Consider the following 115,343-nt stretch of genomic DNA (forward strand, 5'->3'; position numbering starts at 1 on the left):
GCAACGGGAGTAACCGGAGCCACAGGTGTGACTGGCCCAACTGGAGCAACCGGTGCAACTGGTGCAACCGGAGCAACCGGTGCAACTGGAGCAACCGGCGTGACCGGAGCAACAGGAGTCACTGGAGTAACCGGAGCCACAGGAGCAACGGGTGCAACTGGAGCCACTGGAGTAACCGGAGCAACGGGAGTCACTGGAGCCACAGGAGCAACCGGCGTGACCGGAGTAACCGGCGCAACAGGCGCAACGGGTGTAACAGGAGCCACTGGAGCAACCGGCCCAACAGGAGCCACAGGAGCAACTGGTGCAACAGGAGCCACAGGCGTCACTGGCCCAACTGGAGCAACCGGAGCAACTGGCGCAACCGGAGCAACGGGAGTCACAGGAGCAACAGGAGCCACAGGAGCAACAGGAGCCACTGGAGTAACCGGAGCAACAGGAGTCACTGGCCCAACTGGAGCAACCGGAGCAACTGGTGCAACCGGAGCCACTGGAGCAACAGGAGTAACCGGAGCAACCGGCGCAACGGGAGTAACCGGAGCCACAGGTGTGACTGGCCCAACTGGAGCAACCGGTGCAACTGGTGCAACCGGAGCAACGGGAGTAACCGGAGCCACAGGTGTGACTGGCCCAACTGGAGCAACCGGTGCAACTGGTGCAACCGGAGCAACGGGAGTAACCGGAGCCACAGGTGTGACTGGCCCAACTGGAGCAACCGGTGCAACTGGTGCAACCGGAGCAACCGGAGCAACGGGAGTCACTGGAGCCACAGGAGCAACCGGCGTGACCGGAGCCACTGGAGCAACCGGAGCAACTGGAGTAACTGGAGCAACCGGAGTAACGGGTGCAACAGGAGCCACTGGTGTAACAGGCGCAACCGGAGTCACAGGATCAACAGGAGCCACTGGAGTAACCGGAGCAACGGGAGTCACAGGAGCAACAGGAGCCACTGGAGTAACCGGAGCCACAGGAGCAACCGGCGTGACCGGAGCAACAGGAGTCACTGGTGTAACAGGCGCCACAGGAGCAAAGGGTGCAACTGGAGCAACAGGAGCAACAGGAGCCACTGGAGTAACCGGAGCAACGGGAGTCACTGGAGCCACAGGAGCAACCGGCGTGACCGGAGCCACTGGAGTCACTGGTGTAACAGGAGCCACAGGAGCAACCGGAGCCACTGGAGTAACCGGAGCAACAGGAGTCACAGGAGCAACCGGAGCCACTGGAGTAACCGGCGTGACCGGAGCAACAGGAGTCACTGGAGTAACCGGAGCCACAGGAGCAACGGGTGCAACTGGAGCAACAGGAGCAACAGGAGCCACTGGAGTAACCGGAGCAACGGGAGTCACTGGAGCAACAGGAGCAACAGGAGCAACCGGCGTGACCGGAGCCACTGGAGTCACTGGTGTAACAGGAGCCACAGGAGCAACAGGAGCCACTGGAGTAACCGGAGCAACAGGAGTCACAGGAGCAACCGGAGCCACTGGAGTAACCGGCGTGACCGGAGCAACTGGTGCCACTGGAGCAACAGGAGTAACTGGAGTAACCGGAGCAACAGGTGTAACTGGCGCAACCGGAGTAACAGGTGCAACGGGAGCAACAGGAGCAACAGGAGCAACAGGAGCCACTGGTCCAACGGGAGTAACCGGACCAACCGGACCAGTTGCAGTAGGAGTTACCATTGAAAATGTGGGGCCGAGTGTAAGCTCGCAGTTCGATGAACTCAATACTGCAGAAAGAACTCCAGTGCTTGAACTGCAATCTGTATATGGCATATCAGATTTGCGGGATCTTATCACCACTACTGGTGGAGGAACGGTTACAAACACCACGGTAGAATATGAAGTGAGTGTAACAACTGGAGCCACGGATACAGCAACATTGGATAGTGTAGAAAGAGGACGGTATATGCCTGGATATGCTGGGGAATCTGGCGTTGGTGTAAGAATTCCGGCTCCGCCTAGCGCAAACCAAGTATTTAGATGGGGCTTATTTGATGATGAAAATGGGGCTTATTTTGGTCAAAGTGTAGCTGATGGCATATTTGTAGCGATCAGAAGAGCGGGGGTAGATACGATCATTCCTCAAGCTTCGTGGAATATTGATCCGCTTGATGGCACTGGACCGAGTGGAATTACCCTTGATTTATCACTAGGTAATATTTTTCAGAATAGATTTACCTGGTATGGATATGGGGTAGTTGAGTTCAACATTGTGGTGCAAAACCCAATTACGTTGGCTCAGCAAGTTGTTACAGTTAACCGTTTCAGACCTGCTAACCAAACAAGTTTTACTGATCCTAACCTGCCGCTACGAGCTCAAGTCGAAAACGACGGTACCGCTTCTGCTAACAGTATCTTCGTGGGCGGAAGACAATACAGCATACTTGGAAAGTTTAATCCAGAGTTCAGGATTACTTCGGATAGACGTTCAGTCACTGTTGGAACGGTTGGGTTACCGGTTATATCCTTCCAAAGAAAGCCTGAATTCCCTGCTGGTTCTGGAAGACCAAATTCAGTCAGCGTAACTTTAGAGGGGTTAGATATTATTACTTCAGCAGACATTTATTATCAGGTTATTGTGAATGGGACATTAAATGGTGCATTTACTAACTTCCCTACAACCAATACCGCTATTCCAGATGATGAAACGGCCCTTTTGGTTAATTTCACTGCTACGACGATTACGGGAGGTCAGGTGGTGTATCAGGGAGTTGCTGCAAGTGCACCAGGTACTGCAAGAGATTTAGCCACAGCTTCTCTCCTGACATTTGAACTTCCTGACGAGCAGCCTGTGAGTTTAGTTATAGGAACTTTCGGTGGCACTTCATCTGTATCAGCAGTGTTGAGGGTTACAGAAGAGTGGTAAAAGAGCAGGTGTGATCCCGATTTTTCGGGTCATGCCTGTTTAAAAGGAAGGAGTGAAAAAATGACAATAATTGAAAATGTAGGTCCGAGCGTCAGTTCACAATTTGACGAACTAAATGTTTCACAACGAACACCCATTGTGGAATTAAAATCGGTTTACGGATTGTCTGAATTAAGAGATATTGTGGAGACAACTGGAAGCGGCACAGTAACGAACACATCGGTTGAATATCAATTAAGTGTTACAGCTGGTGCTACAGATTCTGCAACATTGGACAGTGCTGAAAGAGGCCGTTACATGCCAGGCTATGCAGGTCAGGCAGGGATAGGAGTCAGAATTCCTGATCCCCCTGCTGCTACACAGGTATTCGGGTGGGGGTTATTCGATGATCAAAACGGTGCTTACTATGGCCAAAGTGTAGCTGATGGAATCTTTGTCGCCATTAGGAGAGCTGGATCCGATACAATTATCCCCCAAACCTCCTGGAATGTTGACGAGCTGAACGGTACTGGTCCTAGTGGAATAACCTTAGATCTATCACTTGGTAATATATTTCAGATCAACTTTACTTGGTATGGATATGGTGTGGTTGAATTTAATATTGTTGTACAAAACCCAGCAACCCTTGCCCAAGAAGTGGTGACGGTTCATCGCTTTAGACCGGCAAATCAAACGAGTTTTGAGGATCCAAACCTGCCTCTCCGTGCACAAATTGTAAACGGGGGTGCAGCAGAAGCGAAAAGTATTTTTGTAGGCGGCCGGCAATACAGTATACTAGGAAAATTTGATCCTGAATTTAGGATTACTTCAGAACGAAGGCAGGTTGCTGTTAACACGACGGGTGTCCCTGTGATTTCTTTTCAAAGAAAGGCAGTATTTCCAGCCGGTTCAGGCAGATCAAATTCTGTCAGTGTCACACTTGAAGGGATCGATATCATTACAAATCAGGATATCTTTTTTCAAGTAAAAGTTGGAGGTACATTAAACACAGCATTTACAAATTTCCCAACTGCAACAACAGCGATTCCAGATGATGAAACAGCCTTACTTGTTAATAACACCGCTACTACTATTACTGGGGGAGAAGTTGTATTTCAGGGAGTGGGAGCTAGTGGGAATTCTAACGTGGGCAGAGAGCTTGCTACCGCTAACCTCCTGGATTTTGAATTACCTGACGATCAAATTGTCTCTTTAGTGGTAGGATCCTTTACCGGCACCCCTACAATTTCTGCGGTATTTAGGGTAACGGAAGAATGGTAAAAAAATTCATCTGAAAAAAATAACTCCCATTAAATTGGGAGTTTTTTTAGTAGTCGGCAATTTAGATCGTTGCATTGTTTTTGCTTAGTCTGTAAGCGTGCACAAAACAAAATATAAATACCGAACCTCATTAGATAAATTCCTTAACTACCAAGGTCTAGCCATCGTTTATCTCTCATAGACATGTAAATAGCGTGTAGAATAGTCAATTTATTGATTTCATTGAAAAAAGGAGAGATTGCATGCCCACAATCAGCCTGTGTATGATGGTCAAGAATGAGGAAGAAGTATTAGGCCGCTGCTTAGAGTCAGTAAAGGATCTTGTGGATGAGATTATTATAGTAGATACGGGATCGACGGATCGGACGGTTGAGATCGCAAAAGAATTTACGGACCGGGTATTTTTCTTTGAGTGGACCGGAAGATTTACAGATGCCAGGAATGAATCCTTTAAGTACGCGACCAAAGAGTATACTTTTTACCTGGATGCAGATGATGTGTTACTGGAGGAAGACCGGGAAAAGTTTAAAAAGTTGAAGGAAACACTGGATCCGGCGGTTGATTCTGTGTCCATGTTTTATAATGCCGGCACAGATGAATTTGGAAATGTTACGCTTCAATATCGCCGCAATCGTCTTGTTAAAACGAGCAGGAATTATAAGTGGGAAGGCGACTGCCATAATTATTTGAATGTATTCGGTCATATTATAAATTCCGATATAGCGATCACACATAAGAAAATCCGCCATTCAGTAGGCAGGAATTTATCGATTTACGATACGAAAATCGAAAATGGGGACGTGTTCAGTCCGCGTGATTATTTTTATTATGGAAATGAATTGAGAGAGAATGGCCATCATCAAAAAGCAATTGAAAGTTATTCAAAAAATATAGAATTAAAAGAGGGCTGGGTTGAAGATAAAGTATACGCGTGTATTAACAGAGCGGACTGCTACCGGTTTGAAGGAGATACAGATAAAGAGCTGGCATCTTTGTTTGAATCGCTGCGGTTTTCTAAGACGCCAAGACCTGAGATGTGCAGCAGGGTAGGGTATAACTTTCAACGAAAAAAGGAGTACAAGGCAGCTATTTACTGGTATGAATTAGCGACTACAATTGAAAACGACCCGAACAGGTGGAGCTTCAGCTATCCTGCTTATTCAACCTGGTACCCGCATCTGCAGTTATGTGTGTGTTATTATAATCTGCCTGATTTTGAAAAATCCTATAAACATAATGAACTGGCACGAAAATATCGTCCCAATGATGAACGGGTTCTTCTCAACAAAGAGCTGCTTGAAAAAAAATTAGGGATAAAAAAAGAAACGAATGCAGAGACCACTTCATGAGTTTGAATATTGTCATCATAAGAAAAGTCCGCCTCTTTTTAAGAGCCGGACTTTTTGATGTCTAATGAGTCAAAATTCGTTCAATAGCAGATAATTGGTCTGATGAAAATTCAAGGTTTTCAAGTGTTTTAACGTTTTCTTCTATTTGACTGACCTTGCTTGCTCCAATTAAGGCAGAGGTTACTCTTCCTTCTCTGAGAACCCACGCAAGCGCCATTTGAGCCAGACTTTGTCCGCGGTTTTCAGCCAGTGTATTGAGTTCCTGCACTTTGCTGATCACCTCATCGGTTACTTCATTTTCTCCGAGTGCACCTGTTGACTTGGCAGCACGCGACTCTGAAGGAACCCCATTTAAATACTTGTTGGTTAAAAGTCCCTGCTGCAATGGACAGAAGGCGATCGAGCCGACCCCATTTTCCTGAAGCACATCCTGTACACCGTCCTCAATGGAACGATTCAGCATAGAGTATTTCGGCTGATGGATGAGAAGAGGCGTTCCAAGATCATTTAATATGGAAATAGCTTGCTTTGTCTGATCCGCGTCATAGCTTGAAATTCCTACATATAATGCCTTACCTTGCCGGACAATCTGATCGAGTGCACCCATTGTTTCTTCCATTGGTGTATGTGGATCAGGGCGGTGGGAATAGAAAATATCAACATAATCAAGCCCCATTCTTTTTAAGCTCTGATCAAGACTTGATATAAGATATTTTTTGGATCCCCATTCCCCGTAAGGCCCATCCCACATGTGATAGCCTGCTTTGGAAGAAATGACTAATTCGTCGCGATACGTTGAGAAATCTGTTTTTAATAAAGAGCCGAACATTTCCTCAGCCGATCCGGGAGGGGGGCCATAGTTATTCGCGAGATCAAAATGAGTAACCCCTAAATCAAACGCTCTTCGCAGCATTGCCCTTCCATTTTCAAAAGAATCAACTCCGCCAAAATTGTGCCATAATCCAAGTGAAATAGCCGGGAGAAGCAAGCCGGAATTTCCGCACCGATTGTATTTCATTTCACTATACCGATCTTTAGAGGACGTGTATGCCATAGGTAAAACTCCTTTTAGTAGGGATTAAGAAATGAAGATTAAAAAATTAATTGAAACCGCATTCATTCCTTAATTTACTAGTTTAATGAATGCAGAAGGAGATGGAAAGCATTTTGACTTTTGTGCTCGGGTTAATAAGGGTAAAATGGCTTTATATAGTTGACTAAACATGGGTATAAAATTTAAATCAACTAGATTCAAAGAACAGGGGTCATAGGAATGAAACTTATTTCGTGGAATGTAAATGGCATCAGAGCTTGCGTGAAAAAGGGTTTTCTGGATTATTTTCAACAGGTGGATGCAGATATTTTTTGTCTGCAGGAAACAAAGGTTCAGCAGGGTCAGATTGAACTGCCGCTTGAGGGATACTGGCAATACTGGAACTATGCCGTAAAAAAAGGGTATTCGGGAACAGCGGTATTTACGAAAAAAGAGCCATTATCCGTTCAATACGGACTTGGAGAAGAACGGGAAGAAGAAGGCAGGATTCTTACATTGGAATTTGAGGAGTTTCATTTAATTAATGTTTACACACCAAATTCCAAAAGAGATCTAACAAGACTTCCTTACCGCTTGGAGTGGGAAGAGCGAATGAGACTATACATTTTAGAGCTGGAACAGGTGAAGCCCGTTATTTTGTGTGGAGATCTTAATGTGGCCCATCAGGAAATCGATTTGAAAAATGCAAAGCCAAATCGGGGGAACTCCGGATTTACAATAGAAGAAAGAGGGAAAATGACGAAGCTTCTTAATGAAGGCTTTATCGATTCTTTTCGCTATTTTTATCCCGAGCTTGAAGGGGCGTACAGCTGGTGGTCATATATGAGCAAGGTAAGAGAACGGAATATTGGATGGAGAATCGACTATTTTATCGTTTCTCAAAAGCTTGAACCTAAACTGATGGATGCAGCTATTCACCCTTACGTTCTTGGTAGTGATCACTGTCCGGTGCAATTGGAGTTGCAGAGTACATAAGCCTGTAAACCATTTCTATCTTGTTTATCCAATTTAAAAAGAAGGAAAAGAAAGGATAATATGGAGGTGGCAGAAATGACTGAACAAAATGAGCCGAGAGTGTGGACAAAGGAAAAAGCAAAAATCACCTTGCCTGTCAGAAAAAATTCGGGACATAAAGGAACCTACGGCACCGGTCTTTTGCTCGCCGGAAGCAATGATATGCCAGGAGCCGCATTGCTTTCCGGGATAGGTGCGCTGAGGAGTGGAATTGGAAAGCTCGTTATTGGAACGGAAAAGGAAGTGGTGGCTCATGCCGTTTCCACGATCCCGGAAGCGACGTATTTATCTGATGGACTGAATAAAGTGGGAAATGGTTCAGCAGAACTTCAGGAATATAAAGCAATTGCAGCAGGGCCGGGGCTTGAACCCGATGATGCTGTAGAAAAAGCGGTTCAAATGCTTCTGAAGACTTCCTGTCCGGTGGTGCTCGATGCCGGCGCTTTGTCCCAGCGGTCCTATGAAAAGCGTGACGCTCCTACAATTTTGACCCCTCACCCCGGCGAATTCTCAAGGATAACAGGATTAGAGATAAAAGAAATTCAGGATAACCGGGCTAAGACTGCTTCAGAATGGGCAGCAAAGTGGGACGTTACAATTGTTCTGAAAGGAAATGAAACAGTCATTGCTTTTCCAGACGGAGAAACCTGGATTAACCCTACAGGAGACGGTGCTCTTGCAAAAGGGGGAACTGGCGATACACTGACTGGGATTATGCTTGGAATGCTTTGCTGTCATGAGAATTGGCGGCATGCAGTGTTAAACGCGGTTCATCTTCATGGCGCCTGTGCCAAGAAATGGACACTGACACGTTCTGCTCATACATTACTGGCTCACGAAATCAGCGGTCTGCTTCCGGAAGTATGGAAGAGCTACGAATAGCGAGTATGAACATGCGCTGAGAAGATTCTTCTCAGCGTTCTTTTAGGAAAGAGAAGTTGTTTCTAATTTGTGAAACATTTCACAATTGAGTTGTATTTTCTGACAGTTGAGAATAAAATAAAAGTAACAAATACTTGTGAAGCGTTTCACATAAACAAACCTGCACCATATATGTGAAAAATTTCACATGATAAAGGAGAGAGTACCATGAAAGAAAAATGGTGGAATGGAAAAGCAGCAGCCTTTTTGTGGACAGTTCTTCGGGTATGGTTGGGGATTCAATGGCTTGAAGCAGGTTGGGGGAAAGTAACAGGCGGGTTTGATGCCAATGGGTATTTACAGGGAGCAATCGCAAAAGCTGGAGGAGAAGCACCTATTGTAGCTGGCTGGTACGCCGCATTTCTTGAACATGTTGCGCTTCCAAATGTAGCGATCTTTAACATCTTAATTCCATGGGGAGAATTGTTTGTCGGGTTAGGTTTAATTGCTGGTTTACTAACCGTTCCGGCTCTTGCGGCAGGTGCTTTCATGAATGTGAATTTTCTGCTTGCAGGCACCATCAGCACCAACCCGGTTTTACTGACAGCAGCAGTGATATTGCTTCTTGCAGGATATAGTGCACAGCGATTTGGTCTTGACCACTGGGCGATTCCGGCAGCAAAGAAAAAGGTGCAAAAACGCAGGATGAAAGAAGCCCATGCGTAAAGGACAGCATATAAAAAACCTCCCCCTTGTAATAGAAGGAGGAGGTTTTTTAGGCTGAACCTTTTTTATACAAACAGATGGGCAAAAAGTACAATAATGGGCATTGTAATGATGGTGCGCAAAGTGAAAATGAGAACAAGCTCATAAAATTTCACAGGAATATTTGAGCGTAGGATTAAAATACCTATCTCAGACATATAGATGAGCTGGGTTAACGAGATTCCTGCAATCACAAATCTTGTCAGTTCGCTTTCAATACCGCTGCCTAAAACTGCCGGGAGAAACATATCTGCAAAACCAACTAGTATCGTCGGTGCAGCAGCGGATGCTTCAGGCAGGCCGAAAAGGGTCAATACAGGAATTAATGGATAAGATATAAGTTCAAATAAAGGCGTATAGGTTGCGATGATTAATGCAAGTGTACCTAATGTCATGACGAGCGGAATTAATCCAAGCCAGATATCTAGTACGGTATGAATTCCTTTAGCTGCAAGCTGTTTGGGACCTTCCACCCGGCTCGCTTTCTTTTTGGCTTCCTGAAAGCCCCATGAAAAAAGAGAAACACCTTCAGGTACTGTATCGTCAATTTTCTTTCCCACCGGTTCATAATACGTATCGGGTTTTCGGGAAAGCGGGGGAATCCTTGGCATGATGATGGCAGCCACAATTGAAGCAGCTGAAACGGCCACATAGAAAGGGAAGAATAAATCACCGATGCCAATGACGTTTGCAACAACTAAACTGAATGCAACAGATGCAACTGAGAAGGTGGTCGCGATAACGGCTGCTTCTCTTTTTGTATAATAGCCTTCATCATACTGCTTCATCGTAACTAATACACCAACAGGCGCCGCGCCCATCCATGAAGCCATGCAGTCAATGGACGACCGTCCCGGCAGTGTAAAAACAGGACGCATCACTTTGTTTAACAGACTTCCTATGAATTCCATTAACCCGAATTCCACTAAAAGGGGAAGTAAAATGCCTGCAAATAAAAACCAGGTTAGCAGCACAGGAGCCAGGTCATACAAAACCACGCCTCCCGTATCTCTTGAAGAAATGGCAAGAGGACCTATTTCAAAATAAGCCATCAAGCCAATGATAAATCCAATCACGCGGACAATGAGACCGAAAATATTGGTGACAAATAAACTGCTTAAGAAAAGAGACTTTTGAACAAATTCCGGTTTTACAGCTGTAGCAGCGAGACTGATCACTGCTGATAACCCAAGAAGTACTAAAATAAATGCAGGAATCCAGTCTCCAAAAGCGGATTGAATAGATGAAGCAAGAATTCCGACGCCGATCGTAATTTCTCCGTTATAACGGACAGGCACTAAAAATAACAGTGCACCGATTAAAGAAGGAATGAGAAATTTCCACGCAGCTGAAGGTGAAATGGAACTGTCTTCCTTTTGTATAGTGGACATCAGTTATTCCTCCTTTTCGTTTTTCAGTGTATCAAGTGCCTGATCCAGCACTTGAATGCCTGTATCAATTTGCTCCTTCGTAACCGTGAGCGGCGGGATCATCCGAATCACTTCGCCGGCATTGCCGCAAAGATAAAATAGTACGCCTCGCTCCAGACAATCATCCAATACCTTCATCACTGCGTTTCCATCAGGTTTTCTGGTGCGCACGTCCTGTAATTCAATGCCGATCATTAACCCGACGCCTCGAATCGTTTTAATTGAGCTGTGTTTTTCTTTAAGCCCATCAAGCTTATCCATCGCGTATGCCCCCATGTCACGGGCTCTTTTCAGCAGTTGTTCTTCCTTAAGCACTTCAAGAGAAGCTAGAGCAGCAGAGCAGGCCATTGGGTTGCCTCCAAAGGTCGTGCCATGTGTGCCAAGCGGCCATTTCTCCATCAATTCTTTAGAAGCCACAGTCGCACTGAGCGGCAGACCGGCAGCGATGCCTTTTGCGATTGCCATAATATCAGGCGTCACGCCGAATGTTTGCGCAGCAAACCAGTCGCCTGTCCGTCCGAATCCTGTTTGTACTTCATCAAAAATCAGCAGGATCCCGTGGCGGTCACAAATTTCCCTTACCTTCGCAAGCCACTCCTTTGGCGGGATAATATATCCGCCTTCACCAAGCACTGGCTCTAAAATGATGCAGGCCACTTCTTCCGGAGTCACCTGATGATTAAACAATTTCTCCACGTCACGCTCGAGTTTTTTCGGAAAGTAGTCAGCAGGATCCTCTCCTTCAGGCAAATCTTCCGGGTGTGCATAAGGCAGCTGATACGTAAGCCAGGACGGCTGCATATATTTTCTGTATTTGCTTTTAGAGGTTGAAACACTCAATGCACCTATTGATCTGCCATGAAAACAGCCGGTGAATGAAACCACGTAAGGACGTTTGGTCGCATACTTGGCAAGCTTTATGCCGCCTTCAATGGCTTCAGTGCCGCTGTTGGCAAAGAAGAAATTATCGAGTTTGGGCGGGAGAATCTGCTGTAATTCATACGCCAGCTTTAAAATTGATTCATAGATAATCACGCCGGAGGGTCCGTGCAGTAAATGATCGGCACTGTCTTTAATCGCCTGAACCACTTTAGGGTGGCGGTGTCCAACATTTTCTACGGCAATGCCTGACGTGAAGTCGAGGTATTTTTTTCCGTCAGCTCCGTAGTAATAGCAGCCCTCTGCTTTCACTACTGGCAGATTTGGGTGATCCTTTGCCATGCTGGGTGCTAATAGATTTCCAATAGAGCCCGCAAGCTCCTGCCAATCGGGTGTTTGTTTTTGCGTCATAAGGTGTCATCTCCTAAAGGTGTAGTGGAATATTTTTTTAACTTGCGTACAACAGAAGGCTGGCTGATGCCAAGAACTGCTGCCATTTCAGTTGTCGTTCTGTAACGGTTTTTAGCATTTGTGATCACTTTTTTTTCAACAAATTCTAAAATATGAGGAAGTGTTTTTCCGTCCAGATCAATCTCCATTTGTTCTTCCTTTGTGGGCTGATAGTCGGGAGGAAGGTCGTGAATTCCGATGGTATCCCTTTCACTTTCTATGAAACTTCTTTCTACTACGTTTTTCAGCTCTCTGAAATTCCCATTCCAGGGCAGTTGCAAAAGATGAAGAAAGAGTGTGTCGTCAATATTTTTATTTCGGCTGTAGGTCCGTTTTAACTTGTTAAGATAAACGGTTATAGCTTTTGATAAATCCTCGGGGCGTTCTCTCAGCGGCTTTAGCTCAATGGAAACAAGGTGAAGACGATAAAAAAGATCTTCTCTGAAATTTCCGTTTTGCATTGCCTCTTTTAAGGAATGCACACTTGTTGCAATTACTCGGGAATCTTCATGATGCTGCAGCAGCTTGAACAAAATCGATTGAGATGATCTCGATAACTGATCAACTTCTTTTAGGAAAAGTGTTCCTCCGCTTGAAAGCTTCAAATAACCTTGTGACTGTTCTGTACCTGATAAAACATCCTCAAAAACTGCATCAGGAATCGAAGGGCAGTCCACCTCAATGAAAGGCTGATCTTTTCTCTCACTTTCATTATGTATCGTTTTGGCGAGTATGCTTTTTCCGGTTCCATGTTCCCCGTAAATAACTACCGGTGTATCAAATTGCTTCATTTTATAAACGGTCTTTAGAGCTTGTCTCGTAGAAGGACTTTCAGAAATAAAATCTTTAATTTTCATCTGCCTATTCCGAAAGTAAGCAAGTTCTTCTTTTGCAAGACTGATTTGGGATTCAAGTTCATCAAGATACTCCTTCATGATCATAAGTTCAGAAAGCTCATAGGAGTAGCTGATCACATGTTCTACTTCAAATTCATCGTTCAATAAGGGAATACCGGTAATTAAAACCTTTTGACCGGAAGGCGTTTTTTGGACCATGATGACTTTCTTTTTCTTTTCAACTACCTGCGGCGTAATCGCGGGAGAAAAAATCCCCTGACGTTCTAGCTCCAGTACCGATCTGCCGAGCAAATCAGAAGGGGAAAGCCCATAATGTTCACCACTTTTAGGCGTTACTTTAATAATTTTTCCTTCAGCAGTGGTAATAATGATGTCCTCATCGTGCTTTTTCATAATTTCCTCGTTTTGATTAGAGAGCAGCAATAGTGGATTCATATTCCAACCCCTTTATTCATATCTGAATAAGACTATACACTATTGAATAATAAAAATTCAATAGAAAGTATAAATATTATTAATTGAATTGTTTAATAATAGATTTAGAATTATGCATTTTACAATTGAAAGAGATTGAGATAAGAGGGTTAAAACCGCATTTTATGAGTTCACCTCGAGTTTTCTTCATCCAGCATATTTTTCAGGCAGGTGAAAATGGACAAGCAGGCTCATTCTATACATTGAAAGGCAGCCGCAGAGTTGAATAACGCTATACATAATTACGGTTTTATTGGTTACGTTAAAGTAAAAGACTGGAGGTTTACCCATTGAAAAATACTCTAATTATTTCCGGCCAGATAGCCTTAGCCGTTTTATTGCTGATTGGATGCAATACAAGTCAAATTGATGAAGCAGTGGATCAAAACGATAATCCGGAAGTGGCTGATTTAGTAAATAATGAAGATCTTAAAGAAGCAGGGGCATCAGATGGAAGACTGGAAGTGTCAGAAGAAGCCGCTGCCGGCATAGCTCAAATAGAAGGTGTGGAGGACGCCCGGGTATTTGTTTCTAACCACAATGCCTTTGTTGCGATTGATTTGGAGGATTCGACTACTGAAGAGGTGCCTGAAGAAGTGAAATCCAACGTAACCAGTGAAATCAAGTCTTCGGGTCTTGAGGGAATTGACCATGTATACATTTCCGCTGACCCGGACTTTCGAGACAGGCTGGCGCAATTTGGCGAGCGGGTGAAAGACGGCGAGCCGGTTGAGGGACTGGTTAATGAATTTAACGGGACAGTGGAACGGGTGTTTCCGGATGTCACTTTTACTAATTAGTTCTATTTAAAAGAGCGGTTACAAGGTAATCTAAGTATCAAATTAAAATTGTTATAATTTGCAGTTTATTCACTCAATTAGTGGGTACAAGTACATTGTATTCCAAAATTAGGTACAAGGAGGAATTGTTCTTGGACAAGAAAAAGGATGAATTCACAGGTACTTCTGTTGAAGGGGAAGGTAATTCACACGATAAGCGAATGGGAACAGGGGAAAATGAAGAATCTCTGACCAATCGCCAGGGACACCCTGTTACGGATAATCAAAATGTCAGAACAGTTGGAAACAGAGGACCAACGACACTGGAGAATTACGATTTTCTTGAAAAGATCTCTCATTTCGATCGTGAAAGAATCCCTGAACGTGTTGTTCATGCCCGAGGCGCAGGTGCTCATGGCTATTTTGAAACGTATGGCAAAGCCGGAGAAGAAGATGTATCTACATACACGCGAGCCAAGGTTTTTCAGGGCGCTGGCAAACAGACGCCTGTATTCGTCCGCTTTTCAACGGTTGCAGGAGCAAAGGAATCTCCTGAAACAGCCAGAGATCCAAGAGGATTCGCCGTTAAATTTTATACAGAGGACGGAAACTGGGATTTAGTAGGAAATAATTTAAAAATCTTTTTTGTACGCGATCCAATTAAGTTTCCGGATATGATCCACGCGTTTAAACCGGATCCTGTCACGAATATTCAAAATCCTGAAAGAATGTTTGATTTTGTTTCGCAGTCACCTGAAGCCACTCATATGATTACCTTCCTCTTTTCACCATGGGGGATTCCCGCTAACTACCGGCAAATGCAGGGATCTGGCGTAAATACGTATAAGTGGGTGAATGCAGAAGGGAAAGCCGTTCTTGTTAAATACCACTGGGAGCCGCTGAGTCAGGGGATCCGGAATCTGACTCAAAAAGAGGCGGATGAAATTCAAGGAAAAAATACAAGTCATGCGACTCAGGATTTGTATGAGGCGATCGAAAGAGGAGACTATCCGGAATGGGAGCTTTGCGTGCAGATCATGAGTGACGATGAGCATCCGGAGCTCGATTTTGATCCGCTTGATGATACTAAACTGTGGCCGACTGATCAATTTCCATTCCTGCCTGTAGGAAAAATGGTACTGAATAAAAACCCTGAAAACTTCTTCGCGGAAGTGGAACAGGCTTCATTTGGGACAGGCGTATTGGTAGATGGGCTTGATTTTTCAGATGATAAAATGCTGCAGGGCCGTACGTTTTCCTACTCAGATACGCAGCGTTACCGGGTCGGAGCAAACTATTTGCAGCTCCCGATCAATGCACCTAAAAAGCGTGTAGCGACAAATCAGCGTGATGGTCAAAGTGCGTATTATGTGGACTCTGCTCCAGGTAAAAATCCGCATGTGAATTATGAGCCTTCTGTACTGGATGGCCTGAAGGAATCCAGGCAGGAAGGAAAAGAGCACCAGCCTTCTTACAACGACCGTCTGGTTAGAGAAGGCATCGACCGCCCAAATAATTTTGGGCAGGCGGGTGAAACTTATCGGAATTTTGAAGAGTGGGAGAAAGAAGAACTCGTAAGCAATTTGGCTGATGCTCTGGCAGTCAGTCATAAAACGATTCAGGAAACGATGATTAATCATTTCACCAAGGCCGATGAAGAATACGGAAGACGCGTAGCTCAAAAGCTTGAAGAAGTTCTGGCTCAAATGAAAGACATGGAAAACAGTGAGCAAATCGGAACCACAGACAGTGAAAAAGCGATGTACAGTGCTCAGCGTAAAGGGCATAAAGCAGATCCCTATTAAGTTGCTTATTAGACAAGACTGAAGGATTTATAAAGATCAGAACGTGCGTTTCATGTGCACTCAAAGCCGCTGTTCATTCCATTTACACGGAATGAACAGCGGCTTATTATGTCTTGAAAGAAACTTAATTCAGAGCGTCAAAACAATTGAACAAGGATGAGCTCCTTTCGTTATAAGGAAGTGTAAAGGTGCAGCTCGATTTATGTACCTGCTGTCTAGTTAAAAAGAATAGGTTCATTGCAGCAAAAGGCGGGGACTCCAGCGTGATGAAGCGGGAAGGGTGAGACCGGGAAGATGCGGCAGCATCAACGGGGCTCACCTCCTACCACGCGGAAAGCCTCCGCCTGGAGAGGGAAATGAACCGGTTTTTATTTGTATTTTGTAAGTGTAAAGGTGGAGCTAAAAGATATTAACCGTTTTAAAATTTGTACCAGCTGCCTAGTTTAAGAAGAATAGGTTCATTGGAGCGAAAGGTGTGAACTCCAGCGTGATGAAGCGGGAAGGGTGAAAACCGGAAGATGCGGCAGCATCAACGGGACTCGCCTCCCGCCACGCGGAAAGCCTCCGCCTGGAGCGGAAATGAACGGGTATTTATTCGTCCAGCTTACGATACCTCTTATCATCCTGTGCATCGATCACTTTCAATACATGACTTAATTTCGTATCGAGCAGCAATTCTTTTTTTATGACAACTTCAAGCATTTCCTGAACACTATCGTTCACCTTGAGCAGTTCCCATAAGGTAGGCTCGTGTGAACGTTTAGTCAGAGTCCCGAGTACGTACTGAATTTTTTCTGCTTCGGCGTTGACGATGTGGGCGAGACTCAATTCTTCCATTCCAATTGAGGCTAAGAGCAGGTTAATTACGTCATCCCGATCAATGGTAATCGAAGGTGTTATATTTGGAATATTTGGTTGAGACACAGCAAAACTTCCCTTCTACATAAATGAAAATTTTGTTTTATGGTCTATTAAAGCTCCCCGGATTTCTCCAGACATTTTTCAATCCAGCTTTGAGCTTTCTTACTCCCTGCTCCTTTTGAAACTAAATGATGAGGATGATCATCCCCGATTTTCAAGCAGTCTTCAAAAGAGGAGAGCGCTTCTTTGTACCGCTGCAAATGATAAAAAGCCATTCCTTTATAAAAGTGGAGGTCTACATAATCAGAGTAAAGTTCAATCGCTTTTTCAATACCCTTCACTGCACCTTCATAGCTGCCTGTTTCGATAAGAATGGCGTATTTTAATTTATAAAGCAAAGAAGGCGGTTTTCGCATATGTTTCAGAAAAAGAATGATCGATAAATTCACACATTGAAAGGCTTCGGGGTAATTTTCCTGTCTGTAATATTCGCTTGCCAGATGGTACTCCATCCAGGGGCTGTGATCAGGATCAGCGATTTCACGCTGCAAATGCAATAGGTTCCTTGCGCCTTTATTTTTCCGGTGAACGACATCCTCCAAATACCCGTAGTGGTGAACAGTCAATGGGTAGGGCTCCGGTTCTGATGCTGCTAATGGGGGAGGGAGCAGAAGGGTTTCATGAATACGATTTTTAAAGACAATGCCGGCATGATTTTTGAATAAGCGCGGCTGATAGTAGATATGCACATTGTCGATATCAATTGAATGGGACAGGCCTGCGTAGTTGTAGACAGGTAATGAAAGAACAGAGGCTTGAGTCGTTTGTAAGTGCTGTAAAAGCTGTTCTTTATCAAAGGAATCTAATTCTTCATCACCATCCAGCCATAAAATCCAATCACCTGTGCAATGCGATAACCCATAGTTGCGGGCAGCTGCAAAATCCTGTGTCCATTCAAAGGAGTGAATTTGTGCACCGAATGACTTGCAAATAGGGATGGTTTCATCTGTTGACCCGGTATCAACAATCACGATTTCCTCGGCAAGACCAGAGGCACTCTTCAAGCACTTTTCAATCCGGCTTGCTTCGTCTTTAACAATCATACATAACGTAACAGAAGGGTGTCCGCTGTTGTTCATTTCCACACTCCTTTTGGTTTAGTCGTTCGTTCAGGTGCTTGCAAGCCACGGAGAAACTTTTTTGGAGCATTCAATAATGATGCGGACATTAGGACGAGGCGGATAGTAAGCTAATAATTGATCAATCAGCCGGCTGCATTGCGCTTGCACCGTTTTGGACAGGTCTCCCGAGTGATAGATCCGGCTTTTTAGTTCATAAATAAGCAGCCGGATTTTCAGCTGCTGTTTTTCATCAAATGGAAGTGTGTAAGAATCATCTATTTCATATCTAAGCTTTCTCGATACAATTGATTCGTGAAGATTTGATAAAAGGGAGAGAGAGGTGATCAGGTTCTGCTCAACAAACGTTTTCTTTTGTGAGAAGATCTGGTCAGTCAATAGCAGATCAACTGCTTTAGTTAAAAATACAATGAACATTTCAATAAATAGATCAGGCTCCCTGTTATTTGTCTCTCTCAACGCGTTTAGGCTCATCGTAAAGCCACCTCCGTTTAAAAAACGCCTCCTTAATAAAGGGTTAGTTCAGGTAGCGCGGCTTTTTCCCGCAGCCCAGGCAATCTTTTTTTCCGCAGTCTTTACAGGTTTTTATGCATTTTTCATCGCAATGTTCTTTGCCGCAGTACTTGCAATCTTTGGATGCCAGGGGCTTCTTATAATCATCACGGCAGCCATGTTTAGATGAATCTTTACAGTTCTTCTTAGAACAATCCTCTTTGTGATCCAGTTCGAGGACATCTTCCAGCTTCAGCTCAAGTAAAATCTGTGATTTAACGACCGTTCGCAGCATCTTGTTGACGCTTTTGTTCATTTCTAAATAGTCATTTGGATGCTTTGGACATAATTTTAGGAAGTGCTGCAGCTTTTCTGCTTCTGCATTCAAAATATGAGATAGCCCAATTTCTTCAAGAGCAATCGATGATAACAGCAAATTGATCGTATCACAGCGATTCAGTGAAATTTGAGGGGTTATATTTGGGATGTTCGGCATCGACATCTACTTCACCACTTTCTTTCTTGTTTGACGTTGCACAGGTGTAATCAATCCGGGTAAACACCTATCTCTTTCCACATGTTATTCAAAAGAAAGCTGAATGTGCTTGTACGAACACGAAACGATGGGAGCGCAAAAAAAACCCCCTGCCGCATCAGCTGGCAGGAGGGAATGTCTTTTCTTATTCTTGAATTTCGCCTACTTTAACAATTGCTTTTCCGAGGTTTGCACCTTCGAATAAGTCCAGAAAAGCATCGATAGTATGGTCAAAACCTTCCGTAACCGTTTCTTCGTACTTAAGCTTGCCTTCATTGAGCCATCCGGCAAGTTCTTTCGCCCCTTCTCCAAAGCGTGAAGAGTAGTTGCCGACGATAAAGCCCTGCATAAGAGCGCTTGTCTTAATTAAGTATCCTTGAACACGAGGTCCTAAATCTTGTTCTACATTGTTGTAGGAAGAGATCGCTCCGCAAACAGGAATGCGGGCAAATTGATTTAGAAGCGGGAAGACCGCATCTCCAATTTCTCCGCCAACATTTTCAAAATATACATCAATGCCATTTGGGCAGGCTTCCTGGAGCGCTTGTGAAACATCTTGTGTTTTGTAATTAATAGCAGCATCAAAGCCAAGTTCTTCTTTTAAGTAGCTGATTTTTTCATCAGAACCTGCAATCCCTACCACACGGGCTCCTTTTATTTTCGCAATTTGTCCGACAGCTGAACCAACTGCACCGGCAGCTCCGGATACCACAACAGTCTCTCCTTCTTGAGGTTTACCGATTTCAAGCAATCCGAAATAGGCAGTCAAGCCAGTCATGCCAAGAATGCTTAAGTATGCTGAGGCTGGCGCCTGATGATGATCCACTTTCCGGATCTCGTCTTCCTTAACAACCGAATACTCCTGCCAGCCAAGAGCTCCAAGTACTACATCGCCTTTTGAAAAACGGTCTGATTTGGACTCCTCTACCTGTCCAATAACAGCACTTGAAATAACCTCATCCAGCTTAAAAGGCTCAACGTACGATTTTGCTTCGCTCATTCGTCCGCGCAAATAGGGATCTACGGAAATGTATTTTGTTCGGATCAACACTTCGCCTTGATCAGGAGAACCAATTGGTGCTTCCACCACTTTAAAGTCATCGTGAGAAGGCGTTCCTTTTGGACGGTTAATTAAATGAATTTTCTTTTGCATTGTCTTATCCCTCCAGTTAATGTATGTTTTCAATTCACACTGTAACGCAATCCAACATTTTATTAAAATAATTCGCCTTGTTCAGTAGGCTGTTCCTTATTCTTTTAAAATGACACCGCTTTTTTATAACGATTTCATACTTTTTTACATACCGGGCAATTAAAAAACCAGCCCCTGTAAACAGAGGCTGATTTCTTTACTGCTGTTTATTTTTATTCATTTTGACCTTATTGATCTCACGCTTGGAAATGGTATCACCGTGTGCAGCCAGTTCGCGAGCAAATTCCTCGCTTACATTTTTAGGATCAATTTTCATTCCTTTTGGCGTTTGTGGAAGAGATTTTTTATTTTTCGATGGTGTTTGGTGATTAGAACGGCTCATAAAAAAACCCCCTTCAGATCATTAAGGTACAATCGTAGTATGAGTAGAATTCACAATTTTATTAGCGGTTTTTCAACTGAATCGGGTGCATAAATTTTTGTTGTAAAAGCCATAGTAATATAACAGGAAAATGCAGTGGAGGGATAGACAATGGAAAAGCACTCAGACGTGAGCTGGAAGGAAGATCAGATGATTTTGCAGCTCCATCATTCAGTGGACCACGCAGCAGAAGCGGTAGGACAGGTCCAAACAAATCCTGATGAGGAAAAGATTTCAGAGGCACTTGAAAAAATTGAAAGAGCAGAGAGAAGCTGCATGAATGCGATTCAATTACGAGGAAGCAGTGAGCCAATCCTTGAGCTGCAGAAAAAATTGAAGGAAAGCAAAGATACACTAAATCAGCTTCATTAATTATGTTAATAAAGTATTACAGCTCATGTCATGATCATGAGCTGTTTTTAAATGGAGTGGTGGAAAGGAAGACTTATACGGTGCCGCGGACTAAATTATCATACACAATGAAGGAAATAGAATTAATCCAACAATGGCCTTTTCAAGTGAAATCTGAAACCCAGTCTATTTGCTTGGAAGAACAGAAGCTGGTTGATGAAATAAAGAGCAAGGTTGCCTTATTAAACCTTAACAATTTGACCAGAACAAAAGCCTATCTTGAATTTTATCGCAGGCACCCTGAGGTCCATTGGGCTCTCCTTGCTCATGTAGTCTCCCGAAATGGAGGCTGGAATATGACGGATTTAAAGGGGAGTCTTCTTAAACATGTGTTTGCATCCCACCCGAGAAAAGACTTTTTTATGTTTTTGGAGAAAGCGAATGCTTTTATTTTTCACGACGCCTACTCACAGCTCCTGCTGTATGAAAAAAGCAAAGAAGAAAAAAAGAATTACATGCATCTTCTTCCTCAATTTTGTGTCTCTGCTTTTATGGAACCTGTCTGGCAGTCGTTTTTGCGACATGCAAATTCAAAGCTGCTGACGGTTGCGTTAATTATCAATGAGCAGCATTACATAGAGCTGCGCCTCATATCCAGTCCTTATTACCGCAAACATGTTTATGCATCAGCTGTTTTTAAGCTGCAGGAAGCATTTCATTTAAACCATGTCATATTCCCTTATAAGGAAGGGGAGAGTGTAAAAGTGATTGGTTTAAATGTCAGTCATTTTGCTCCATTGGAACAGAGAATTGAACTAGGCAAAAAACTGTATGGAATGCTTTTTACTTCTCCGTACCAGCTGAAGGCTGTTCTTTCATTTGCCGCTTCCAAGCCTCATACGGGATCAAGAGCGGACTACTGGCCCGAACTATTTTCCCCGCAAATGGACGAAAATATTTGGAGTCCGGATCTGAACACCGCATGGGAAAATTGCCGCCATACGTATACAAATGAAGAGTGGTACAGACCAGGCGGGGGATTTCTATATTTTAGTGAGGTAGAACTGCCAGCGAAATTTGATATTACACAGCAATATGCCAACACACTTGCATTGGTTCGAACCGGGGCATTTCTGCTAAATAAATTTAAGATCAGCGGTCATACTAATGAGAGCAAAGGAGTGAAATACATGGGACAAAACCATCAATTTAAGCCTGGACAAAAAGCACCGAATAATGGGTACTATGTTGAAATTGGTGAAACAGGTAGTACCGTCAACGATCCAAATCAAATAAAACTTAAAGCGGGAGAAAAATTTCCTGATACGAAAAATGAAGATCGTGTTTGGATGCCTAAGCGGAAGCCGTAAACGGCCTTGGCTAAGTAAAAGTTCAAAAAAGCTATATGGTAAGGTAGTACTTATCTTAGGATAAAAAAGGATCTCCTGAAGCGCAGCGAACCGGTTAAAGAGGCTGGGACACTTTTGTCCCAGCCTTTTCTATTTCTAAACAATTTGTAAAACTTTTATAAATGTAAAACTTTTTTCAATTTACTCTGTCTAATGTATAGGAGAAAATTAACAAGTTGAGATAATTTTATAACAAAAAGAGGTGAGGAGATGGCAAAAGGCGATGTGGTGCAAAAAGCAATCACTGGAGATGATACTGCTTTTCTGCAGGTAATCCATCTCTATAAAATCGATTTATATAAGACGGCTCTTGCGTTTTTAAAAGATGAAGAAGAGGCACTCGAAGCGGTGCAGGAAGTTACGTATAGAGCATATAAATCGATCCGCAGCTTAAAAAATCCTGCATACATAAAAACCTGGCTGATTCGGATCATGATCAATTATTGCCAGGATGAACAAAAGAAGCATAAGCAAATGGTTTTTCATGATGACAAAATCAACCAGATTGCCGCTGCAGACGATTATTCATTCTTTGAATTAGAAGATGCGATGCAGATGCTTGAAGATAACGAAAGGGAACTGCTTCATTTAAAATACTTCAGCGACTTAAAGATTAAGGACATAGCTGCATTATGGAACCGGCCGGAAGGAACCATTAAAACCTGGCTGACAAAGGCGCTCGCCAAATTAAAAGAACATATGACAGAGGAAGGAGGTAAGAGGCGTGTATCAAAATGAGGAAAATAGATTACAAGAGCACAAACAAAAATACGATGAAATAGAAATACCATCAGACCGTTTGGATCAATCAATTTCTAAAGGAATGAGCCGGGCACATATGGAGTCAACAAAGAGTATAAGGAAAATAGGGCGTTGGATCGTGCCAATGATTGCTGCATCTATTCTGGTCTTTGCTTTCATTGCTTCCATCCGGGTATCCCCTGCTTTTGCGAGTCATGTGGCTTCACTTCCGGGAATGGAGAAAATGGTTGAACTGATTCACCATGATAAAGGGTTGATGTCCGCTCTGGAAAATGAATTTATGCAGGACATAGGTGTGTCTCAGGAAAACGATGGGATGAAGCTGACCATTGATTCTGCAATCGCTGATGAACAGGGTATGGTAGTCTTTTATTCTATAGAAACAGAGCAAACGCAAGAAGAGTTAACCATAAAAAAATCTGAATTAACTCTTGCTGATGGAAGTGAACTTGAAGCAGTGACTTCTTATGATACGGGACCGTTCCTGCAAAGCGACGGTTTTACGTCCAAGGTTGAAGTCATGTTTTCAAAACTATCAACTGATACTGACTATATTTTAAATGCAGAAATTGAGGGAGCCTCTTCATCAGAGAGTTTTTCCATCCCATTTTCAATTGAACACTCGGAGGAAACTAAGCACGTATATGAGCTTAACCAGACGGTTGACATTGAAGGGCAGTCGCTGATCATCGAAAGAGTGATCGTCTATCCAATTCGAACTGCTGTTGAGATCAAAGCACATCCTGATAACACCAAAAAAATTCTGCATTTTGAATCTATGCGCCTTGTAAATGAAGATGGAGAAGAGTGGTCAGGGTCCTCAAACGGTTTAACTTCAAGTGGAGACAATGAAACCGGCTGGTCTATTTATTTGCAGAGCAACTATTTTGAAAATCCAGATGAGCTGTACCTGGAAATAAATGAAATGCAGGCAATTGATAAAGAAGATGAATTTTTGGTGTTCGATACAGAACAGCGTGCCATTCTTCATCAGCCAAATGGTAATCGCCTTGTCTTTGATGAAATCTCAAACGGGACAGCTTTCTTCAGTATTGCTGATGAAAACTATGGATTTGTTCCATTTGGCTCAATAAAGGACAGCGAAGATAAGGAGTTTGGCATGTCAGGATCTTATAATTCAACAGGAGAAGGCTCAACCCGGTTCGGCTTTGATATTCCCAAAGAAGAATTCACCAACCCTTTGTATATTGAATTCGAGTTTTATCCTGCATGGATTGAAGATGAAGTCCTTATAAAAGTTAAGTAAAACAAGCATATTTGTAAATACTCCCCGTAAACTTTTAAATGTCTGTTTGCTTTTGTTTTACGCAGGTTGGAAGTGGGTAGAAGTAACAGTATTTATCAAAAATGGGGGCTGAGTGAATGATTGCGACAAGTTCAAAACTGCTGACAAAAGAACAAATGGAAGATCATGATAATCTGCCTGAATGGCTGGTGAGAGAATATAAAACATTTGAGGAAACGGTGACAGATGCTACGTTTCCATGCTACTTCGGCATGAAGGGGCAAAAAAAAGGTGAGCTTCGCTACGCCTATATTTCCAGAGAAGACTGGTCTAATCTGCCGGATGCGCTCGATGAATTTCTTGCGTTATTTAATGAGGCTACCAAGATCAAACACGGATTCTTTGTTTTTGTTGAGCCGTTTGAAGAAGAAGGCGAGCTTGACGTTTACCAAAAGCAATTCTGGGATATTCTTCAGTATCTTCACGAGCAGGATACAGTTGAATGGCCGGAGGAGCATCCGAAAGATCCCGACCATTTTTTGTGGGATTTTCATTTTAAAGGTGAGCCCATCTTTGTTTTTGGAAACGCTCCGGCATACAAGCAGCGCAAAACCCGCAACCTTGGAAACGGATTGGTCCTTGGATTCCAGCCGCGCGCCATTTTCCAGGGGCTTGAAGGAACAGAAAAAGGCGGAATTATGTCCCGCGAAAAAGTCCGTGAACGGGTGGAAAAATGGGACCAGCTTCCTAAACATCCGGACATCAGTCATTATGGAGACCCGGAACACAATGAATGGAAGCAGTTTTTTATCGGTGATGATATCGAACCGATTACAGGCAAATGTCCATTTATGCATAAGGACTTAAAGTGAAAAAACCGCCAATTGGCGGTTTTTTCTTATGCTTCTTCCGGTAAATTGGATAAGCAGAACGCTTCAATTTCAGCATATTCATCGTCTTCAAGTTCAAAATCCATCGGCTGGGAAGTTGCTTTATCCATTAAATCATATTTCACAATTCCTTTATTGCCGTCCTCTACACGAAAAATAACTTTAATAGCGACTCCCGTTTCTGTGTAAAGCTCATCGTCTTCAGGAACATCCACTTCCAGCATGTATTCATAACGGTCTCCTGTTAAAATGCCAAAAGGATCGTTTATTTTTTCAACCGTATATTCTGTAATTTTAATCATTTTATCATCCTTTCTCTTTAACTGCTCTCCTTAGTATACAGAAAAAGAGAGGGATTGTATTCCTTTTGATGAAGAGCAGTAATCACAGCATAATTTTGCGTTTTGGAAATACTGACTAAGGGAATGGTACACTACCAGATGGAGGTGCTTTAAAAATGAGACTGCAAGGAAAAAAAGTGATCGCTTTAGTCAGTCCGGATTTTGAAGATCTGGAGCTGTGGTATCCGGTTATGCGACTTCGTGAAGAAGGAGCCGAGGTGCATTTAGTTGGAGAAAATAAAGCAGAAACCTATATGGGCAAGTATGGTGTACCGGCTCAATCCGAGTACGCCTTCGGAGAAATTGAACCTTCCGACTACGACGGTGTTTTGGTTCCAGGCGGATGGGCTCCTGATAAATTGAGAAGATACCCGGAAGTGCTGGCTATGGTCCGGCATATGGATAAGCATGAAAAACCAATTGGACAAATCTGCCACGCCGGCTGGGTCCTGATTTCTGCGGGAATTTTGCAAGGCAGAGAAGTGACCAGTACCCCAGGCATTAAAGACGATATGATAAATGCAGGAGCAACCTGGCACGATGAACCGGTCGTGAGGGACGGTCATATTGTATCAAGCAGACGCCCGCCGGATTTGCCCGAGTATGGAAAATTGTTTGCAGATGTGCTGGCAGAAAAATAAGGACTGGCACCTATTCATGAGAGGCTGTGGCTTACTAGTCACAGTCTCTCTGTTTCGTTCCAGGCAATTTTAAGCTGAAGCGCAGGCTCAGTCTACTCAATTTAAGAAAATTGTGATAAAGTTTTCAAAAAGACTATTTCGAGTATCAAACAAAATAGCGCATTTGCCTGACTGGAGGAGCACAGAATGAAACGGATTTTTCCTTTTTTAACCCCTTATCGAATTGCCATCGTGATTGCTCTCTCCCTTATGCTGATGGAGCTTGCAGTGGAATTGATACAGCCCTTGCTTATTGCCAGAATTATTGATGACGGTATTCTGGAGCAGGATGTCTCGGTCATTATTCTCTGGGGAGGCGTACTGATCGGCTGTTCGTTTTTGGCTTTTGCAGCCGGTGTAACCAACTCTTTTTATTCCTCTCATGTCAGTCAAAGCTTTGGATTTGACGTTAGAGAAGCTTTATATGATAAAGTTCAATCCTTTTCCTTCACGAACTTCAGCAAGACCCCTACATCTTCTTTGATTACAAGGCTCACAAATGATGTGACCATGCTGCAAAATACGGTCTTTATGAGTTTGCGTATTATGATGCGGGCGCCTCTTTTAGTGATCGGGAGCGTCATCATGGCTTTGTTAGTTAACTGGCGGCTTGCGCTGGTTTTAGTTGTAGCTGTTCCCGTTCTTGTGGTGTTTTTATTGTTTATTATGCGAAGAGCGGGCGGCCTTTTTAAACTTGTTCAGGAACGGGTGGATCACGTCAATAACGTGATGCAGGAAAATCTGGCAGGTATCCGATTAATTAAAGCCTTTTTAAGAGCTCAACATGAAATGAAGCGGTTCAGGCAATCTAGTGAAGTGCTGATGGAAAATACCGTCAAGGCGCTTCGCCTGGTAGAAGTGACGATGCCTATTATCCTGCTTGTTATGAATGCCGGCATTATCGTGATTTTATGGTATGGCAGTGTTGAAGTGTCCACCAATCGTGCAAGTGTAGGAGATGTCGTGGCTGTCGTTAATTACGCAACCCGGATGACAGGTGCCTTATCCATCGTCACGATGATTATTATGGTGTTCTCAAGAGCAAAAGCATCTGGCAGCCGAATCGGAGAAGTATTGGAAACAGAAGTGGATTTACTGGATAAAGAGTCAAGTGAAGAGCATGCGATGAAAGAAGGAGACATTGAATTTGAAAATGTAACATTTATGTATCCTGAGACAAGTGAAAAAGTGCTGCGTGATCTTTCTTTTAGAATAGAAGGAGGAAAGCGGGTTTCCATCGTGGGGGCGACAGGGTCAGGTAAATCAACTCTGTTTCAGCTGATCCCAAGGCTGTATGATTTGACTGGCGGAAAAATCCTGATCGATAACAGAGACCTTACTTCATACAGGCTGGAAAATCTGCGGCAGCAAATCGGCTTTGTTCCCCAGGAAGCAATGCTTTTTACCGGTACAGTGAGGGAGAACATCGCATGGGGGGACCAGGAAGCAAGCTTCGAAGCGATTCAGGAAGCTGCGAAAAGGGCTCAAATACACGATACGATCATTAATTTGCCTAAGCAATACGATACCCAGCTTGGACAAAAAGGAGTCAATCTCTCAGGAGGTCAAAAGCAGCGTTTGTCTATTGCGAGAGCCCTGGTACGAAAGCCGGCAATTCTATTAATGGATGACAGCACCAGTGCACTGGATATGAAAACGGAAGCTGATCTTCTTGAATCCCTGAATGATTTATCCTGTACCACCATTATGATTACGCAAAAAATCAGTACGACAATGGCATCAGATCATATCCTGCTTCTTGATGAAGGTGAACTTCTGGCTCAGGGGACGCATGAAGACCTGCTCAAACGATCTCCGCTTTACCTGAAAATTGTTGAATCACAGATCGGGAAGGAGGCGCTTACCCTTGCTCAAAGAAGTCGTTAGACCTTTTCAGTATAAGAAAAGATCCTTTGCAGAGATCGATGAGTCCAACCGGAATCAGCATGAGAAAAAGAAGGCACAGGATCCAGCCGGTACGCTAAAAAAAATATGGTCGTTCCTTGCCATGAACAAGGGAAAGCTTTTCCTTGTAATTCTAATGGTTGTGATAAGCTCAGCGATGGCGCTTCTCGGTCCTTTTTTAGTTGGTATGGGAATCGATGATTATATCGTAAATCAAGATGCAGGCGGTCTTGTACAGCTGCTGTGGATATTGGGAGTTATTTATATCATTCATTCTCTATCCTCCTGGTTTCAGGCAATGTGGATGGTCAGAATCGCTCAAAACACCGTTTATACCATGCGTACCAGATTATTTAACCATCTGCACAAGCTGCCGATTCCTTTTTTTGATAAACGTCAGCATGGTGAATTAATGAGCCGTGTAACCAACGACATGGAAAACGTCAGCTCTACCTTAAACAGCTCAGTTATTCAAATTGTTTCTAGTTTATTAACGCTGGTTGGGACGGCTGCTGTCATGCTTTATTTAAGCCCTCTTCTCACACTGATTACGTTGCTGGTGATTCCTGCCATGTACTTTGGGTTAAAATGGATCACAAAACGTACAGGCAGACTGTTTAAGGAGCAGCAAAGAAATTTAGGGGACTTAAACGGGTATATTCAGGAGACGTTATCAGGCCAGCGAATTATCAAAACCTTTTCACAGGAAAAAAAGGTGATCCATCAATTCAAAGAAAAGAATGAAGGCCTGCGACTCGCCGGCTTCTGGGCACAGACGTTTTCAGGGTTTATTCCAAAGCTTATGAACTTCCTGAATAATTTAAGCTTTGCCATTATCGCCCTTGTAGGCGGACTATTAGTCGTAAACGGGGACGAAGTGGTGACAATCGGTGTCATTGTCATTTTTGTCGAGTATTCCCGACAGTTTACCCGTCCATTGAATGATCTTGCGAATCAGTTTAACACCCTGTTATCAGCTATTGCAGGTGCTGAAAGGGTTTTTGATATTATGGATGAAAAGGAAGAGCGCAGAGATGAAACAGAAGCGGTTCAATTAGACGACCTTAAAGGAGAAGTCACGTTTTCTCATGTCTCGTTCGCATACGAAAAAGACGAGGCTACATTGACTGACATCTCATTTACCGTTTCACCCGGTGAAACCGTGGCATTTGTTGGACCAACGGGAGCCGGTAAAACGACGATGATTAATTTGCTTTCACGCTTTTATGATGTTAATGAAGGTGTCATTACAATGGATGGAAGGGATATTAAAACCATTCAACGGTCATCACTGAGAAGTCATATGGCCTTTGTTCTCCAGGATTCTTTTTTATTTGAAGGGACGATTCGGGAAAATATCCGCTACGGCCGCTTGACTGCGACAGACGAAGAGGTTGAAAAAGCAGCCGAACTTGCCAATGCGGCATCTTTTATCCGGAAAATGCCCAAGCAGTTTGATACATTCATCCAAGTGGAAGGACAGGGGATCAGTCAAGGCCAGAGACAGCTCCTATCTATTGCGAGAGCCATTTTGGCTGACCCGAAAATTCTTGTGCTGGATGAAGCAACAAGCAGCATCGATACCATTACGGAAATTAAAATCCAGGAAGCTCTTCAGCGTCTGATGGAAGGCAGAACCAGCTTTGTTATTGCTCACCGGCTGAACACCATTCAAAATGCCGATCAAATAATGGTGCTGCAAAACGGAAAGCTGATTGAACGGGGAAACCACGAAAGCCTGATCAGTCAAAAAGGTTTTTACGCCGATCTGCACAACAGTCAGCTGAGGGAAAAAATGATTCTGTAAAAGGCAGAATGTGCAAATTTAATTTCAAAAAAAGGCTGGGACTCAACTTCAAGTTGTCCCAGCCTTTTCTTTATGAGAAATGACGATCACAAGTCAGCAAGTGAAAAGATGTTATACCCAGTCTGCCTTGAGGTTGTCTTCATCAAATTCTACGATGACGTCTGTAACTCCTTTTTGTGCATATATCAGAAGTGCCAGCCGATCCTTGATCGAATCGGCTTCAGCAATTGTCAGCGTCGGGTCCACTTCAATCTCCACTTCTACATGGAGATGCTCCCCCTCTTTTACGACTTCAATCCGCTGAATATCCTTTACATGTGAGTCTGCGAGGATAATGCCTGCAATATGCTGGCGCATTTCTTCGTCAGTTTCCCCGATGGCGCCCCGTGCGTTTTCAAGAAATACACGACCAACCACATAAAACATCATCAATCCAATTACAATCGAGGCAATTCCTTCTGCTTGCCCAAGGCCGGTAAAATACGTAATAAGAACAGCAATAATTGCGATAATGCCTCCGCTTGTTGCAACCAGGTCCTCCATGAAAACAAGCTTAGTTGCCGGTTTTGCCCGTTTTAAATTGGTAAAGCCCAGTCCAAATACTGATAATCCGCTTCCTTCTTTTCCGGTTTCATGCAAAACTTCTTTTGCCGCTTTATACAGAACAAATAGTTCAAGTAAAACAGCAATTCCAAGAACAGTCAGTGTAATTGCGATCCCTGTGCTTTCTCCCGGGTGCAATAGATAATGAATTCCTTCTTTGACTGTTTCATAAGATAAGATTCCTACAATAATAACAGCACCCAGACAAACTAAGTTAACGAGTCTCCCAAAGCCATTTGGAAAACGGTCTGTTGGTGCCTTTTTCGACAATGCTGACCCGATAAAAACAAAAAGCTGATTGGCAGCATCGCCGAATGAATGCATCATTTCTGCAAACATTGCCACATTTCCAGTCAGTAAAAATGCCCCTAACTTTAAAAATCCAATAAACGTATTAACGATGGCAGCCATAAAAGACGGCTTATTTCCGCCTTTTAACAGCCGAAAAAAATCACCCATACCCAGTTCCTCCTCCTTAACCTGACTTCATCTATACATACCCCTAAAAAATAGAAATCAGACTAAACCTATTAACTATTTTTGTTAATCTTATTGCACGAGTAATAGGATTCTATACAGTAAAGCACAAAATGGGCCAGGCCCCTTTTGTGCTTTACTGCACTACAGAAGTTACCCTATTTCTCCAAACGGTGGTATAATAACAGAATGAATAGGAAAGATCGGAGAGTGGATTTAGATGTTAGTTAGAACAGAGGATAGATGGAAGGAAGCGGGGTTTGGAGAGTTTAAGCCGGTGCAGGAGCGTGTGATTCCGCTTATAATGAGCGGCAGGGATGTTCTTGCTGAGTCGCCGACTGGAACAGGAAAGACGCTGGCGTATCTCATTCCGGTAATTGAGAAAATGGAGATTGCTAAAAAACTGCCTCAGACCATTATTTTAGCTCCATCAAAAGAATTGGCTATGCAGATTTTAGATGTAGCTCAATCGTGGGGGAAACCGAGTGGTATAAGAGCTGCTTCTATCATTGGAGGCGCAAATCCAAAAAGACAGCTTGAAAAATTAAAAAAACAGCCGCATATTTTAATTGGAACACCTGGACGGATTTTGGAACTTATTAAGCAGAAAAAGATAAAAACGCATGAAGTCACAACTTTAGTGCTTGACGAAGTGGATCAGCTTTTCCTGCCTGAGCATACTCAGGCAATATCAGATATTATTAAAAGCACACTGGCAGATCAGCGCCAGATTGCCATGTTCTCTGCAACGCTTCCAAAGGAGATTGAGGAACACGGAAAATCGATCACGAAAAATGCTGAAGTCATCCGAGTAGAAAGAGATGCATCCCAAGCAGCAAATGTAACTCACCAGTACATGGTCTGTGAATCACGTGAAAAAATAGATTTAATCCGGCGGATCGTTCGAATGGATTCCATGAAAAAAGAAAAATCACTGGCATTTATGCGTGAAGTCCGTGATGTACTTACTGCAACAGAAAAGCTCAATTACAAGAATCTGGAGATTGCACCGCTGCACAGTGATCTTTCGAAGGAAGAGCGTGCTGCTTCCATGCGCAAATTCAGGAATGGGGATCTCTCCCTGATGCTTGCTACCGATGTGGCAACACGCGGCCTTGATATTCAGGATGTAACCTATGTGATTCACATGGATGCAGCGGAAGATTTGGATCAATATATTCACCGCTCCGGCAGAACAGGTAGAGCAGGGGCAAGCGGAACCGTTCTTTCATTTGTATCTCCTATGGAGGTTAAGCAGATCAAACGCTATGCCCGCGAGTTGAATGTGGATCTTAAAGAAGTAACGATTCAGCGTGGAGATTGGCAGTCTGTCGAGTCTTAAAATAAAGCATGTTGCTTCAGGTGTGGATGATAAATCCGTCCGGGCAGCATGCTTTTTTTAATGTGCTCCAAATGGGTCCCGGTAATTAAGATTATTTGACTTTTATCTTAAGAAAGCTGACAATTTATATAAAGAAAAAGATCGTGCATGTATCATCGTATTCGTGCTGAGATATTTCTTTGCAATGATGCAAAGGAGACAGCAGAAACGGCCAATGAACCATTTCCAAGTGGTAAAAAGCCGCACTGCTGCAAATACTTTGTACAGGATATAGATGAATAATTTTATGGGGACATCGGCCAAAGGGGTGTAGGAAGGCATGACTGCAACGTATACACAATCATTTACGAACGAAATTTTATCCGGTGACCAGGAGTCAAGCTGGTCCATTATTAAACAGGCTGTGGATGAGGGAAAGAAAACAGATTATATCTTTCATCATATTATTACCCCTTCAATGGTTGAGATAGGGGCTTTATGGCAGGAAAATAAAATTTCAGTGGCAGATGAACATCTTGCTACAGCAACCTGTGATTTTATTTTGGCTAGATATAAATTTGAGATCCTGCAGCCAAGAATCAACCAAAAGGATTCGGTAATGGGGAAGGCTCTTTTTTTCTGTGTGGAAAATGAGGAGCATGACCTTGGAATTCGAATGACGGCCCAGCTGTTTGAAGAAGAGGGGTATAACGTCAGAATGATGGGAGCTAACCTGCCGCTTGAATATGTGAAAGAAATGGCGAGTGTCTGGATGCCGGATGTTGTTGGAGTATCTGCCAGCATGCTCGCTCAGGGAAAAAAGGTTCCCTCTTACATACAAAGCTTCATGGAAACGCTGGATGGAACAGAGCTGCTGGTAGGCGGACGTTATTTATCTCTTCAAGCTGAGGAAGCCCTTCAATCCATTAACCACCGGGTTACGATGGTCCGCTCCCCGGAAGATTTATCTAAATGGATGGAGAAAGACAGAAAGCGAGGAGAGGAAGATTGAGCAGCATTGAAACACTGGCTCTCCCTGCAATCGAGATGAACAAAGAGATGAGGGTTCTTCAATCTTCTGAAGAAGCGTTGGACCTTTTTGGCGAAGGAGAAAAGATTACCGACTGGATTGATGCAGAAAGTCAAACTAAAGCGGAGAAATTTTTGCTTGATACCACCCAGTCAAAAATAGAATTAAATATGATCACAAAAAATAATCAGACAGCCCTTTTTACACTTCACGTAAAATGGACAGAAGAAACCTGTTCCATCATATTCATGGAACAGGAAGCTCTGCTGCTTGAACTGATGACTAAAATTAATGAGCATAAAAAACGGCTTCAGGAAACGGATATGGAACTGCTGCTGAAAAACAACCAGCTTAACACTTCTTTTCAGCGAATTCAGGAGCTGTCCACTGCCATCATTCATCTCGCACCATCTGTCATTTTGATACCGTTATTTGGTGATTTGGACGGGACTTTGCTTGAACAAAGCAAAGTCAGAATTTTATCGCATATTTCACAAAATGGGGTGCATGAACTAATTGTAGACATGCAGTCAGTCGGAAAAATGGAACCAGAAGGCATCGAGCAGCTTATCCAATTGATCGGAAACTGTTCGCTGATGGGAGCTAAAACCTATATTACCGGTGTTAAACCTGAGCATGCAGACGGATTAAATCGGTATAATATGCTGGAATATGCCACTTTTATTAATACATTAAAACATACCATTGCCCGTTTGGTGTGACCTTGCATAACAAAATATTTTTAAAAAATCCGGACTCATTTGAATTCAGCTATCAGAATTCGCGTGAGTCCGGATTTTATTGTTCCGAATGACTACGTGTGTTTGAATCGAACGAATGCATGTACGATCATACATCAATATGCGAAAAAGAAATAACATCAAACAAGCCTGTGTCCGTCAGCTTAAGAGAAGGAATGACGGGCAGGGCTAAAAATGAAAGAATGGAAAATAAATTAAAGGCCGCATGAGGTGAGACCTGATGCAGGCCATCTAGAACCGTCTGCATATCGTGCTTGGCCTCCTTCACGTTTTTTATCGACATCAATCCACCCAGACGAAGCTCCATTTCTCCAATGATTTTTCCATCTTGAACGACAACCAGTCCGCCCTGATTTTGCTCCAGCCAATTGACCGCCTGCAAAATGGCATCATCAGAGGTTCCCGCAGCAATAAGGTTGTGTGAATCATGTGAGACAGTTGATGCAATTGCGCTATTCGGTGCCAAACCAAACCCTCTAACAATTGCAGTACCTACAGTCCCCAGTGCCTGATGCCGTTCTGCAACTACAAGCTTTTGAAGATCCGTATTAAGAGCAGGATCAAAAAAACCAGCAGCATCCAGCGCCACCTTTTCTTTTACGTGCTTTGTTTTGATTTGACCAGGGATGATTTCAATAATATTGGCGATCTCTTTTGCCGGTTTTACCTGAAGCTGTGCTTTTGATACCGGTTTTAAATGAACGGTATTGATGCATTCATCCAGTCCGTCAGCTTTATAGGACCACTCGTTTAAAAGCTTCGACCCCTCTGATACAGGTTCTCCGTTTTGAATAACACTCTCGATCTTTACTTCTTTAAGATCTGATATCAGAATCAGGTCTGCCTTCATACCGGGGGCAACAGCTCCTCGGTCATGCAGATCATAGCATTGAGCTGCATGTAAGGTTCCCATTTGATAAGCAAGCAGGGGATCAAGGCCGAGTTGAATGGCTTCTTTCACACAATGGTTGACGCTTCCTTCCTGTATCAGTTCATCAATATGCTTGTCGTCGGTGCAAAATGAAAAACGATGAGCATTTTGATAGGTAACGGCCTGAATTAAGGCAGGAAGATTTTTAGATCCGGAGCCCTGGCGGATCATCACCCGCATCCCCAATCGAATTCTCTCAAGGGCTTCTTCCGGTGTCGTGCATTCATGGTCATTCCGGATGCCGGCAGCTAGATAGCCATTGATTTCATCGGCCGATAAACCGGCTAAATGACCGTCAATCATGCCGGTGCGGGATCGGGCATCATGAATTTTTTGAATCATATCGGGCTCTGTGTTCACAACCGCAGGATAATCCATGACCTCGGCAAGACCTAAAACGCGGGGATGATCATATAATGGTCGCAGGCTTTCAGCATTTAAAAAAGCACCTGCATGTTCAAAAGAAGTTGCAGGAACACTTGATGGCAGAACAAAAAAGATGTCTATAGGAAGATCCTCTGAATTTTGCAGCATATAGTCAATCCCTTTAGTCCCTAACACATTTGCAATTTCATGTGGATCAGTAATGATGGTCGTTACACCATGCGGCAAAATGACTTTGGCAAATTCAGACGGCGTCAAAGTAGTTGATTCCACATGAATATGGCCATCAATAAATCCAGGGGAAACAAATAAGCCATTCGCATCGATCGTTTTAAGTCCTGTATAATTATCTCCTACCGCAGCAATGGTTCCGTTAATGATAGCAATATCACCTGTGGTAATTTCCCGTGTATACACATTTATGATCCTGCCGTTTTTTATGACAAGATCAGCCGGTCGTCTGCGCTGAGAGACCTCAATTCGTTTCGTTAATTCCTCCTTGGAGGGGATTGGCTGTTTTTGCATGAGGCGGGCTCCTTTCTACTTTTCTTTGATAAATTCTCTTCTGAAAAGTATAGGTCGAGCAGAGCAGAAGAGCAAATAATATTTTTTTGTAAATCCTCTTTACTCTTTTAAAGAAGGAGCGTAATATTGCTCTCATAGTAAGATTCTAAGTCGCTGAATTTCTTAAGGAAAACGGGGGAACCACACATGCCTTCTTTTTGGAGGCAAGGGGTGAAGCCTTTAGTTTCAAGGCGGGGCTACTCTTCATGCCCTAATCCGACAGCTAACCTCGTAAGCGTTAAGGAGAGAGAATGATGCTTGTGAGCCATTAACTGACCACAGGATAATTTCCTCGTGGATTTTTTTGTGCAAAAAAGGCAACGATGACAGTAATGATGGAAGAAGGATGGGAAAGATGAGAAAACAATTCGCTGTATTAGGTCTTGGCAGCTTTGGCGGTCATTTAGTAGAAGAATTTAATGAGATCGGGGCAGATGTTTTTGCCATGGATCGCAATGAAGAAGTAGTAGATCGTTACAGTGACCTTGCCACGCATGTAGTACATGGTGATGCCCAGGATGAACAGCTGCTGCTTCAAGCTGGGATCCGTAATTTTGACCTGGTCGTTGTATCATTTGGTGAAAATATTGAAGCAAGCATTTTAACTACGATTATCTTAACGGATATCGGTGTAAAAGAAATCTGGGTAAAAGCGTCAAGCTTATATCATCAAAAGGTTCTGGAGAAAATTGGTGCGACACGAGTCATCCGTCCCGAAAAAGACATGGCCAGAAGAATCGCGCACCGTCTAACTTCCGAGCACTTTATTGACTATGTGGAGCTGTCAGATGAGCACTCCATGGTGGAAATTAAAGCTACACCCAAAATTGTAGGAAAGACGCTTGCTACTTTAAATGTGAGAAACCGGTTCGGATGTAATATTGTTGGGATTTACCGCAACCATGACATGCTTGTATCACCGAGTGGAGAAGACAAAGTGCTTGAGGGAGATGTTTTAATCGTTATTGGTGAAAACCGTAAACTTCATCGATTTGAGAAGCAGGGAGTCTGACCTATATGAAAAAGACGGGCACGTTAACTCCCCCGCAGCTTTTAATTGCTGTTTTTATCATTAGCATTTCTATCGGAACTTTGTTGCTGAAGCTGCCCTTCGCTTCTACAGGAGAGCTAAGCTGGCTGGATGCTTTTTTTACCGCAGTTTCAGCCATGACTGTCACAGGGCTTGCTGTAGTAGACACCGGGACCATGTACACAATTTTCGGTCAGGTTGTGATTATGTGTCTGATTCAGCTTGGCGGGCTAGGAATTATGACATTTGCGGTTTTAATTTTCCTCTTGCTTGGAAGAAAGATCGGCTTTAAGGAAAGGCTCATTATCCAGCAGTCCTTAAATCAAAATGGTGCAGGAGGAATTATCAGGCTAGCAATCGAGCTTGCGATCTTTGCTTTTATTATAGAAGCTTTTGCTGTTATGCTGCTCGCAACTGTATGGGTCCCTGAGTTTGGCATGGCAAAAGGGCTTTACTTCAGCTTGTTTCATGCTGTATCTGCCTTTAATAATGCGGGCTTCGGGTTAAAGGCAGATAGTTTATCCGGCTATGTAAATGATCCTCTTATTAATATCGTCATCTCCGCTCTGTTTATACTTGGGGGGATCGGGTTTACTGTGCTGATTGACCTTTGGCATTCCCGTTCTGTTAAACAATTGAGCCTGCACACAAAAATCATGGTGCTTGGAACCTTTGTTTTAAACGTGGTGGCAATGCTTTACATCTTCCTGAATGAATATGGAAATCCTCTCACGCTGGGATCAATGGAACTGGATGGAAAGCTGTGGGCCTCCTATTTTCAGGCTGTAACGCCGCGGACGGCAGGCTTTAATACGCTCGATATCGCCAGTTTGGATGATTCGTCTATTTTATTCATTATTGTCCTCATGTTTATTGGGGCAGGCAGTGCATCAACCGGCGGGGGGATAAAAGTGACGACCTTTGTGATTATTCTGCTTGCCACTGTTTCTTTTTTCAGAAGAAAAGCAGAGATTAATTTATTCAGCCGTCAGATCAAGCAGGAGCTTGTCTTTAAATCACTGGCTATTGCCATGAGCAGCATATTGCTTGTGACGTTTGCTCTGATGATTTTAACCCATACGGAAAGCGGCTTTACCTTTATAGAAATTGTGTTTGAAACCGTCTCTGCTTTTGGAACGGTGGGTTTATCCATGGGCATAACAGGTAATTTAAGCGAAGCAGGGAAGGTAGTGCTCATCGTGGTGATGTTTGTAGGGAAGCTGGGTCCGCTGACACTTGCTTTTTCAATCGCAAAGCCGGATCACAGTAAGATAAAATATCCGAAAACCGATGTTCTCGCGGGATAAGAGAACGTCAACTTACAGATCGTTAAGTATTTGTAGAGATCAATTTTTGGAGGCTGGGACAAATCGTCTCAGCCTTTTTATATTCAGTTTAAAAAGCATAAAGGCATACTCATACAGATTTACTTTGCTGTTTTAAAGAAGTCATTTGAAATTTTCTCAAGCTCGATTTTCTCAGGTTTGCACGGGTGCAGGAGGTCTTTAAGCTCCTGTTCCGGCGTATTTGGATTCAGCCATTTTGAATAAGCGTCAGGCTCTAAAATCACAGGCATTCTATCATGAATGGAAGCCATTTTTTCATTCGGCTGGGTAGTTAATATTGTGCAGCTCCGAATACTGCCTTCCTCGCTTTTCCATGTCTCCCACAGACCGGCAAAGGTAATAAGAGAATCATGAGAGGGCTTGATTGCATAAGGCTGCTTTTCTCTGCTGTTGATTTTATGCCATTCATAAAAGGAGGAAGCAGGGATTAAACACCTCTTTTTTTGAAATGCCCGCTTAAAGCTGGGTTTTTCAGCTGCAGTTTCTGACCGTGCGTTAAATGTTTTATAGCCAACTTTTTCATCCTTAGCAAACGGAGGAATAAGCCCCCATCGAAATTGAACAGGATACCGAACCTCATCTACTTCTACAACAGCAGTGACATATTGAGAAGGGGCAATATTCGTTCCTGTTGCATACTCAAAGTCGCCCCTCATTTTAAAATCGTAATGAGCTTTTAAATCTGCAAGCGCCTCGATCAGTGAAAACCTGCCGCACATATGCCATGCTCCTCTCTCATTCGTTTTCATCAGTTTAACAAATTAAAAGAAGTGAATAAACAATAACAGCTTTTGGAAAATGGTAAACAGAGTGATTGAGTGTAAAAAGACAGAAAATACTAAATATATTTAATAGTTAGACTTTTGGGTTATTTTGGGTATTCGCTTGAAATCTTTCGTTCTACGAAGGATAATGGGTAAGAATCTTTTACATATATAGGGGGACAATTTAAATGAAGAAATTTTGGTTAATTACAGCACTGGCAGGAGCATTAACCATGGCTGCCTGTTCATCAGATGAAACCGCAAACGAGCCAGCAGAAGAGGACGATTCAGCGGAGGAAGTGATGACAGAAGAACCCGCTGAGGAAGAAGAAGAATCGTCTCTTTTTGTCGTTGGAGATGAAGCAGATGTTAATGGAGCAGCAATGTCAGTCACACAAGCAGGAGTAGTTGAAGAAATTGATGAAACGCAAAGAGTTTATGAAATCTCATTGAATGTAACAAATGATTCGGAAGAAGAATTGACTATTACAAATGAAAACTTTGTAATGATGGACCTTGCAGATGAAGAAAAAGAAGCTCATGGAGAAGAAGTAAATGTCACAATTCCATCAGGTGAATCTGCGGAAGCAACATTTCAATATGCAGCCTCTACTTCAACCGCCTTCAAATGGATTGGTACATTCGAAGAGGAAGAAGTCGAATGGCGTCTACCGGGAATTACTGCACTTGACTAACTTTATAGAAAGCGAAAGTTATGTTGACAGAACAATCCTCATCTAGTAGAGTAATCGTAATTAATTAAATAGTTTGGATTCTTATCAAGAGAGGTGGAGGGAACAGGCCCTGCGAAACCTCAGCAACCTTCATGATCTTCATTTCATGAAAAGGTGCTAACTCCAGCTTGCACACAAAACCGTGCAAGGAAGATAAGGAGAGTTGTAAACAAACCTACAGGTCTTCTTATACAAATAAGAAGGCCTTTTTATTTTAAAAGCGTAAGGCGCTCGTTCAGCTTCGACAAGCATAAGACGCCCTGCACAAATAGGCGCTTTTTGCCTATTGGGCAGGGTGGCTTATGACCTCGAGGAGCTAGCGCCTGAAGCTGGATAAAGTAAAAGCGTAAGGCGCTCGTCCAGCTCCGACCAGCATAAGACGACTTGCACAAATAGGCGCTTTTTGCCTATTGGGCAGAGTGGCTTATGACCTCGAGGAGCTAGCGCCTGAAGCTGGATAGGGTAAAATCTGAAGGCGCTCGCCCAGCTTCGACAAGCATATAACAAATTGGTAAGCATAGTAGATGATTGAGAAGAGAAAGGCTTAAGGACCGCAGTGAGAGGGAGAGGAGAATGAATATGAAGCTTGAGGATGCGCTGAAAGAAAAAATACTTATAGCAGACGGTGCGATGGGGACATTGCTTTATTCATACGGAACGGATCAGTGCTTTGAGGAGCTGAATATCTCGCAGGCAGAACATATTCAGCAGATACATTCTGCTTATATCGAAGCAGGGGCAGATGTTATTCAAACCAACACGTACGGAGGCAATTACCTGAAGCTGGAGAGGTACGGTCTACAGGATCATGTAAAAGAAATAAACAGCGCAGCAGTTCGAAATGCTAAGAAAGCAGCCGGTGAAACGACGCATGTGCTGGGAACAATCGGCGGCATCAGAAGCATTCGTCCTCAATCCATCGAGCTCGAAGAAATTAAGCGAACATTCAGAGAGCAGCTATACTGCTTGCTGCTTGAAGGGGTGGACGGGCTTCTGCTTGAAACGTATTACGATCTGGAAGAGCTTTCCACAGTAGTCCAGATCGCACGAAAAGCTACAGATTTGCCGATTATCGCACAGGTCTCCCTGCAGGAAATAGGAGTGCTTCAGGATGGAACTCCTGTTGGGGCTGCTTTGAAGCAGCTGGAGGAGCTTGGAGCTAATGGAGTCGGGATTAATTGCCGGCAGGGTCCCTTTCATATGCTCCGGTCACTTGAAAGTGTGCCGCTTCCTAAGCAGGCTTTTTTATCTTCTTATCCTAATGCCAGTCTCCCTTCTTTTACAGATGGCGGCCTGCAGTATAACAATAATCCTGAATATTTCGGGGAAGTGGCAAAATCGTTTCAGGCTCAGGGGGTAAGACTGCTTGGAGGCTGCTGCGGAACAACGCCGGATCATACACGCGCCTTTTCTAATGCACTCAAAGGAGCAGTCCCTGTAACGGAGAAAAAAATCCGTGAGCCTGAGTCAAAAATTGAAGTCAGATCAAGAGCAATCGATCTTCCCGAATCGCTGCCATCCATTGTCGCATCGAGGCCTTCAGTAGTAGTGGAGCTGGATCCTCCAAAAAAACTCAACACAGAAGCGTTTATGCGAGGAGCTAAAGCTTTAACAGAAGCTGGGGCAGATGCCATTACACTTGCCGACAATTCACTGGCAAGTCCACGGGTTTCAAATGAGTCACTTGGCCATTTAATTAAAGAAAAAATCGGTGCAAGACCGCTTGTTCATATTACCTGCAGGGACCGAAATCTGATTGGGCTCCAGTCTCATTTAATGGGCCTTCATACACTGGGTCTTCACGATCTGCTCGCTGTGACGGGTGACCCGACAAAAGTGGGGGACTTCCCTGGAGCGACTTCGGTATATGATGTTTCTTCCTTTGAGCTGATTGAAATGATCAGCCAGCTTAATCGCGGAGTTTCCATGTCAGGAAAAGACTTGGGGGAATCGACTTCATTCTCAATCGGAGCTGCCTTTAACCCGCATGTCAGAAGTGTAGAGCGTGCTGTTTTACGAATGGAGAAAAAAATTGCAGCAGGTGCAGATTACTTTATGAGTCAGCCGGTTTTTTCACAGGAAAAACTGCTTGAAGTCTATGAGCACACGAAGCATATTGAAAAGCCGATGTATATTGGATTGATGCCGTTAACGGGAAGCCGCAATGCAGAATTTCTTCATAATGAAGTACCGGGCATTAAGCTTTCAGATGAGGTGCGGGAACGGATGGCAAGAGTATCAGGCGATAAAGAGCAGTCCGCTAAAGAAGGGATTGCCATCACAAAATCTCTCATCGACGCAGCGCTTGAGCTTTTTAACGGGATTTATTTAATTACCCCTTTTATGCGCTACGAAGTGACTGCTGAACTGACGAAATACGCAAATAAACAAGCTGCAAAAAGAGCCGGAGGGATTCACAATGTGTCCAACATTATTCACTGATCAACTAAAAAAGAAAATCCTTATAATGGACGGGGCAATGGGCACAATGCTCCAGGAAGCCCGGCTAAGTGAAGAGGACTTTGGCGGAGAAGAATTTGAAGGGTGCAATGAAAACTTAAACCGCACCAGACCGGATGTGATTGAACGAATCCATGATGCTTATTTTGAAGCCGGTGCGGACATTGTTGAAACAAATACATTCGGCAGCATGAGTGTGGTGCTTGAAGAGTATCACATTTCAAAGGACGCCTACGAATTAAGCAGGCTCGGAGCAGAAATTGCAAGAAGATCTGCTGATAAGTGGTCGACTGCGGAGCGGCCAAGATTTGTAGCGGGCTCGATGGGCCCAACAACAAAAACACTCAGTGTAACCGGAGGAACGACGTTTGACCAATTGACTGAGTCCTATGCCGAACAGGCAACTGGATTGATTGATGGCGGATCTGACCTCTTGCTGGTGGAAACGAGCCAGGATTTGCTGAATGTAAAATGTGCTTTTTTAGGCATACAAAAAGCTTTTGAAAAAACCGGTAAAGAGCTTCACGTTATGATTTCAGGAACCATTGAACCGATGGGGACCACTCTTGCGGGTCAGACGATCGAGGCCTTTTATATAAGCGTGGAGCATATGAATCCCGTTTCGGTGGGGCTTAATTGTGCGACCGGTCCTGAATTTATGCAGGACCATATCCGCTCACTGGCTGATTTGAGCAATTCCTATGTGAGCTGCTACCCTAATGCAGGGCTGCCGGATGAAGAAGGAAACTATCATGAAACTCCGCTTTCTTTAGCCAAAAAGCTGGAGGGATTTGCTGAAAAAGGCTGGCTGAATATTGTAGGGGGCTGCTGCGGCACAACTCCTGCCCATATTAAAGCTCTTTCTAAGACAATGGCAGCGTATGAGCCGAGAAAGTTTGAGAAAAAACAGGTTCACACAGTATCCGGTATTGAACCGCTGGTCTATGATGACCCTTCCATGCGCCCTCTGATGATCGGAGAACGGACCAATGTCATCGGCTCACGGAAATTCAAGCGGCTGATTGCTGAAGGGAAAATTGAGGAGGCCTCTGAAATTGCCCGTGCCCAGGTGAGAGGCGGCGCGCATGTGATTGATATCTGTCTTGCGGATCCTGACCGTGAAGAACGTGAGGATATGGAGACATTTATTCAGGAGGTTGTTAAAAAAGTAAAGGTTCCGCTTGTCATTGATTCAACCGATGAAGAGGTAATTGAACAAGCCCTCAAGTATTCTCAAGGGAAAGCGATCATTAATTCGATTAATTTAGAGGATGGACTTGAACGCTTTGATGCGGTCATTCCTTTGGTAAAAAAATTTGGAGCGGCTGTTGTAGTAGGAACCATTGATGAAGTGGGAATGGGTGTCACAGTCGACCGAAAGCTTGAGATCGCTAAGCGTTCCTACTCCATTTTAGTGGATGAGTATGGCGTTAATCCTTCTGATATTATTTTTGATCCGCTCGTTTTTCCGGTCGGAACGGGCGATGAGCAGTATATCGGTTCAGCTAAAGCTACTGTAGAAGGAATCAAGGCAATTAAAGAAGCACTTCCGCTTGTGCAGACGACTCTCGGAATCTCGAATGTATCATTTGGATTGCCGCCTGTTGGCAGGGAAGTATTGAATGCTGTTTTTCTCTACCATTGCACACAAGCCGGTCTTGACTATGCCATCGTTAATACAGAAAAACTGGAGCGGTTTGCTTCTATTTCTGAAGAAGAAATTAAGCTGGCTGAAGAGCTGCTGTTTGACACTACAGACGAATCACTTGCAACCTTCACAGAGTTTTACCGGGGCAAGAAAAAAGAATCCAAATCAACGATGCCTGATATGACGCTGGAAGAACGTCTGGCTTATTATGTGGTGGAGGGAACGAAGGAAGGACTTTTACCGGATCTGGAGCTGGCTCTTGGAGAGTACGACGCTCCGCTTGGCATCATTAACGGCCCGCTGATGACAGGCATGAAAGAGGTAGGCAGGCTGTTTAACGATAATCAGCTGATTGTAGCAGAGGTCCTGCAAAGCGCAGAAGTGATGAAAGCGGCTGTTGCCTTTCTTGAACCGCATATGGAAGCCTCTGATACTTCCTCCTCTAAAGGAAAAGTGCTGCTTGCGACAGTAAAAGGGGACGTTCATGATATTGGGAAAAACCTTGTGGATATTATTTTAAGCAATAATGGCTATGAGGTAGTGGACCTTGGCATTAAAGTGACACCGCCTGTTCTCATCGAAGCGATTAAAAAAGAGAAGCCGGACATTATTGGACTTTCAGGTCTTCTGGTCAAATCAGCTCAGCAAATGGTAATTACAGCAGGAGATATGAAGGAAGAAGGACTGGATATTCCGATCTTAGTAGGCGGTGCGGCTCTTTCGAGGAAGTTTGTTGATACGAAAATATCGCAAAATTATGAAGGACTTGTTTTATATGCAAAAGATGCGATGAACGGACTAACACTCGCGAATCAATTGCAGGATGAACTTGAGAGGGAGCAGCTTGTAGAAGAACGACGCCTGAAAAAAGAAGCGGCCGCCAATGCTGCAGTGGCAGAACCGGAGAAAAAAACCGTAACGGCAGTAAAAACAAAGCCTGCCGTCAATACAGATGTTCCGGTTTTTACACCTTCTGACTTAAAGCGCAGAGTGCTAAATTCCTATTCAGTGGCGCATGTAGAAGCTTATATTAATCTGCAGATGCTCATTGGCCACCATCTTGGAGTGAAAGGAAAGATTTCAAGATTGCTTGCTGAGAAAGATGAGAAAACCATGAAGATCAAAACGGTCGTGGATGATCTGATTACGGAAGTGAAGGCAGAATCCCTCATCCAGCCGTCAGCAGTGTATCAGTTTTTCCCTGCTCAAAGCGACGGGGATGATGTGATTATCTATGACCCTGAGAATCCGGCAAATGAAATTGAACGATTTACTTTCCCCCGTCAGCCAAGAGAACCATTTCTGTGTCTGGCAGATTATTTAAAGTCAGTTGAGAGCGGTGTTATGGATTACGTTGGCTTTTTCTCTGTTACTGCAGGGCGTGGAATTAGAGAAAAAGCGCAGGCCTACAAAGAGCAGGGGCGTTTCCTTGAAAGTCATGCCCTTCAGTCACTGGCTCTTGAAACAGCGGAAGGATTTGCTGAGCTGCTTCACCAGCAAATGAGAGACCGGTGGGGCTTTCCGGACCCGGTGGACTTTACGATGCAGGAGCGTTTCAGTGCGAAATACCATGGTCAGCGTTTTTCCTTCGGCTACCCGGCCTGTCCGAATCTGGAGGATCAGGAGAAATTATTTAAGCTGATCAGACCTGAAGAAATTGGAATCGAGTTGACGGATGGATATATGATGGAGCCGGAAGCTTCTGTTTCTGCTATTGTATTTGCTCATCCTGAAGCCAGATATTTTAACGTGCTTTAACCTGAGAATTTTTTCACAAAAAAAGAACTGCCTTCACGGACAGGAAAATTGTTCGTGAGGGCAGTTTTTATTCATGTCTTAGGTCTAGATTTGAAATAATGTTTGATTTTATGGGCATCAAAAAGCAGCAAAGAAAGGTGCTTTATCTGCTTATAGTTGTTCTCTCAATTCATTTGTCATTTGTTTCACCAATTCAGGTCTGCCATGAAATTGAGCAGGTGTATTTTGGAATAATAAAATTTTCCATTCATCTTCAATTAACTCTAAAACTACTGTGTGATGAGTATTTACCTCTGGTTTTATATCAGATTCACCAGGGGGGATCATCCCGGCAATGGCCCTGAGCATGGCTCCCTTATCGCCCATAAACTCAATTTATTTAATTTTGATAACGTAAGGAGCAGTTGGATGGTCTCTAAAGATTGGCTCTAAATTGGCAGCAATTTCTTTTGGACCCTTGGATACACTGCCATCAAACCCTATACTTTCACCTGATTCAGAAAATAGACTGGCCATCCCTTGTGCATTACGCTCATTCCAAGAGGTGGTCAATTGATTATATACCCCTTTAATTTCTTCTTCATATTTTTTAACCATGAAAATCCCCCTTTTTTAATTCAATACCATTATTATTTCACATATGGAATCCAATCAAAAAATTTAATGAGGTTCTTTCTTTAAATAATGAAATTAAGATGTAAAGATTCCTTTCTCCTTTTAAGAGTAAGTATCTCGCAGCTGAGTTTCAAGTATCCTGCCATGTTTGGTACATATATCAGTGAATCTTTTTCAATAAATTTAGTTTAAGCAGAATTACTTAATTAAGTACATCCCGTTAGGCCCCCCTTCAGAAAAAAAACCAAAAGGGTCAAAACGGTGCAAATTTTCATATACATTGTATTAGCTCCATATTAGGCTCTCGATGAGTTGAAATAGTAGAGCAGCATCCCGCTAAAGGTCTGCAGGCTTGGTGCTTGGCACGCGGACGAAATCTTTCCGTTTTCGAAGCAGTGCATGAATGGTCAGCAGTTCAAAGTATATATAACTTTTTAAGGGCAGTTCATCTTCATGCGTTTCATTTTTTAATGCATCACGCATCGTTTGCAAAGAGCTGCGGCTGATGGGTTCTAAGTGCTGCGTGCTGTGCACCCGTTCTATCAGCTGCGCCGTTAATTGTCTAATGTCTTCCTTTTCTTTGTCGGACCAGTGCGGCTCGTCCTGTACCGGCGGGGAAATTAAGTTGGTAAGATGATAGGTAAGCTGTTTCAGCAAATAGATTTTCTTTTGATGAAAATGCACCTTTCTCATTTCCTCCCGTTTGTATTTATGATAGTGCCATTCTTCAAGCTGAAATTTGCAGAGGGTTTCTATTCGGTCGAGTTTATGCCGCAGGCGCTCTGCTGTTCCCTCAAGGTGGCGTGAGCGAACTTTGCCATTTAATAGCTCTTCAATGCGCTGTTGAAATATAGCAGTAAACTCGTGCTGAGATTCGTTGGACTGCTGGGTGATCTGTTTTTCATATTTAGGCGGAAGTAAAACAAAGTTGACGAGCGTAGAAGTGAACAGGCCAATAAGTGTTGTGCCAAGCCGTGTAATAAATGTAAGCATAAAATGATCTTCTGCTCCAGGAATCATGGCAACGGCTGTTAAAGCAGCCACCAGCATTCCAGCCTCCAGCCGGAGCTTATGACAAAGCCAGATCGTCACGACTGCAGCGATAGCATAGGTGATGGCGATGTCTCCAAGTAAAAAAGCAGTAAGCATCGCAACGGCGCCTCCGATGGCTGATGCGGGAAAACGGATCATCCCTTTTCGGATGGAGTCGGCTGCGGTCGGTTCAATCGTAACGATGGCGGTAATAACCGCAAACATAACAGGGAGATTGAGAAGCTGGCATATGAATGCTGTAATAAAAACGGCTACCCCTGTTTTAACGATTCGTCCGCCTATAAATCTATTTTTTATCCATTTCATCTTTTTAACATCCCTTATGAAAGTGCTTTCTTTAAAAACATCCAATTTTTAGTCATCCCAAAGTATAGCATAAAATGAACATCATGAATGGGGAATCTTTCGGGTGACAAATAGAATCATAGACGTTACAATGAATGTAGATGCAACTTCCACAAGGGGAGCCGTTATGGCTGAGAGTGAACACTTCTGTTCAGACCCTTTGAACCTGTAAGTTAATGCTTACGCAGGAATGTGGATGGAAACAGGCGCGGATGAAGCAATGTCTGGATTTCTATCCTCAGGACATTGCTTTTTTGTATGCTTTTTTAGCCATACGCTGCGGCTTATGTTTATGGGGATTTCAACTTAAACCCGCCAAGCATCGCAGGCTGGATCAAAAAGCAAGAAAGCAACTGGTAAAGTCCCCTTGGAGCGAGGTGCATCGATTCGCAGAAGGAGGAATCAGTATGGAACGGATGAAACTATTATTTTTACTGGAGGTCGCGATCTTTTCCGGAATCGGATTAATCCTTGACCGATTCAGTTTTTCAATTTGGCCGCAGGGCGGATCCATCAGCTTTGCTATGGTGCCCATTATTTTGATGGCGTTCAGATGGGGGCTCAAAGGCGGTTTATTAACAGGCTTTTTGGTAGGCATCTTACAGATTATTCTTGGAGGAGCTTATATCTTAACTCCTGTTCAGGGCGCTCTTGATTATCCAATCGCATTTACTGTAGTCGGCATGGCGGGCCTTTTTGCTGCACCCATTCAGCGCGCATTGGGTGATGGATTAATGAAAAAAGCCGTAACATGGATTACAGTGGGTACGTTCATCGGCGTTCTGCTCCGATTTATCTGTCATTATCTTGCGGGTATAATCTTCTTTGGCTCCGGTGATCCATCTGTACCTGCGTGGCTGTTTTCGCTAACGTATAACGGTTCTTATCTAGGCCCGGCGTTCATCCTGACGGCGATTGTGTTAGGTACACTTCTTACAACGGTGCCCCGGGTGGCCACTCAGCAGCGTACAAGAAGAGCTTCATAAGTAAGAGGAACACAAAAGGACTGTACGGAAATTCAGCGATTGCTGATATCCGGCAGTCCTTTTTTCGATTCTAAAATGATCCGACGGGCTTGTCACTTACTTTTTATAAGGAAAAATGATACCCTAAAAAGATCAATAAACTGCTAACTCGTTAGTGGAAAGTTTAATCGGTGTGAGGAGAGAGAACATGATAGTAAAAACAGATGAGGAGCTTCAGGCTCTTAAAAAAATTGGTGCGATCGTAGCGGAAATCCGTGACGAAATGAGAGCTGCGACAAAAGTGGGAATCACAACAAGTGAACTCGATAAAATAGGGGAAAGAAAATTCACTGAATATGGAGCTGTATCGGGTCCAAAAGGAGAATATAATTTCCCCGGTTATACATGTATAAGTGTAAATGACGAAGTGGCACACGGGATTCCAGGCAGCCGTGTTATAAAAGAAGGGGACCTTGTTAATATTGATGTTTCAGGTTCACTGGACGGCTATTTTGCTGATACGGGGATTTCCTTTGTAGTAGGCGATAACCCTGAACTGACAAAGCTTTGCGAAACAGCAGAGCTGGCTTTTTATGAAGCCATCAAAAAAGCAAAGGCAGGGTCAAAGAAGAGTCAGATTGGGAAAACCGTTTCCCGTGTAGCCCGTGCAAACGGCTATAAAGTTATCACCAACCTTACAGGCCACGGTGTGGGAAGATCTCTTCACGAAAAACCCGATCATATTTTAAATTATTTTGATCCTTGGGATAACGAATTGCTCCAGGAAGGCAGCGTTATTGCTTTTGAACCGTTTATTTCTTCTAAAGCCGATTTTGTTGAAGAGCAGTCAGACGGCTGGACGTACAAAACTCCGGATGGCAGCTTAGTCGCTCAAATTGAGCATACGATCGTGATTACAAAAGGCGAGCCGTTGATCTTAACAAAATAAGAGAGGCAGGGGAGTCAGCTTGATTTTGGAAGGCTGAATCGTACCCTTTCTCACTGAACTGAATTTAAAAAGATGCTGTCACGAATAATTCGCGGCAGCATCTTTTTTCCTTTCAAGCATAGATAGTCAAGATCTGGGTATATTAGCACTTTTAAAAAATGTAAGGAAGGGCATATATAATAAAACAAGTTTAACCATTACGATCAAAGGGCGGATCTGTATGAAAGCTGTTATTTATTACTTGTCCATACTCAATTTGCTTGATGGTGTGATCACGCATATTGGATTAAGCTATTCATTTATAGAAGAAGCAAACCCGTTTATGAGGATGGTCTATGACATGCATCCCTTTTTATTTTTAACAATAAAATTAGTTCTTTCACTGTCTTTGCTTCTGTTTATTTCCTATGATCGTATCCTGCAGAAACCATGGTTTAAGATAGGTATCTCGGCGGCTGCCTTGCTTTATACAGGAGTATTATTGCTTCATATAAGCTGGGTTACCGTAAAATTACCTGCCATAATCTTTTAATCTAATGAGTAACGTACCTTTCTTTATTCACTCACCTGAAAAGCGGGTAAGGGATCTTCAAGCAGGCTCCAGTCGCTTTTCATCTCTTCATCCGTTAATAAACATTGATCCAGGGAAGAGATTATCGATTCTTTATCCATCTCAATGCCAATCCACACAAGTTCCGTCATACGATCTCCCCAAACGTCATCCCATTTTTCAAGAATTTCCGGTTCCTCTTGTTTTATCTGCTCTTGTTCCTCAGAAGGTAAAGCTGCAATCCACTCTCCTGCTCCCTGAAGCTGAATAGATGAACCGGCTTGAGAAAATAACCCTGCTGTCTGATTCCTGCTGGCCAGCCAGAAGAAACCTTTTGAACGGACAATTTCATCTGGAAGGTTTATTAGCCAGTCGTGAAAACGCCGGGGGTGAAAGGGACGCTTTTTGCGATAAACAAAAGAAGAAATTCCGTACTCATCCGTTTCCGGTATATGTTCTTCATTGAGCTCCTTGATCCATCCGGCAGCCTGGCTCGCGCGTTCAAAATTAAATCGGCCGGTATGAAGAATATCCTCTAGCGGGATTTTTCCATAAGACGACTCGATGATATGTGCCTCCATATTGATTTTCTTTAAAAAGGTTTTGATTCGCTGAGTATCTTCCTGAGAAATTAAATCTGTTTTATTTAAGACAATCACATCTGCAAATTCAATCTGATCAATTAAAAGATCAGACACATCACGCTGATCCAGCTCGTCACTTGTCTGTTTCCGGTCGAGGAGTGTTTCTCCGCTTTCATAGTCTTGCCAAAAGCGGAAAGCATCGACTACAGTTGCCATTGTATCGAGCTTTGTAATGGAAGAAAGGTCGATACCGAGTTCTTCATCAAGATACGTAAAGGTTTGAGCAACCGGTATAGGTTCAGAAATTCCGGTTGATTCAATAAGAATATAATCAAACTCTCCTTTTTGAGCAAGACGCTCAACTTCTTTCATTAAATCATCCCGGAGCGTACAGCAAATGCATCCATTTTGAAGCTCTACCAGCGTTTCCTCGGTGCGGCTGAAATGGCCGTTCTTTACGAGTGCTGCATCTATATTAATCTCACTCATATCGTTCACAATGACGGCAACACGAAGATGGTCTTTATTGGATAGTATATGATTTAGTAAAGTTGTTTTACCGGCGCCTAAGTACCCGCTCAGTACAGTTACTGGAATGGTCATGTAGTTCTTCCTTTCTTTTAAATCGTAATTATTACGTTTTATATTAAAGGAGATCTAGGAAATTGTCTACCTAGTAATTTAATTTACCGTTTTGGCACTAAAAAAAGCTGAAGGAAGACTTCAGCTTTTTTTCTTTCCATTTTGTTCATTGGTTTTTTTTCTTTGTTGAATAAAAATGGCTGCTGCCAAAGAAAAGAAAGACAAGGCAGTGGGAATCGAAATATAAGAAGACATCAGAAGCAATACGAGGACACGGGGATCGCCCGGTACATTTTCTGCGTTTATGTTATCCAGATTAAAAAGATAATACAGCACAACCCCAATTGAAAATAGCAGAAAAATAGAATTCATTATCCATAGCCATTTCATTTGCTTCTTTCTGCCATAAATAATTGAAAGAATCATCAGGATGGGTCCCACTGACAGTGTAATTAAAAACATTGAAAAAACAAATTGTCCGTCCAAATTTCCGCTCCTTCTCCCGTAAAAACAGGAAGTTACTCCTTTCTTATCCTATCAGAAAGTCCAGTAATGGCAAACAAAAATAGAAGTGGGGAGTCAGTATTCAGCTAGAGTTTCACACTTGCTGAGACATCAAAATCGAGGTGTAAACTTCAAATTATTTAGTTTAAAGAAGGATTTTCTTGAAATTGGAATCCAGCGCAAGATCAGCAAACCGGTCAAAAAGCCTGAGACATGTTTGTCCCAGGCCCTCTCCATTTATCAATTTTGCCTCATCCTTTAAAAGGGTGAAGACGTATCATTATTTGAACGTAAGCTTTCTTGTGCTGAATCCGGAGAGCTTTTTCTCCTTTTTCCTGAAAAATACCGTGCCGATTGCAATTACCACTGCTAATGCGATGGCAGCAAATACGACTGTTGGTTCTGTTCCCTGATTTTTAACCGCGATGCCGATATACGCCCAAATAAAAACGAGAGGGTAGACCCAGTCTCTTTGCGTATAGCGGAACCAAAGCGCAAGAAACGTCCCAACTACAAGTCCAATCACAGCCCAGAGTATAGGAGATAGTCCGAAGCCTTCCCATTCATAGTAGGTGAGTGTATAAGAAATATTTGTTATGGTGGCAACACTTACCCAGCCTAAGTACACTGAGAAAGGAAGGCGGTCAAAAAATGTCGGCTCATTTCGCTGAATGACAAGATAGAGAAGGATTAGAGAACCCAGAAGACCCAGCATGACAAAAACGGAAGCGATAAAAAACTCATAATGCCAAACTAGAATCCAGGTAATGTTAAATACACTGCTTGCCACAAAAAGGGCTGAAGTGCGCTTGTAGATGTCCCGATTTCTTTGAGAAGGAAAGGCGCCTCTGATGACCCAGATAAACAAAAGAACATAAATCAGGCTCCAAATAGAAAATACATATCCCGCAGGTGTGAAAAGTACATTGAGACGGTCTGATATTTCGCCGGTCGTCTGCCCGTTAATAGGGAGAATATTAGCGAGGGCATTAACTGCAATAACCGCTATCAACGCAAGAAGATTAATATAAAAACGTATCATGAAAAGACCTCCTGCTGCTAAGTTATGTTTTCTGTATTCCCTGTATACCGCTAATCATCCATCCATGGGACAATTTTCTACATAAAATTGTTTTTCACAAGCACCATTTTAATTTGGAAGTAGCTTGCTTCATCTCCGAGCTCTTCTTTAATTGGTTTTAGCTTCGGTTCTTCAAGGCTATGACGAATACGTAAAATTGATTCCTCAAGCTCAGGAGAAAACCATTTTTCAAAGGGAAGTGGATGTCCTTCTTTGAATGAAACGGCAAGATGTTTTTCAATCGTTTGGACGGTCATCGCCCGGTTTTTGGCAATTTCTTCAACGGTATGCCCTTCCTGTAAAAGCTGATAAGAAAACAAGTAGCTTGGCTGTTCTTCGTTTTCAGGCAGGAGAGAGGGGGTTTTATCGCTTGTTAAAGTGGGAGCTTCTGTTTTTGGTAAAGTGGTCCCATGTTCTTCTACGTAGGATTGAATCAACTCCATAAAAGCTTGTCCAAATTCCTTCAGCTTTCGATCACCGACTCCTTTTACAGCAAGCATTTCCTCTTCGTTTTTCGGATAATGTGTAGACATTTCTCTTAACGTAGCATCTGAAAACACCAGATACGGCGGAATAGAATGGTCCTTGGCAAGCTGAGATCGAAGTGTGCGAAGTTCCTCAAACAACCGGTCATCGTAGGAGGAATCCTGATGCTGCACCTGATAAGCTGATTTCACCCACACTTCTTCTTCCCCTTTCAGTACGCTGAGCGCCCGGGTTCCGAGACGAATGGTCGGAAACTGACCGCTTTCTAACCCCAGGTAGCCATCTGAAATCAGGTATTGAATAAAATCACTGATCTGCTTTTCTGTCTGGGATTTCATCATGCCGTAAGTGGAAAGCTTATTTAAGCCGAAGTCCAGTATTTTTTTGCTTTTTGAACCTTTTAACACTTTTGCTGTCATTCCTGTCCCAAATCGCTCACCCATCCGCTTTACGGTAGACAAAACAATTTGAACGTCACGGGTTCGGTCGATTTTTTCCCTTTCGTCCCTGCAGTTGCTGCAATGGCCGCAGTCGCCTGTCATCTGCGGATCCTCGAAATAATCAAGAATAAAGCGGGGGAGGCAGCTGTTGCTGTGGCAGTAATTCACCATTTGCTGAAGCTTGCCGTATTCACCTGCTTTTTTGTCTTCATTTGCCACCGATTGTTCGATCAGAAATTTTTGAAGCATGACATCCTGCGGGCTGTAAAGCAAAAAGCAATCACTCGGCTCCCCGTCACGCCCTGCACGACCTGCTTCCTGGTAATACGATTCCATGTTCATCGGCATTTGATAATGAATGACATAGCGTACATTGGACTTATCAATTCCCATACCAAACGCATTCGTAGCAATAATAATTTTTTTCTCATCATAAATAAACTGCCGCTGCGCTTCATCCCTGATGTGTTCAGGAAGTCCGGCATGATAGCACGTAACTGAATGGCCTTTTGAGGAAAGCGATTTAGTCAGGTGGTCAGCTTCCTTACGTGTAGCCACATAAATAATGCCCGTATCAAGCTCATGCTCTTTTATATATCGTGAAATAAATTTTTGTTTATCCTCTCCCTTTAGGACGTGAAAAGAAAGATTGTCCCGGGCAAAGCCGGTATTAACGATATGGTCCGGTTCAATCGACAGCAGTCTCGCTATATCCTGGATGACTGTATCGGTTGCAGTTGCGGTCAGTGCAGCAAGAACCGGCAGATTAGGCAGCAAAGTCAAAGTGCTGACGATGGATCGGTAGCTTGGTCTGAAATCATGGCCCCACTGCGAAATACAGTGCGCTTCGTCAAAAGCTATTAACGATAGGTTAATAGAAGAAATCGTTTGGAAGAAAGCCCCGCTGTCAAACCGTTCCGGCGCTACATAAACGAATTTATACTGACCCTGTCGTATATCCTGCAGGCGCTGTGATACCTCTGCTGATGTAAGGGAGCTATTTATATACGTAGCGGAAATGCCATTTGCAGTCAGTGCATCCACCTGATCGCGCATGAGTGAAATAAGGGGGGAAATGATAAGGGCAGTTCCTTCCGATATAATCCCCGGAATCTGATAGCATAACGATTTCCCGCCTCCTGTCGGCATAATTCCAAGGGAGTGGTCCCCATTTAAAATTGATTCAATCACCCGATCCTGGCCCGGTCGGAAAGAACGGTAGCCAAAATAGGTTTGCAATGCTTTTTCTGCTTGCAGGATCATCTAATCATCCTTTCGTTCAACTTCAATTCTATTAGTTTATCATATGAAAAGGCCGTTGTGGATAAAGAAGAAAAAGACATGTTGAAAGAGGAAAATGGCTTGAAAGAGAAGACTGTTTCGTGATTCGAAGTATTATGCTATAGTAGAAACAGCGAGTAATCAGAAAATTTCTTAAATTACTGGCGCGTTTACAAAGACCTGATCGGCAGGCTTATGGTCAGGAACAGTTATTTCAAGGGAGGAATTGGAATGTCGAGCACAACATATCCACAGCGATGGGATCTGGAAGTTTTTTTTGAAGGTGGAAGTCAATCATCCGCTTTAAAAGAACATCTGGAAGAGTATAAGAAGAAAACAGAAGCTTTCGCACAAAATGTACATAATTTCAGTGTTTCCGAGCAGAACCTGGATCACAAGCAAGTAAAAGAATTAATAGAAGAAGCAAAACAAACGATGATGGGGATTCGTCAGGCAGGCGCTTTTGCCAGCTGTCTTGAAGCGCAGGATACGAAGGATACAGGAGCGAATGTGCTAAGAGGCAAAATTACAGGCATGGGTGCTGCTTTTGGTTCAGCCTTCACTGCGTTTCAGCAGAAATTATCAGCAGTGGATGAGCAAACATGGAGCAGGCTGATCGAAGATGAGGAATTAAAACCATTAACGTTTGTGTTAAACGAATGGAGAGAAAAATCCAAAGAGAGGCTTTCTGAGAAAGAAGAAGCCCTGATCCAGTCTCTTGGAGTGGACGGATACCATGCATGGGGACAAATGTACAATGCTATTATCTCCTCAATGAGCATCAAGGTGCAAGTAGACGGTGAAGAAAAAATCCTGTCTGTCGGCCAGGCCAATAATTTAACCTCACATAAAGATGCAGCGGTGCGTGAAGAAGTGCATCAAAAGCTTGAAGAAGCATGGAAAAGCCACGAAGGTCTGTTTTCAGAGACATTAAATCATCTCGGCGGCTTCCGCTTAAATGTCTATCAAAAGCGCGGCTGGGATAATGTGCTGAAGGAACCGCTTGACCTTAATCGGATGAAGCAGGAAACGCTCGATGCGATGTGGGGAGCAATTGCAAAAAATAAACAAACGTTTGCTGATTTTCTCCAGCGCAAGGCAGAACTTTTAGGGTTGGAAAAGATGACATGGGCTCATCTCGGTGCTCCCATTTCTTCAGAATCAAAAGAGCTGTCGTTTGATGATGGAGCTCAATTTATTTTAAAGCATTTTGAAAAATTCGGCCCGGAAATGACCCAGTTTGCTCAAAAGGCCTTTAAAGAAGGATGGATCGAAGCAGAAGACCGCTCTGATAAACGGCCCGGCGGATTTTGCACAAGCTTTCCTTTAAACGAGCAGTCACGCATTTTTATGACATACAGCGGTTCAATGTCCAATGTGGCCACACTCGCGCACGAACTTGGACACGCCTTTCACACCTACGCACTCCGCCCAATGGATCCATTAAATCGTTTGTATGCTATGAACGTAGCAGAAACGGCTTCAACCTTTGCGGAGATGATCGTCTCGGATGCAGCGGTAAAAGAAGCTTCATCCAATAAGGAAAAACTGTCGCTGCTCGAAGACAAAGTGTCGAGAAGTATTGCATTTTTTATGAATATCCATTCCCGTTTCTTATTTGAAACGCGTTTTTATGAAGAAAGAAAGGGAGGACCTGTTCCTGCAAGCCGGCTCAATGAACTGATGTCAGAGGCGCAGCAGGAAGCCTATGCCGGGGCAGTGGAAGACACAAGCCCGCATTTCTGGGCATCAAAAATGCACTTTCATATTACAGGCGTGCCGTTTTACAATTTCCCGTACACATTCGGCTATCTATTCTCTTTAAGCATTTATGCAAGAGCGCTTGAAGAAGGCACAGACTACGAGGAAAAATATATGGCGCTATTACGCGATACAGCTGTCATGAGCACAGAAGATTTAGCCATGAAGCATTTGAACGAAGACATTACAAAAGAAGCATTCTGGGAAAAAGGCATTGCCCTTTGCGTCCGTGACGCAAAAGAATTTATCGAGCTATCAGCTGAATAACGATTACGATACGTTCGCAGGTGAGGTTCCCTGCGGACGTTTTTTAATGCGTTACCCCATAAAAGGGGTCTGGCACCTGTTATGCGCTGCACTGCAAAAGGGGCCAGACCCCTTTTGCGCTTTACTTCAATAAAGAACATCCCCATATAACGCTTATATGCAAAAATATCTCTTTTTAAAATCCATTCGATTTTTTTGGGGTTTGGGTTTACACTTATGGTATGGAAAAAAGTTTGGTCGTATTGGAGAGTGTACAGATGATTTTGTTGAAAAGTGAGCGGCTGTATTTTCGACCTTTGGGAGTGGAGGATGTGGATCTGTTTGTTCAGCTGCTGAGGCGCAATCGGGATTTCTGGACAATTCATGAACCCAAACACCCTGAATCATTCTACACAAGGGAGGTTCAGCTGGAAAAACTGGCTGAGGCGCAGGCACAGTTAAAGCTTGGAAAAGAATACAGCTGGGGAATTTTCCTGGCGCACACCAATGAACTGATTGGCAGTATTTCGATTTATTCTATTCGCAGGCTGCCTTTTTCTTCTGCTTATATTGGCTATTCACTGGATCATGCAAAAACGATGCAGGGGTATGGAACAGAGGCGGTAGCAGCAGCCTTGCGTTTTGCTTTTCGTGATTTTGGACTGCACCGGATGGAAGCGCTTGTTTCTCCAAGAAACACGGCCTCCATCAAAGTGCTCCAGAAAGTTGGAATGCAGCAGGAAGGACGCCTGCGCCAGAATCTATTTATAAATGGGGTATGGGAAGACCACTTCTTATACAGCATGATTGAAGACGAATTTTGAAAGGGCAAGGCCCCCTGGGAAAAATACTTTATACAAACATTGGGCATGATGCGCCGCTGGATGTGGTGAATGGTAAAAGATGAATCAGGAGCTGGCACGATAAGCTCCTGATTCATCTTTTTTGTGTTTGTAGAACAATTCCTGCATCCGGGTACGCCTCAGGTCCTAGTTGAAAATCGAGCCAGAGAGCGTGTTATGAAAAATACGAACACGGTAAGATTAGAGCATGATAAGAAAAGGAGGAACAAAAAATGAATAAATTTTGGTATGTTGTGATTGGAATTGTGGCAGTTTTTATCGCCCTGTCAAATCTCGGGTCGTTAATCGGTCTTGCGATCAGTACAGCAATTCTGTACTACACGGTGAAATGGTTTATGAAAACAGATTCCCTATTTAAAAAAATCCTGTGGGGATCCATTGCGGCCATTGCAGGAATTACAGCTGTTGCTAATGTGTCGGCTATTTTAGCCCTGATTGCGCTGTATGTAGTGTATGTCGTTTATAGAAAATGGGATGACGCACCGGGCGGAAAGCATTCGTACGACCCATTCGCCAGCTTTGAAAAGCAATGGCAAGAGCTGAAAAATAAATAAATCATAAAAAAGGAGCGGTTTATCATGACAAACGTTTTAACAAGAGTAGCAGAAGCGATTAAAGCAGACTTTATGGAGGTAAGCAACGGAGGAGCAAAAAGCGAGCCGATTCAGAAACTTAATCGTTATTTGCGTGAATGTGAAGCGGAGACAGATAAAGTCGGAAAGCTGGTGGATCGCCAGAAATTACTAAAGAAAGAATTTACGAAAGAGCTTGAAGAGGCCTCTTCCATGGCAGTTAAAAGAGAAGAGCATGTCAAAATTGCTGAAGAAGCAGGAGAAGCTGAACTAGCAAAAACAGCACTTCGCGAGCTCACGCATTATCAGGGCAGAAAAGAACGTTTGCAGCTTTCCCTTCAGGATACGACAGACCAGCTGCACCGGCTGGAAGAAATGCATGCCACGATGAAACATAAGCTAAAAGACATGTATATTAAACGTCTTGAAGTAATGGGAAGAGAGAACGTAGCGCAAGCCAATCAAAAAGCAGAGCAGACATTTACCGATGATTCAGGTCTTACAGAAGAAGAACTGCGATTTAAAAAGATCGAAAATTATCTTCGGCAGCTTGAAACAGGTGAAAAAGCAGAGGAAGAGGAGTCAATTGATCAGCAAATCGCTCAGCTTCAAAAAAGAATGAAAGAAGAAACAAACATTTCGCAGTAAAGCTAGACGATGTGAATCGGGAGGATGCAGTGCTGCACTCCCGAATTTCTTTCATTTGGTATAGTGATTGTTTCGACAGAACGGTACAATAGAAAAGGTGAAAGCATCAACAGCAAATCAGAGTGGATCTGATGGCTGTTCATGTTTTTATATAAAGCTGCGGGAATGAAAGGGGCAGTGATGAGGATGTTTTCAAAGTTTAAGACTGACATGATTGCCAATTGGGTGCTTCTTGCGCTTGGCCTTGTTCTCATTGAAATCTTATTTTTCAGCAGCGGAACGCTGTTTTCGCTCTTTTTTGCAGGAGTTCTCCTGTATCTTGGCCGAAAAAAATTTACCCGGGTATTAGGAAAAATCATTTTTGGACTAGGACTTCTGACCTTGGTTTTAACGATTCTTTCCATGTTCACACTGAAACTTCTTGTGCTTGCCGGAATTGTGTACTGGATAAGCCACTATTTTAAAACACAGAAAGATCCGGAAGTTATCGCGCCAAAGGTTAATTCTCCTCAGGAAGAAGGCATGGCGGAAGAACTGCAGTTTAAACGGGAGCAGCTTTTACACAATAAGTGGGTGGGACATCAGCATACTCCTGAGCATACGTATGAATGGGAGGACATTCAGCTTCAAAATGGAATTGGAGATGTCGTGATTGATTTAAGCAATACGGTTCTGCCGGCTGGAGAGTCCGTTATTTCGATTCGCAGCTGTGTCGGGAAGCTGACCATCCTGGTTCCATATGAACTCGATGTGGCCGTTCGCCATTCTTCTTTAATCGGCACAGCCTCCGTCTTTCATTTTCAGACCACCCGCTTGTGGAATGAGAGTGTGTCATTTACCTCTGAATCCTATCCCTCTTCTCCACAAAAGATTAAAATTCTTACCTCTGCCTGGATGGGAGATCTTGAGGTGAAGCGCGTATGACCATTTTGATGAAACTGGTTCTGCAGGCGCTGGGTCTGGCATTTTCTGCGGTTATCGCTTCACTGGGGGTCTATTTGCTGCTGTTTCCGCCTCAAAGCTGGAATATATTCTGGTCTGCGCGGCTGCTTGATATTCCATTGGTGTTTTTTCTTTTAATGAGCATCTGCCTTATTGCAGGACTGTGGGCGCTCGTTCAAAGCGTAGGACTCCGGCAGCAGATTCAATATGTAACCCATCAGCTCGAAGATACTAAATTGGGCCGGTCTACTTTAGCTGGCAAACCCCCGCAGACCGCTGAATTTGCTGTTCTTTCAAAGGAAGCTGACCGTATTCAGGAATTGATTCATGACCAGGCACGGACCGCTCAAAAGCTTGCAAGTGAGCGTGTGGAAAGCCAGGAGAAAATTATACAGGAAATGGTTTCCCAGGAAAGAAACCGGCTGGCACGGGAGCTCCATGATTCCGTCAGTCAGCAGTTATTTGCCGCTTCCATGCTGATGTCAGCTATAAATGAAACAAGAGATGATTCACCAGGCAGGGAAACCCGTCAGCTTAAAATGGTGGAAGAAATGATTCATCAATCTCAGCTTGAAATGAGGGCGCTGCTGCTTCATTTACGCCCGGCTGCCTTAAAAGGAAAAACCCTGAAAGAAGGGATGGATGAACTGCTTCTTGAACTTAAACAGAAAGTGCCGCTAGCCATTGAATGGAAATCTGAAGAGATGAACATTGAGAAGGGAATTGAAGATCATCTTTTTCGTATTTTGCAGGAATCAGTGTCCAATACTCTCCGCCATGCCAAAGCACATTCACTTCAGGTGCTGTGCATTAAGCGGGATGGGTATGTGATTCTCCGGGTGACAGATGATGGTGTAGGCTTTGATGTGACGACTGAACGGGCAGGCTCCTATGGATTAATGAATATGAAAGAGCGTGCAGGAGAAATTGGCGGTACGCTTAAAATCGTTTCACTGCCGGGAAAAGGAACACGTTTGGAAGTAAGAGTGCGGTTTGAAGAAAGGAAGGAGGGATTATCTTGATTCGGGTGCTTTTTGTAGATGATCATGAAATGGTGCGTATTGGAGTAGGTTCTTATTTGTCTGCCCAAAGAGATTTAGAGGTAATCGGGGAAGCAGACGACGGGGGTCCGGCAGTTGAAATGGCGCTGGAGCTGAGACCTGACATAATTTTAATGGATCTTGTGATGAAAAATATGGATGGCATCGAAGCCACCAAAAGAATTACAGCCTCATGGCCAGAGGCGAAAATTATTATTGTGACGAGCTTTCTTGATGACGATAAAGTCTACCCCGCTCTTGAAGCAGGAGCGACAAGCTATATGCTTAAAACCTCCAAAGCGAGTGAAATAGCAGATGCTGTAAGAAAAACATTTTACGGGGAAATGGTGCTCGAGCCTGAGGTTACCGGCAAAATGATGAAAAAAATGCGTCAGGGAGATAAGCGTCCGCTTCATGAAGAGTTAACTGCGCGGGAAACCGAAATCCTTCTGCTTATGACGGAAGGAAAAACGAATCAGGAAATTGCAGATCAATTGTATATCGCATTAAAAACCGTTAAGACGCATGTCAGTAATATTTTAGGGAAGCTGGAGGTGCAGGACCGAACCCAGGCGGTCATTTATGCCTTTAAACATGAGCTTGCAAAATAGAAATGTGCCCAAAAGCGTTATCAAGGTGACCGAAGAGGGAAAGACTAGAATATTACAGGTTTGAAAGGAGTAATCATTATGCGTTCACTGCTGATAGATCAGTCACACGATTGCTGCTGGATCAATGAACCCTCTATCTGGTCACTTGAAAATCAGGTGCTGAAAATAAAATCAGAAGAAAACACAGATTTTTGGAGAAAAACGTACTACGGATTTGAACGAATGAATGGGCACGTTTTTTATAAAAAAATCGAAGGTGACTTTGAAACGGAAGTAAATTTAACAATGGAAGATCCTTCAAACCGGTATGACCAGGCAGGACTTTTTATCATGCTGTCTGAGGATTGCTGGTTAAAAGCTTCTCTCGAATATATGCCGGATGGAGAATGCTATTTAGGATCGGTGGTTACAAATAACGGTTTTTCGGACTGGTCTTCGAAAAATTTTCCTAATAAGGATTCGTGCAAGCCTCTGTCTTTTAAAATCAAGCGGACAAGCGGAACGTATCAAATTTGGGTAAAGACGGCTCTTCATGGAGAGGAATATGAACAAATGCGTATCACAAGGCTTCATGAGGATAACCACACCCAGCCTATTAAAGTAGGGCTTTATGCGTGCAGTCCATCACCGGAAGCTTCTTTTACTACAACCTTTCACACATGGACGGTTCAATTGGAAGTAAAATAATGAGGTAAGACACAGAGGAGTTGGATAGAGTGAGGGAAAAAGTGAATAAAACCGTCATGCACAGCTATCCCGGGATGGTCGCGCTTGTGACGGTTCATGCAAATGGCTGCGATAATATTATGGCAGCCGGCTGGCATTCCTATATTTCAATGGATCCTCCGCTATATGGTGTAGCGATCGGCCGGGATCGGCATACCTATCAGATGCTGAGGGAAGCTGGCACCTTTGCTGTTCAATTTGTTCCTTTTGAGCTGGCGCAGCTTATTCAGGAATCAGGAGTTTATACAGGAAATGAAAAAGATAAGCTGCAAGGCATTGGTTTTGACCGGGGAGAAACGACAGACGCACCCATCCTGCATGATGCCTATGTAGCCTATGAACTGACCACAATTGACAGGCAAACATACGGGGACCATGATTGGTTTGTTGGGGAGATTAAAACGTTTTATAAAGACGAGCAAAAATTTTTAGCTAACGGTCTGCCTGACTTTCAGGCCCTTTCCATTCCTCTTTACCTTGGGAGGTCCTCTTATGCGAAGCTGGATAGTGGAGCCGCTATTAGCTCATTCCCCGTTGGCCGATCTTAAAAATGAGAGAAAGGGAGATTCATATGATTTCACTTCCGGACTGGTTTTCTTATCATATTTGGGGTACTGCTCGTCAGCTGACCCATCTGCAAGAGCTGCCTGAAACTGTGTGGACAAAACAAATCCAAAGCGTTTTTCCAACAATTCAAGCTGTTTTTGAACACGTATGGCTGGTTGATTCATCATGGCTCAAACGAATGCAGGGAGAAGAGAAACCCGGAGTTGATCCCATAGCTCTTCCTGATGTGGAAACAGCTGTACAGGAATTTAATTCGCTTCATCAGCAAATGATGACGTACATAAAGAATGTTGAGGACCCTGCTGTCGTTCATACGTTTCGGACGATGAAAGGAATTCAAATGAAAAATTCAATTGAAGAAATGGTATACACTGTGGTTAACCACGGCTCCTATCATCGGGGAAACGTCACGGCCATGCACCGGCAACTGGGTTTTGAAGGTAAACCCTATGATTATATTTATTATTTAGAAGAGTTGAGAGAAAGCAAAGAACAATCAGAAAAGCAGTGAAAACTGCTTTCCTGATTGTTCTTTTTTAGCTTGTAATCAATTGTTATTTATTTTGAAGCTCGATTTCTTTGTACCCGTCCTTTACTAAATCCAGCTGACCTGTACCCGGGTCAATAACTAGACCATGTACAGGGATTTTTTTGTCCATTAATGGGTGTTGGCGTACCATTTCCACGCTGTGGCTGACACTGTCTTGTACATCATCAAAGCCTTTCAGCCAGTCATGAACGTCGATGCCTGAATACTGGAGGGTGGCCAGAGTGTCTTCTTCAATGCCCCGGTCCTTCATTTTTTCAATCATTGAATGGCTGTTTACAGCGCCCATGCCGCAGTCATAGTGGCCAATAATCAGCACTTCATCAGCCTGCAGTTCATACACGGCTACAAGCAGGCTACGCATAATACTGCCAAAAGGATGCGCAATAAGTGCGCCAGCGTTTCTGACTACTTTTACATCTCCATTTTTCATGTTCATGGATTTTGGTAGCAATTCAAGCAGGCGTGTATCCATGCAGGTTAAAATAACTAAGCGTTTGTCGGGAAATTTAGTAGTAACATACGATTCATATTCTTTCTCTCTTACAAATTGTTCATTATAGGATAGAATTTCAGAAAGAAGTGACATGGGTTGTGATCCTCCTAGTCAAATGATTTTACTCCTATATTTTATGGTGAAGACTGACTTTTTACAATCATTAAGGCAATTTTACTAAAAACAAAACTTCTAAACTAGTAAATTAAGGTATACTAATTCATGTAATCTCAGGAATGGAGAAGTTGTTCATGCATAATGGAAACAAACATTGGAAAAAGCCTTTTCTAGGGGCTGCAGCTTTAACGATAGCGGGTACACTTGTTTTTATGCCAGACACAGGAGAGGCGAAACCTTTGAAGCACATGATTGAAGAGCTTGATTCAGAAGAAAAATTGTATTCACTAGAGGTTACAGAAGTTGTTTTAAAACAGTTGAAAAAAGAAACAAAGGGGAAATTCTCTTTCCCAGAAGCACTTTCTACGCTTCAAAGCATGAGTAAAATAGAGGTGATGGATGTCTGTTTTAATCACCCTGGAAAAAAGATCAAGGCTGAAGATAGCAGAAAAATTATTCACGATATTTTTAACATTGACCTGAATGCTGTATCTGACTTGGGTGAGGGGAAGCGGGCAGATTCTTACCCTGATGATGCAATGAAAGGCATAAGGAAGGAATTGGGGATCAATCCTCAATCAGACGAAAAAGATCCTTACATCATGTCGTTAACCAAGGTGCAGGCAATGGATTTATACTTTGCGTCTGTTGAAAAGAAAATGAGCGGTGAAGAGCTTAGACTGATTGTAAACCAGATTTTCGGCATTAACCTGGATGGAATTTCGGGGCTTGAAAAGGCCAGAGTTTCCCTTTACTCCAAGAATCAATGGATTTCTCAAACTGACCGTGATTTATTTGTGGTTCATACAGGCAAAGGAGACGTCGATGTCTGGGTGTATCCAACTGCTTATTTTACAGAGCATACAGGTGAAACTACACTCCCGCAGGTACTCCAGGAAAAGTTGACTGCACTTGGCTTTGCCTATAACAGTCAGCTTGATGCTTTCTACTATGCCAATCACGAAAATGTGTCTGTTCCCGATGCATTTAAAGGACAAACAATGGGAGCTGTAATCAGTACAATTGCTGAGTACTACTCAGATCTGTAGGTGGAACATAGGGGCCGGTCCGCTTCTAGAAGGAGGAACTTGAGCCCTTGCTGTGTATCAGCTCTTCATTACAAAAAATTTTGAATAAAAAAAGAATGTTCTCATGAGCAGCCATGAAAACATTCTTCTTTGTAGTTCATTTGATCAGCGCTTAAAAGAGATCGCTGAATTCGCCGTAGCCTTCTTTTTCAAGATCTTCAGCAGGGATAAATTTTAAAGCAGCTGAGTTCATGCAATAGCGGAGTCCCGTTGGTTCCGGACCATCGTCAAATACATGTCCTAGATGCGAGTCCCCATGCTTGCTTCTGATTTCAGTCCGGTTTCCAAATAATCCAGGGTCGTCTTTTTCTACAATATTTTCAGGAACAAGCGGCTTCGTGAAGGATGGCCAGCCTGTCGTTGAATCATACTTGTCTTCGGAGCTGAAGAGAGGCTCCCCTGAAACGATGTCTACATAGATGCCGTCTTCGTAAAACCCGTCATATTCATTGTCAAACGGCTTTTCCGTTCCGTCCTCCTGTGTGACCTCGTATTGAATATCGGTCAGCATTTCCCGCAATTCTTCCTCTGTATAGTCCACGTAATAAGGATTATCTTTTTTTGCTTCTTCTTTTGTTTTTAAGGAGGTTTTCAGATCTTCTCCCCAATATTTATTTATAAATTGGTCACGTCCTGAATTTTTTCGGTAAAATCCGTAGCGGTCTGCACTTTTGATATAGTAATCCTGGTGGTATTCCTCAGCAACATAAAATGTGCCTGCATCTGTAATCGGTACAATGACTTCCTCATCAAAACGCCCTGAATCTTCCAGGCTTTGTTTGGATGCCTCAGCAGTTTCACGCTGTTCATCGTTTTGAACAAAGATTTCCGGTCGGTACTGTTTTCCCTGGTCAACAAACTGTCCATCCGCATCGGTCGGGTCAATTTGTCTCCAGTAAACCTCTAGCAAATCTTCATAGGAGATCACAGATGGATCAAAAATGACTGTTACCGCTTCCGTGTGGCCGGTTTCTCCGCCTGCGACTTCCTTATACTCCGGATTTTCTTCGCTGCCTCCTGTGTAGCCAGAGACAGCATCTCTCACACCTGCAAGCTTTTCAAAAGGCGGCTCCATGCACCAGAAGCAACCTCCTGCAAAAACAGCGATTTCTTCCGATTCCTGAACATCCATTTCATCTAATGGCTCACTTCCATAGGAGTTGCTGGCAAATTGATCCGAAAACATGATATATAAAGCAATTCCTGTCACGACAAAAGCAATACTGAATCCAAACCATTTTTTCTTGTTTTTTCCTGGCATTTACTCACCCCGCATAAGATTTAATCACATGGATCGTAAGGGAATTAGAGACGTTCAATGCTACCTTAACGATAGCACAGATAGGCAGGGTTTGATAAAAATAATGCTCGGAATTGTGAAGAATTAAAGAGGATTAAAGAGGCAAAAGGAGAATAAGTAAAGTGGGACGATTTTTCATTCTAATTCTAACTGGTGAAAGGAGCCTTTTAAATGAAGGAATGCAGGATTATCAGAAAATCAAGCTTTTACTTTATCGGACTGAAATGGACAGGAACGTATGAAGCGGCAGCGCACGGAAGCATTCAGCCCGTCATTCAGGCATCGAAAGACCGGCTGCAGGAGCTTCAGCTGACCAACGTACATTCCAATTTGATTGGCTTATCCTACCACGACAGAATAGATGGATTTACGTATTACATTGGCACCGAGGCGATAAAATCACAGCCCATTCCACCGGATATGCATAAAATTATTATCCCCTCCCATGACTATGCCATAACGGAACATAAAGGGCAGCACGCCTGGAAAAGCTACGAGCAGCTCTACAGATGGGTGGAGGAGCATGGCTACCACATTAATAGCTCCGGTTTTAATCACCTTGATGTTTATCCAATAGACTATGATCCCTTTAAATTAAACCCTTCTTTAACCATTGGCGTGCCGGTAAAACTGCCTACAAGAAGTATTGACTAATCTTGTCATCAGGCGTATAGTAACATGGATTATTTTTAATCGGAGACATTCCTTGGGATGTGTCCTTTTTCTGGTTTATACTTAAGATGCTACATCTTTTAATAGGAGGAAAACAATATGTCAGGAAGAACAGATAAAGAGCTTGAAGGCGTAAACTTATTAGGAAATCAGGGAACAGAATACGCATTTACCTATGCACCTGAAGTCCTTGAATCATTTGATAACAAGCATGCGGGGAGAGATTACTTTGTTAAATTCAACTGCCCTGAATTTACCTCACTCTGTCCGAAAACAAACCAGCCTGATTTTGCCACCATTTACATCAGCTACATCCCTGATCAAAAAATGGTCGAAAGCAAATCCCTAAAGCTTTACCTATTTTCATTCCGCAATCACGGCGACTTCCACGAGGACTGCATGAACATCATCATGAACGACCTCATCGAACTCATGGATCCTCGTTACATCGAAGTATGGGGCAAATTCACGCCGCGTGGAGGAATTTCAATTGACCCGTACACCAACTACGGCAAGCCTGGGACGAAGTATGAAGAAATGGCATTTCATCGCCTGATGAATCATGATATGTATCCGGAGACGGTGGATAATCGGTAAACTAGTCTAGTTACGAATAGAGCACTCATTCATTTTATTTCACCTGAAATTTGCACATTGCAAAAAATTTAGGATGAAATTAGTATGGATGAGTGTTTTTCGTTTTAATATGGAGAATCGACGGATTATATATGTTAAAATTAAACAGTAAAAGTAATATAAAGGAGGTGCAGACGAACGGTGAAAAACTTATTGACTAAAACTAAGATGTCGAAAATGACTGGATGGTCTGAAGCTAACGGAAGACGGTGGGTGAAAAACTTTTCAGATTTTATTCCTTACGAACTTTCAAATAACCGAATAATGTACACTAACGAATCTTTAAGGATCATGAAGTTCTTAAAAAGGATGAACGATGCGGGATATACAGCTTCAGATCTTAAGAAAATATTTTTAACCCAGGGTGTTCCTAATTCTGAAGAAGAAGAAAACCTAATACTAAATCAAAAAAAGTTAAAACCAGTTCAAAATCTATTTGATGAGAATATAAAAGAATCCATTCCATCCTCAGGTCAGTTAATGATACCTTATCTTGAACTTATCAAAGATGGAAATATATATACTGCAAGTGATATTACAGAAAAAATTGTGAAGCACTTTAATTTATCTGAAATACAACGACATATGCGTTACGAAAATACATCTGATATTATTCTATTATCAAGAATAAGAGGAGTCAGATATAGCTTAAAGAAAGAGAATTACATAGAAGAAGTGAGCAGATTGACATATAGAATAACAGATGAGGGACGCGAATTACTTAATGAGAGCAATTCGGAAATAACAGAAGAGATTGAAGAACTCGAGAGAAATGTAGATCCAATAACGGTAGTAAAAGAAAAGTTAGACGAGTTGAACAATGAATTAGCTGAAAACCTTCTTAAAAAACTGAGAAATGTTCATTGGATGAAGTTTGAGGATATTGTCGTTGAATTACTAACGGTCATGGGATATGGGGATGGTCATGTAACTCAGAGGACAAACGATGAAGGACTTGACGGGGTAATTAAAGAAGATAAGTTAGGTTTGGATAATATTTACGTTCAGGCAAAAAGATTCGCAGCCAATAACTCAGTAGGCAGGGAAATAGTTCAGAGTTTTTCCGGTGCTTTGGACGGAAAAGGTGCAAGAAAAGGTGTATTTATAACAACCTCCTATTTTACTGAAGGTGCGAAAAAATATGCAGAGCGTCTTGAATCAAAGAAAATAATTTTAATTGACGGGATCGAACTTTCAAAATTAATGATCTCTTACAATGTTGGAGTAGATATAAATCAGACCTTTATTGTTAAAGCAATTGATTTTGATTACTTTAAAGATGAATAAGTCCAATTACCAAAACGGTAGATTAATTTTGTTCAAATAGAAAAACATAGGTGAACGGAGCGGAAGGTGACGACTCCTGCAGGTTGCGACGGCAAGCTTAGACTCCGCAGGGCAAAGCCCAAGGAGGCTAAGCGCCGTCCCTGTGGAAAGCGTCCGCCTGAAGCGCAGAGAACCGGTTAGAAGAGGTTGAGGCACTTTTGTCCCGACCTCTTTTGCAATTAATTTTCTCTGCCATTTTAACAAGGTAATCTAGGAGTAGCTTAGCTTCTACTAATAGAATTATTAATTTTAAATCATAAAGGTAAACCTAAAACCTCGCTAGCCCTCTCTCAAATGCGGCAAGGTGATTTAAAGAAGCGTTTCGAAGTTGTGAAAATACGGTTCTCATATCTAAAGGAATCTCAAATGATAAAAATTTTTCATACATAGAGATGTTTTCTATTTCTCCTTGAACGCCTGCAGCATAGGCCTCTTTATTATTCTCTGGAGTGGTAACGAAGGGCTGAGATAGATCTTCCGGTATAGGTACTTGATATCGTTGAAAAAGAGGTATTAGAGCATTAATATGTCTCAATTCTGCTTCTTTAATTTGTGCAAATGTCCGAATATATCCCAAATTATTTAGAATATCATTGTATCTTGCTTGAGCTAAATATTCGTCCTGCAGGGCATATGTGAGCATTTGAGCTATGGACAATGAGGAAGAACTTAAAGCACCCTTAGCACCGTAATTTTCAATTTGTCGATCAGGTTGTGACAGAGGTGATTTTTGCAGTAAATACAAAAACCATACCGCATGGTTTTGTTCGTCTGCAGCAGCACGTTGAAATCTGTCTTTAATAAAAGCATCCTGAGAGTTGTCTGCTATATCTAAATAAAAATCCACCGCTTCTTGTTCATCTTTAAAGGCAAATTCAATTCCTGCCCTAAATTGCTCCGGACATTCCTCGATCACAGTATAAGTTGGCTGTGTACCTGTTAAATGGGTATAAATTCTGCTGAACTCTCCCAGGTGACGCTTTTCATCTTTTTGGATCTTGACTATTTTTTCTCTCACTTCCTGCGAGGGTGATCGTGCTGCTAACTTTTCATAACAGGCGATCGCACTAAATTCTGCGTGAATCGCTTTTTGAATATCATCTATCAGTGTTGTGTTGCTGTTTTGCTGAAAATATTGAGGATGCTGAGAAGAATGTGAATACATTTCTAGAAGTCCCCCCACTACACGATTTTTTTATCATATGTTTATTTAAAGCAGGGGGTGTAATCACGTACCAGGCGTTACCCCTAAAAGATTTAAGTTTGTCTGTTCCAATGCAGTTATCAGTTAGCCATTTAAAATACTCCTTCAAGCATATTTCTAAGTAAATTCCTCCTTATTGCATAACCACATAGCAAGTTCCCCATAATGAGTAAAGAGTAAAAACCAGGGGGGAAGAGATGAGTAACGTCCAAGTGAGAGACTGTCTGGTGAATTTAAAAAAGGTAGAACGCCAATTGGCTGAGCAGGCGGTTAAGGCAACAGCAATAGAAGAAAAAAAGTTTTACAGCGAAGCGATGATACAGGTTAGTGAAGTGATTCATGAGATGAAAAATCAAATGATGCAGGAAGATATCGCCGGGCAGTGATAAAGCAGCCTGATAGGGAGGAGTGATCAGATGCCGGATTGGCTGATTGTTGTAGGCAGAGGGCTTGCCATGTTAATTGTACTATTTTTCATGACGAAGGTGCTTGGAAAAAAGCAGATCTCCCAGCTGTCTTTTTTTGAATATGTGATAGGGATTACAGCAGGAAGTATCGGAGCAGAGGTTATAACTGGACTGGATCGAAGTTTTTTTCATGGAATTATTGGCATCGCCTCTTTTATTGCCATTCCCATCCTTATAGACAAATTATCGATGAAAAATAAGAAGCTGCGTGATTTCTTTGAAGGTAAAGGAACCGTTATTATTCAAAACGGCAATATTATTGAAGAAAGTATGAAAAAAGAGAGCTACACAACGGATGAATTAATGGAGCTTCTTCGAAAAAAAGAAGTATTTGAAGTGTCGGATGTAGAGTTTGCCATTTTAGAGCCGACAGGTGATTTGAATGTCCTGTTAAAAAAGGAAAATAGGCCGTTAACTCCAAAAGATATCGACCTTTCCATTGCTGAAGAAAAAGAGCCATGCACGGTAATTATGGATGGTGCCGTGATGATAAAAACGCTTGCTTCCATCGGGAAGGATGAATCATGGCTAACATCGCAGCTGGCAAAGAAAAAGAAGAAAATTGAAGATGTTTTTTTAGCCCAGATTAATTCATTTGGACAGCTGCACCTGGATCTTTATGATGATCCTGTTTCAGGTAATCTAACTGACCAAAGAAAAGTAATAAAGGCGGTACTGGAGAAATCCAAAGCAGACCTGGATCTTCTATCCATGTATGCAGCAGATGATGAAAGCAGGTTAAAGTACCAGAAGAACAGTGACAAACTTGCAACTGTACTGTCAGATCTAAGTGCGCTAAGCAAGTCATAATGAATAAAAAAACATCTTCATGCATCTTAAAAACTGACTGAATTCACATGCGATTCTGCATCCTCTTTCTCGCTTTACATAGGCATAGGACATGCGTATAATGCGGTCTTGTGATTATAACTTGAGCGTTAGGGGGCATTTCGTATGAAAAAAGTTACAAGCTTTTTATTAATGAATCTAGGTGCACTTTTCGTCGCCCTGAATGTGCATTTCTTTCTTTCACCAAACAGCTTGGCAACAGGTGGAGTAAGCGGGATGTCAATTGTTTTAAACTCCCTTTTTCCTTCAATGTCAATTGGTTTATTCATGGTGATCGTAAACATTGTGCTATTTGCACTTGGTGTAGCTTTTCTGGGCTTTCAATTCGGCGCTAAAACCGTATACACGAGCTTTGCTTTATCCGGCTATGTTTGGCTGCTGGAGTTTCTTGTTCCGGTTTCAGCACCTTTAAGTGATGATATACTTATACAATTAATTATTGGACAATGCATCGCGGCGATCGGGATGGCCATTGTTTTTAATCAGCGGGCTTCAACAGGCGGAACAGATATTATTGCGATGATTATTAATAAGTATTTTCGTATTGAAATTGGACGGGCAGTTCTTTTTTCAGATTTAGCTGTCGCGCTTTCATCTGTTTTGCTCTTTGGGCCGCAGATCGGTATGTATGCTTTCTTTGGCGTTATTTTAAATGGCTTAATGATTGATTATACATTGCAGCAGTTTAATGCGAATAAAGAAGTCGTGATTATCAGTCAAAAAAGCGATTTAATCCGTCAATTTATTGTAAGAGAACTTGGCTGTGGAGCGACGATTCATACAGCTAAGGGCGCATTTAATTATGAACAAAAAGAAGTTATTACAACGATTCTTGGACGCAAGGATTTGTCCAGACTGAAGAATTTTGTCGGTGCACAGGATGAAAAGGCGTTTATTACCGTACACAGTATGAATGAAATACTGGGTCAGAACTTTAAGCGTCTTGCCTGATTTTCATAGTAAGTAAATACTCACCGGTGGACCTTTCAACTAGAGAAAAGGTTCACCGGTTTTTTTTTATGGTTATGCTCTGTTAAAAACAATAAATTTAACAATTTTCACCACGCTCCGACGTATCTTAAGCTTATTAACAAGTTCACTGCGCCAGGTGGACGCTTTCCGCAGGGACGGCGCTGAGCCTTTCCAGGACCTTGCCCTAAAAAGTATCAGCTTGCCGTCATCTCCTGCTGGAGTCGCTGCCTTCCGCTCCGCTCTCCTCATACCCTGCATAGATCCTTATACCAGCTACTAGTAGATACCTAAAACGACTACCCCAAAACACACAGACAATTTCAAATAAGAATTTCGTTTTTCCTTGTTCAATGCTGTTTTGTAGGTTATGGTGCAAGCACGTTTTTATAGGAACCTTTAAATTCAAATGTTCAACTCTTTTAACAGAGCAAATGGAAAATATAAAATTTAAACAGCGTAAGCCGTTGTAATTGGTAAGAATATTCTCTATAATTAAGTCATATTTTAGATTGAACGGATTGGGAGGTGAATGAGATGGGTAATGAATTGGCGATTTTCTCAGCGATTTTAAGTTTTCTTACGATCTGCTGTGGAATTTTTCATGCATATACGCTCAAAGGGAGCAGTCTGTCCTTTTTTAAGCAAATGCACGAAACCAATTTCATTCAGAGATCTCTTATCACCTTAACATTAGCAAAATAGAGCAGGAGTATGTCCGAAGCATACTGAATGTCTGGCTCTGTTTACGTAGCTGTGGGGATAAGTAGCCCTATGGCTATTTTTTATGGAAAAGAGGTCTCTCAACAATCGTTTGGGAGGAACTCATGATGATACTATGTCAAGTACAATCAGTGAAGAAGGAATTTAGCGGGACAATGATATTTGAGGAATTGTCCCTCACGATAAAGGAACAGGAACGTTTAGGTCTGGTCGGCAGAAATGGCTGTGGTAAGTCGACTCTATTGAAACTGATCAGCGGGGAGGAAGAAGCTGACGAAGGCGTTATAACAAAGCAAAAAGAGTGCACGGTTGGATCACTGGCACAAATCCCTTCTGTTTCAAAAGAGATGTCGGGAAAGGAATTTTTAAAGCAGGCCTTCAGGGAGGAACTGTTGATTCAGGAACAAATGACTGAGCTTGAGGCTTTATTATCTAAGGAAACGGATGGAGAAAGGCTCTCACTTTTAGTCGAACAATATGGGGCATTCCAGGAAGAATTTGAGCTGAAAAACGGCTATGAACTTTCATCTAAGATTGACGCGGTGACAAATGGCCTCAAAATTGATCATTTGCTTGCTCGTACCTTTAGCGAAATGAGCGGGGGTGAGCAAACAAAGCTTGGATTGGCGCTTTTACTATTGCAAAAGCCTGATTTGCTTTTGCTTGATGAACCGACAAATCATCTTGACTTGCATTCAATTGAATGGCTGGAGCAGTTTATTCAGCACTATTCCGGTGCAGTGGTGACTATTTCTCATGACCGCTACTTCTTAGATAAAACCGTTACCTCTATTGCAGATCTGGAAGATGGGGAATTAACGGTGTACTCATGCAGCTATACAGAATTTACAAAACGGAAAGAAGAGAAGCTGCTGCACGAGTTTCATGCGTATGAAGAACAGCAGAAGAAAATTAAAAAAATGAAAGAGGCGATCAAAAGGCTGCGTCAATGGGCAAATGAAGCAAACCCTCCAAACGAGAAACTTTTCAGGAAAGCTAAAAGTATGGAGCGTGCCCTTGCAAAAATCGAACGGTTAAAAAAACCGGTCCTGGAAGCTAAAAAAATGAACCTTGCTTTTACCTCCGGAGAAAGAAGCGGAAAAGATGTAATCGAGTTTGATCAGGTAACAAAAGGCTATGATGAGCTTTTATTCAAGCAGGTTTCTTTTTCTTTATTTCATCAAAACCGAATGGCCGTCATCGGAGATAACGGTACGGGAAAATCGACGCTGTTTCGCCTTATTCTCGGCATAGAGAAGCCAAATTCAGGTACTGTAAAAATAGGAAGCAGCTGCCGGATTGGGTACTTGTCCCAGGACGCGCTGCAATTTGAAAAAAGCGACCGGGTAATTGATTTATTCCGAAGAGATCTTGAAATGACAGAACCTGAAGCGAGGCATGTACTGGCCACTTTCCTGTTTTACGGGGCAGATGTCTTCAATAAGGTTTCAGGATTGAGCGGAGGAGAGCGGATGAGGCTGCGGCTTGCCATCCTCATGCATCAATCCTGCAATGTGCTCTTATTGGATGAACCGACCAATCACCTTGATATTGAATCGCGGGAAGTGCTGGAGGATGCGTTGAGAGAGTTTAATGGTACGATTTTAGCTATCTCACATGACAGGTATTTTTTAAACCAGCTGTTCACAAAAATTGCCTGGCTGGAAAATCAAAAGTTATCTGTTTTCGAAGGCTCATACGAATGGGCAAAAGAGAAAAGCGAAGAAAAATCCGTTCAGAAAAACGAAATCAAAAGGAATAAGGAAGGGAGAAAAAGCCCATCTACGCAAAAGAAAACTCCTCCTATTTCCGAGGAAATAAGGGAGGAGGAGTGGATGCAAAAACTTGATGTGCTTGAAAAAAAGCTGGAAGAACTGGATCAGCAGCTAACTGAGGAAAAAAGCATTGAAGAGCTGCAGCGGCTATATCAGGAAAGAGAGTCAGCGGAGCAGGACTATCAGGACTGGTATAATCTTCTTTCATAAGACGTTCACGAAATTAAACGCTTCTTTGTGACCTTGTTAATTTGATCATGCTATGATAATAAAAGATCAAATTTGTGAGTAGCAAAGGGCGTATGATGATGACAAACTTATTAGTTGATAAAGCAGAATCTTTTATTCATCTATACTGCCGTGAGATGAATATAAGTACACACGAAAAAGATGAGAGACTTAAAGAAATTCAGCGCGACATTGAGATAACAGGTACGTATTCACATACTGCAAGTGAGCTTCAATTTGGTGCGAGAGCTGCGTGGCGCAACAGCAACCGTTGTATTGGACGCCTGTTTTGGAACAGTCTGCATGTTGTGGATGCCAGAACGGCATTAACAAAGGACGAAGTAAAAAAAGCCTTGCTTAATCATATAGAATACGCCACAAATGATGGGAAAATAAGATCCACCATCACGGTCTTTGCCCCCCGCGAAGACAACAAGGATGCGATAAGGATATTGAATCATCAGCTGATCCGTTATGCCGGCTATCGCGGGGAAAATGGAGAAGTAACAGGGGACCCTCATTCGGTTACTTTTACTAAGTTTTGCGAATCTCTGGGATGGAGAGGCGAAGGCAGCAAATACGATGTATTGCCGATCGTTGCTCAGATAAATGAAGGGGAGCCTTTTTACTTCAGCATTCCCTCTTCCATTGTAAAAGAAGTGCCGATTACTCACAGGGGGATTCCCGGTATTAATGAGCTTGAATTAAAGTGGTATGCCGTTCCCATTATTTCCGATATGAAATTGGAAATAGGCGGACTGGAGTACATTGCAGCCCCTTTTAACGGCTGGTATATGGAAACTGAAATTGCTGCACGCAACTTTGCAGATGAAAAAAGATACAATGAGCTCCCTTCAGTAGCGGATAAGATGAATTTATCCACTCAACTATCATCAAATCTTTGGAAGGACAGGGCGATCATTGAGCTTAATCAGGCTGTATTGGATTCTTTCAAGCAGGCAGGGGTAAGCATGGTGGACCATCATACTGCAGGCAGCCAGTTTGCTTTGTTTGAAGAAAAGGAAGCGAATGCGGGGAGAGAGGTGACAGGAGACTGGACCTGGCTGATCCCGCCTGTTTCACCGGCAGCTTCTCATATTTTTCACAAACGATACAAGAATACCTGGAATTCACCCAACTTTTTATATCAGCCGTCTTTTTTAAAAAGCCAGACGGAACCAGCTCCAAATAAAAAGAGCTGTCCTTTTAGTTAAAAAAGGCAGCTCGAATACTGCAGTCAAAGAACCAAGCATGCCCCCGTGATTCATGATCACGGGGACATGCTTGTTTTTAAATCGTGCAGTTTGAATACAATCAAAGCTCAGAGGCTAATATAACTTCTCCTTCAGGTGTTTCGCTTTGTGCATCGGGTTCATGTGAAATTGCAATCTGGTTCCATTGATCCGAATTGAATTCATCAAGTGTAAATACAACAGCTCCGGCCCCGGATTCGCTGGCTACAAACGTACCGGCTCTTTTCGGACTTTCGCCTTCGATTAGCCAGACCTGATAGACTTCATCATTTGCAAGCGGTCCTAGTGACGAGGCGTTGATCACCACGTTGACCTCAGACCCTGTTCTCACAATGGAGGCAGTCGCCGCAGGGCTGGTTTCAGCTTCGCCGGTTGGCGATAGGGTTACATATTGGAGCAGTTCATCGACCGTATCCTGGGTTTGCGATAATTCTGTTGATTGCTGCTGTAATTCATTGTACAAAAATGCATTGCCACCCAGAGAAAGAAGTAAAGCAGCAGCTGCCGGCAGGGCCCACTTCGCTGAAGAACGTCTAAATTGGGAGGAAGATTTAGATTTGCTTTCTTCAACCAGCGCAGGTTCTGCGGGAGCTGTATTCAGTTCAGATGACTCTTCTGCAAAAACCGCTGTCAGAACTCTTTCCTTCATTCCTTCAGGCGGTGATACAGGCTCTGAATCATAAGGAAGGTCTTCAATCAAGGCGTTCCATTCTGCCAGTTCTGCCTGACATTCTGGACAATGTTCTAGATGATGTTCAAATGCTTCTTTTTCCGCCTGTGATAAGTGCCCGTTAAAATAATCGATAATTTGATCACATTCAGCTCCGAGTTTAGCCATTGGCTTTTCCTCCCTCCTCGTGTAGATGCGATTTCAGATGCTTTAATGCCAGCCGTATTCTTCCTTTAACAGTACCGAGCGGCAGTCCCGTCCTGTCTGAAATTTTTTCATGGGTTAATCCCTGAAAATAAAATAATTCAATAATATGGCGCTGTTCTTTTTTTAATTTTTGAACGGAGCGGCGCACAAGCAGGTTTTTCTCTTTTTCTTCAAGAAGATCACTCGGTGTTTCTGCTGTTTCCTTTAGTGAATCTCTTTCTTCAAACTCGACCGCCGGCTTGGAGGACTGTTTGCGCAAGTGATCCAAAGCAGTGTTCCGAGTCATGGTGAGGAGCCAGGAGGAAAATTTTCCTTTTTCTTCACTATATGGTGAGTGAGAATTCCACAGCTTAATAAATACTTCCTGTACGACTTCTTCTGCCAGAGTCGTATCCTTAGTCATGCGGAAAGAAAACGAATAAATTAATTTGTGGTAGCGGTCATACAATGACTCTAATGCTCCCTTGTCTTTCTGCAATAGCTGCTGATATAGTTCAATATCTTGTGGTCCCGACATAACAAACTCCTTTGCTGAAAAATATGATAGTTCTATCATACGGGAACAAGAGCCACTTAACAATTTCCGTGTTAATAAGTAAACGAAACAACTTATAGTTTAGATCACTTTTTCTAAAAGGAAAAGTGTTTACCCTGAATAAAAAAGAATAAACGCAAAAAACAGCGATTTTCAGAAAGAAAATCGCTGTTTTCTGAGTCTTCGCCGCTGATGCGCAGATTAAGGTTTGTTCCTTGTTATCTGGCTATTTTTTGAAGCTTATCAATAACAGATAAAGATTTTCCTGTACCTATTGCTACAGATTCAAGCGGATTTGGTGCAATGTGTACGGGAACGACAATTTCCTCGCTTAGCCACTGCTGTACTCCATTTAAAAGGGCTCCGCCTCCGGATAAAATAACTCCGCGGTCTACAATATCTCCGCTTAGTTCGGGAGGACAGTTTTCCAACGTTGCCCGGATGGCTTCAAGAATGCTTGATAATGACTCCTGAATGGCCTGCTGAACCTCTTTTGATGTTAGTGAGATGGTTTTGGGCAGTCCCGTCACAAGATCACGGCCTCTAATTTCCATTTCAAGACTTTCATGTTCAATAGGGGCATAGCCGATTTCCATTTTAATCTGTTCAGCAGTCCGTTCACCGATTAATAAATTGTAGGATTTACGAATATATTGAACAATATCTTCATCCATTTTATCTCCTGCAACACGAATCGTATTGCACGATACAACGCCGCCGTACGAAATAATGGCTACCTCTGTAGTCCCGCCGCCAATGTCGACAATGACGTTGGCTACAGGTTCTCCTACAGGAAGGTCTGCTCCGATAGCCGCTGCTACAGGCTCTTCAATCAGGTGGACAGCTTTTGCACCGCTGTTCTTCACTGCATCATGAATGGCTCTCCGTTCTACTGAGGTTGCTCCTGATGGGGTACACACGACCACGCTCGGTTTGCGCATAGAAAAACCAAGTTTCTTACCAATAGTCCCCATTATATGTTTCAGCATGTCCGTTGTCACATCAAAGTCTGCAATTACACCGTCTTTTAAAGGGCGGACTGCGACAATATTGCCAGGTGTTTTACCAATCATATTTTTGGCGTCGATCCCAACTGCCAGGACCTTTTTGGTGTTAATATCGATTGCTACTACAGAAGGCTCATTCATAATGATGCCTTTATTTTTACTATATACCAGTATATTAGCCGTTCCTAAGTCGATTCCGATTTCAGCGTTTGATAGCATGTATTATTCCTCCGATATCATTGTTATAGTTTATGTGGATTGTAGATTGTCAAATATAGGCACTTTTCAGCCGCGTTCAACTCTATTTCTGTCGAATTTAGACAGAGGAGGAAGAAAGATTCATGTTATCTTTTTATCCCTCAGCTGTGGAAATAATTTACTGCTTCTTGGGTAAACGCTGACCTGAGTGCTCTTCCGTGTAGTATAGACTATTTTTAAAGAGAGTTGGAGAGTCGAATGATGGAGAAATTGTATATTACAAAATAGACGAAGTTTTTACAATAGTAGAAAAAGAGGGGAAACACCTATATAAAAGGGGGTGAAGCGTTTTCCTTCTTAAAATAATTCGATCTGCTGTAATAAAATAATAATCGATCTGTAATGAAAAAAACCCGTCATCACATTGAATGACAGGTTCTTAAACGTTTATTTTTGCGGAAGAAGTATAAAACAAACCTCTCTGGAACTGCATTATTGCTGACTTTCGGCTGGTATTTTGTCACTAATTGACTTATAGAAGCTTTCTTTTATTAAAATAAAGATCTTTGAACACTGGAGGGAAAATAGAACGAGTGACTCATCCTCTAAATTAAGCAGACATTTGAACATATATAGGTGGATGGTCTGAAAAATTGAAAAAAGCTGAAATAAGCTTATTCGTTCTTTTCATGCGTTGCAGTTTCTGTCTCGCTTACATTTGGCAACGTAAATTGATTGATTTGCAACTTCATATCTTTACTCATCTCAGATAACACATCAATTTGCTTATTCATTTCTTCAAAAGCGCGGAGCTGTTCATCTGTTGAAGCATAAATTTCTTCAGTTCCAGCTGCGGTTTGCTCAGAAACAGCTGAAATATTTTCAATGGCAATCACCACTTGATTGGATTGAGTGCTGGATTGCTGCATGCTTTCCACGAGAGAACCGAGCTGGTCGTCAATTGCTTTAACCTTTGATGAAATGATTTTAAAAGCAGCTTCTGTTTCATCCATTGATTCAAGCTGCTTAGAAGATAATGTCTGTCCTTCGTGAGCTGCATCGACTATAGCAGAAATGCCTTTTTGAATGTTTTGCACCATAACTGAAATTTTGTCGGTTGCCTGAGATGAGTCCTCTGCGAGCTTTTTAACTTCGTTTGCTACTACAGCAAATCCTTTTCCAGCCTCACCTGCTCTTGCAGCCTCAATTGCTGCATTTAAAGAGAGAAGGTTGGTTTGGTCTGCAATACTACGGACAAATACAGCTGCCTGTTGAATTTCTCCTGCATACTCCGTGAACTGATCAATTGCAATTTTTATTGAGCGTGAGGACTCCGCTACTTTTTGTGCATATTGTTCCTGCATAACAAGGGATTCGCGTCCGGATTGTACAGAATGCAAAGCTTCCTTCCCTTTATCAGAAGACTCTCTGCCGATGGCAACACTTTCCCCGAACGTATGATTCATTTCTGTCATCAGCTGCGCTGTGGACTGAACGTCCTCAGAAATAGAGTAACTGCCTTTTGCCAGTTCTTCTGTTGAAGCAGCTACCTGTGAACTGCTTTCCGTCAGGCCGGTCATCCGGTTGAAGATATCGCCTGTAAAGCTGTTAACCCGGTCCCCAATTTTTTCGATTGAAGTTACCGTGCCGCGGAGATTTGTGATCATATGATTAAATGACTGGTTTAACTGATCGATTTCAAATTTTGATGAACGGCTTGGAGGGAGAGTAATGGTCAAATCTCCTTCTGCAACCCGTTTTGCGTTTTCGACCATTTGATTTAAAGGAAGAGTTATTCTTTTAGAAATCAGTAATGTTACGGCTATAGATAAAAGAATGATGACTGCCATTGAACATAGAGCAAATGTAACAATGAAATTGATTTTCTGTTCGGTTATTTGTACTTTATTGCTGTGCCAATCATCTGCCATACTGTCTAGCAAATAAAGGTCATTTGTTATTCCAGCCATTCTGGACGCCTGTCTGCTTGTTTCGGATACAGAACCCTGGTCAAGGGCATCACCGGCTACTTTTATCAGTTCTTCATACTTGCTTTGTATAATTCCAAGCTGATTTTTTAAGTCCGCTGTCGGCAGAATTCCTGCAAGCTGTGTAATATTTTCCTCTGTAGCCATCAGCTGATTTTGTGTGTTCAGCCGATTGCTTTCATTTGGACTGAGGGAAAAATTAGCAAGAGACTGCTGGGAAATCAGCAGTTCGCTATTTAAGGATTCAATTTCCAGGAGAACATTCACATCTTCCTCAGAAGCTGAATTTACTGAAATCATTTGGTAAACAATTATTGCAATAATGATTGTAGAGAGAACGAGAGGGATGAAAGCGAGTAAAAATAAACGGTTGCGCAGTGCCATGATAAAACCCTCCTAGTTCACTTTGTCCGGTACAGTTAAATCACCGGAAATTATTTTTTTTCGTGCATCTATAAGCTTCGCCTGCTGAGTAACCGATAAGTCTGCCAATCTGATTTCAGCAAGGGTCACCCCGTTTTCTGCAAGTCCTAATTCGTAGTCAGTCATTTCACCTGAATCGTTTACAAGGGCTTCTACGAGGTCAAATACAGCTATGTCCACATTTTTCATCATAGATGTCACAACGGCTTTTTCTGCAACGAAAAATTGATCTCCGTCAACACCTGCAGCAAAGATGCCTTCTTCCTGAGCTTTTAATATCGCCCCAATCCCGGTATAGCCGGCTGCAGGATAAAGAAAGTCGGCTTTTTTATCAATTTGTTCTGAAGCCAGCTTCCCGCCCAGTTCAGCATCGCCAAAATCCCCAGCATAATCAGTGATGACCTCAATATCCGGATCAGCATGCAAGGCACCGGCTCTGTATCCTGCTTCAAAACGGTGAATGACATCAGCATCCATTCCTCCGATAAAGCCAATCACACCGGTTTTGCTCGTCATGGCAGCGACAACACCTACAAGAAAGCTTGCTTCATGCTCTTTAAAGGTCATCGACATAACATTTTCTACATCAGAAGAACCATCGATTAAAAGAAAGGACTGATCAGGGTTTTCTTTTGCGACTTTTTCCAGTGCTTCCTGAACAGAAAATCCAAGACCGATGACCAAATCCATGTCTTCTTTAACCAATTCATTTAATTTTTCCTCATAATCGCCATCTGGAGCTTCGCGGTAATCGAATCGCACACCCAGTTCATTTCGTGCGCGTTCAAGCCCTTTGAAGGCAGCATCATTAAAGGAGCCATCTCCTAGACCTGTATCTGAAAGCAAAATTCCAATAGTGGCCTTAAATGAAGTGCTTTTTACCTGCGGCTCATTAAACTGACAGCCTGACAGCAGGGTGATGAAAAGGCTCAGTGAAAGGGCCCATGCTAATAATTTCATATGTATCCTCCGATTAAATAAGTAATAATTAAAATCTAAAGTCCTTTATGTAACTAAAACTATTGTACTAGAAAAACTTTCCTTTATGAAGAGTTTTGTGAGAAAAAATACTCATATATTGTAAACTCACTTAAGATATATCGACAAAAAAATCCCAGCCTTTAGGGGGCTGGGAAAATAAAGTTTGTACTACAGATGTTTTTTTGAAAAGAATTGTGCAAGCTCCTGACTGTGGAGCTTTCTTGCTTTTCTGTGAGATGCCCGGTTTTCTGCTGTTTGATTGAGCCATTTCTCTTCTTCCGTTTCAGCGATAATCTGAGGCACTCTGGATGGTTTCCCATCCTCAGTCAAAGCCACAAAGGTAAGAAAGGAAATCGCAGCAACTGATTCTTCACCTGTCAGAAGCTTTTCGGTCGTAACCCTTACAAACACTTCCATCGAACTTTTGCCTGTGTAGGTAACAAACGCTTCTAATGTAACCGCATCTCCCACACGGATTGGCTTTAAAAAGTCTACAGAATCAGTGGAAGCAGTCACAACAGCAGCTCTGGCTAACTTTGTGGCAGCAATTGAAGCTACATTGTCTATATAAGCCATAAGCTTTCCTCCAAATAAGGTTCCATGGTGATTTGTATCAGGAGGGAGAACATGGCTGGTCTGAATCGTTCTCGTGTCGCTCATATGTTTTTGATTTTGCATTATAAATTCTCCTTTTTATGTAATCTGTGGTGACGGATCCTGTTTTATTCCTAAATCGCTAAATTGAACTTGTATAAAGAAGGCTGAAGTAAAAAAACATTGGCGCATGGCCAATGTTTTATGGTTTAGGATCTACTTTTTCCGCATCTTTTGTATTTAAAGGAATTCTTAAAAAATACATAAGGGCGCCGCCTACCAGTCCGATAAGAGCTACGAAGCCAATTAAAGTCGCTGTCATTTGAAGCATTACGCACAGCCTCCTCTCAAAATGGATAAGTCATTTAATGACTTAAGTATAAGGGATGAAGCACCTATTAGTAAAATCTTTTATTAATCCAGCGTGAATGGAAAAACTTTCACCATCCATAAGCTAATGAAATGCTGTGTATCAGCCCAGTATAGTTGTCTTTACTAAACAAAAACGAGCCAGGGACAAAAAGAGTCTAAGGCTCGCTGACCGGTTCACTTCGCTTCAGGCGGACGCTTTCAGCAGGGGCGGAGCTGAGCCTTTTCAGGACATAGCCCTGGAAAGGCTCAGCTTGCCGTCACATCCTGCAGGAGTCGCCACCCTCCGCTTCGTTCACCTCATACTTTGCGGTATATACTGTCTCAATTTCTAAACTATTTAAGTTAAGTCCCAACCTCGCAGTTCTAGTTATAGCTGCAGTCAGCGCTCAGTAATTAAAATGCCCAGTCGCCATTTTTAAATACGGGTTCTGCTGTACCGTCTTCATTAATTCCATCTATACTCATTTGATCTGAGCCGATCATAAAATCAACATGTGTAATGCTGCTGTTAAGACCGCTGCTTGCAAGTTCCTCTTCATTCATCGTTTTACCGCCTTCTACACAAAATGCGTAGGCACTGCCGATGGCAAGATGATTAGACGCATTTTCGTCAAAAAGCGTGTTGTAAAACAAGACATTTGATTGAGAAATCGGTGACTTATGAGGCACTAAAGCCACTTCACCCAGACGTTGTGAGCCTTCGTCTGTCCCGATTAATTTTTTTAGTATTTGTTCACCTTCATCTGCTTTTACATCAACAATCCTGCCATTTTCAAAGGTGAGAGTGAAACCATCTATTATATTTCCTCCATAGCTAAGAGGCTTTGTATTTGTAACAGTTCCATTTACACCGTCTTTATGGGGGACAGTGAAAACTTCTTCTGTCGGCATGTTAGCCATAAAGGTGTGTCCTTTTTCATTTATGCTGCCAGCTCCCGCCCAAAGATGGCCTTTTGGCAGTTCAATCGTTAAGTCAGTGCCTGGAGCTGTGTAATGAAGCTTTGTGTATTTTTTTGCGTTTAGGTAAGCTGCTTTCTCATGAAGCGTCTCATCATGCTCTTTCCATGCTGCTACAGGGTCTGGCTGATCTACACGGACGGCCTTAAAAATGGCGTTCCATAATGAGCTTACTGCCTCTTCCTCTGAATGATCCGGAAACACTTTTTTCGCCCAGCCCGCAGATGGAGCGGCTATCACGGTCCAGCTTACTTTATCTGACTGAATGTACTTGCGGTATTGAGAAAGTGCTTTGCCTGCTGCCTGCTGGAATGAAGAGATCTTCTCAGGATCCACTCCTTTTAATAAGTCAGGGCTTGCAGAAACAATATTCATAAATGCAGCACCTTCTTTCGCCATGGATTCACGCTCAATTCGCTTCCATTCCGGGAATTCACTGAACGAATCCTCAGGGGCCAGATCGTACCGCATACGGTTCACTTCATCATCTGCCCAGTCGACAAAAACCTGTCTTGCGCCAGCTTCATATGCTTTTTTTGTAACAAGTCTTACAAATGGTGCGTTTTCAATACTTGCTCCAATGTACAGCCACTGGTCCGGCTGTATATTAACGCCTACTTTTACAGCGAGGTCAGCATACTTATCTAATAATTCCTGATGCGTCATAAATTCAGTCTCCTTTATGTAAATAGATTCATATTTATTTTATCAATTAATTTTAATAAATCAAAAAAAGCCCTCTTTTGTTGGATAAAAAATAAAAATCTAAAATGCAGTCCATGTTTACCGATATAAAGAAAGTAAGCAAGAAATCTGTGAATGTAGGTGAAATGATTGGATAAGTCCACGGTATTTGGAATAATATTCGGATTTTTAGCGATTGGCATTGGTATAGTACTGAAGGGTGTAGAGCCGAGTGCTCTTTTAAATGGTCCAGCTTTAATGATTATCATTTTAGGAACGGTTGCGTCTGTGACCATTGCATTTCCCATGTCAGAATTAAAACGTGTTCCGAAGCTTTTTGGCATTCTTTTTAAAGAAAACAAATCAACGGATGTTAAGCAGGTCATCAGGATGTTTGGTGAATGGGCAGAGCTTGCTAGGAAAGAAGGCCTGCTGGCTCTTGAAACAAAGACAGAAGAAATTGAAGATTCTTTTTTACGAAATGGTCTTGGGTTAGCAATTGACGGCCAGAACGCAGACTATATTAGAGATGTACTGTCAGAAGAAATTGATGCGATGGAAGAACGTCATCTTTCAGGAGCATCGATCTTTACCCAGGCAGGAACGTATGCCCCCACACTCGGCGTTTTGGGAGCGGTTGTAGGCCTGATTGCTGCACTTGGCGATATGAATGATACAGAGGCACTGGGACATGCGATTTCTGCTGCTTTTATTGCTACTCTGCTAGGAATTTTCACCGGCTATGTTTTATGGCATCCATTTGCCAATAAACTAAAAAGGAAATCAACAAATGAAGTGATGATCAAAAATATGATGATTGAAGGCATTTTATCTGTTTTGGAAGGAGAGGCGCCCAGAGTCATCGAGCAAAAGCTTGCATCTTATCTGCCAGCGAAAGAAAGAGAAAAGCTAATGGATGAAAGCGGGGCGGTTGAAAGTGTCGAGGCGTAGAAAAAAACATAAACACGAAGAGCATGTAGATGAGTCCTGGCTGCTTCCCTATGCGGATCTGTTAACTTTACTTTTAGCGCTGTTTATTGTGTTATTTGCAAGCAGCAGTGTGAATGAAGCTAAGTTCCAGCAAATGTCACAGGTTTTCAATGATATCTTTACAGGCGGAGAAAACGTGCTGGATTATGCCAGCCTGATTGAAGAAAACGATGAGGAAGATCAGATTGACCCTGTAGATGGAGCCAATGAAACGGACATGGAATTAACAGAAGCAGAGCAGACGGTTCAGGAAATTCTGGATGTGCAGGCAGAACGGGATTCAGCTATTGCGAGAGACCAGGAAGAACTAAAGGAAATTCAGCGTGCCATTAATGAATATATATCTAAAAACAATTTGAACGATCAATTTGCCACCCAGCTGACAGATGAAGGGCTTTTGCTGACCATCCGGGATAATGTCCTATTTGCTTCAGGATCCGCAACGGTTCAGGCCTCTTACAGCGGAGCAGCAGAAGAAGTTGCACAGCTTCTTGAATTTGATCCGCCACGAAATGTGATTATATCCGGACACACTGATAATGTACCGATTGGAAGTGCCGACTTCAGTTCTAACTGGGAATTAAGCGTGATGAGAGCAGTTAATTTTATGAAGCTGGTGATCAATAATCCGAACCTCGATCCGCAATGGTTCAGCGCAAAAGGCTTTGGAGAATATCAGCCAATCGCTTCAAATGATTCTGAATCAGGCAGAGCACAAAACAGAAGAGTGGAAATTTTAATTTTGCCTAAGGTATCCAGTGATGTTGTTAGTCGATAACATAAATAGACAATGGATGTGCCGTTCCAGCCTTCGCCTTCATAAAATTAACAGGATACTAGAATCAAATAGGGTATAGACACATTTAAGAGAAGTTTAAATTGCATGAGGCGGATAAAGCGGGAGGTAGCGGCGCTCTGCAGGATATGACGGTTGCTGAAGACTTTACAGGAGGGCGCTCTGAAAAGGCTCAGCGTCGTATCTGTTTCCGCCTGAAGTCCAATGAACCGGCCGTAGAGCTTGAGACACTTGTCTCAGGCTATTTTTCGTTTCTCAGAAAATACTTACTGAAAGACAAAACAAATTTAGAGACACTGGATAGGATGCTGAGCCACTTATCAGCCACTTTGCACTTTAAAAGCAATTATCCTAATATGTGACAAAAAATATCAATTTTCTTGTTTAGTTTGCATCAGGCAGGGAAAACCATTTATTAGTTAACTTTACATAAACTATTTACTTAAAAGGGGGAGAAGTATTTGGAAGGTTTTTTAGAAGGAGTGGCTACTTTTTCAGAGCAGCTGTGGGGTTATCCATTAATCGCTATTTTACTATTTTCGGGAATCTTTATGACTGTAAAACTCGGTTTTATTCAGTTTCGCTATCCTATTTATATTTTTAAGCAAACATTCGGAAGTATTTTTAAGAAGCCAAAAGGCGAAGGGACGGTTACGCCATTTCAGGCTCTGACCTCAGCATTATCCTCAACGGTCGGGGCTGCAAACATTGTCGGAGTACCCGCTGCCATTATGTTTGGAGGACCAGGTGCAGTCTTTTGGATGTGGGTAATTGCCTTGATTGGAATGTCACTTAAATTTTCCGAAAGCGCATTGGCTGTTCATTACCGCGAAAAAAATGAAGCAGGAGAATTTGTCGGCGGTCCTATGTACTATATGACAAAAGGACTTGGAATGAAATGGCTTGGTATTTGGTTCTCCTTCGCTCTAATGCTTGAACTGATTCCAAGTATTATGGTGCAGGGAAATTCATTATCAAGCACCGTTGAAGAGTCTTTTAATATTCCGGCTCTTTGGACAGGAATTGCAGTAGCGGTAATTGTGGGGATCATTGTATTTGGCGGGATTAAGAGAATTGGCCAGGTCACACAGATTTTTATTCCTTTCATGGCTCTTGTTTATGTTGGCGGAGCGCTTGTTATATTGTTTATGAATTTAAATATGCTTCCTGAATTTTTTAACTTAATCTTCTCTAATGCTTTTTCTCCAGCACCTGTAGTTGGTGGATTCGCCGGTGCAGCAATCGTTGATGTCATTCGCTGGGGGTTTGCGCGTGGTTTGTATTCCAATGAAGCAGGACTCGGTACAGCGCCAATGGCTCACGCAGCTGCTCAAACCGACCATCCCGTTCGTCAGGCCTTCTGGTCAATTGGGGGAATCGTTGTTGATACTTTAGTCATTTGTACGGCAACTGCTTTTGTTGTTTTATCTTCCGGGGTTTGGACGGGAGAAAATGCAATGGAGAACAGCAGTGCACTAACAACGATTGCATTTGAAAGCTATTTTGGTACCTTTGGAAGCATCCTTGTAACGGTATCGTTAATCTTCTTTGTACTTTCAACGATCTTGGTTATCATCTTTTACGGAGCAAAGCAGGCAGAGTTTTTATTCGGCTTAAAAGCTTCCTACGCTATTCAATTTGTTTATTTGGCTGCCATCGTCTTAGGTGCAGTTGGAGCTGCAGAAGTGATCTGGGGCTTCCTGGATATCATGCTTGCTGCGATTTTAATTCCTAACTTAATCGCAATCCTGCTGTTAAGCAATAAGGTAAAAGAACTCAAACATGAATTTTTTACTTCAGATAAGTATTATTTAAAAGACATTAAGAAAAAGTAAAATAAAAAGCGCAAGGCCAGCAATCAGGGTTTTGCGCTTTTTCGTATAGTATAATATAAACACTGATTAGAACCGCTTAAAATCTTTCATTCATACTATAAAATTGATAAAATTGTATCAACAACATATAGAGAGAGGGAATGTATATGGAGCATATCCCGCAAAAAAGAAAATTCTATAAAAAGCAGAATGAAAAACCGGTAGCTATTGTAGATGAGAGGCTGCAAATAGTCGGAATGAATGACTCACTCACCAAATTATTTAGTTTAAATAAGACGAGTTCATCCACTTTTCTAACGGATTTTGATGCCTTCCGCAACATAAATTTACTCTCTTGCATAATAAATGCATTTAAGGGAAATCAGGAGATCACTTCTGAAATGACTCTTCCTACTCTATCAGGTGAAGAAGCCATAAGGATCACAGCCGCTCCTTCAGATTATGGCAAAGAAAAGATCAGACTGGTTCAAATCACTTTTGAGGACTGCATTGAGCAGAGTGTAGACAGTTCATCAGCAAATGCTTTTATAGGAAATAAAGAAGTTCCATCCATCTCGCATTCTGTATTTTTATTGAAATTAAAGAAAGACAAAGACGATTTCGTGATTAAATTAGGTACGGGGAGCTTATTTAAAAAATTGAAATTAGACCCCCAGACGTTGAAAAATCAAAAATTGCATTCCGTTTTCCCAAAACAGGAGCTTGAGAACTATGTGCCTCTGTGCCACAAGGTTTGGGACCAGCAAATTGAAGCTACTTATGAGGGGACGATCTGCGGACTTGAATTTATCGCCTCTGTGATACCTGCTGTGGAAGAAGGGATCACCACAGAAATTATCTGCCTTGTAACAGACATAACAGATATGAAAAATACACAATGGGAACTGGAACGAAATAAGCAAAAGTATCAGTCCTTAATGTACGATCATATAGATAATGTTTTTCTTATTGATCGTGATTATATTGTAAGAGAAATTAATTCTGCTGCTGAAAAAAGGATGAAAATTTCGAATGATACACTGGTAGGCAAGGATTATCGTGATTTTGTAAGGCCTGACAGATATGAAATTACGAAAGAATATCTGCAGAAAGCATTGGCTGGCGAGGCGCAGTCCTACAACACAGTCATCCGTAATTCTGACGATAGTGAAAGTCATATCAGCTGTACATTAGTACCGATTGTGATTGATGGTAAAATAGAGGGAGCGTTTGGAGTCGGCAGAGATATTACCGAAATTGTTAAAATGGATCATAAGCTAAAGGAAACAGCGTATTTGCTCGAAGCTTATTTTAATCATACAAACGATGGAGCTTCTTTATTGTCTGAAAGTGGATTATTTCTTGCTATGAACCATAAGTTTGAATCTATTTTCGGACTGCAAAAGGAAGAATTCATGGGCAGAAGCATTCAAGAGCTTTTCCACGAAGATCTGTCTTCTGAAGACAAAGAAAACATCAGCAATGCGTTAAAAGGGGACGATCTTGAGTATCTTGAAACCACATTCCGGAAAAAAGACGGAAAAGCCTGTACGATTTCTCTCCATATGTCTTCAATCCGCTCTAAAAAAGGAACAGTTATTGGAATAGCTGTCATTGTTCAGGATCTGTCTACTTTAAAAACAACAGAGGACTTGCTGAAAAAATCCGAACAGCTGGCACTTGTTGGTCAGCTTGCAGCAGGGGTGGCTCATGAAATCCGCAATCCCTTAACTACATTAAAAGGGTTTCTGCAGCTTCTGGGAGAAGAGCAGAATGCATCTGCTTATATAGAACTGCTTCAAAATGAACTAAACCGTATTGAATATGTTACAGGGGAGCTGCTAACTCTCGCGAAGCCTCAGGCCATTACTTCTAAAATGAATTCACTGAAAACGATTATGGTTCAATCGGTAGAATTTATAAAAATTGAAGCACTAAAAAATAATGTCAAAATTGCTCTCTCAATTGAAGAGGTAGCGTGTGAATGTGAATCACATAAAATTAAGCAGGTTTTTCTTAACTTATTCATGAATGCAATTGAAGCAATGCCAGGCGGCGGTACACTCACTGTTATTCTTGAGAAAGAAGATGCAAAAGCAATCGTGACAATACAAGACACTGGCACCGGCATAGATGAGGAGCGTCTGAGGAAGCTTGGCGAACCATTTTACAGCACGAAAGAGAAAGGAACGGGACTAGGGTTAATGATCTGCAGAAAGATCATAGAAAATCATAAAGGTTCATTTAAAATAGAAAGTAAGTTGAATAAAGGAACAATTGTAAGACTGACAGTGCCCCTTACCAGTTCCTGAAATTAGACATAGATAAACCAAGTAAAAGAGGTGAGAGCCTGGGACAAATGTGTCTCAGGCTTTTTGACTGGTCAGGTGTTTGAGTCGCCTCTACTCTACGTCCTTCATGCTATTTATACTGCTTAAGCTGGTGCATTCCGATTACATCGATAGGGTATATCTTTCTTAAATTTTTTTTCATAGGTCTCTAAGCAATCTCTAAACTGGTTAGAAAAAAGGTGTTATTGCGTAAATTAGACTATTTTTTACATAAAGCTATAAAAAAACACATTTATTTGTTTTCTTTTTAATCAGAAAGGATACACAAAGGAGTATAAGTGTTGCAGACAGTAGAAGTTCAAGTGTAAATGGCTTTATTCTGGAATCACTTGTTCAGGGATAAGTAGATATTACAACGAAATTATCGTACATATTTATTCTTTCAGTGCATGAGGTTAGACCATACAAATAAAAAGAGATTTCCTTTGAAAGGGGAAGACCGAGGATGATAAAAGACTTGCAGAATATGTGGAAAGCAAGAATATGGATGAAAACAAACGTACCATTTTTATACAGCTGGCATGCCTATGTCGGTTTTGACTTAAATTTATTTGAAGCATTTAAACGCCCAGTGAGAGTAGAGGATGTAGCAGATGCTTATGATCTGGAGCCTGAGCTGCTTGAGCAATGGGTAGAGGTTGGAGTTGCATTAAAGCATTTGAAAAAAGATGATAAGGGCAGGGTAAGCATCAAAAAATCCTGGAAGCTTCCGAAAGGCAAAGAGAACCACCCTTCTTCCGGAGATTTGTTAAAAGAAATGATGGAGCTGCATATTCCGTCCTTGCTTTCCTATCCTGAATTAATGAGAGAAAAGAAGCGCAATCATTTTGATTCAGAGCAGCACGCGCCTACAGTGGCAAAAACGTCTACTCTGTTGGAGCTGCTCGCCTTCCATTTAATAGACCGGAATGTAAAAAAACACGATGTGAAGTCAATATTGGACATCGGGTGTGGAGAGGCAGGTTATTTGATCCGTCTTGCAAAGAAATATCCTGATCTAAACCTCAAAGGGGTTGAAATCAGCAAAGAAGTTGCTGAGAGTGCCAAGGAAGCTTCTGGTCCCTATGAAAATATTGAAATTATTCATTCTGATATAGAAGAATATGAACCAGAAGAGCCTCTTGATTATGTAATGGTTAACAATTTGCTGCACTATATTAATCCTGAAGACAGGCAGGCATTCTTTGAACGGTTGTCCGAAATTATAAAAGAAAATGGGATTGCAACCATCATATCTCCACTGCAAAAAGCAAAGCATGGCAAGCAGTTCTCAAGTGCATTTAACAGTTTCTTTTTAACCTTCGACAACTTATATCCAATTCCATCTGAAGATGAACTGCGTGAGATTACGGAAAAAGCAGGCTTTAAAATGGACAAGCCCTCTGCGATTATCAGAGAAGGCGGATGGTTTATCGTGAAAATACAAAAGGATTCTTAATGTATGTTTAATTTCCTCTTCTGGTGGAAAATAACTTATATGAATCAATTTATTTAGAAGGAGATGTTTTCATTGGCTAAAATTGCAACAGTTTTAACAAGCTATTTCGAAGATGTAGAGTATACAGATCCTGCTCAATCTTTTAAGGAAGCTGGTCACGAAGTCGTGACTATTGAAAAAGAAGCAGGCAGTCAGGTAACAGGAAAACAGGGAGAAGCTACTGTAACGATTGATAAGTCAATCGATGATGTCTCTCCTCAGGACTTTGATGCACTCTTTATTCCAGGCGGCTTTTCACCGGATCTGCTCCGCGGAGATGAGAGATTTGTGGCATTCGCAAAATCGTTTATGGATGACAAAAAACCTGTATTTTCAATATGCCACGGTCCACAGCTGTTAATCACAGCTAAATCACTTGAAGGTCGAACTGCAACCGGATTTACTTCAATTAAAGTGGACATGGAATATGCAGGCGCCACATACAAGGATGAAGAGGTCGTTGTTTGCGGGAACCAGCTCGTGACAAGCCGTACACCTGATGACATCCCTGCTTTCACCAGAGAAGCTTTAAAATTACTATCATAATGTAACCAAGAAATAAAGGAACCGCCTTAGTCTTCCGTTCAAGGAAGCTGAGGCGGTTTTTTCGTGTGGATCTAATACAATTTGTTTATCAGATTAAGAAAGTACTTGCCCATAGTTTTTATTTAGAATTTTTTTATATGATCCTCTTTTTTTGTTTCCTCTATTTACAATAAATAGTTTAGGTCGATATACTTAATAGATAAATAGTACTTTTGTTTTATACATAGGGGAGGAAGAAAATGAAAAAGCTGAAATGGAAACTGCTTGTTTATTTCCTGGGTGTCATATTATTAATTATAGGCTTATCTGGTTTTACGGTGTTTAAAGTGAATGAAATGAATGCGCATACAAAAGAGATGGTGGATTCTGATATGGCTATGCTGACGCTTGATCAGGAGAAAAAATATAATATTTCACAGCAGATCGCTTTAACGAGAGGCTATCTTTTATATGGAGAGCAGGATTACAAGGAAAGATTTTTGGCGCTTTCAGAGCAAAATGATCAAATTTCTGAACAGCTTCAGGAATTAAGTGCCGGCAGTGATGTCAGTTCGGTTTTGACGATCGCAAGAGTCTGGCAGGATAATGTGGAACAACGGGTATTCAGTATGTATGACAGTGGAAGAGAAGAAGAGGCAAGAGTGTTTTTCCGTTCAAATTATGAACCCACAGCGAGGTCATTGATGGACAGTTTGACGACTCTGTCTGAAGAACAGCAGGCGAAGATGGATCTTGCTATTTTAGAAAACGAGGCACAGGCTGAAAACATGATTTTGACCATAGTTGTCGTGACCTCTATCGTTTTAGCAGCTTCTTTTGGATTAAGTATGCTTGCAGCCCACCGGATTACCAAACCAATACGCATGGTTACTTCAAGAATGAAAGCGATTGCGAGAGGACAGCTCCCTGCCGACCCGCTTATTATAAACAGCAAGGATGAGCTCGGCACATTAGTAAACACTGTAAATGAAATGAATACACAGCTCCGGCATTTGGTATCAGATATAAATTCAGTTTCATCAACCGTTTTATCACGGGGGAGTATGCTCTCTTCCCATGCAAGTGAGGTTAGGGAGGGCAGCAGCCAAATTGCAAGTACGATGATCGAGCTTGCTGATGGTGCCGGAATTCAAGCTGAATCTTCCAGTTCACTAAGTCATAAAATTACTGCTTTTTCTAACGAAATCTCATCTTCCGCCTCGCTCGGGGAACAAGCCCGGGATACAGCAGAGAAAACACTTGTGCTGACGAAAGAGGGAGCAGCGAACATGAGCGAAACCATTCAAAAGGTCCAGGATATTAACCATAACTTTAAGCTTGCAATGAACCGGGTGGAAGGGCTCGACAGTCAGACTGAAAATATCAGCCAGCTTGTGCAGGTAATACAGCAGATTGCAGACCAAACGAATTTACTGGCTTTGAATGCTGCGATAGAAGCAGCACGAGCCGGTGAGCATGGCAGAGGCTTTGCGGTCGTTGCAGATGAAGTTCGCAAGCTTGCAGAACAAGTATCTTCATCCATTTCAGGCATCACATCAATCATTTTAACGATCCAGACAGAATCAAAAGAAGTAGTGGAAGTGTTAAAGCAGGGGTATGGTCTGGTTGAAGAAGGAACGGATCAAATGGAAAAAACGAATCAATCCTTCTCAAGTATAAATGACCAGGTTAAGCAGGTGTCAGCAGAAATAACAACAGTGGCGAATTCCCTCTATGATGTCGTAAAGAGGACAAATGAAATTAATCAGAATATCGAACAAATTGCAGCGGTTTCTGAAGAGGCTGCTGCAGGGATTGAAGAAACCTCAGCAAGTGCAGAAGACGCTTATTCTACTATGCAGCAGGTATTTGAAACAGCGAAGGATCTTGAACAGGATGCAGAACAGTTAAACGTTCATTTATCTCAATTTAATGTAGAGCAGGAAATACACACCCCTGTAGAAGAAGAGGAAAAATCAATGAGCGAAAACGAGGTTGAAAAAGCTTCATAGAAAAAGAGCTTGGGACAAAAGTGTGTCTCAAGCTCTTTGACCGGTTCGGCTGCGCTTCAGGCGGACGCTTTCCGCAGGGACGGCGCTGAGCCCTCCTCAGGCTCTGCCTTTCGGGGTCTCAGCTTGCCGTCATGTCCTGCAGGAGTCGCCACCTTCCGCTCCGCTCACCTAATACTAGTAATAAATAATATCGTCATTTTTTAAACTTTTTTGAGTTTTGTAACAGCCTCTTTTAAATAAAATCTATTGATTTTTACGCAAATTACCCAGTTCTTCAGCAATTGCCTGCATTTCGCTTGGGCTGAAATTATCGCGTTTCATAACCATTGTATACAGGTCATGCAGTTCTTCGTACATTTCTTCATCAAAATGTGTGGCTTTAATTGCGCCTGCATTTACAATTCTTAAGCGATCTTTAATTTGGTCAATCATATATTCAGCGTTTTCAGTAGATTTTACAGACAAATTCATCTAATCTTCAGTCCCTTCGATCCGTCATCTTCATCTTTCCATGATTTAATCGATCTGTCAATAAGAACTGAAAAGAGTTTAAGCAGTTTTGCGTTTCTCTGCTTTCTCTTCTTTTATTTTCTTTTGAATCTGCTTTGTTTCATAAACGACTACACCTGAGAGTCCAAGAAGACCAATTAAGTTAGGGAATGCCATCAAGCCATTCATCACATCAGAGAATAGCCAAACTACATCTAAGGAAGCAACTGAACCGATCATGACGGCAATAACAAACAAGACGCGGTACCATGTATTCAGTTTTTTTGAACCCACTAAATACTGAAAACATTTTTCCCCGTAGTAAGACCAGCCAATTATCGTAGACGCTGCAAAGAAGACAAGTCCAATCGTTACGATAATGGGGCCAAAGCCGCCTATGAAATGTTCAAAAGATGCGGAGGTTAATGCTCCGCCTTCCAAATCTCCACCTTCATATAACCCAGCCATAACAATTGTAAGACCGGTTATAGAACAAACAATCAGTGTATCAAGGAACACCTGTGTCATAGAAACGAGTCCCTGGCGTCCTGGCATATCGGTTTTGGCTGCCGCCGCTGCAATAGGGGCAGAACCAAGACCCGCTTCATTTGAAAATACTCCACGCGCAACTCCGTACCGGATGATGGCACCAATTACACCGCCCGCAATGGCATCATTTCCAAAAGCCTGCGAAAAAATAGTAGCAAATGCATCAGGAATAAGAGAAAAATTCAAAATCATGACAATAAGTCCTGCTGCTAAATAAAATGCAACCATAATAGGGACGAAAAGTGAAGTAACTTTTCCGATGCTTTTAATTCCGCCAAGTATCACCAAAGCTGTGAATACTGTAAGTACAATTCCCGTAATCCACGTGTTAATTCCAAAAGTATCTGCCACTACATCTGAAACAGAATTTGATTGAACCATATTTCCAATTCCGAATGCTGCAACTGCTCCAAATAGAGCAAAAAGGACACCAAGCCATTTTTGTTTCAGTCCTCTTTCCAAATAATACATCGGACCGCCGGACATCTCACCGTCCTCGTCCTGCACACGATACTTCACCGCGAGAACTGCTTCAGCATATTTTGTAGCCATTCCAAAAACGGCAGAGAGCCACATCCAGAAAATAGCGCCAGGTCCGCCTAATACAACTGCGGTAGCAACACCTACAATGTTTCCTGTACCCACAGTCGCAGCCATTGCAGTCATCAGAGACTGAAAGTGAGAAATATCTCCTTCCGATTTTTTGTCCTGATTTTTTGAAAATGCCAATTTTAATGAATAAGCTGTCAATCTGAACTGTATTCCGCCTAAGCGGAGTGTAAGATAAATTCCTGTGCCGACCAATAGAATCAGCAGAGGAGGTCCCCAGACGAGACCACTCACTTCACCAAGAAACTTCTCGAGTGCTTCCATCAAACTCCCCCTTTAATTTTCCTGTCAAAAAACTAGAATACAGTAACTTCCCCTTAAAGTAAATATTCCGAATATTAATAAAAATATAAAATGCTTTGCTTCAAAGGATTTTTAAGGTTTCAAACTGCCTATTTAAGGTAAAATAAAGAGGAGAATAAAAGTTGGAGGATTTTAAGTGAAGCATGTATTATTCGTTGGAAAACAGAATAATTGCCGTTCGCTGCTTGCAGAAGCAATCCTGAAAGATAAACTCGTGAGGGAGAACCTCAGTGAGCGCATCCATGTGAATTCTGCGGGAACCTTCCAATGGCAGAATAAAGATGCCGCAGATAAGACGATCACAGCGGTACTTGAGGAGCACGGACTCCCCACCGAAGGCCTCCATCCCAAGCAGCTTGAAAGACACAATCTTGATTCTGCAGATTACATTATCTCTCTTGACCGGGAAGTACTGAAGGATCTGGAAAAACTCGCACGAAGCTCTTCACACAGGTCTCATTACTTTTTATTGCTTGAATTATTCCATTCGTATACTTTGGACGTTCCGAATCCATATTATACGAAGGACTTTGATGAGGCTTATCGCCTAATTGATGAAGGTTGTAAGGCATTACTAAATAAAATAAAAGAAACTAGTTAATGGAGGAATTTACATGGCGGGAAACAAATTGTCAACAGGAATTTTATTAGGTGCAGTAATTGGCGGAGCTGTGAGTTTATTCGATAAAGAAACAAGAAGAAGTACAATCGAAGCTTACAGAAAAAGCAGCCGTGCCATTTCTTACTATTCAACACATCCAAAAGAATTATCCCAGCAGACTAAATCAAAAGTTGAAAAAATAAAAGTAACCGTAGAGCAGATCCAGGAGGATTTTGAATTTCTATCTTCTAAGCTGGATGAGGTGAAAGATATGACTCCACAGCTCAAGAATATTTTAGTTGAAACAAAAGAGACATTTGAAACTTCTGGAGAAACATATAAGCACGCACTTAGCAGCGAGGAAACTGAGGATGAGAATCGTTCGGATTTATTTCTTGAGCGAAACAGCCCTGAGGGAAAAAAGACAGTATAAAATCTGAAAGCTGGAGGGATTACATGTCTGAACATAAAAAAAATTCAAATGCAATTCCTCAAAGTACAAATAACAGAAACAGTGAAAGCAGCAGACAATGGAAAGAAGGAATGAAGAATAGACATCTTGAGGATATGACAGAAGCAATACATACAGGAGCCAGGCAGGGAGATTATAATTCTCCCGGTGGTTTTATGAAGGAAGTGCTTGGCAGATTTACCCGAGCTGACACACCCGGACTTGGAGCACAGCTGGCTTACTACTTTTTATTATCGCTGTTTCCTCTTTTAATTTTTGCAATTGCTCTTATTCCTTATCTGCCGATCACTCAGGATCAAATGCTTGAACTCTTCAGAGAATTTGCACCTGGCGAGTCCATGGCAATAATCGAAACAACCATCTCTGAGGTGGCAACCGGAGAGAATACAGGCTTGCTCTCTGTCGGTTTGCTCGGTACCCTTTGGGCTGCTTCCAACGGGATGAACGCACTGATGAAATCGTTTAATCATGCCTATGAAGTAGAGGAAACAAGACCCTTTATTATTGCACGGGGCATGGCAGTTGTATGGACCATCGTTATGGTAGCTGTTGTCGTCATTGCATTGCTTTTGCCGATTTTCGGACAGCAAATCGGAGAAATTGTATTTTCTGCATTTGGACTATCTGAAGCATTTCTCACGTTATGGAACGTGCTGCGCTTTGCAGTAACTCCATTTGTTTTGTTAGTCGTTTTTATCGGTTTGTATGCATTTATTCCAAATGTGAGAATCAGATTTATTTCTGTTCTCCCAGGTGCGATATTTGCGGCAGCTGGCTGGCTCATTACGTCCTTTCTATTTTCCTTTTACGTTAGCAGTTTTGGAAACTATGCTTCAACCTACGGAAGTGTAGGAGGGATCATCGTATTAATGATTTGGCTGTATTTATCCGGCATCATTATGATGATTGGTGCTCAGATCAATGCCACAATGGCTGCAAGAAAAAGACATAGACCTTCAAAACCGAAAACAGTCTGACGATTTTGAAGAAAGAGTCTTGAGCCATTTCCGGGCAACGAGCTGAAAAGGCTCAAGCCCCTGTTCCAGCGGAAAGCGTCCCACTGAAGCGAAGTAATCCGATCAAACAGCCTGAGACATACCTTGTCTCAGGCTATTATTATTTTGTATCTACATCTTAATTCTTACTCTTTTCGTTAATGAACGGATGACCCAGAGTGATATAGCCAATAAAATAAAAGATGCTACAAAAGAGATGACTAGTGAAAAATTCTCAAGGGTCTGCAGGGAAAGGAATCGGTGTAAAGGGGTATTTAATTCCCGTGACCAAAATAGATCCATCATAAAAATCAACCCAACTGCACCGTTAATTGTGAAAAACAGTCCCCATCCTCCATAACGATAGTAGCCTGCCCCAATGAGCCAGCCTGCGAGGTAGTAAATGAATATATTTAACGTGAATACAAAGAAGATAGTAAGCCAGGGAGCATTTGCTCCTAAAAAGGTTTTAACTTCAGCAGGTGCAATGAGCTGCTCAATTCCGCCAATGATCATGGCAATCACCATAAAAATCATAGATAATACAGCCGAAGAAAATGCGGTGCCTATGAAATACTGTTTTCTCGTTACCCCAAGCTTCACGTAAAAGCTCAAAAAGCTTGGGACGGAAAGAATTCCAATGACCAGCATGAAAATTTTATAAGGATTTTCGATGAAAACGAAAAACCCATCTATTCCTAAATCGTTTTTATCTCCAAAAAAATAGCGAATGCCAATAAAAATAATGAGTGTAATGGCAATCATCCAAGCTGCCCAGCCCAGCTGAACCGTGGTCATATCATACGTAACTTTAATTTCATTGCGGTTAAATTTTTTCATTGGAATCACCCTCTTTTGTCAGATGAGTAAATAAATCCTGAAGTGAGACGGGACCGATCTCCAGGCCGGATTGACGCGCCTGCAGCCTCTGTTGATCGGAAAGTGTTTCAAGCACAGTGACAGATTTAGTTCCACCTAGCTTTTGCGTATGAAGTTTCTTCATGTTTTGAGCAAAAAGATCTGTATTTTCTGCCGATCCCGTAATGGAGGCCCCTTTTTCAAGCAATACGTCAATCGGCTCTTTTAAAACTAATTTTCCTTTATGCAAAATGACTACTTCTTCAAATAAATAGTCCATTTCTGACACGAGATGTGTGGACAGGACGATGGTTCTTGGGTGCAGAGCATGATCTTCGAGTACTTTTTGATAAAAAATTTCACGTGTTGGCGCGTCCATACCACTGTAAGCTTCATCAAAAAGTGTGACTGGAGACCTGCTGGCAAGACCAATCGTAACGTTAAGAGCAGACAGCATTCCTTTCGACAGTTCATTGACTGGTTTATTTAATGGAATACGAAATGCTCTTATTAATTCCAAGGCATATTGAGCATCATAAAACGGTTTATAAGCTTCAACTGCTTCTAAATATGCTTTTACTTTTTCGGTTTCTTCCTGATAATCTTTTTCGTAAACAAAGGTTACGTGCTGCATAAGCTCAGGATTTTCGAATAATGCCTCACCCTTTGCAGTAATGCTCCCCTCAGAAGGTTCTAAAAAAGATGCAAGAAGCGAAAGAAGTGTTGTTTTGCCGGCACCGTTGCGACCGATTAACCCGTAGATTTTGCCCTCATCAAACTTTAGAGACAGGTCATCGATTGCCTTAAAGTCCCCAAATTTCATCGTAACACGATCCAAAACGATCTCCATTTTCATCCTCTTTCACGTCCTTTCAGCTGCTTCATTAGTGATGATAGTTCATTATCTGATATCCCCAGCTTTTGAGCTTCCTCCATCATTGGCAGGATAAACTGATCCACAAATCCTTTTTTTCGTTCCTCAATTAGCAATTCTTTTGCACCCTCTTCAACAAACATGCCCACACCTCTTTTTTTGTAAATGACACCGGCCTCTACGAGTAAATTAATGCCCTTTGCAACGGTTAAATGATTCACTTTATAAAACGTCACAAGCTGAGTGGTAGAAGGGATTTGTTCGTTTTCTTTTAATTGATTGTTCACTATCTGGTCTTCAATTCGATCTTTAATTTGAAGGAAAATAGGCTTGCTGTCGTTAAATGATTGACTCAATAGGAGATCACCACCTTGTGTTATATGGTTATATAGTTATGTATATAACCATAAGTCATAAAGTGTGATTCGTCAATAAAACGGGAGAAAAGAAGTTGTAACAGGAGATTTTTTAGTATTCGATGAGGATAGAGGTAGATAGACAGTTATTTTTGGATATAGAGGTACTGATAGCAAAGCAGGAGATTAAGAAAAAAAGAATGAGCTTGGGACAAAAGTGTCTCAAGCTCTTTGACCGGTTCGCTACGCTTCAGATGGACGTTTTCCGCAGGGACGGCGCTGAGCCTTTCCAGGGCCTTGCCCTGGATAGTCTCAGCTTGCCGTCAAATCCTGCAGGAGTCGCCACCTTCCGCTCCGCTCTCCTCTTACTATTGATAAATACGTCTTCATTCTTTACATTCTTTTGAGTTTTGTCCCAGCCTCATTCTTCTTTAATATTCAGCTTTTCACATACTTCAAGGACTGATTGAAACGTTTTTAGATCTGTTTTTCTGGATAAATGAAAATGCCATCAAGCTAAGAAATACACCGAAAAGTAAGAAGCTGATCAGGTAGAAAAATCCGTCTGCAAAAAACTGGATGATTAAACCACCGAGGGATGGACCTGAGATGCTTCCAATGCTGAACGCAATACCGCACATGATGTTGCCGGCAGGAAGAAGAGATTTAGGCAGCAAATCGGTCATATAACTGATTCCGAGAGAGAAGGTGGAACCAACAGCCATACCAGCAGCAAAAAAAGTTACAATCAGCCAGGCAGCAGATGTACCTGCAAGACCGGATCCGATAAAGCAAATGGCACCTGTCAGTAAAACTGCCATTAAAACGCGGTGCCGGCCAAACTTATCACTTATTATTCCAAGGGGCAGCTGAAACACAATTGCGCCAATTGAAAAAGCGGGAAGGATAATCGCTATTGCTCCTGCCTCAAGTCCATTTCTTAGCGCATAAATAGGAAAATTGCCATGAAGCGAGGCTTCCAAAAACCCGTAGCTGAGAGGAGGAAGAAATGCAACCCATGCATATTTCCATACTTGTTTAAATCGGTTCATTGTGCCAAGCATCGTCGCTGTTCCTATTTCTCCCTGATCAGGAAAATCATTTCTCAGCAAGAAAACGAGACCCCATGTTAAAAAGGTGAGGATACCGGAGATAATAAATGGAAGGGACCGATCGATCTCCACCAAAGAACTCATCGCCGGACCAATGGCAAATCCCAAAGAAAAAAACAGGCCATACAATGCAATATTCCGGCCGCGGCGCTCGGTTGTAGAAGTGGAAGTAATCCAGGTCTGCGTTGATAAATGAAGCATTTGATCGCCTACCCCTATAAGCAGCCGAAGCAAAAACCAAAACCAAAAATGAGTCCACAGTGGAAATAACAGAAGAGACATCCCCACAATAAAGCCCCCAAATAAAATCAAGGGTCTGTAGCCATACTTTCTTAAAGGAGCCTCCATTAGAGGAGAAGCAATTAATATTCCGATATAGATCCCGGTTGCGTGGATGCCGCTCATGGCAGAAGACACCCCATCCTGCTCAAAAATAATCGCAATTAACGGCAAAAGCATTCCTTGAGAAAAACCCGAGATGGCTACTATACAAACTAAAATCCAAAAACGCAATTTGGCTGTTACACGCATGACTAAAACTCCCGACTAATAAAATTCCTGTGCTGGTAATAATAGTAAAACTAAAGAAATCAGGACAGAATAGACTATCTTCCTCAGAAAACGGGGGGCATTTAAGCAGCGTACCGGGTTGTGGAGTGGTGTTTCCTTTTTATATAAATGATCCTCCGGACCACGGCAGAGAGCTTAGAATGCGAGCATTTTACATCGGTCTGATATATAATTCTACTATAGACAAATAACATAGTGAAGGAGAACCCATCATGAAATTCACAATGAAAGAAAATGGTTTCACAACCGACCTGCCATACGGAACGCTGGATGTATCAGGAAATGAAGAACACGGTTTCCGGCCATATCAGCTGTTAACTGCGTCGATCGCTGTTTGCAGCGGGGGTGTGCTGAGAAGTGTAATGAATAAAATGAGGCTTTCTTTTGAAGATATAGCGATTGAAACAGAAGTTGTAAGAAACGAGCAAAAGGCAAATCGGGTTGAAAAGATTCACATGCACTTTAATATAACCGGTTCAGACCTTGATGAGAAAAAGATCCATAAAGCATTGGAACTGACACGGAAAAATTGTTCTATGGTTCAATCTGTCCTTGGGAGCATTGAAGTAACGGAGACCTTTCAATTAAATTAAACTGCGCATAAAAACCCGGTCCAAAGTCTTTCAATGAAAGATTGACACCGGGTTTTTATGTTATTGGGTATGTTGTAAGATCGTTCATATAATCGCACTCTACGCGCTCATCACCACATCCTTTCAATAAATTCTTTTCTTATTTTCAGGAAGCTACCCTCCTTTTTCTAAGCTACTGAAAGTATAGCATGAATTTATAATAATGTAAATATTCTAAATAAATAAAATATAATAAATTAACTTGCTTTTCATTACTTAGAATCTGAAGATGCTCATTGCAGGATAGGACGGTTACTCGGAACGCTGCGAGGCGTGAGGTCTCTCACAGCCAAGATATCTGATTGAAGTGCAGATTAGCGGTAAAAAAAGAGCCTGAGACAAATTTTGTCCCCAGGCTCGTTTAATACGTTTTTCAACGGGTCAATAACGCTTTTCGTTTCGTAAAATCAATATTTTTATAGTACATATCCTGCACCAGCAGATTTGGTCCGAGACATTGAACAGCTGGACAGTGACAATTCATTTGAGCTGCTTCTTTAGATGAAAGCCATTTGGTAAAAATCGTTTCCAAATGATCATGCTGAATATTTCCCAGTGGAGGCGTATCTCCGAAGTCAGTGACGATTACTTCTCCTGTGAATATACTGATATTCAATCTTGAACGGCCGTCAGGGTCATTACGAACCGTTACGTTTTCTGTTTCGTATAATCGCTTTAGCAGTTTACGGTCTTCTTCACTTGAACTGCATCCGTAAAATGGCAGTGTACCAAACAGCATCCACGTATTGGGATCCCGTATATCCAGCAGTTTGGTAATGGCCTGTTTTGTTTCAGAGAGCGATAAAGTTTCAAGAGAAGACGCAAAGTCACTTGGGTACATAGGGTGAATTTCGTGCCTTTTACACTTCATATCCTCCACAATTTCTTTATGAATTCTTTCAATATGAGGAAGAGTTTTTTTATTGAGCATGGTTTCAGCAGAAATCATAACGCCTGCTTCACTCAAGGCTCTGGAATTAGCTATCATGCGATCAAATAACCGCTGGCGCTGTTCTCTCGTTGGCTTGCGTTCCATCATTGCAAAACCGGTATCAATAAATTCATCGACAGTGCCCCAGTTGTGAGAAATATGTAAAACATCCAGGTAGGGGATAATAGGATCATACTTTTCAAGATCGACCGTTAGATTAGAATTTATCTGTGTTTTTACCCCCCGCTCATGTGCATATTTTAAAATAGGGGCAACATAATCCTGAACAGATTTTCTGGACATCATCGGCTCTCCGCCAGTAATACTCAGCGTTCGAAGATGCTCGATTTGATCAAGTCCGTTTAAAATTACCTCCAAGGGCAAAGCTTTAGGGTCTTTTGGAGAAAGTGTATACCCTACCGCGCAATGAGCGCACCGCATATTGCAAAGCGTTGTGGTGGTCAGCTCAATATTTGAAAGAGTCAATTTTCCATGCTCTTTTATGTCTTCATAAGCCTCCCATGGATCATACTCCGGGGAAATTGCAGCTGAGTTTAATTCATTCATTTATAAAGTCTCCTTATGCTTTTGCATTAAGCCCCATTATCTAAATAAAGACGAGCTCTGTCAATGGCAGCTCGAAGATGTAAAGGGGCGGTTTCCCATATAAGGGTAGTTTATCAATTGGAGGACTGCCATCTATCATCTATTTAAGCAAATCATCTGTTGAGGTTGCATGAACACAAAGAATCCGTTACCATAAAAGCGAGTTTGAAAGGAGCGATACAATGGGCAACGCCATTCACGATAATGACTCACAAATACTTTATTTAAAACAGCGCTTAAATATGTTTTTGGAAGTATTGGAGTCGGTGGATCCTGAGAGTACAGATCTTGAAGATATCGATCGAATGATTGGTATGGTGGATGATCTGGAATTGAAAGTTCAGCAATTTAAAAAGCCGGAATAAAGAACATCCCGTTCTTAGCGCCTGAATTTGTCAGGCCAACGAACACCCGTATAGGTATGCGGGTGTTTTTTTTGCGGTCAAAAACACTGATTAAAGCGAAAAATTTGAAATCGTTTTCAAACCACTACCTTTTCACTTAAGCAGAAAGTATAATGGTTAAGTTGAATACATAAAAGATGCACTCAGTTCGAGGGGAAAGGGGTTTGACCAAAATGAACAGTTCGAATCTTGAAAACAGTTTATATGACTTAATCGTTGAAACATCCACGAACCTGCCCAAGGATGTCAGAAGAGCCATCCGCAAGGGAAAAGATCAGGAAAATGCAGGGACTAGATCGGCAATGAGCTTAGCAACCATTACACAAAATATTCAAATGGCGGATGAAAATGTTTCTCCTATCTGTCAGGATACTGGACTTCCTACTTTTAAAATTAAAACACCGATTGGGGTTAATCAAATAAAAATAAAGGAATCAATTCACAAGGCAATGGTGCGTGCAACAAAAGACGGCAAAATGCGACCAAACTCTGTTGATTCGCTGACAGGAGAAAACAGCGGTGATAATTTGGGAATCGGTTTGCCGGTAATCAAATTTGAACAATGGGAAAAAGAAGAAATTGATATACGTCTGATCTTAAAAGGAGGCGGCTGTGAAAATAAAAATATTCAATACAGTCTCCCGTGTGAACTTGATGGACTTGGACGTGCAGGGCGCGATCTGGATGGAATCAGAAAATGTATTATGCATTCTATTTACCAGGCACAGGGGCAGGGATGCAGTGCAGGTTTTATCGGGGTAGGAATCGGAGGAGACCGCTCATCCGGATATGATTTGGCAAAAGAGCAGCTTTTCCGTTCTGCAGAGGATCTAAATCCAAATAAAGATTTAAAAAAATTGGAAGAATATATCATGAAAAATGCAAATGACCTAGGAATCGGCACGATGGGTTTTGGGGGAGAAACGACACTGCTCGGGTGCAAAATAGGTGTGATGAATAGAATTCCTGCGAGTTTTTTTGTTTCGGTCGCGTATAATTGCTGGGCTTTCAGAAGACTTGGCATTACTGTAGACGCAGAAACAGGAAGCATACTTGATGGGCTTTACCAGGAAGGGGATAAAATTGAATTTAAAGAGGAGAACAGCGAGAGAACACAATCCATTGAATCCTCGAAACTTATTACCTTAGAAGCGCCTATAACGGAGCAAAAAATCCGCTCGTTAAAAGTTGGTGACGTGGTGACGATTGATGGCATGATGTACACAGGGAGAGACGCTATTCACAAATATTTAAGCGACCACGACTCTCCAGTAGATTTAAATGGACAAATCATTTACCACTGCGGGCCTGTTATGATGAAGGATGAAAACGGGAGCTGGCACGTAAAAGCAGCCGGACCCACAACCTCTATTAGAGAGGAGCCTTACCAGGGGGATATTATGAAAAAGTTTGGGATCCGTGCAGTCATTGGAAAAGGTGGAATGGGCCCAATAACGTTAGACGCCCTAAAAGAGCATGGAGGAGTCTATTTGAATGCCATTGGTGGAGCTGCCCAATACTACGCAGATTGCATTCAGCGTGTAGAAGGAGTAGACCTAACCCAATTCGGCATCCCGGAAGCCATGTGGCACCTGAAAGTAAAAGGCTTCACAGCAGTCGTTACCATGGACTCACACGGCAGCAGCCTGCACCGGGACATTGACCAATCCTCCTTGCAAAAACTCGCAAAGCACAAAGAAACAGTATTTAACTAAGTGCTGAAACGGGCGTTCAGATCTGACAGACGTAAGACGATTCGCCGAGCAGGTGCTCTTTGCCTGCATGGCGGAGCGCCTTACGATCCGAGGAGCTGCCCGTTAAAGCCGGATAGCCACTAAGTGCTGAAACGGGCGTTAAGGGGCGACAAGCATAAGACAACACGAACGAACCGAATAGGCGGTCTTTGCCTATATGGCGTGGTGACTTATGACCTCGAGCAGCTAGTGGCAGAACCAATACGTTACATGCATTTACTTTAGGTTGCTCAATAAATCCTTTTTTATTAATACCAGCCTTAAAACACCTTACCTGTGGGTGTTTTTTCTATGTATGCTCCTTCTTTAAATGAACACCATACTAAAGAAAGGAGGAGTGCATGGTGAAAAGAAACGCTTTACTTTATATCATTATTTTCCTGCTATGTATAGCTGCGCCTTTATCTGCTTCTGCTGAGAGCCTGAACTGGGGATTTAAAAGAGGTCAAAATGGAGAACAGGCGGAAGCCGGTGCTCAATACAACGAGCTTTTGAAGAAGTATGATTCAGTCTATAGGGGAACCACTAAAGAAAAGGTCCTTTATTTCACCTTTGACAACGGATTTGAAAATGGATACACAGAAAAAATTCTGGATGTGCTGAAGGAAGAAAAAGTGCCAGCGACCTTTTTTTTAACAGGCCATTATTTAACAAGTGCTGAGCCTCTTGTAAAAAGGATGGTAAAGGATGGGCACAAAATTGGCAACCATTCATGGGGGCATCCGAACTTCTCAACTTTGACAGCGGATCAAATGAAAGAAGAATGGCGAAAGGTGAAAGAAAAAACAACTGAGCTCACCGGACAAAAAGAAATGCTTTATCTTCGTCCTCCTGAAGGAGTTTTTAACGAAGAAACACTTAAAGTTGCTAAAGAGGAAGGGTATACGCATGTGTTTTGGTCCGTAGCGTTTGTCGATTGGTATGCGGATAAGCCAAGAGGGGCTGACTATGCATATAGCGAAATTATGAAACAAATTCACCCGGGAGCGGTTATTCTTCTTCATACAGTATCCCCGGATAATGCAGGAGCATTACAACGTGTCATTCAGGACTTGAAAAAGCAGGGTTACACGTTCAAAGATTTGGATCATTTAATGAAAAATCAACCGTAAAAAAGGGCAAGTGAACCTGATTGCAGGCTCACTTGCTTTTATTATGGAGAGACGGAACCGGATTTCTTTTGGTCTTCTCCCAGCATGATATAATAAAGAAAAAATGGGATGTGAGAAGAATGTGGCAAGAGCGAATTGAAGTGGAAGGACCCTATGCTTTTGATCGCGTCCTTCAGCGTATGTCAATCGATCCCCTTACTGCCGTGGATCAGGAAAATCAATTTGTAAAACTGCCATATGAAGGAACAATTAAACAGGCAGTCACGATTAAAGCAGCAGGCACAACAGCTCATCCTGCCTTTGAAGTAACAGGCAAAGAGGAAGAAGATAAAAAAGAAATAATTGAATATGTAAAAGAAATATTCCACTGGAACACGACACTTTCGCATATCGATCTCCATTTTTCAAAAACGAGTCTTCATAGTCTTTTTCAGGAGCATCAGGGCACGCCTCTTGTGAGAGAGCCTTCCGTGTACAGCTGTTTGCTGAAAAGTATTATTCATCAGCAGTTGAACATGGCATTTGCAGGAACTTTAACCTATCGTTTTGTTACCACCTATGGCGAAGAGGTGGACGGTGTCTGGTTTTATCCGGCACCTGAGAAAGTGGCGGTTTTAACGGTTTCAGAACTCAGGGAACTGCAGTTCAGCCAGCGAAAAGCAGAGTATGTGATTGGTGTGGGGAAGAAAATCAGCAGCGGTGAACTGGATTTAGGGTCATTTGTTTTAAAAGGTGATGAAGAAATTATTAAAGAACTTACCCAATTGCGCGGCGTGGGACCTTGGACTGCGCAAAGTGTGCTATTATTTGGTCTTGGACGAATGGACGTTTTTCCGTTTGCCGATATCGGTATTCAAAACGCATTAAAAAAGCAATATAAAATGGAAAGAAAGCCCACCACAGAAGAGATGGAAGAGTGGACAAAGGCCTGGCAGCCATATTTAAGCTATGCCTCTCTTTATTTATGGAGGAGCATTGAGACAGGGAAGTGAATTCATTGAGTGAAAAATCAGTACAAAAAATAGATGCAGGACAGGAGTTCCCTTTAACAATTAAGCGATTAGGCATTAATGGAGAAGGAATCGGCTATTTTAAAAAACAGGTGGTCTTTGTACCAGGAGCTCTTCCCAGTGAAGAAGTGGTTGTGCAAGTAACAAAAATTAACCCAAAATACGCACAAGCAAAGATTCATTCCATCCGGAAAGAATCACCGCACCGGGTTGTTCCGCCATGTCCTGTGTATGAAGCATGCGGAGGCTGCCAGCTTCAGCACTTGGATTATGACCACCAGCTTTCACATAAACGAGATATTTTGATACAGGCGCTTGAACGGTATACAAAGTTCCCTGTGCAAAATATGGAAATACGAAACACGATTGGTATGGAAGAGCCATGGTATTACAGAAATAAGAGTCAGTTTCAAGTGGGCAAAAAGGGAGAAAAGGTAGTCGCAGGACTATATGGAACGGATTCCCACCAACTCGTCGATATAAAAGAGTGCATCGTTCAAAGAAAAGAAACCAACAAAGCTACACAAGTCGTTCGCAAGCAGCTTGAAAAGCTTAAAATACCTGTTTACAATGAGCGGACAAAAAAAGGCGTGGTCAGAACCATCGTGACGCGTGTAGGCGTTGAAACCGGAGAAGTTCAAATTGTACTTGTCACAGCAGTGGATGACTTGCCGCAAAAGGAAAAATTAATTCGTGCACTTGAAAACAAAATGCCGGAAGTAAAATCGATCATGCAAAATATTAACCCTGCCCAAACGTCTATTATCTTCGGCAATAAAACCGTTTTGCTATCAGGAAAAGAAACAATTGAAGACAAGATGGAGCAGTACACGGTTCATTTGTCAGCGAGAGCGTTTTTTCAATTAAATCCGATCCAAACCAAGAAGCTGTACGATCAAATTAAAGAAGCGGCGGATTTAACGGGTAAAGAAAAGATTGTAGATGCTTACTGCGGATCCGGAACGATCGGTTTATGGCTGTCAAAAGGAGCAAGTGAAATCAGGGGGATGGATGTGATAAAGGAATCCATTCACGATGCTAGAATCAATGCTGCTCAGCACAATGTAAAAAATGCTCAATATGAAGTAGGGTCGGCTGAAAAATGGATGATTCAATGGAAGGAAGACGGCTTCAGACCGGATGTGGTTGTCGTAGATCCGCCACGTGCAGGCTGTGATGCAGCTCTGCTTGAGACCATTCTGAAAGTGCGTCCAAAGCGGTTCATTTATGCTTCCTGCAACCCATCGACGCTTGCAAAAGATTTGATGCAGCTGTCATCAGCGTATAAAATTGAGTATATTCAGCCGCTTGACATGTTTCCGCAAACGGCTCATGTGGAAAGTGTAACGAAGCTGGTTTTAAAGAATTAAGGATTTTTGAATTTTTAATTAGCCACGATTCACTAAAGGAGGATCACCGTGTCCATTCAAACAGAACAAGACGTGCTGGAGATCATTGAGAAGCAGAAAACATTCTTTCATAGCGGAATTACCAAAAAGATTGATTTTAGAATTAAGCAGCTTCAAAAATTGCAGACACTGATTAAAGAGCATGAAGATGAAATTTTAAGCGCTCTAAAAAAAGATTTAGGAAAAAATCCTTTCGAGGCGTATGTTTCCGAAATAGGCATTACGCTTAAAAGTATTCAGACGATGATTAATAATGTGAAGCAGTGGGCAAAAACAGAAAAAGTGAAAACGCCTCTTTTTCAAATGCCTTCAAAAAGCTTTATTATGAAGGAGCCATATGGCAGCGTTTTGATTATCGGACCATTTAATTACCCTTTTCAGCTCGTAATAGAGCCTTTAATTGGAGCACTTGCAGCAGGAAACTGTGCGGTGATTAAGCCTTCTGAAAGCACACCTGAAGTAACAGCCGTGATTCAGCGGATGATTTCAGCTAATTTTGATCCTGCCTATTTAAAAGTTGTTGAAGGAGAAAAAGAAGAAACTTCTTTACTCATTCATGCTCCTTTTGATTATTTGTTTTTTACAGGTAGCGTACCGGTCGGCAAAATTGTGATGGAAGCTGCTTCTAAAAATCTTGTGCCGCATACGCTTGAGCTTGGAGGGAAAAGCCCGACGATTGTGGATGAGACAGCAGACTTGAAAAAGGCTGCTCAGCGAATTCTCTGGGGCAAACTGATCAATGCAGGTCAAACATGTATTGCTCCTGATTATCTGGTGGTCCATCAGTCAATTAAAGATCAGTTAATTGAAGAATTAAAATCTACGATCCATGATTTCTACGGGGACTCTATAGAGGATAATGATCAATATGGAAAAATCGTTAATGAAAAGCATTTTGACCGCCTCGTCTCTATATTAGAAAAAGACCGTGAGCATATTGTAGCTGGAGGGGAAACTAACCGGGAAGAAAGATTTATTGCCCCGGCTATTTTAGACAGCATCACCTGGTCCGATGCAGCGATGCAGGACGAAATTTTCGGACCGATTCTCCCTGTCCTGACCTACAATCAGCTGGATGAAGCGATTGACATGATTCAGTCACGCCCAAAACCGCTGGCACTTTACGTGTTTACAGAGGACAAGCAGACAGAGAAAAAAGTGCTTGAAAGTCTTTCATTTGGGGGAGGCTGCGTAAACGATACGCTAAGCCATGTGGCCAATGACCAGCTTCCGTTTGGAGGCGTCGGCCACTCTGGAGTCAACGCCTACCATGGCAAGCACAGCTTTGACTTATTTTCTCACAGAAAAAGTATGATGAAGAAAAGTACGAAAGTAGAATTAAAGCTGGCTTTCCCTCCTTATAACACAAGCCTGGAAACAATCAAAAAGGTGTTAAAATAGTTTAGTCAGCTTGATCTTAACGATTTGGAAAAAGTCCGTTTAAATTCACTGACTTTTATTGAGACTGTAATCTTACTCAAAAAAGTTTAAAAAATGAGGATATATTATTTGTAGTAGGTGAGCGGAGCGGAAGGTGGCGACTCCAGCAGTATATGACGGCAAGCTGAGCCTTTACAGGGCATGGCCCTGAAAAGGCTCAGCGCCGTCCCTGCGGAAAGCGTCCGCCTGAAGCGAAGTGAACCGGTCGCAGAGTTTGAGACACTTATGTCCCAAGCTCATTTATTTTGATCAAAAAGGGGTTGAACAGATGGATAAAGACTGGGTTGCTTCAAAACTTCACATCCCGGATAAAGCGGTGAAGAGGGCGATAGGTGGACTTCAAAACGAAGTGTTTCATATTGAAACGAAAGAAGGTCCGCTAATTCTGCGGCTTAATGAGAGCAGCCGAAGAACAAAAGATCAACTGCAGCTTGAAATTGATTTTATTGAACACCTGTACCAAAAGAAAATCAAAGCTTCTCGGCCAAGACAATGGAATGGGTCATTTATCCATGACTGGGAGATGGAGAATAAAAGAGTTCAAGCTGTCTTTTTTGAAAAAGCAAAGGGGACTTCCATTCGAATTCTGGATGATCAGTTCTGGGGGAGCGGGTTGTTTCGTGAATGGGGGAAATACATCGGACAAATGCATAATGCTGCTCAGACTTTTCATCATACAGACATTGAAAAAAAAGCTGTACGCAGCAAAGATAACCCGGATCCTGAAGGCATTAAAGCTCAATTGGAACCGGAGATGCACAGCTGGTACACTGATCAGCTGAATGCTCTGATACAGCACACAGTAAAAGAAGACACACACCATCTTATCCATCATGATTTTCACCAGGGTAATTTTATGATGAATGGCTATGAGATCATGTCATTTGATTTTGATGACTGCATGACTGATTGGATTATGCAGGATCTTGCTGTGTCACTATATCATGGTATTTGGCAGGGGAATTCGTTCAGGCCTGGGGAAAAAGATTTAGAAGCGCAAATCGTCAACGGGTTGCTGGAAGGCTATTCATCGGTCCACCGTCTGGATGATGAGATGATCAATCAACTCTTTTTATTTTTAAACATGCGTGACGCGGTGCTCTATCCTATTTTTAAGGAAAAATGGACAGGTGCGCCTTGGCAGGATGCGTATATGAAGCAATTGAAAAAGAGGCTGGTAGAAGGAATTCCATACTTGAAGCGGGAGACGGTATTAAAGTCATGAACGTTTAAGAAAGAACTCCGCTTGAAGTTATAGAAGGCAAAAAAAAATCAAGAGGCTGAGACATGGTCCCGGCCTCTCTGATCTTAAGAATAAATTTCTCTTAATGCCTCATTTAAAGCAGGATACAAAAATGTGAATCCCTTGTTTTTTAGTACATTGGGCAACACCTTTTGTCCTTCCAGTACAAGTGCGCTTTTGTCTCCTAGTGCCAGCTTAAGTGCAAAGCCCGGAGCAGGGATCCAGTGCGGCCGGTTCAGAACTTTAGCCAGGGTTTCCCCGAATTCCTTCATTCTCATCGGGTTAGGAGCGGTAACATTAAATGGTCCTTCAATTGATTTTTCGATAGCAAAAAGCACGGCTCTTGCTGCATCCTCATGATGGATCCAGGATAACCACTGTCTGCCGCTTCCTACCGTACCGCCTGCCATTAATTTATACGGAAGGGCCATATTCGGAAGAGCACCGTCTTCTTTTCCGAGAATGATGCCAAAACGTGCACAGGCAACTCGCACTCCGTGATCTTCAGCGAGCATGGCTTTCTTTTCCCAATCTACAACTGTCTGGGATAAAAAGCCCTCACCCTGTTCAATCGACTGTTCAGTGTAAATTTTTGTTTCAGAAGTAGGATAATAGCCGACTGCACTTGCATTCACTAACACGGAAGGTGGAGACTCAAGCTGTTGAATTATGCGAAGAATCTCATCTGTTGCATTCATCCGGCTGTCGTATATCTTTCTTTTCTGTTCATCACTCCAGCGTCCATTATTAATGGATTCTCCAGCCAGATTTATTACTGCATCAATAGAAGGCAGCTTTTCTTCAGGTGCAGCATTTTCTGTCAGCCATTCAACGTAGTGAACCTGATTTGCTGCTTTGGGCTGATCAGGATTTCTTGTTAAAATAAATACCTCGTGTTTTTCAGAAGTCAGCAATTTTGTGATTGCCTGACCTAAAAATCCTGTTCCTCCGCTTAAAAGGATTTTCATCCCGCATCCCTCCTACTTGTTATAGTTACTATTTCCTTTTTTAAAACGATAAAACCTTTTTGAAATGTGGTACAGTGAAGAAAGAGGTGATCAAGGTGCCAATTATTACGAAAATTACCCAGCAGAAAAAAAACAAAGAAAGATACAATATATTCTTGGACGGAAAATACGCTTTTAGTGTGGACGAAGAAGTGCTCGCCCGCTATCAGCTTGGCAAAAACAAAGAAATTAACGATTTGGATATTGGTGAAATAGAATACGAAGATGAAATTCGAAAAGGCTTCAACAAAGCGCTTATTTATTTAAGCTACCGCATGCGTTCTGAGCATGAAATTATCCTTCACTTAAGAGAACATGAGATGGGGGAAGCATCAATTGAAGAAACGATGCACAAGCTTAGAAAATATGGTTATGTGAATGATTCAGAATTTGCGAAAGCTTTTTTAAATACGCAGCTTCGCACATCCGATAAAGGACCGAGGCATATTGGACAAGCCTTGAAGGACAAAGGAATTGAAGCAGGTATCATCGAAGAAACACTTGCCGCGATTTCACAGGAAGAGTGGCTTGAAAGAGCGGAACAGGTAATAGAAAAGGTCATCAAAAAAAATCCAAAACAATCAAAGCTGCAAATAAAGAAGAAAGGCCAGGATACGCTTTCAAGAAAAGGGTATGAAGGCACAGTAACAGGAAGAGTTCTATCTGAAATCTCAATTGAAAGAAACGAGGAAGAAAAATGGGCAGCAGTTTATTCTCAGG

Annotated in this window: 105 protein-coding genes, 1 pseudogene and 3 riboswitches (1 of these 109 running past the window's edge); of the genes and pseudogenes, 66 read left to right on the forward strand and 40 right to left on the reverse strand. The window is 42.3% G+C overall.

Annotated elements, in window-relative coordinates; genetic code table 11:
- The 3 genes and pseudogenes from P6709_RS15880 to P6709_RS15890 form a co-directional block, all read left to right on the forward strand.
- A pseudogene (locus P6709_RS15880) lies at window positions 1-2,865 on the forward strand (hypothetical protein); the annotation flags it as partial.
- A gap of 60 nt (window positions 2,866-2,925) precedes the next feature.
- Entirely contained in the window at window positions 2,926-4,125 is a 1,200-nt protein-coding gene (locus tag P6709_RS15885) for a hypothetical protein (RefSeq protein ID WP_278241924.1), read from the forward strand.
- A 242-nt stretch (window positions 4,126-4,367) separates the two neighbouring features.
- Window positions 4,368-5,474, forward strand: coding sequence for a glycosyltransferase (locus P6709_RS15890; protein ID WP_278241925.1), 1,107 nt, complete (start codon window positions 4,368-4,370; stop codon window positions 5,472-5,474).
- A 61-nt stretch (window positions 5,475-5,535) separates the two neighbouring features.
- Here P6709_RS15890 and mgrA read toward each other — a convergent pair whose 3' ends face one another.
- Entirely contained in the window at window positions 5,536-6,528 is a 993-nt protein-coding gene (gene mgrA, locus P6709_RS15895) for an L-glyceraldehyde 3-phosphate reductase (protein ID WP_278241926.1), read from the reverse strand.
- Window positions 6,529-6,747: 219 nt separating this feature from the next.
- On the opposite strand from mgrA, the gene xth reads away from it, so the two are divergent.
- The 3 genes from xth (at window position 6,748) to P6709_RS15910 (ending at window position 9,129) form a co-directional block, all read left to right on the forward strand.
- Window positions 6,748-7,503, forward strand: a complete 756-nt coding sequence (xth, locus tag P6709_RS15900) for an exodeoxyribonuclease III (RefSeq protein WP_278241927.1) — start codon at window positions 6,748-6,750, stop codon at window positions 7,501-7,503.
- A 75-nt stretch (window positions 7,504-7,578) separates the two neighbouring features.
- Window positions 7,579-8,424, forward strand: coding sequence for an NAD(P)H-hydrate dehydratase (locus P6709_RS15905; RefSeq protein WP_278241928.1), 846 nt, complete (start codon window positions 7,579-7,581; stop codon window positions 8,422-8,424).
- 207 nt (window positions 8,425-8,631) lie between these two features.
- Window positions 8,632-9,129: a DoxX family protein gene (locus P6709_RS15910; protein WP_278241929.1), complete on the forward strand. Its 498-nt coding sequence runs from the start codon at window positions 8,632-8,634 to the stop codon at window positions 9,127-9,129.
- Window positions 9,130-9,194: 65 nt separating this feature from the next.
- Here P6709_RS15910 and P6709_RS15915 read toward each other — a convergent pair whose 3' ends face one another.
- Genes P6709_RS15915 through P6709_RS15925 form a run of 3 tightly spaced genes read right to left on the reverse strand, consistent with a single transcriptional unit; the run spans window position 9,195 to window position 13,219 of the window.
- Complete coding sequence (locus P6709_RS15915; protein WP_278241930.1) at window positions 9,195-10,559, reverse strand: YjiH family protein; 1,365 nt, start codon at window positions 10,557-10,559, stop codon at window positions 9,195-9,197.
- 3 nt (window positions 10,560-10,562) lie between these two features.
- Complete coding sequence (locus tag P6709_RS15920) at window positions 10,563-11,888, reverse strand: aspartate aminotransferase family protein (protein WP_278241931.1); 1,326 nt, start codon at window positions 11,886-11,888, stop codon at window positions 10,563-10,565.
- Complete coding sequence (locus tag P6709_RS15925; RefSeq protein WP_278241932.1) at window positions 11,885-13,219, reverse strand: sigma 54-interacting transcriptional regulator; 1,335 nt, start codon at window positions 13,217-13,219, stop codon at window positions 11,885-11,887. Before P6709_RS15925 ends, P6709_RS15920 begins: the two co-directional genes overlap by 4 nt.
- A gap of 329 nt (window positions 13,220-13,548) precedes the next feature.
- On the opposite strand from P6709_RS15925, the gene P6709_RS15930 reads away from it, so the two are divergent.
- Both P6709_RS15930 and P6709_RS15935 read left to right on the forward strand, forming a co-directional pair.
- Window positions 13,549-14,058 (forward strand): YhcN/YlaJ family sporulation lipoprotein, encoded by a 510-nt coding sequence (locus P6709_RS15930; RefSeq protein WP_278241933.1) that lies wholly within the window; start codon window positions 13,549-13,551, stop codon window positions 14,056-14,058.
- A gap of 200 nt (window positions 14,059-14,258) precedes the next feature.
- Window positions 14,259-15,842 carry a catalase gene (locus P6709_RS15935; RefSeq protein ID WP_278242041.1) on the forward strand — a complete coding sequence of 528 codons (1,584 nt, stop codon included), beginning with the start codon at window positions 14,259-14,261 and terminating at the stop codon, window positions 15,840-15,842.
- A 591-nt stretch (window positions 15,843-16,433) separates the two neighbouring features.
- Here P6709_RS15935 and P6709_RS15940 read toward each other — a convergent pair.
- The 6 genes from P6709_RS15940 to P6709_RS15965 all read right to left on the reverse strand — a co-directional run bounded on the left by P6709_RS15940 (window position 16,434) and on the right by P6709_RS15965 (window position 20,404).
- Window positions 16,434-16,766 (reverse strand): hypothetical protein, encoded by a 333-nt coding sequence (locus P6709_RS15940; protein WP_278241934.1) that lies wholly within the window; start codon window positions 16,764-16,766, stop codon window positions 16,434-16,436.
- A gap of 47 nt (window positions 16,767-16,813) precedes the next feature.
- Window positions 16,814-17,842, reverse strand: a complete 1,029-nt coding sequence (locus P6709_RS15945; protein ID WP_278241935.1) for a TPR domain-containing glycosyltransferase — start codon at window positions 17,840-17,842, stop codon at window positions 16,814-16,816.
- Window positions 17,843-17,872: 30 nt separating this feature from the next.
- Window positions 17,873-18,316 (reverse strand): hypothetical protein, encoded by a 444-nt coding sequence (locus P6709_RS15950; RefSeq protein WP_278241936.1) that lies wholly within the window; start codon window positions 18,314-18,316, stop codon window positions 17,873-17,875.
- A 43-nt stretch (window positions 18,317-18,359) separates the two neighbouring features.
- Entirely contained in the window at window positions 18,360-18,836 is a 477-nt protein-coding gene (locus P6709_RS15955) for a hypothetical protein (protein ID WP_278241937.1), read from the reverse strand.
- Between the two features lie 178 nt (window positions 18,837-19,014).
- Entirely contained in the window at window positions 19,015-20,022 is a 1,008-nt protein-coding gene (locus tag P6709_RS15960) for an NADP-dependent oxidoreductase (RefSeq protein WP_278241938.1), read from the reverse strand.
- A gap of 196 nt (window positions 20,023-20,218) precedes the next feature.
- Window positions 20,219-20,404: a YfhD family protein gene (locus P6709_RS15965; RefSeq protein WP_278241939.1), complete on the reverse strand. Its 186-nt coding sequence runs from the start codon at window positions 20,402-20,404 to the stop codon at window positions 20,219-20,221.
- 150 nt (window positions 20,405-20,554) lie between these two features.
- Between P6709_RS15965 and P6709_RS15970 the strand changes: the two genes are divergently transcribed.
- From P6709_RS15970 to P6709_RS15990, 5 genes are all read left to right on the forward strand, one after another.
- A complete protein-coding gene (locus P6709_RS15970) occupies window positions 20,555-20,815 on the forward strand; it encodes a hypothetical protein (protein WP_278241940.1) in 261 nt (86 codons plus the stop codon).
- 107 nt (window positions 20,816-20,922) lie between these two features.
- The gene (locus P6709_RS15975; RefSeq protein WP_278242042.1) at window positions 20,923-22,164 is read left to right on the forward strand and encodes a YjzC family protein; all 1,242 of its coding nucleotides are present in this window, start codon (window positions 20,923-20,925) and stop codon (window positions 22,162-22,164) included.
- 249 nt (window positions 22,165-22,413) lie between these two features.
- On the forward strand, window positions 22,414-22,941 hold the full coding sequence (locus tag P6709_RS15980; RefSeq protein WP_278241941.1) for a sigma-70 family RNA polymerase sigma factor: 528 nt from the start codon (window positions 22,414-22,416) through the stop codon (window positions 22,939-22,941).
- Window positions 22,928-24,232: a DUF4179 domain-containing protein gene (locus tag P6709_RS15985; RefSeq protein WP_278241942.1), complete on the forward strand. Its 1,305-nt coding sequence runs from the start codon at window positions 22,928-22,930 to the stop codon at window positions 24,230-24,232. Before P6709_RS15980 ends, P6709_RS15985 begins: the two co-directional genes overlap by 14 nt.
- Window positions 24,233-24,348: 116 nt before the next feature.
- A complete protein-coding gene (locus P6709_RS15990; protein WP_278241943.1) occupies window positions 24,349-25,083 on the forward strand; it encodes a YqcI/YcgG family protein in 735 nt (244 codons plus the stop codon).
- 26 nt (window positions 25,084-25,109) lie between these two features.
- On the opposite strand, the gene P6709_RS15995 is transcribed toward P6709_RS15990, so the two are convergent.
- Window positions 25,110-25,403 (reverse strand): DUF6509 family protein, encoded by a 294-nt coding sequence (locus tag P6709_RS15995; RefSeq protein ID WP_278241944.1) that lies wholly within the window; start codon window positions 25,401-25,403, stop codon window positions 25,110-25,112.
- A gap of 155 nt (window positions 25,404-25,558) precedes the next feature.
- Here P6709_RS15995 and P6709_RS16000 point away from each other — a divergent pair, with 155 nt between their 5' ends.
- The 3 genes from P6709_RS16000 (at window position 25,559) to P6709_RS16010 (ending at window position 29,834) form a co-directional block, all read left to right on the forward strand.
- Complete coding sequence (locus P6709_RS16000) at window positions 25,559-26,083, forward strand: type 1 glutamine amidotransferase domain-containing protein (protein WP_278241945.1); 525 nt, start codon at window positions 25,559-25,561, stop codon at window positions 26,081-26,083.
- 186 nt (window positions 26,084-26,269) lie between these two features.
- Window positions 26,270-28,009 carry an ABC transporter ATP-binding protein gene (locus P6709_RS16005; RefSeq protein ID WP_278241946.1) on the forward strand — a complete coding sequence of 580 codons (1,740 nt, stop codon included), beginning with the start codon at window positions 26,270-26,272 and terminating at the stop codon, window positions 28,007-28,009.
- Window positions 27,990-29,834 carry an ABC transporter ATP-binding protein gene (locus P6709_RS16010; RefSeq protein ID WP_442905355.1) on the forward strand — a complete coding sequence of 615 codons (1,845 nt, stop codon included), beginning with the start codon at window positions 27,990-27,992 and terminating at the stop codon, window positions 29,832-29,834. The genes P6709_RS16005 and P6709_RS16010 overlap by 20 nt, the downstream gene beginning before the upstream one ends.
- 111 nt (window positions 29,835-29,945) lie before the next feature.
- Here P6709_RS16010 and P6709_RS16015 read toward each other — a convergent pair whose 3' ends face one another.
- Window positions 29,946-30,896: a cation diffusion facilitator family transporter gene (locus tag P6709_RS16015; RefSeq protein WP_278241947.1), complete on the reverse strand. Its 951-nt coding sequence runs from the start codon at window positions 30,894-30,896 to the stop codon at window positions 29,946-29,948.
- Window positions 30,897-31,134: 238 nt separating this feature from the next.
- Between P6709_RS16015 and P6709_RS16020 the strand changes: the two genes are divergently transcribed.
- The 3 genes from P6709_RS16020 to P6709_RS16030 all read left to right on the forward strand — a co-directional run bounded on the left by P6709_RS16020 (window position 31,135) and on the right by P6709_RS16030 (window position 33,987).
- Complete coding sequence (locus P6709_RS16020) at window positions 31,135-32,256, forward strand: DEAD/DEAH box helicase (RefSeq protein WP_278241948.1); 1,122 nt, start codon at window positions 31,135-31,137, stop codon at window positions 32,254-32,256.
- Window positions 32,257-32,575: 319 nt separating this feature from the next.
- A complete protein-coding gene (locus tag P6709_RS16025) occupies window positions 32,576-33,247 on the forward strand; it encodes a cobalamin B12-binding domain-containing protein (RefSeq protein WP_278241949.1) in 672 nt (223 codons plus the stop codon).
- Window positions 33,244-33,987: an STAS domain-containing protein gene (locus P6709_RS16030; RefSeq protein ID WP_278241950.1), complete on the forward strand. Its 744-nt coding sequence runs from the start codon at window positions 33,244-33,246 to the stop codon at window positions 33,985-33,987. The genes P6709_RS16025 and P6709_RS16030 overlap by 4 nt, the downstream gene beginning before the upstream one ends.
- A gap of 127 nt (window positions 33,988-34,114) precedes the next feature.
- Here the strand turns inward: P6709_RS16030 and ade are convergent, their stop codons facing one another.
- Window positions 34,115-35,866 carry an adenine deaminase gene (gene ade / locus P6709_RS16035; RefSeq protein ID WP_278241951.1) on the reverse strand — a complete coding sequence of 584 codons (1,752 nt, stop codon included), beginning with the start codon at window positions 35,864-35,866 and terminating at the stop codon, window positions 34,115-34,117.
- A 141-nt stretch (window positions 35,867-36,007) separates the two neighbouring features.
- A riboswitch (cyclic di-AMP (ydaO/yuaA leader) is annotated at window positions 36,008-36,158 on the forward strand.
- A 102-nt stretch (window positions 36,159-36,260) separates the two neighbouring features.
- Between ade and P6709_RS16040 the strand changes: the two genes are divergently transcribed.
- Window positions 36,261-36,917 carry a potassium channel family protein gene (locus P6709_RS16040; protein WP_278241952.1) on the forward strand — a complete coding sequence of 219 codons (657 nt, stop codon included), beginning with the start codon at window positions 36,261-36,263 and terminating at the stop codon, window positions 36,915-36,917.
- Window positions 36,918-36,922: 5 nt separating this feature from the next.
- The gene (locus tag P6709_RS16045) at window positions 36,923-38,242 is read left to right on the forward strand and encodes a TrkH family potassium uptake protein (protein ID WP_278241953.1); all 1,320 of its coding nucleotides are present in this window, start codon (window positions 36,923-36,925) and stop codon (window positions 38,240-38,242) included.
- Window positions 38,243-38,361: 119 nt separating this feature from the next.
- Here the strand turns inward: P6709_RS16045 and P6709_RS16050 are convergent, their stop codons facing one another.
- Complete coding sequence (locus P6709_RS16050; protein ID WP_278241954.1) at window positions 38,362-39,000, reverse strand: SOS response-associated peptidase; 639 nt, start codon at window positions 38,998-39,000, stop codon at window positions 38,362-38,364.
- Window positions 39,001-39,233: 233 nt separating this feature from the next.
- On the opposite strand from P6709_RS16050, the gene P6709_RS16055 reads away from it, so the two are divergent.
- The 3 genes from P6709_RS16055 to metH all read left to right on the forward strand — a co-directional run bounded on the left by P6709_RS16055 (window position 39,234) and on the right by metH (window position 45,645).
- Window positions 39,234-39,740: a hypothetical protein gene (locus tag P6709_RS16055; RefSeq protein WP_278241955.1), complete on the forward strand. Its 507-nt coding sequence runs from the start codon at window positions 39,234-39,236 to the stop codon at window positions 39,738-39,740.
- A gap of 78 nt (window positions 39,741-39,818) precedes the next feature.
- Window positions 39,819-39,939: riboswitch (SAM riboswitch) on the forward strand.
- Between the two features lie 419 nt (window positions 39,940-40,358).
- Window positions 40,359-42,221, forward strand: coding sequence for a bifunctional homocysteine S-methyltransferase/methylenetetrahydrofolate reductase (locus P6709_RS16060; RefSeq protein ID WP_278241956.1), 1,863 nt, complete (start codon window positions 40,359-40,361; stop codon window positions 42,219-42,221).
- Window positions 42,199-45,645: a methionine synthase gene (gene metH, locus P6709_RS16065; protein WP_278241957.1), complete on the forward strand. Its 3,447-nt coding sequence runs from the start codon at window positions 42,199-42,201 to the stop codon at window positions 45,643-45,645. The genes P6709_RS16060 and metH overlap by 23 nt, the downstream gene beginning before the upstream one ends.
- 150 nt (window positions 45,646-45,795) lie before the next feature.
- Here the strand turns inward: metH and P6709_RS20480 are convergent, their stop codons facing one another.
- From P6709_RS20480 to P6709_RS16075, 3 genes are all read right to left on the reverse strand, one after another.
- Window positions 45,796-46,011, reverse strand: a complete 216-nt coding sequence (locus tag P6709_RS20480; protein ID WP_336619005.1) for a hypothetical protein — start codon at window positions 46,009-46,011, stop codon at window positions 45,796-45,798.
- A 9-nt stretch (window positions 46,012-46,020) separates the two neighbouring features.
- On the reverse strand, window positions 46,021-46,242 hold the full coding sequence (locus P6709_RS20485) for an SgcJ/EcaC family oxidoreductase (protein ID WP_336619006.1): 222 nt from the start codon (window positions 46,240-46,242) through the stop codon (window positions 46,021-46,023).
- A 354-nt stretch (window positions 46,243-46,596) separates the two neighbouring features.
- Window positions 46,597-47,619, reverse strand: a complete 1,023-nt coding sequence (locus tag P6709_RS16075) for an FUSC family protein (protein ID WP_278241958.1) — start codon at window positions 47,617-47,619, stop codon at window positions 46,597-46,599.
- Between the two features lie 144 nt (window positions 47,620-47,763).
- A riboswitch (TPP riboswitch) is annotated at window positions 47,764-47,866 on the forward strand.
- A 199-nt stretch (window positions 47,867-48,065) separates the two neighbouring features.
- On the opposite strand from P6709_RS16075, the gene thiT reads away from it, so the two are divergent.
- The 3 genes from thiT (at window position 48,066) to P6709_RS16090 (ending at window position 50,104) form a co-directional block, all read left to right on the forward strand.
- On the forward strand, window positions 48,066-48,644 hold the full coding sequence (gene thiT, locus P6709_RS16080) for an energy-coupled thiamine transporter ThiT (RefSeq protein ID WP_278241959.1): 579 nt from the start codon (window positions 48,066-48,068) through the stop codon (window positions 48,642-48,644).
- A gap of 187 nt (window positions 48,645-48,831) precedes the next feature.
- Window positions 48,832-49,572 (forward strand): type I methionyl aminopeptidase, encoded by a 741-nt coding sequence (gene map, locus P6709_RS16085; RefSeq protein ID WP_278241960.1) that lies wholly within the window; start codon window positions 48,832-48,834, stop codon window positions 49,570-49,572.
- 220 nt (window positions 49,573-49,792) lie between these two features.
- The gene (locus tag P6709_RS16090; protein ID WP_278241961.1) at window positions 49,793-50,104 is read left to right on the forward strand and encodes a DUF5658 family protein; all 312 of its coding nucleotides are present in this window, start codon (window positions 49,793-49,795) and stop codon (window positions 50,102-50,104) included.
- A 23-nt stretch (window positions 50,105-50,127) separates the two neighbouring features.
- Here the strand turns inward: P6709_RS16090 and P6709_RS16095 are convergent, their stop codons facing one another.
- From P6709_RS16095 to recQ, 4 genes are all read right to left on the reverse strand, one after another.
- On the reverse strand, window positions 50,128-51,309 hold the full coding sequence (locus P6709_RS16095) for a GTP-binding protein (protein WP_278241962.1): 1,182 nt from the start codon (window positions 51,307-51,309) through the stop codon (window positions 50,128-50,130).
- Window positions 51,310-51,429: 120 nt separating this feature from the next.
- On the reverse strand, window positions 51,430-51,774 hold the full coding sequence (locus P6709_RS16100) for a hypothetical protein (protein WP_278241963.1): 345 nt from the start codon (window positions 51,772-51,774) through the stop codon (window positions 51,430-51,432).
- A 298-nt stretch (window positions 51,775-52,072) separates the two neighbouring features.
- Window positions 52,073-52,834 carry a tryptophan-rich sensory protein gene (locus tag P6709_RS16105; RefSeq protein WP_278241964.1) on the reverse strand — a complete coding sequence of 254 codons (762 nt, stop codon included), beginning with the start codon at window positions 52,832-52,834 and terminating at the stop codon, window positions 52,073-52,075.
- A gap of 77 nt (window positions 52,835-52,911) precedes the next feature.
- Window positions 52,912-55,062: a DNA helicase RecQ gene (recQ, locus tag P6709_RS16110; protein WP_278241965.1), complete on the reverse strand. Its 2,151-nt coding sequence runs from the start codon at window positions 55,060-55,062 to the stop codon at window positions 52,912-52,914.
- A gap of 249 nt (window positions 55,063-55,311) precedes the next feature.
- On the opposite strand from recQ, the gene P6709_RS16115 reads away from it, so the two are divergent.
- From P6709_RS16115 to P6709_RS16160, 10 genes are all read left to right on the forward strand, one after another.
- The gene (locus tag P6709_RS16115) at window positions 55,312-57,108 is read left to right on the forward strand and encodes a M3 family oligoendopeptidase (RefSeq protein WP_278241966.1); all 1,797 of its coding nucleotides are present in this window, start codon (window positions 55,312-55,314) and stop codon (window positions 57,106-57,108) included.
- A 257-nt stretch (window positions 57,109-57,365) separates the two neighbouring features.
- Window positions 57,366-57,911 (forward strand): GNAT family N-acetyltransferase, encoded by a 546-nt coding sequence (locus P6709_RS16120; RefSeq protein WP_278241967.1) that lies wholly within the window; start codon window positions 57,366-57,368, stop codon window positions 57,909-57,911.
- A gap of 251 nt (window positions 57,912-58,162) precedes the next feature.
- A complete protein-coding gene (locus P6709_RS16125; RefSeq protein WP_278241968.1) occupies window positions 58,163-58,504 on the forward strand; it encodes a lmo0954 family membrane protein in 342 nt (113 codons plus the stop codon).
- 24 nt (window positions 58,505-58,528) lie between these two features.
- Window positions 58,529-59,170 carry a PspA/IM30 family protein gene (locus P6709_RS16130; protein ID WP_278241969.1) on the forward strand — a complete coding sequence of 214 codons (642 nt, stop codon included), beginning with the start codon at window positions 58,529-58,531 and terminating at the stop codon, window positions 59,168-59,170.
- A 186-nt stretch (window positions 59,171-59,356) separates the two neighbouring features.
- Window positions 59,357-60,094, forward strand: coding sequence for a cell wall-active antibiotics response protein LiaF (gene liaF / locus P6709_RS16135; RefSeq protein ID WP_278241970.1), 738 nt, complete (start codon window positions 59,357-59,359; stop codon window positions 60,092-60,094).
- Window positions 60,091-61,134: a sensor histidine kinase gene (locus tag P6709_RS16140; RefSeq protein WP_278241971.1), complete on the forward strand. Its 1,044-nt coding sequence runs from the start codon at window positions 60,091-60,093 to the stop codon at window positions 61,132-61,134. The genes liaF and P6709_RS16140 overlap by 4 nt, the downstream gene beginning before the upstream one ends.
- Window positions 61,131-61,763 carry a response regulator transcription factor gene (locus P6709_RS16145; protein ID WP_278241972.1) on the forward strand — a complete coding sequence of 211 codons (633 nt, stop codon included), beginning with the start codon at window positions 61,131-61,133 and terminating at the stop codon, window positions 61,761-61,763. Before P6709_RS16140 ends, P6709_RS16145 begins: the two co-directional genes overlap by 4 nt.
- A 78-nt stretch (window positions 61,764-61,841) precedes the next feature.
- Window positions 61,842-62,450 carry a DUF1349 domain-containing protein gene (locus P6709_RS16150; RefSeq protein WP_278241973.1) on the forward strand — a complete coding sequence of 203 codons (609 nt, stop codon included), beginning with the start codon at window positions 61,842-61,844 and terminating at the stop codon, window positions 62,448-62,450.
- Window positions 62,451-62,479: 29 nt separating this feature from the next.
- Window positions 62,480-63,037, forward strand: a complete 558-nt coding sequence (locus tag P6709_RS16155) for a flavin reductase family protein (RefSeq protein WP_278241974.1) — start codon at window positions 62,480-62,482, stop codon at window positions 63,035-63,037.
- Between the two features lie 23 nt (window positions 63,038-63,060).
- A complete protein-coding gene (locus tag P6709_RS16160) occupies window positions 63,061-63,567 on the forward strand; it encodes a DinB family protein (protein WP_278241975.1) in 507 nt (168 codons plus the stop codon).
- Between the two features lie 43 nt (window positions 63,568-63,610).
- Here the strand turns inward: P6709_RS16160 and P6709_RS16165 are convergent, their stop codons facing one another.
- Window positions 63,611-64,192 (reverse strand): beta-class carbonic anhydrase, encoded by a 582-nt coding sequence (locus P6709_RS16165; protein ID WP_278241976.1) that lies wholly within the window; start codon window positions 64,190-64,192, stop codon window positions 63,611-63,613.
- Window positions 64,193-64,350: 158 nt separating this feature from the next.
- On the opposite strand from P6709_RS16165, the gene P6709_RS16170 reads away from it, so the two are divergent.
- On the forward strand, window positions 64,351-65,265 hold the full coding sequence (locus tag P6709_RS16170; RefSeq protein ID WP_278241977.1) for a hypothetical protein: 915 nt from the start codon (window positions 64,351-64,353) through the stop codon (window positions 65,263-65,265).
- Window positions 65,266-65,416: 151 nt separating this feature from the next.
- Here the strand turns inward: P6709_RS16170 and msrB are convergent, their stop codons facing one another.
- Window positions 65,417-66,565, reverse strand: a complete 1,149-nt coding sequence (gene msrB / locus P6709_RS16175) for a peptide-methionine (R)-S-oxide reductase MsrB (RefSeq protein WP_278241978.1) — start codon at window positions 66,563-66,565, stop codon at window positions 65,417-65,419.
- 210 nt (window positions 66,566-66,775) lie between these two features.
- Here msrB and P6709_RS16180 point away from each other — a divergent pair, with 210 nt between their 5' ends.
- The 3 genes from P6709_RS16180 (at window position 66,776) to P6709_RS16190 (ending at window position 69,199) form a co-directional block, all read left to right on the forward strand.
- The gene (locus P6709_RS16180) at window positions 66,776-67,258 is read left to right on the forward strand and encodes a GyrI-like domain-containing protein (protein WP_278241979.1); all 483 of its coding nucleotides are present in this window, start codon (window positions 66,776-66,778) and stop codon (window positions 67,256-67,258) included.
- Window positions 67,259-67,375: 117 nt separating this feature from the next.
- On the forward strand, window positions 67,376-67,873 hold the full coding sequence (gene queF / locus P6709_RS16185) for a preQ(1) synthase (RefSeq protein ID WP_278241980.1): 498 nt from the start codon (window positions 67,376-67,378) through the stop codon (window positions 67,871-67,873).
- A gap of 180 nt (window positions 67,874-68,053) precedes the next feature.
- Complete coding sequence (locus tag P6709_RS16190; protein ID WP_278241981.1) at window positions 68,054-69,199, forward strand: restriction endonuclease; 1,146 nt, start codon at window positions 68,054-68,056, stop codon at window positions 69,197-69,199.
- Between the two features lie 307 nt (window positions 69,200-69,506).
- Here P6709_RS16190 and P6709_RS16195 read toward each other — a convergent pair whose 3' ends face one another.
- On the reverse strand, window positions 69,507-70,403 hold the full coding sequence (locus P6709_RS16195; RefSeq protein ID WP_278241982.1) for a ferritin family protein: 897 nt from the start codon (window positions 70,401-70,403) through the stop codon (window positions 69,507-69,509).
- Window positions 70,404-70,639: 236 nt separating this feature from the next.
- Here P6709_RS16195 and P6709_RS16200 point away from each other — a divergent pair, with 236 nt between their 5' ends.
- The 6 genes from P6709_RS16200 (at window position 70,640) to P6709_RS16220 (ending at window position 76,667) form a co-directional block, all read left to right on the forward strand.
- Window positions 70,640-70,828, forward strand: coding sequence for a hypothetical protein (locus P6709_RS16200; RefSeq protein WP_278241983.1), 189 nt, complete (start codon window positions 70,640-70,642; stop codon window positions 70,826-70,828).
- A 30-nt stretch (window positions 70,829-70,858) separates the two neighbouring features.
- Complete coding sequence (locus tag P6709_RS16205) at window positions 70,859-71,719, forward strand: DUF421 domain-containing protein (protein ID WP_278241984.1); 861 nt, start codon at window positions 70,859-70,861, stop codon at window positions 71,717-71,719.
- Between the two features lie 144 nt (window positions 71,720-71,863).
- Window positions 71,864-72,709, forward strand: coding sequence for a YitT family protein (locus P6709_RS16210; protein ID WP_278241985.1), 846 nt, complete (start codon window positions 71,864-71,866; stop codon window positions 72,707-72,709).
- 555 nt (window positions 72,710-73,264) lie between these two features.
- A complete protein-coding gene (locus tag P6709_RS20575) occupies window positions 73,265-73,432 on the forward strand; it encodes an RAxF-45 family protein (protein WP_442905356.1) in 168 nt (55 codons plus the stop codon).
- Between the two features lie 125 nt (window positions 73,433-73,557).
- A complete protein-coding gene (abc-f, locus tag P6709_RS16215) occupies window positions 73,558-75,435 on the forward strand; it encodes a ribosomal protection-like ABC-F family protein (protein WP_278241986.1) in 1,878 nt (625 codons plus the stop codon).
- Between the two features lie 92 nt (window positions 75,436-75,527).
- Window positions 75,528-76,667 carry a nitric oxide synthase oxygenase gene (locus P6709_RS16220; RefSeq protein WP_278241987.1) on the forward strand — a complete coding sequence of 380 codons (1,140 nt, stop codon included), beginning with the start codon at window positions 75,528-75,530 and terminating at the stop codon, window positions 76,665-76,667.
- Between the two features lie 100 nt (window positions 76,668-76,767).
- On the opposite strand, the gene P6709_RS16225 is transcribed toward P6709_RS16220, so the two are convergent.
- The 8 genes from P6709_RS16225 to P6709_RS16260 all read right to left on the reverse strand — a co-directional run bounded on the left by P6709_RS16225 (window position 76,768) and on the right by P6709_RS16260 (window position 85,304).
- The gene (locus tag P6709_RS16225; protein ID WP_278241988.1) at window positions 76,768-77,544 is read right to left on the reverse strand and encodes an anti-sigma factor domain-containing protein; all 777 of its coding nucleotides are present in this window, start codon (window positions 77,542-77,544) and stop codon (window positions 76,768-76,770) included.
- Entirely contained in the window at window positions 77,537-78,100 is a 564-nt protein-coding gene (locus P6709_RS16230) for an RNA polymerase sigma factor (RefSeq protein WP_278241989.1), read from the reverse strand. The genes P6709_RS16225 and P6709_RS16230 overlap by 8 nt, the downstream gene beginning before the upstream one ends.
- 236 nt (window positions 78,101-78,336) lie before the next feature.
- Window positions 78,337-79,344, reverse strand: coding sequence for a rod-share determining protein MreBH (gene mreBH, locus P6709_RS16235; protein ID WP_278241990.1), 1,008 nt, complete (start codon window positions 79,342-79,344; stop codon window positions 78,337-78,339).
- A gap of 653 nt (window positions 79,345-79,997) precedes the next feature.
- Window positions 79,998-81,695 carry a methyl-accepting chemotaxis protein gene (locus P6709_RS16240; protein WP_278241991.1) on the reverse strand — a complete coding sequence of 566 codons (1,698 nt, stop codon included), beginning with the start codon at window positions 81,693-81,695 and terminating at the stop codon, window positions 79,998-80,000.
- A gap of 12 nt (window positions 81,696-81,707) precedes the next feature.
- Window positions 81,708-82,694: a BMP family lipoprotein gene (locus P6709_RS16245; RefSeq protein WP_278241992.1), complete on the reverse strand. Its 987-nt coding sequence runs from the start codon at window positions 82,692-82,694 to the stop codon at window positions 81,708-81,710.
- A gap of 189 nt (window positions 82,695-82,883) precedes the next feature.
- Window positions 82,884-83,393 (reverse strand): acyl-CoA thioesterase, encoded by a 510-nt coding sequence (locus P6709_RS16250; protein WP_278241993.1) that lies wholly within the window; start codon window positions 83,391-83,393, stop codon window positions 82,884-82,886.
- A gap of 118 nt (window positions 83,394-83,511) precedes the next feature.
- Window positions 83,512-83,640 (reverse strand): hypothetical protein, encoded by a 129-nt coding sequence (locus P6709_RS16255; protein WP_278241994.1) that lies wholly within the window; start codon window positions 83,638-83,640, stop codon window positions 83,512-83,514.
- A 434-nt stretch (window positions 83,641-84,074) separates the two neighbouring features.
- Complete coding sequence (locus P6709_RS16260) at window positions 84,075-85,304, reverse strand: aminopeptidase (protein WP_278241995.1); 1,230 nt, start codon at window positions 85,302-85,304, stop codon at window positions 84,075-84,077.
- Window positions 85,305-85,472: 168 nt separating this feature from the next.
- On the opposite strand from P6709_RS16260, the gene motA reads away from it, so the two are divergent.
- From motA to P6709_RS16295, 7 genes are all read left to right on the forward strand, one after another.
- Window positions 85,473-86,273, forward strand: a complete 801-nt coding sequence (gene motA / locus P6709_RS16265) for a flagellar motor stator protein MotA (RefSeq protein ID WP_278241996.1) — start codon at window positions 85,473-85,475, stop codon at window positions 86,271-86,273.
- Complete coding sequence (gene motB, locus P6709_RS16270; RefSeq protein ID WP_278241997.1) at window positions 86,260-87,090, forward strand: flagellar motor protein MotB; 831 nt, start codon at window positions 86,260-86,262, stop codon at window positions 87,088-87,090. The genes motA and motB overlap by 14 nt, the downstream gene beginning before the upstream one ends.
- 479 nt (window positions 87,091-87,569) lie before the next feature.
- Entirely contained in the window at window positions 87,570-88,943 is a 1,374-nt protein-coding gene (locus P6709_RS16275) for an alanine/glycine:cation symporter family protein (RefSeq protein WP_278241998.1), read from the forward strand.
- 146 nt (window positions 88,944-89,089) lie between these two features.
- Window positions 89,090-91,234 (forward strand): PAS domain S-box protein, encoded by a 2,145-nt coding sequence (locus P6709_RS16280; RefSeq protein WP_278241999.1) that lies wholly within the window; start codon window positions 89,090-89,092, stop codon window positions 91,232-91,234.
- Window positions 91,235-91,718: 484 nt separating this feature from the next.
- The gene (locus P6709_RS16285) at window positions 91,719-92,711 is read left to right on the forward strand and encodes a class I SAM-dependent methyltransferase (protein WP_278242000.1); all 993 of its coding nucleotides are present in this window, start codon (window positions 91,719-91,721) and stop codon (window positions 92,709-92,711) included.
- Window positions 92,712-92,783: 72 nt separating this feature from the next.
- Complete coding sequence (locus P6709_RS16290) at window positions 92,784-93,296, forward strand: type 1 glutamine amidotransferase domain-containing protein (RefSeq protein ID WP_278242001.1); 513 nt, start codon at window positions 92,784-92,786, stop codon at window positions 93,294-93,296.
- A gap of 239 nt (window positions 93,297-93,535) precedes the next feature.
- Complete coding sequence (locus tag P6709_RS16295) at window positions 93,536-95,287, forward strand: methyl-accepting chemotaxis protein (protein WP_278242002.1); 1,752 nt, start codon at window positions 93,536-93,538, stop codon at window positions 95,285-95,287.
- A 243-nt stretch (window positions 95,288-95,530) separates the two neighbouring features.
- Here the strand turns inward: P6709_RS16295 and P6709_RS16300 are convergent, their stop codons facing one another.
- Both P6709_RS16300 and P6709_RS16305 read right to left on the reverse strand, forming a co-directional pair.
- Window positions 95,531-95,758 (reverse strand): DUF1128 domain-containing protein, encoded by a 228-nt coding sequence (locus P6709_RS16300; RefSeq protein ID WP_278242003.1) that lies wholly within the window; start codon window positions 95,756-95,758, stop codon window positions 95,531-95,533.
- Between the two features lie 78 nt (window positions 95,759-95,836).
- Window positions 95,837-97,198 (reverse strand): alanine/glycine:cation symporter family protein, encoded by a 1,362-nt coding sequence (locus tag P6709_RS16305; RefSeq protein WP_278242004.1) that lies wholly within the window; start codon window positions 97,196-97,198, stop codon window positions 95,837-95,839.
- 175 nt (window positions 97,199-97,373) lie between these two features.
- Here P6709_RS16305 and P6709_RS16310 point away from each other — a divergent pair, with 175 nt between their 5' ends.
- Genes P6709_RS16310 through P6709_RS16320 form a run of 3 tightly spaced genes read left to right on the forward strand, consistent with a single transcriptional unit; the run spans window position 97,374 to window position 99,287 of the window.
- Window positions 97,374-97,838 carry an arsenate reductase/protein-tyrosine-phosphatase family protein gene (locus P6709_RS16310; RefSeq protein WP_278242005.1) on the forward strand — a complete coding sequence of 155 codons (465 nt, stop codon included), beginning with the start codon at window positions 97,374-97,376 and terminating at the stop codon, window positions 97,836-97,838.
- Window positions 97,839-97,851: 13 nt separating this feature from the next.
- Window positions 97,852-98,271, forward strand: coding sequence for a YtxH domain-containing protein (locus P6709_RS16315; protein WP_278242006.1), 420 nt, complete (start codon window positions 97,852-97,854; stop codon window positions 98,269-98,271).
- A 23-nt stretch (window positions 98,272-98,294) separates the two neighbouring features.
- Complete coding sequence (locus tag P6709_RS16320) at window positions 98,295-99,287, forward strand: YihY/virulence factor BrkB family protein (protein ID WP_278242007.1); 993 nt, start codon at window positions 98,295-98,297, stop codon at window positions 99,285-99,287.
- Window positions 99,288-99,437: 150 nt separating this feature from the next.
- Here the strand turns inward: P6709_RS16320 and P6709_RS16325 are convergent, their stop codons facing one another.
- From P6709_RS16325 to P6709_RS16340, 4 genes are all read right to left on the reverse strand, one after another.
- A complete protein-coding gene (locus tag P6709_RS16325) occupies window positions 99,438-100,145 on the reverse strand; it encodes a hypothetical protein (protein WP_278242008.1) in 708 nt (235 codons plus the stop codon).
- On the reverse strand, window positions 100,132-101,019 hold the full coding sequence (locus P6709_RS16330) for an ATP-binding cassette domain-containing protein (RefSeq protein ID WP_278242009.1): 888 nt from the start codon (window positions 101,017-101,019) through the stop codon (window positions 100,132-100,134). The genes P6709_RS16325 and P6709_RS16330 overlap by 14 nt, the downstream gene beginning before the upstream one ends.
- Window positions 101,016-101,393 carry a GntR family transcriptional regulator gene (locus tag P6709_RS16335; protein ID WP_278242010.1) on the reverse strand — a complete coding sequence of 126 codons (378 nt, stop codon included), beginning with the start codon at window positions 101,391-101,393 and terminating at the stop codon, window positions 101,016-101,018. The genes P6709_RS16330 and P6709_RS16335 overlap by 4 nt, the downstream gene beginning before the upstream one ends.
- A 455-nt stretch (window positions 101,394-101,848) precedes the next feature.
- On the reverse strand, window positions 101,849-103,036 hold the full coding sequence (locus tag P6709_RS16340; protein ID WP_278242011.1) for an MFS transporter: 1,188 nt from the start codon (window positions 103,034-103,036) through the stop codon (window positions 101,849-101,851).
- A gap of 251 nt (window positions 103,037-103,287) precedes the next feature.
- Here P6709_RS16340 and P6709_RS16345 point away from each other — a divergent pair, with 251 nt between their 5' ends.
- Window positions 103,288-103,668 carry an OsmC family protein gene (locus P6709_RS16345; RefSeq protein ID WP_278242012.1) on the forward strand — a complete coding sequence of 127 codons (381 nt, stop codon included), beginning with the start codon at window positions 103,288-103,290 and terminating at the stop codon, window positions 103,666-103,668.
- A gap of 412 nt (window positions 103,669-104,080) precedes the next feature.
- Here the strand turns inward: P6709_RS16345 and yfkAB are convergent, their stop codons facing one another.
- A complete protein-coding gene (gene yfkAB, locus P6709_RS16350; protein ID WP_278242013.1) occupies window positions 104,081-105,205 on the reverse strand; it encodes a radical SAM/CxCxxxxC motif protein YfkAB in 1,125 nt (374 codons plus the stop codon).
- A 221-nt stretch (window positions 105,206-105,426) separates the two neighbouring features.
- On the opposite strand from yfkAB, the gene P6709_RS16355 reads away from it, so the two are divergent.
- From P6709_RS16355 to P6709_RS16385, 7 genes are all read left to right on the forward strand, one after another.
- Window positions 105,427-105,609 carry an SE1561 family protein gene (locus tag P6709_RS16355; protein WP_278242014.1) on the forward strand — a complete coding sequence of 61 codons (183 nt, stop codon included), beginning with the start codon at window positions 105,427-105,429 and terminating at the stop codon, window positions 105,607-105,609.
- 212 nt (window positions 105,610-105,821) lie between these two features.
- Window positions 105,822-107,363 (forward strand): fumarate hydratase, encoded by a 1,542-nt coding sequence (locus tag P6709_RS16360; RefSeq protein WP_278242015.1) that lies wholly within the window; start codon window positions 105,822-105,824, stop codon window positions 107,361-107,363.
- 380 nt (window positions 107,364-107,743) lie between these two features.
- Entirely contained in the window at window positions 107,744-108,514 is a 771-nt protein-coding gene (pdaA, locus tag P6709_RS16365; RefSeq protein ID WP_278242016.1) for a delta-lactam-biosynthetic de-N-acetylase, read from the forward strand.
- 119 nt (window positions 108,515-108,633) lie between these two features.
- A complete protein-coding gene (locus P6709_RS16370) occupies window positions 108,634-109,506 on the forward strand; it encodes a DNA-3-methyladenine glycosylase family protein (protein ID WP_278242017.1) in 873 nt (290 codons plus the stop codon).
- On the forward strand, window positions 109,503-110,894 hold the full coding sequence (gene rlmD / locus P6709_RS16375; protein ID WP_278242018.1) for a 23S rRNA (uracil(1939)-C(5))-methyltransferase RlmD: 1,392 nt from the start codon (window positions 109,503-109,505) through the stop codon (window positions 110,892-110,894). Before P6709_RS16370 ends, rlmD begins: the two co-directional genes overlap by 4 nt.
- A 48-nt stretch (window positions 110,895-110,942) precedes the next feature.
- On the forward strand, window positions 110,943-112,334 hold the full coding sequence (locus P6709_RS16380) for an aldehyde dehydrogenase (RefSeq protein ID WP_278242019.1): 1,392 nt from the start codon (window positions 110,943-110,945) through the stop codon (window positions 112,332-112,334).
- 307 nt (window positions 112,335-112,641) lie between these two features.
- Window positions 112,642-113,598 (forward strand): phosphotransferase enzyme family protein, encoded by a 957-nt coding sequence (locus P6709_RS16385; RefSeq protein ID WP_278242020.1) that lies wholly within the window; start codon window positions 112,642-112,644, stop codon window positions 113,596-113,598.
- Window positions 113,599-113,681: 83 nt separating this feature from the next.
- Here the strand turns inward: P6709_RS16385 and P6709_RS16390 are convergent, their stop codons facing one another.
- Window positions 113,682-114,584 (reverse strand): TIGR01777 family oxidoreductase, encoded by a 903-nt coding sequence (locus tag P6709_RS16390; RefSeq protein WP_278242021.1) that lies wholly within the window; start codon window positions 114,582-114,584, stop codon window positions 113,682-113,684.
- Window positions 114,585-114,679: 95 nt separating this feature from the next.
- On the opposite strand from P6709_RS16390, the gene recX reads away from it, so the two are divergent.
- Window positions 114,680-115,343, forward strand: the 5' portion of a protein-coding gene (gene recX / locus P6709_RS16395; RefSeq protein WP_278242022.1) for a recombination regulator RecX. The gene runs 149 nt beyond the window's last position; the window shows 664 of its 813 coding nt (coding positions 1-664); it begins with the start codon at window positions 114,680-114,682; its stop codon lies off the right edge, out of view.

This window comes from Jeotgalibacillus sp. ET6 (assembly GCF_029667115.1).
In the GTDB taxonomy this organism is placed as follows: Bacteria; Bacillota; Bacilli; order Bacillales; family Jeotgalibacillaceae; genus Jeotgalibacillus.

Coding starts and splice junctions, on each gene's coding strand:
- P6709_RS16245 (WP_278241992.1), bottom strand. CDS start 82,694: ATGAAATTATTAGCATGGGCCCTTTCACTGAGCCTTTTCATCACCCTG.
- P6709_RS15915 (WP_278241930.1), bottom strand. CDS start 10,559: ATGTCCACTATACAAAAGGAAGACAGTTCCATTTCACCTTCAGCTGCG.
- pdaA (WP_278242016.1), top strand. CDS start 107,744: ATGGTGAAAAGAAACGCTTTACTTTATATCATTATTTTCCTGCTATGT.
- P6709_RS15905 (WP_278241928.1), top strand. CDS start 7,579: ATGACTGAACAAAATGAGCCGAGAGTGTGGACAAAGGAAAAAGCAAAA.
- P6709_RS15995 (WP_278241944.1), bottom strand. CDS start 25,403: ATGATTAAAATTACAGAATATACGGTTGAAAAAATAAACGATCCTTTT.
- P6709_RS16200 (WP_278241983.1), top strand. CDS start 70,640: ATGAGTAACGTCCAAGTGAGAGACTGTCTGGTGAATTTAAAAAAGGTA.
- P6709_RS16305 (WP_278242004.1), bottom strand. CDS start 97,198: ATGGAAGCACTCGAGAAGTTTCTTGGTGAAGTGAGTGGTCTCGTCTGG.
- P6709_RS16230 (WP_278241989.1), bottom strand. CDS start 78,100: ATGTCGGGACCACAAGATATTGAACTATATCAGCAGCTATTGCAGAAA.
- P6709_RS15975 (WP_278242042.1), top strand. CDS start 20,923: ATGAAGGAAATAGAATTAATCCAACAATGGCCTTTTCAAGTGAAATCT.
- P6709_RS15885 (WP_278241924.1), top strand. CDS start 2,926: ATGACAATAATTGAAAATGTAGGTCCGAGCGTCAGTTCACAATTTGAC.
- P6709_RS15965 (WP_278241939.1), bottom strand. CDS start 20,404: ATGAGCCGTTCTAATCACCAAACACCATCGAAAAATAAAAAATCTCTT.
- P6709_RS15945 (WP_278241935.1), bottom strand. CDS start 17,842: ATGAACAACAGCGGACACCCTTCTGTTACGTTATGTATGATTGTTAAA.
- P6709_RS16060 (WP_278241956.1), top strand. CDS start 40,359: ATGAAGCTTGAGGATGCGCTGAAAGAAAAAATACTTATAGCAGACGGT.
- ade (WP_278241951.1), bottom strand. CDS start 35,866: ATGCAAAAACAGCCAATCCCCTCCAAGGAGGAATTAACGAAACGAATT.
- P6709_RS16095 (WP_278241962.1), bottom strand. CDS start 51,309: ATGACCATTCCAGTAACTGTACTGAGCGGGTACTTAGGCGCCGGTAAA.
- P6709_RS16130 (WP_278241969.1), top strand. CDS start 58,529: ATGACAAACGTTTTAACAAGAGTAGCAGAAGCGATTAAAGCAGACTTT.
- P6709_RS16360 (WP_278242015.1), top strand. CDS start 105,822: ATGAACAGTTCGAATCTTGAAAACAGTTTATATGACTTAATCGTTGAA.
- P6709_RS16120 (WP_278241967.1), top strand. CDS start 57,366: ATGATTTTGTTGAAAAGTGAGCGGCTGTATTTTCGACCTTTGGGAGTG.
- queF (WP_278241980.1), top strand. CDS start 67,376: ATGTCAGGAAGAACAGATAAAGAGCTTGAAGGCGTAAACTTATTAGGA.
- P6709_RS16285 (WP_278242000.1), top strand. CDS start 91,719: ATGATAAAAGACTTGCAGAATATGTGGAAAGCAAGAATATGGATGAAA.
- P6709_RS16170 (WP_278241977.1), top strand. CDS start 64,351: ATGCATAATGGAAACAAACATTGGAAAAAGCCTTTTCTAGGGGCTGCA.
- P6709_RS15925 (WP_278241932.1), bottom strand. CDS start 13,219: ATGAATCCACTATTGCTGCTCTCTAATCAAAACGAGGAAATTATGAAA.
- P6709_RS16295 (WP_278242002.1), top strand. CDS start 93,536: ATGAAAAAGCTGAAATGGAAACTGCTTGTTTATTTCCTGGGTGTCATA.
- P6709_RS15950 (WP_278241936.1), bottom strand. CDS start 18,316: ATGAGCCTAAACGCGTTGAGAGAGACAAATAACAGGGAGCCTGATCTA.
- P6709_RS16225 (WP_278241988.1), bottom strand. CDS start 77,544: ATGGCTAAACTCGGAGCTGAATGTGATCAAATTATCGATTATTTTAAC.
- P6709_RS16040 (WP_278241952.1), top strand. CDS start 36,261: ATGAGAAAACAATTCGCTGTATTAGGTCTTGGCAGCTTTGGCGGTCAT.
- P6709_RS16125 (WP_278241968.1), top strand. CDS start 58,163: ATGAATAAATTTTGGTATGTTGTGATTGGAATTGTGGCAGTTTTTATC.
- P6709_RS16005 (WP_278241946.1), top strand. CDS start 26,270: ATGAAACGGATTTTTCCTTTTTTAACCCCTTATCGAATTGCCATCGTG.
- P6709_RS16075 (WP_278241958.1), bottom strand. CDS start 47,619: ATGAAATGGATAAAAAATAGATTTATAGGCGGACGAATCGTTAAAACA.
- P6709_RS16255 (WP_278241994.1), bottom strand. CDS start 83,640: ATGCTTCAAATGACAGCGACTTTAATTGGCTTCGTAGCTCTTATCGGA.
- P6709_RS16250 (WP_278241993.1), bottom strand. CDS start 83,393: ATGCAAAATCAAAAACATATGAGCGACACGAGAACGATTCAGACCAGC.
- P6709_RS20480 (WP_336619005.1), bottom strand. CDS start 46,011: ATGGGCGATAAGGGAGCCATGCTCAGGGCCATTGCCGGGATGATCCCC.
- P6709_RS16090 (WP_278241961.1), top strand. CDS start 49,793: ATGAAAGCTGTTATTTATTACTTGTCCATACTCAATTTGCTTGATGGT.
- P6709_RS15960 (WP_278241938.1), bottom strand. CDS start 20,022: ATGCAAAAGAAAATTCATTTAATTAACCGTCCAAAAGGAACGCCTTCT.
- P6709_RS15890 (WP_278241925.1), top strand. CDS start 4,368: ATGCCCACAATCAGCCTGTGTATGATGGTCAAGAATGAGGAAGAAGTA.
- liaF (WP_278241970.1), top strand. CDS start 59,357: ATGTTTTCAAAGTTTAAGACTGACATGATTGCCAATTGGGTGCTTCTT.
- P6709_RS15910 (WP_278241929.1), top strand. CDS start 8,632: ATGAAAGAAAAATGGTGGAATGGAAAAGCAGCAGCCTTTTTGTGGACA.
- P6709_RS16325 (WP_278242008.1), bottom strand. CDS start 100,145: ATGAAAAAATTTAACCGCAATGAAATTAAAGTTACGTATGATATGACC.
- P6709_RS16260 (WP_278241995.1), bottom strand. CDS start 85,304: ATGACGCATCAGGAATTATTAGATAAGTATGCTGACCTCGCTGTAAAA.
- P6709_RS16160 (WP_278241975.1), top strand. CDS start 63,061: ATGATTTCACTTCCGGACTGGTTTTCTTATCATATTTGGGGTACTGCT.
- xth (WP_278241927.1), top strand. CDS start 6,748: ATGAAACTTATTTCGTGGAATGTAAATGGCATCAGAGCTTGCGTGAAA.
- P6709_RS16355 (WP_278242014.1), top strand. CDS start 105,427: ATGGGCAACGCCATTCACGATAATGACTCACAAATACTTTATTTAAAA.
- abc-f (WP_278241986.1), top strand. CDS start 73,558: ATGATACTATGTCAAGTACAATCAGTGAAGAAGGAATTTAGCGGGACA.
- thiT (WP_278241959.1), top strand. CDS start 48,066: ATGGAACGGATGAAACTATTATTTTTACTGGAGGTCGCGATCTTTTCC.
- P6709_RS16115 (WP_278241966.1), top strand. CDS start 55,312: ATGTCGAGCACAACATATCCACAGCGATGGGATCTGGAAGTTTTTTTT.
- P6709_RS20575 (WP_442905356.1), top strand. CDS start 73,265: ATGGGTAATGAATTGGCGATTTTCTCAGCGATTTTAAGTTTTCTTACG.
- P6709_RS15980 (WP_278241941.1), top strand. CDS start 22,414: ATGGCAAAAGGCGATGTGGTGCAAAAAGCAATCACTGGAGATGATACT.
- P6709_RS16150 (WP_278241973.1), top strand. CDS start 61,842: ATGCGTTCACTGCTGATAGATCAGTCACACGATTGCTGCTGGATCAAT.
- P6709_RS16390 (WP_278242021.1), bottom strand. CDS start 114,584: ATGAAAATCCTTTTAAGCGGAGGAACAGGATTTTTAGGTCAGGCAATC.
- P6709_RS16045 (WP_278241953.1), top strand. CDS start 36,923: ATGAAAAAGACGGGCACGTTAACTCCCCCGCAGCTTTTAATTGCTGTT.
- P6709_RS16220 (WP_278241987.1), top strand. CDS start 75,528: ATGATGATGACAAACTTATTAGTTGATAAAGCAGAATCTTTTATTCAT.
- mreBH (WP_278241990.1), bottom strand. CDS start 79,344: ATGCTATCAAACGCTGAAATCGGAATCGACTTAGGAACGGCTAATATA.
- P6709_RS15955 (WP_278241937.1), bottom strand. CDS start 18,836: ATGTCGATGCCGAACATCCCAAATATAACCCCTCAAATTTCACTGAAT.
- P6709_RS16240 (WP_278241991.1), bottom strand. CDS start 81,695: ATGGCACTGCGCAACCGTTTATTTTTACTCGCTTTCATCCCTCTCGTT.
- P6709_RS16180 (WP_278241979.1), top strand. CDS start 66,776: ATGAAGGAATGCAGGATTATCAGAAAATCAAGCTTTTACTTTATCGGA.
- P6709_RS15990 (WP_278241943.1), top strand. CDS start 24,349: ATGATTGCGACAAGTTCAAAACTGCTGACAAAAGAACAAATGGAAGAT.
- P6709_RS16050 (WP_278241954.1), bottom strand. CDS start 39,000: ATGTGCGGCAGGTTTTCACTGATCGAGGCGCTTGCAGATTTAAAAGCT.
- P6709_RS16020 (WP_278241948.1), top strand. CDS start 31,135: ATGTTAGTTAGAACAGAGGATAGATGGAAGGAAGCGGGGTTTGGAGAG.
- P6709_RS16280 (WP_278241999.1), top strand. CDS start 89,090: ATGGAGCATATCCCGCAAAAAAGAAAATTCTATAAAAAGCAGAATGAA.
- P6709_RS16385 (WP_278242020.1), top strand. CDS start 112,642: ATGGATAAAGACTGGGTTGCTTCAAAACTTCACATCCCGGATAAAGCG.
- P6709_RS15920 (WP_278241931.1), bottom strand. CDS start 11,888: ATGACGCAAAAACAAACACCCGATTGGCAGGAGCTTGCGGGCTCTATT.
- map (WP_278241960.1), top strand. CDS start 48,832: ATGATAGTAAAAACAGATGAGGAGCTTCAGGCTCTTAAAAAAATTGGT.
- P6709_RS15935 (WP_278242041.1), top strand. CDS start 14,259: ATGGGAACAGGGGAAAATGAAGAATCTCTGACCAATCGCCAGGGACAC.
- recQ (WP_278241965.1), bottom strand. CDS start 55,062: ATGATCCTGCAAGCAGAAAAAGCATTGCAAACCTATTTTGGCTACCGT.
- msrB (WP_278241978.1), bottom strand. CDS start 66,565: ATGCCAGGAAAAAACAAGAAAAAATGGTTTGGATTCAGTATTGCTTTT.
- P6709_RS20485 (WP_336619006.1), bottom strand. CDS start 46,242: ATGGTTAAAAAATATGAAGAAGAAATTAAAGGGGTATATAATCAATTG.
- P6709_RS16205 (WP_278241984.1), top strand. CDS start 70,859: ATGCCGGATTGGCTGATTGTTGTAGGCAGAGGGCTTGCCATGTTAATT.
- yfkAB (WP_278242013.1), bottom strand. CDS start 105,205: ATGAATGAATTAAACTCAGCTGCAATTTCCCCGGAGTATGATCCATGG.
- mgrA (WP_278241926.1), bottom strand. CDS start 6,528: ATGGCATACACGTCCTCTAAAGATCGGTATAGTGAAATGAAATACAAT.
- P6709_RS16340 (WP_278242011.1), bottom strand. CDS start 103,036: ATGCGTGTAACAGCCAAATTGCGTTTTTGGATTTTAGTTTGTATAGTA.
- P6709_RS16315 (WP_278242006.1), top strand. CDS start 97,852: ATGGCGGGAAACAAATTGTCAACAGGAATTTTATTAGGTGCAGTAATT.
- P6709_RS16015 (WP_278241947.1), bottom strand. CDS start 30,896: ATGGGTGATTTTTTTCGGCTGTTAAAAGGCGGAAATAAGCCGTCTTTT.
- P6709_RS16105 (WP_278241964.1), bottom strand. CDS start 52,834: ATGATACGTTTTTATATTAATCTTCTTGCGTTGATAGCGGTTATTGCA.
- P6709_RS15970 (WP_278241940.1), top strand. CDS start 20,555: ATGGAAAAGCACTCAGACGTGAGCTGGAAGGAAGATCAGATGATTTTG.
- P6709_RS16320 (WP_278242007.1), top strand. CDS start 98,295: ATGTCTGAACATAAAAAAAATTCAAATGCAATTCCTCAAAGTACAAAT.
- P6709_RS16000 (WP_278241945.1), top strand. CDS start 25,559: ATGAGACTGCAAGGAAAAAAAGTGATCGCTTTAGTCAGTCCGGATTTT.
- P6709_RS16025 (WP_278241949.1), top strand. CDS start 32,576: ATGACTGCAACGTATACACAATCATTTACGAACGAAATTTTATCCGGT.
- P6709_RS16370 (WP_278242017.1), top strand. CDS start 108,634: ATGTGGCAAGAGCGAATTGAAGTGGAAGGACCCTATGCTTTTGATCGC.
- P6709_RS16300 (WP_278242003.1), bottom strand. CDS start 95,758: ATGAATTTGTCTGTAAAATCTACTGAAAACGCTGAATATATGATTGAC.
- P6709_RS16055 (WP_278241955.1), top strand. CDS start 39,234: ATGAAGAAATTTTGGTTAATTACAGCACTGGCAGGAGCATTAACCATG.
- P6709_RS16165 (WP_278241976.1), bottom strand. CDS start 64,192: ATGTCACTTCTTTCTGAAATTCTATCCTATAATGAACAATTTGTAAGA.
- P6709_RS16195 (WP_278241982.1), bottom strand. CDS start 70,403: ATGTATTCACATTCTTCTCAGCATCCTCAATATTTTCAGCAAAACAGC.
- P6709_RS16330 (WP_278242009.1), bottom strand. CDS start 101,019: ATGAAAATGGAGATCGTTTTGGATCGTGTTACGATGAAATTTGGGGAC.
- metH (WP_278241957.1), top strand. CDS start 42,199: ATGTGTCCAACATTATTCACTGATCAACTAAAAAAGAAAATCCTTATA.
- P6709_RS16345 (WP_278242012.1), top strand. CDS start 103,288: ATGAAATTCACAATGAAAGAAAATGGTTTCACAACCGACCTGCCATAC.
- P6709_RS16140 (WP_278241971.1), top strand. CDS start 60,091: ATGACCATTTTGATGAAACTGGTTCTGCAGGCGCTGGGTCTGGCATTT.
- P6709_RS16210 (WP_278241985.1), top strand. CDS start 71,864: ATGAAAAAAGTTACAAGCTTTTTATTAATGAATCTAGGTGCACTTTTC.